The sequence below is a fragment of the Magnetococcus sp. PR-3 genome (genome assembly GCF_036689865.1).
Classification (GTDB): domain Bacteria; phylum Pseudomonadota; class Magnetococcia; order Magnetococcales; family Magnetococcaceae; genus Magnetococcus.
In genome coordinates, this window is the sequence record NZ_JBAHUQ010000011.1 from 1 (window position 1) to 115,343 (window position 115,343).

A 115,343-nucleotide genomic window follows, 5' to 3' on the forward strand; every position below is an offset into this window, starting at 1 on the left:
ATTAATGTTCTGCTCCGGTTGGTTTTAGCTCCTGTGGTGTAGCAGGTTGCACTACAGGAGCCTGTTCAAGCGTTAATCAAAGAGATTATCAAGCCACTTTTGAACTGGAGTTTCCCCTTGCTCCCAGCATTGGAAACCAAAATGGCAAGGCCTTCCACCCCCTTCTCCTTCCCGCTTTTGCTCATCCCCTTTCCCTGGTTTTGGCTTTGGATAGGGTGTTTTCCCAGGCTTTTGCCGCCCGGTCGGGGCTGCCCCACGGCGTCCAGGCTTGGTGTAATCACCGATATTGGGCTTGCGCCATCCACCTGACCGGCCAGAACCGTTCCCATTTCCCGGTACAGTTGGCGCCGGCTTGCAGTTTGACCCTGCAAAGCATGGGCGATGATCTGTGTTTCTTATTTCTATGCTTTCATGCGCTTAGCTACTCATGTATATTCATGTTCCGGGTTCGACTCCCGGCACCTCCACCAGTTAGGTTCCAGAGAACCTGTCTCTGACAAGAAACCGTCCTCTGCGACGGTTTTTTTGTGGCTGAAATAGGCCAATGATTCCAAGGGATAGCGGGTCGTTTGGTGGATTGTGAAGGTAGAGGTAAGTTCGGATCGTCTGTGAGGTGAACCCGGTTTATCTTCCCCTATCTGCTCTCTGTCTCTGGCAAGTTCGGACCGGGTCTGAACTTATCTGGATATGAATGGGTATGCATAAGGTGCTGTAAAAACACTCCATAGCATATGTTAAAGGTTTGGATGTTTGCTAGGGGTAATTGGGTAGCGGTCAGTGCTGTGATCTGGTGTTCCCACTTTCTGTATAACCCTTCAGAAAAGTGCTGTTCCGTTACAAAAGCGGGTACAGCTATTTCTGGAGGTTGGTGATCGTATTCAACCGATGCTATGTTTTTAGACGTCAATTACCCAAGTACTCTGTTCGTTGGGGATAGAAATTTATGATAATCTCTACAATATCAGGAATATTTATTTCTTTTTCCGTATTAGCGCTTTGTATTTGGCCAAGTGGAAATTGGGAATTGAGCATTTTTATTTCGCCGTTTGTGTTTTTCACAACACTCATTTTACACGGAGGAATAAGTGTAGTTTCACTAGGGTGGAGAGCATATGCAAATATAGCTAGGTATGTGCTGTTTCAGCCGTTTTCCAAGACGATCAGAGATGCTCCTCCTTCTCAATCTGAAATTTGTTACTCCAGAAAATTTTTATATGCCTCAGCCGTTATCCTCTCTCTTATCGTTTTGCAAGAATCGCTAAACTCCGTTAAAGACCCGATGGAGTATGGAAAAGCGTTTTCATGGGTGTTTTCTAGCATATTGCACGCATTGTTGATTGATTTTCTATTGATTACGCCTTCGCGCATTAGGGTTGAGAAGTCATTGACAGATCATAATGATTGAGGCTCTGCTCCGGTTGGTTTTGGCTCCTGTGGTGTAGCAGGTTGCACTACGCCACAGGAGCCTGATCAGGCATTAAAACAGATTATTTGAACCACTTTTGGATGGATGTTTCCCCCTTTTCCCAGCAATCATAAACGTTACCACAAGGCTTTCCACCTCCTTCCCCTTTCCCGGGTTTTGGTTTCGGAAATGGAGTTTTCCCATGTTTCGGTCGTCCAGCTGGTCCTGCGCCATATCGTCCAGACTTGGCATAATCACCGATATTGGGATTGCCCCATCCCCCTGACCGGCCAGAATCATTCCCATTTCCCGGTACAGTTGGTGCTGGCTTGCAGTTCGGACCTGCAAAGCATGGGCGATGATCTGGAATTCCTGGATTCACATATCGCTCATTGGTGTTAATCACGGGGCCGCTGGCCATTATCATGGCTGGTCCAGCATGATGGGTATGGGGGCGTCTTCCAAGCAAACTCTGCTGCGGTCTTCTGCGTTTGACCGCTCCAGGATTCAGTTCATGCCATGCACGATCAACCTCTTCATCTGTGCCATACATCATAGTGGCGGCATCGGGAACATTGGGAAAGTCCTCTTTAGGGTAGACGATAAAATCATCCCGCTTTTTGTGATAGCTCATTGTCGTTTTCCTCTTGGATCATAGGGTCAAGAGATCAAGAGATCGCCACGACTTTTCCCTTGCCCTTTAGGGCATTCCTGATTACGCTCAGGCTTAATCTGGTGAAGTCATCCGCGTTGCCGCGCGGGTGGACGATCGTACAAGCAGCATGCTGACCCTGTTTGCATGCTGCTTTGAGCATCTTTCAATATATAATCATAGTAATATAAAGGTTCAACATATAGATTTAAATGTTTTTAAAAGCAATAAAAGCGATTTATGGTTTCTTTTTGGTTGTTTTGTGTTGGGGGTTGGTTTGGTTGGTTGTAAAAGTGATCACCTCTGTTCTTGCCAAGATACAGGAAAAGCTTTGGTCAGTGCGCCTAGCGTCATCTCCTCCGGTTGCTGGCCATGGAGAATTTTCTCTACCAGTTTGGGGTTCAACAGTGTCAGCCGGAGCAAGCGGTTGACGTAGGAGTCATCCAGCTCCTCCTGAGCCGCCAAGGCCTTGATGGCGTTTACCTCACCGTTCTCCAGCATATTCAGCCATCGATGGGCACGGACCAGGGCTTTGACCATCACTTCATCGGTGTGGTGGGTGGGGCCGTGATATCTACCTAATCAGAGGTGACGATGCGCTTCATCCCGGACCAACGACGGGGGTGGTAGGGAATCTGTACTACGATGGTCTTGCGGTCTCTGCTCAGTGACACTCTCATGCTTTGATCTCCTTATTGCTGCCCAATTCGGCGGTCAATGTATCCAACCCATCCGTCAGCACAGACAGTTGAATCTCTCCCTCACCAACTTGGCACCCCTCTCAAAGTTGAGGCGGTACGAACTTTATCCCCACAATTTCATTCCCATCATCCGCAGCGACGCGTTTCGCTTATGCGACGGCCTAAACGGGAGTCGAGCTCATCTCTATTCTGAGCCTTCATCCAGCGTAACAGCGCGTCGTCATAGCTACGAATGTCTACGGATAACTTCGCCGTTCTTCATAGCCAGACATGTCTTGTAAACAGCTGATTCAATTGTAACTAAAACAGAGATGAATTTTTTCTAAGGTGGAACGCTCCACGCTGGGGATCTCCATTCGGACGGCAAGCCGTGAAATTTCGGCGTTGGTTGCTATCGGCGCTCTAGTTCCAGACGGATATTCTGGTCGCATGGCTGGATATTATTGTAGGATGTGGTGATTCGATAAGAGAGGGAGAAATAAATGGCTGGTGAATACGAGAAAGCGATCACAATCGAGAAGGCGATCCGCAAAATAGTGGAAAGAAACTATTTGCTTCCTGCTATCCAGAGAAAATTTACTTGGAGCTGTTCGCAAATTTGCGTCCTGTTCGATTCAATCATGCGAGGCTATCCAATCAACACATTTATGTTTTGGAAGGTTACAGAGCGGGATGTCAAGTATAGTTTTCGATTTTATCAGTTCCTCGAACGATATTGCGAGCGGTTTGAAGAAAATAATCCGGACTTCGACACCAAAGGACATGATGACTTCTTCGCCGTCATCGACGGCCAGCAGCGACTGACTTCACTTTACATCGGGCTCAAGGGTACCTACGCATACAAACTGCCTAGAAAATGGTGGCCTCGAACCAAGGACGACAGCATCCTTCCGCCGCGAAAGCTCTACCTCAACCTAGCGGCTCCTCTCGACGAAGAATCGAACGAGGAGATGATGAGCCACGAGTTCAAGTTCCTGACGGATGCGCAGTTCAGAGATGACACAGGCAAGGCAGATAAAATTTGGTTTCAGGTCGGGAATATCCTCGATTTCGATAAAGCCGAAACCAACGATGACGTTCTCGATATCATCATGGATTTTCTTGATGGGATGGGACAGGATTCCAACAAGTATGCACGTAAAACGCTCACTCGACTGTATTTCGCCATTCGCCTGGACAGCACCATCCACTTCTACAACGAAACCAATCAATCTATCGATCATGTCCTCGATATTTTCATCCGCACCAACCACGGTGGAACACCCCTCGCATTCTCGGATTTGTTGATGTCCATCGCCGTGGCCAATTGGAAGAAGGATGCAAGGCAACAAATCGACGATCTGGTGGACCAGGTCCGTTTTGGATCAGATATGGAGTTTTCCATCAATCGTGATTTTGTTCTGAAAACGGCCTTGATGCTCTCTGACTCGGATGTGCGATTCAAGGTCAAGAATTTCACCGGTGGCCAGGTCGCCAAAATTGAGCAAGAATGGGACGACATTAAGACTTGTATCTTGGAGGTGTTCCGCCTCATAAGGTCATTCGGCCTCAACGATGCCGCCCTAAGAGCCAAGAATGCTGCTATTCCAATAGCCTATTATCTATTCCACAAAGGTCGGGACCAGACCAACGGTAAGCAAGGGCTGTATGCGGACATCAAAAATAGAGCCCGTCACGAGGAAGAACGGAAGCGAATCCGTCAGTGGCTACACATGTCTTTACTCAAGGGAGTATTCGGTGGTCAAGGGGATGCTCTGCTGACCAATCTGAGGAAGATTATCCGCACCGGCTTCTCGAACCCGGCTGGCTTTCCGCTGGATGAAATTGTGACCGATTACCGAGGCACGGGAAAAGACCTCACTTTTGACGACGACTTCATCGACCGATTGCTGAAAACTCAAAAGGACAATTCTTCCTGCTTTTCCATTCTGGCACTCTTGTTCCCGGACCTGGATTTCACCCAGTCTCTCGATATGGATCACCTGCATCCGGCTGCGTCTTTCAGAAAGAAGAAATTGGATGCGCATGTCGGTTTCAATAATCCGGGAGGGCGCTCTTTCTATGAAAATCCCGAGAACTGGAACGGCATCGCCAATCTTCATTTGCTGAATTCATCCAAGAACAAATCCAAGCAGGATGAGCCGCTCAAAAAATGGCTTGCCGGGCAGAACGGAACAAAAGCCGAGGACCTTTTGATTCCGGCGGGGACGGATCTCTCGTTCGTAGCCTTCGAGCTGTTTGTAGAGGCGCGTGCGACATTCCTCAAACAGAAGCTGGGCTCGCTAGTCGGTGCTGTTCATTCTGTTGCGGCACCAGGATGAGTTCTCCTCAAAATGCCTGAAGGGCATCGAGGGGACTTGGAACAGTCCTGGCCGCATAATTATCGCACCCAGGTGCAGAGTCTCCCGCAAAAATCCACTTAACCTACTGAAATCGTCAAATTCATAATAGCATGTGAAAAATACCTGTTTTGGTATGTTTGCATAGGGTTAAGCTGTTTTTACAAAATGCTTGTGCGGGGGACTCCAGAAGGGGGGCTTTGCCATCACACACCTCGTTGTAAAAATAAATAACGAAACCAAGAAGCCAATCAGGCCGCCTCACGGTAGTAAGGTCGGATGATACCGCCAAGCTCCTCCTGCAGCGTACCTTGCCCTTTTGAAACAGCCTGAAATCCACCTGGAGTACATTATTTCCAATGTCGACTCCCTGCTGTTGACGGTCAAAATTATAATAGCGAACCCATCGGCGGAAAATATAATCCAGCTGCCGTTGAGGTGGGTGCCTCATAAGAAGTGTTGCCCAGTCATAAAGTACGGGTATTGTTTCATCCAACAGGAGACATCATCCGACTCGCTTCAACAGTAGTCATCACCCCCGGGTTTTGTGGCAAGCTTCACCCCCTGTTTTTGTAACCACTGTTCGATATCCCCCGTGCAGCTAAGACCACGGGGGTTGAACTTTAAGCACTGGGAAGGACGCTCCTGCATCCGAGCCTTGATTATGGCTACCACATCGGTATTTTCCGGTTTCTCAAGCTGCTTCAGGGCGTGTTGCTTCAAGATGCGATAGCAGTAACAGAGGGGCGTTTTGGGATCCTCATCCTTAACCGTCACGCGGTTGATCAACTGCGCCGTAGTAAACTGGTGTTCACCGTCACAAGAGAAATAGACCACATCACACGTGGGGATTTCACAAAAGTGGTAGTGGACGTGCTCCAGCACATCCTTGCGGAAAGGGGATTTGAGGGTAAATCGCGGTGTAACAAGTGGAACTTCCGGCCCTTCTTCCCCACAGCCGGGACAGCAGGGGGCAGGTGTTTTTGCACACGCGACCTGGTCACCGGACTCTGTTTTCGGTTCCTTGAACGCCTCCTCCATCACTATGACCTCTCAATTTTCATCAAAACAGCTTTATCGGAACAGATTGAAGAACCGTTGGAGCAGGGTGCTGGGTGACTCAAAAATTGCACTGGCAAGCCCTTTCTGTTTCCTGGTACCCCCAAATTTAAAATCGGAAATCATCTTGTGTCCACATGACGGGCAGACCATCACTTTTCCGCCAATATTTTTTGGTACCCGAAGCTTCTGGCCACATTGAGAACACTGTATTTCGATATGATCTGTCATCAAGGCATCTTTTTAACGGCTGAAGTATCAAAAGCGTTTTGCGCTTTGCCAAGGAGCTCACGTAAGCTTTCCCTCACCGATTCATGGGTATATTCGTCTTCAGGGTGGGGTGTCTGGCCCTCTCGCTGAAAATGTGGCCGCTCCTGAAAGGTTTCCCCCCAGTGCACATCCACTTGGCGCACAAACTCAATGAGTGTCGATTCGTTGTCCAAAATGGATTGAATGATCTGAACCAATGCCGATAGGGGCTGATCCAGATGTTTTTCCAGAATGGGCATATTATTTTGTGCCCTGCGAACCAAAACTGATTTCAAGGAACCCGATAAGTCGGAACAATTTTTTCTAATGAACGCATCAATTTGGGAGAAGGTTTGCTGCTGTCTGGTAACTGGGGATGCCCCTTTCATGACTCCAGGCCCTGCTGCTCGCCCGATTGCACCAGTCATGGTGAATTTCTGTTGGGAGAGAATCTCTTTTTCAACTTCTTTATCGCGGTCGCCCATGTGGTCCCCCCTTTGAAAAATAAGCTGGCAGAGCGACTCACTTTTGACCATCTTCATCGTGCGGAATGGTGGGTCGTCACTCACGTGGATAAATAGATGCCCTTCCAGACCTTCCATTGTCAACTCCCTTCAGGTCAGGAGATCCGGATGGGCCCGATCAAAAACAACATTGACTGATCACTCAGTACAGAATATCATCAAAACCATGAACGACAAAAAACGCCTCATATTGGATGCCGCAATCACCCTGTTTGCCCGGGACGGCTTCTGGAACACCTCTACCTCCAGCATTTCCAAGAAGGCCGGGGTGGGCACGGGGACCTTATTCAACCACTTCAGCAGCAAGGACGCGCTGATCAATGCTGTCTATGTGGCGCTGAAGAAGGAACTGCACGCCAGCATTATGGCGACGTGGCAGCCGGAAGGCGAACTCCGAGAGAAGTTGTTGAGCGCATGGCATGGGGTGATTCAGTGGGCGTTGAGAAATCCAGTCCACTTTGACTTAATGGAGCAGTTGCGCGTGTCAGAGATGGTCTCCCAGGAGACTCGGGAGGCGATGACGGCGGAATTCTCCGCCTTTCAGATGGATATGCGGTTGGGCGTTACGGAAAAGGTGCTGGTTGATCTGCCAGTGGGTTACCACCTTCTGGCCGGTTGGTTTCAGATAAGCGCCGTGATCACCTACCTGCGTTCCTCAGAAGGGCATGACCAGGATGTCTGCAGTCTGATTGATAACGCTTTCTCTGCTTACTGGAATGGTGTGGCGGTAGGTTAGGGGTTTTTTTTACCTGGCAATGACTGATTGGTCAGTCTAGAGAGGCGGGTGAATAGGTGCGTTTTTGATGTTGCTGTCTGAACTGCTGGTCGGCTTCTCCGTAACCGGTCTTGAAGCCTTTAGAGAACTAACCTCCAATGGAAACTTTACCGAAGCCTCATACCAGACCCCAGATGGATGGTGCTGATTGATCAACACCATTCCCACCCCGAAGGGGGTGAATATCGGCAATTTCTGCTCTTCCGTCTACAGTGGGTTGTTTAAAGGAGCGTCCAGCTGGATGCGACCGATTCAGCCTCTAGCTGCTGCTAACTAAAGAAGGAGTTTAAACAATGACTGCTAAAAAGAAATTTGGACCAAAGGGCTGGACTCCAGAGCGAATCGGGACCCTGTCAAACAAAACATACCTCATTACCGGCGCTAATAACGGCGCAGGATTTGAAGCTGCGCGGGTGTTGCTGGCCAAGGGCGCAAAAGTGATAATGATGAATCGCAACACCGATAAGTCAACTGCCGCTATCAAGATCCTGAAACAGGAGTTTGGCGGTGACACGGACGTTACTTTCGTGCACATGGACTTGGAGGTGCTTGATTCCGTACGAGAAGCCGCGGCGGAGGTCATGGAGAAGGTTGCCCACATAGACGCACTCATCTGCAATGCCGCCATCGCACAGGTTGCCAAGCAGAAGATCACTGTGGACGGCTTTGAAAGCCAGCTAGGGGTGAACCACTTCGGTCATTTTCTCCTGTGTAGATTGCTCTTCGAGCGGATCGAAGAATCGGGGGGGCGGATCGTGGTAGTCGGTAGCAACGCGTATAAAATGGGGTTGAAGAGAATTCAGTTCGAAGACCTCAACTTCGCCAAGAAGTACACCGCTTGGAACTCCTACGCCCAGAGTAAACTCGCACAGATGATGTTCGGCTACGAACTGCAACGCCGAGTTCAAGCTGCTGGTAAGAACGTGCAGGTCCAGGTCTGCCATCCTGGTGCGTCACGAACCAATCTGCTTATGGATACGGCCAGCAGCTTTAACAAGATTGTCTGGTCCATACTCTCTCGTATTATCGCACAATCCGCTGAGAAGGGCTCCTGGCCCGAAGTTATGTGTGCAACGGAAGAGGCGTTGGATTCTGAGAAGCTCTACGGCCCTACAAAAAGAGCTGAGACGGTCGGTCCTGTTGGCGAGTGCCGGTTAGATAAGCTCGCCTTGGACCGGAAAATGGCAGCCAAACTCTGGACGCTCTCCGAGCAAAAGACGTCCCAGAGTTGGCCACTGTGACGTGTTGTCCTACGCCAGCAGCGTGGAGATCTTCCTGGGCCTGTACGACGGCCAGCGTGATTCTGCCCTGTTCACCCAGGTCAAGGGGGTGTGAGGTCGTCTCAAGGTTCTGGGCGCTCCCGTTTGGCATCTTTCTTATCGAAGGTAATGTGAGCGGGGGCGACCAAGTCCAGCTAGTCCTTATCCCATTCATCCATATGAACAATGCGCCACGCACCCAAAAAGTGACGCTTTGCCACTACACACCTCACAGTTAAAGTCGAGATTGAAAAGGGTAGCGCATCAGGCCGCCTCACGGTAGTAAGATCGGAAGATCCTGCCAAGCTCCTCCCTGCAGCGCAGCTTGCCCTTCTGAGACGGTGTGAAAATCACCAGAAGTACATTGTTTCCAATGTCGACGCCCTGGTGTGGGTGATCGGTATTGTGAGGATACACCCATCGGCGGCAGATATCGTTCAGTTGTCGACGATTTATACAGATGAAGTAATCCAAACACTCCCACTTGGCAGATGCAATCTATGACTTTGAACATACGTTTGCCTGGGGCAATTTTGGTGGGGTTTAGATCACTCTTGCTCCCTCTGATTTCCATACTTCATCGAAGAGGGCCGTGAATTTGGTATCAGCATCGCGGATCAGGAGTTTTGGTTCTATCCCTTCATCATCACACCACATCAGCATGTTACGGGCTTGCTGTGTTACCTTGGCACTATCAGGCGAACAGGTAACTGCACGGCAGAATAGCCGGCGGCTTCCCAGGTGGATACATCAATACATCGGCTGCCTTCACGCCGGTCAGGGTAAACATCTCCTTCGTAAAAAAAATCGTAGCCGATGGTTGATTCCATATAAGCCTTAAGGAAGGCTCCCCATGGCAGAGGCGTTTTTTTTAGCCTTCTCTGGACTGGGGAAAAACCCGGCCTTATTGAGGATGCGCTTGGTGGACGTGACGCCGATGTGAAAGCCCAGCTTTTTTAGTTCACCAACGATCCACCTGTTGCCCCAGAGCATGTTCTGTTTTTGCCAGTTTCACGACCAGATCCCGGATCTCTTGGGTGATGTGGGGTCTCCTGACATATCCCCTTTTTCACGACGATCAAGCCAGCGCCGATATGAAGCTGGCTTGACCACTTCCATGAGTTCGCCCACATCGTGGCCACAAATGACCTTCAGTCGCACGAGTTCGGCTTTTCTCTCTACGGACGGAATAATACGGCCTGTAGGCACCCGGTCGTGCAGGATTTGGATCTGTGCTTTCAATAGCCGGAGCTCGGCATTATGCCGTGGGGTATGTGGTGCGCAAAGAGGGTGAACAGAAAGGTGAAGCAACGATCTATAGCCAAAACCTACCGAAGTGCTTCTAATCAGTATGATGCTGATAATATGGCATAATTTCCCACTCCTGCATAGTGATACGGCCCTCAAAATCCGCCTGTCTGGGTGGTCTGTAAAAAAAGGAGCTACCCCAGGTCCGACATTGGACCCGCAAGCCCTGGATCCAGAATGGGCAGCCGGTTTGGTTCCGGCAAGCGAAACCGAATCCAATCCTGCTTGAAAAGTGGCTGCTGATGCCTCCTCTTAACCGGTCCTTGGTCCAATTGCATGCCTTGATTCATAAGTTATTGATTGGCATGTTGTTTAAGCGCTTTTTATGTCGGGTGGATGGCTGTGTGACCTGTGGTAGGCTGCGCGCTGTCAAAGAGCGGGGAAAGGGAAGTGTTTCTGTTTTAAGGAAGGTGCTGTCCAGAAAGCCTGTCCCTAGAGTGTTTTTTTGAGATGTTTCAGACGGCCTTGCAGGCGACGACTTAAAGCTTGACGGGAAATACCCAGTAATTTGGCGGCTGCGCCCTGATTGCGTGCCGTGCGTTTTAGCGCCTCACGGACCAACACCTCTTCCGCGACAGCCAGGGTTGGCAAGGGGCCATCCGGTGTAATGCTGAGAAGCTGCTGTGGGTCGGATGAGGTGATAGGGTCTAACATCATTTGTGGGGCAGTTTTAAGGCGATCATGAATCGTTGCCTTGATGCTCTCCATGGAAAGAAATGGTGTGTCGCCATGTAGGGCTGCGGCGTTGAAAAGCAGGCCTCGCAATTCACGGATATTTCCAGGAAAGTGATAGGTTTTTAAAAGTTTAATGAGTTCCGGTGGTAATTCGGGAGCCGGGCGGCTCAAGGTAAAAAAAGCTTCATTGACGAAATGTTGGGTAAGCAGTACCAGATCCTCTTTGCGCTCACGCAGCGGTGGAATTTGGATCTGGTGGGAGGCCAGACGATAAAACAGATCCTGCCTGAAACTTCCTGCCTCCATGGCTTTATCCAGGCTTTTATTGGTGGCCGCCACAATATAAACATTCGCCTTAAGTGGTTGATCGCTGCCGAGGGGAAAATAGACCTTTTCCTGCAGCAGCCTTAACAGCTTGACCTGGGAAGCTAGGGAAAGATCCCCCAACTCATCCAAAAACAGTGTGCCTCCCGCCGCTTCGGCAACAAGACCCTTACGTTCCTTGTCTGCACTGGTAAATGCACCCCGTTTGTGCCCAAAAAGTGTATCGGCAAAGGTTGTATCATCCAAACCGGCCATGTTGACCGAAATCAGTTTTCCCTTTCGTCCGCTCAATAGGTGCAGAGTTTCAGCGATCTGCTCTTTTCCAACCCCGGTTTCTCCAGATATCAAGACCGGCTCACCGGATTGACAGATGGCCTCCATGTAATGGAACAGGCGGAACATGACAGGGTGATGGGTGATAATTTTACGGAACGCCTGCGGATGAGCCAAGGTATGGCTGACGGCGCTGGATGTCAAATCCTTGATCTGACAGCGTAAAGCCTGTAACTCCGAGGCCTGTTTGATCATCCTCTGCTGGGAAAGGTGCAAGGCGATCCGAACCCTTACAACCTCAGGTGAGAAGGGCTTGGTGATGAAATCCACCGCCCCAGCCTTGAAACCCTTGGACTCCTCCTCCGGTGTGGATCGGGCCGTAATAAAAATGATGGGGATCTCCTGGCAGCCCGAATCATTTTTCATGTTCTGGCAGAACTCGAATCCATCCATCTGAGGCATCTGGATGTCCAGCAGGACCAAATCTGGGGGTGGGGTTTGCTTGACGATCTGTAAGGCTTGGTGACCATCCTTGGCGACCAAGATGTCATATTGTTCCTCCAGTAGATCGGCCAATAAATTGATGAAAAGCCGGTCATCATCCACAATCAGAATCTTTTTCTTTAGGGGCATCAGGGCACCTTTTTATCCATGTTTAGGCCCAGAGCCTTGCCCAGTTGCTGGAGTGCTTCCAGGGCTTTTTGATACTCAATGGCGTCAATTTCATCGCGGATTATATGGACGGCCTGGTCGTGGCCGCATCCTTGAAGGTACTGGCTGATCATGGCCCACTGACGGTTAGCGGCATGGCGTCCGCTGTTGAGCATAGTGGTCATCTCCTGGAACATGGGCTGTAACTGTTTGAGATCCAGCGCCTGGGGTTGTCTCTCTTTTTCCTTGAGGGGATCAGTGGACGCTGTGTTCAGGCGAGCGATCCCCTTAAGAATCGGTTTCATATGGCGGTCCAGGGTATCCATAGCTGTTTCAATCTGATCGGTTTGCTCTGTCAACAGCAGATTCTCCATCTCTATGGTGGCTTGATAGAGCTGGTTTGCACCAATGGAGCCTGTTACCCCTTTTAAGCGGTGGAGGGTCTGCTTCATCGTCTCATAATCATGCTTTGCAAGCTGCTGCCGCAGAGCGGGGATCGTGTCCTGATAGTTTTGGTGAAATCTCATCTGCAGTTTACGCAGCAGATCGCGATGCCCAGCCACAGCGGCCAGGGCTTTGTCCAGGTCGATGCCATATTCTGGGCCATAGAGGATGTCGGTATCCTTGGTCGGAGCTTGCTCGTTATGGGTTTTCTCTTCCTGCTCAAAAGTGGGAAGCCACTTTCTCAGTGTTTCATAAAGCTTGGTGGGATCGATGGGCTTGGCGACATGATCGTTCATGCCTACAGAAAGGCACTGCTGGATATCACTCAGAAAGGCGTGAGCGGTGAGGGCTATGATGGGAATCTCCGACCATTGGGGGTGGCTCCGGATCACCTCGGTGGTTTGAAAACCATCCATTTGTGGCATCTGAATATCCATCAAAATCAGATCATAGCTCTGCTGTTGCAATTGATCCAAGGCCAGTTTGCCATTGTTGGCCACCTCTACATCAATCCCCTTATATTCCAGAAGCTCCTGGATTAAATACTGGTTGAGTTGATTGTCCTCTACCAGCAGTACGGTACAGGGATTAAACTGTATCCAGCTACTTGCTGTGGAGGTAGGGTTGATGGGCAACACAGCTTCATTGGCTTGGGCGGTTGGTAACGTCAGGCTGAATGAGAAACAGGAACCCTGGTCTGGGGTGCTGGTAACCTCAATCCGTGAACCACCCATAAGGTGAACCAAACGCTGACTGATGGAGAGACCCAGGCCTGTCCCCCCATATTTTCGGGTTGTTGTGCCGTCCGCCTGGGAAAAGGCTTTGAAGATTTCCTCGGCCTGTTGTGCATCCATACCGATACCGCTGTCAGCAATCGCAAAATTAAGCTGATAAAGACCCGTTACACTCTCTTCCCTGGTGACTGTTATGCGGACAAAACCGTGTTGGGTAAACTTGATGGCATTGGAGATCAAATTACTCAACACCTGTTCAAGCCGCAGAGGGTCTCCCAGCAGATAAAGCGCTGCCCATTCCGGTTGGTGGAGCTGAAAATTCAGCCCTTTTTCCTGGGTCTTCTCATGGTAAAGCGCCGACACACTGTGCAGCACTGTAGCGGGCGAGAAAGCAACCTTCTCCACCATCAGCTTACCCGCTTCAATTTTGGAGAAGTCCAGAACATCATTGATAATCTGCAAAAGCAGTTGGGTGGAGAGTTGAATCTTGTTCAAATAGGCGCGGGTACGCTCATGAGGTTCTGATTGCAGAGCCAGGTGGGTCAGGCCGATAATGGGATTCAACGGGGTGCGTATTTCATGGCTCATGTTGGCAATGAACTCACTTTTGTGCCGGTTAGCCTGTTCGGCATCCGTGCGGGCCCGGTTGATCTCCTGGTTGGCTTTTTCAAGCGTCTGGTTCAGCCGAGTCAGTTTCCGGTTCCAGTATAGGGTGATGAGCAACAGGGTGAAAATAGCTGTCAGAATTTGCCAGATACGTGTGAAATCAACCACCTTTTCAATTTTGATGGAGAACCACTTATCGGCCAGGATCTGCTTCTCCTCATTGGAGATGCTGGCCAGCGCTTTATTCAGAATGGTGACCAGTTCCACGGGCTGTTGCTCACCCACAGCCATGGTATGATTGAGTCGAACATCCAGCTTGCTGCCCACTTTCAGACCTTCAATGCCCTGACGGCGCAGGGTGTAGTTGAGAGAGGGTAGGGTATCCACAAAAGCGAACAGGCGTCCGTCTGCAACTTGTTGCAAACCGTCTGCGATGCTGGGTAGCGTTTGGATGGTCAGCGTAGGGTGGCTAGCCTTTATTGCCTTGCGATATACGGAGCCTTCCGCAACCCCCAGAATTCTGTTGCCGAACGCTGAAGGATTCTCGATAAACGCCTCGTCATTGCGGATAATCGCAACCAGAGAGTAGGCGCTGTATGGTTGGGTTAGCGTGCGTGTCTGCTGCTGAAAATCCAGCCTGGCTGCTGAAGAGAGAATCTCACAACGGCCACTTTGAAGAAAAGCCAGGGATTGTTTAACCGTTTCGGTCGGCACCAATCGCAGGCTAATACCCAGGCGCTTTTCCATCAGGCGCATCAGGTCAATGGTGAGACCTTCCGCTTGGCCTTTACTGTTGATCCGTTCAAAGGGCATTCGGGTTGGGTCAACACAGTAGGTCAGGTTCACCTGATTCTTCAGATAGCTTATCTCCTGTGGGGTGAATGGGATCGGATAGTCCTGGCTGTGATTCTGTGGGGAGGTGTGGAAGATCCATTTGGCCAAAAGTTGGTTGTACTCCGCCTGACTAACCGACTGAATGGCCTTGTTGAGAATAGAGGCGAAGAGGGGCCAATCCTTACGCACCCCCATGCGCCAGTGACGATCATCAAGCCTGGGGTCCCCCGTTCTGGCGACCGCTTCGACATCGGGTATCAGGTGTTGTTGAAGAATCCAATCCCCGATCAATTTGCGCACAATCAGCGCGTCAGCCTGTCCCATGGAGACAGCCACCAACCCCTCTTTAAGGTTATCGAACTCCACCAACTTCAGTTTAGGGTAGTGCTGTTTGAGAATATTCTTGTGGAAATACTCTTTCACCACCGCAACCCGTTTACCCGCCAAATCTTCGATACCTGATATTTTTCCGGACCCTTTTTTTGTAAAAATGCCCGAGGTGCTGGCCTGTCGGATAAACGGCACCGTAAAATGAAGAAACTGTTCCCGCTCATCGGTCTTCATTAGGGTGTGCAGTAGGTCAAGCTCCTTCTTGCGCGCCATCTCTGTTAGCTGTTTCCACTCCTTGTCGGTGATAAACCTCACCTCCAGGCCAAGTTTTTTAAAAATCAGTTTGAGAAAGTCGGTGGATAGCCCAGAGGCTTCGTCATTTTCGATAAAATCCAGTGGTGGAAAATTGGGGTCGCTACCTATTCGAATAACCGGATGGTTCGCCAGCCATGCTTGCTCCTCGGCGGTCAGTTCAAGGCTCTGCTCGGTAGCGATGCCCTGTTGCTGATCGTGTTGTGGGGTGGGGGACGCCGCCAGACTGGAACAGGGGACCATCAACTGTGCCATGAACCACAGCAGTATGCTCCATCGCCCTATCTGTTTAATGCGTATCAAAAGAGATCTCCATGTGCAAATGGCAGGCTCAACAGGTGAGCGCGGCTGAGCGCCTGCATGGGCCATAGCTGCGGCATTGCATACCCACTTAATACGCTCCCCTTACTACCCTGTGTAAATCTATTCGATCAAACTTTCAAAGGTTGATCGAAATCGATCATGGTTCGTTTTCGATCAATGGTTGAAAACAGAGCAAACAGTAGGGTGAGCATAACCTAATAAGTGTTTGCTGATCGATATCGATCAAAAGATGTTCGGGTGTAAGGGTTTGTAGTATTTAAAAGTAGTTGAAATAAAAAGGATAAATAGGTTCTCTGGTTGGCATCACTTTTGACTATTAGATAGGGATCTGAGCCCCGTCCCATGTGTTTATGTGGATGGAATGAATCACTGCATCAAAAATGGGTAGGGAATAAAGTGAAGCAAACAATCAAGCGTGGTGTTTTAGGGGCTTTGGCCGTCGTTGTCATCTCCTGCCAGGGCTATGCAGATACATTGAGTGAGGGCGGTGGGATGGCGGATGCACAGAGTGGCATCCATCAGTTGATTGCCAAAGCCATCCTCCATTATCCCTCGATCAAACAGGCTCAAAATCAGGTGGATGCGAGCAGTTTCGCCATCGAAACAGCCCAGGGTAGTCGTTTGCCAACGATTGATTTTGATGGTACCTACGGACCGGAGCGTTCAGAGAGTCCGACCATCTCCAGTGCTGGCGAGAGCCATCGCAATAGGGTGCGTCGTGAAAGCTCTTTAACCTTGACCCAGTCCCTCTATGATTTTGGTGCTAACCGGGCACGTATCAATCTGGCCAAGGCACAGTCCAAAGAGTCCCAAATGACGCAGATCAACACCCGTGAGGAGTTGATTTATCTTGTTATTTCTCATGCCATTAAAATGCAGCGCTTTCGTACGCTGCTGGACAATGCCCGGGAGAATTTAAAGGCGCATCGTACCATTGCAGAGCTGGTGCGTAAGCGGGTCTCCCTGAAGGTGGATAGTGCAGCCTCCTCCAACCTTATCCAAGGGCGCCTTGCCCTGGCAGAACTAAAGGTTGAGCGCTATCAGGAGCAGAGTAAGAGTGCTGCGGTGGAACTGGCAAAATACACCGGTGAGGCGCCTGGAACGTTGGCGCCACTGCCGGAAAACCTGTTGACGGTTCAGCCGCAATACACTTTGCAGGGCCACCCGGTGCTGCGTTTAAGAAAAGCTCAGGTGGATGCCGCCGCAGCCAACCAGGCTGAAGCGCGCAGTGCCTTTTATCCGCAGTTGGGGCTTGAGTTGGTCGCTTCCCAATCGGATGACGTTTCGGGGGTTGATGGGACCTCCAATGAGCTGGGGGCTTACCTGACTTTGCAATTTAATCTCTATGGGGGGGGCTCTGATCAGGCGGCAGCATCCCGTCAACGGGCTCTATTCCAGGCGGCCAACCTGGCCTACGAAGAGGAAAAAGCCAACATTCAGACCTCACTATCGGTGGCCTTCAGTGGGTTGAAAGTGACCCAGGGTGAATTAAAATATTTCGCCAGCAATAAGCGTGAAATTGAAAAGGCCAAAGAGGCTTATGGCCGCCAATATGTGGCAGGCCAGCGCACTCTGTTCGATCTATTGAACATTCAATCCGAACTGTTCAATGCCACGGAATCCTATATCCAGGCCTCCTTTGATGAACAGCAAAAGAGGATGGATATCCAGTTTGAAGCCGGTGTTCTTGAGCAGTCTGTGAACAACAGCCAAAGCCGCTAATCAGAGGATAGTGAATCATGGCCGATCCCATCAAGCCGGATAATCAGCCCATTATACTGGCGCAAGCTGCCACACCGGTAGAGCAGATCCCTCCGCAAGCCACCCCACCGGTCACTCTGATCATTGATGGCGTGAGGGTGGATGTTTCAGAGCAAATGGATGTAACCGGCGCGGAGAATCTGGAGATTTCCGGTGATACGGTTTTATCCGGTGAACAGAGTGGCAATGGGTTGATTCTTCAGCTGGCCTCTGGGGCGCAGTTGGTGCTGCAGAACTTTTTTGGCACACCCAAAGCCTTGAATTTGCCGATTCAATCGGGATCCAACTATAAGCTCAGCTCGGCCAATGAGCAGCTTTTTGATGAGCAAGGCTTTGCTGACTTTACCGCGTTGCCCACAAACGCCACGCTACCGGGGCTTGACGCGCCAGATACAGGGCCTGCGCAGCGTGAACTCCAAAACAGAACAGATCAGGGGCAGGAGCAAGGGGAAACAGAGGGACGGGATCCCATCCTGGATTCAAGCCCAGAGTTTTTTGCCGAGACTCAGGTACGTACCCCCAGTGTGGCTGAAAATAGCGCAGGTGCCCGCCAAGGGCGGATAGAAACCCAATCACGCCTGGATCAGGTCGATACGGGCCAGCGTCAGGACAGCTTTCAGTCGCAGCCAGATAATCTGGGTGATATCGATGGCGAGCAACAGCCACGAGAGTCTGCTTCCAGGCCACGTTCAGATGATGATTTTGACCCCACTTATGGCATCATCAACCCTGAGCCAGAGCAGCTCCGTATCATTTCCAGTGCACAGATTAGTCAGTCGGAGGATGTCGCTCAGGGAGATGTGCTCTATCAGGTCCAGCTTTCAGGGGTGAATCCTCAGAACGCAGCCCAACAGTTCAGTATTGTGGGGGGGGCAGGACCGTTCCAGATCGACCAACAGGGGCAACTGACCCTGAAACCCGGACACACCCTGGATTATGAAACTGCCACATCCCACGAAGTTACCTTACAGGTGAGCAATGCTGGACAGACGGCGGCGCGTGTTATTCAGCTGAATGTGGTGGATGTCAACGACAATGCCCCGGTCATCACATCTGCTTCAACCATTCAATCTGATGAAACCTCACATACTTCCACGGTTCTGTATACCGTTACAACCTCGGATGTGGATTCCAGTAATGGCACCATGAGCTATGCGCTGGAGAATAATCCTGACGGACTGTTTAGCATTGATAGCGCGGGACAAATTCAAGTTGCAGCGGGTAAAAAACTGGATTTTGAAGAGGGCTATTCAAATTTCAGCTTTAATGTGACGGCCCATGATGGGGTCAACCGTTCGTTGCCGCAAAATGTGACGTTGACCCTCAATGATCTCAATGACGAGACGCCGGTTATAGCGACCAAACAGACCGAGGTGGTGGATAATATTGATGATACCACGTTGATTACGACGGTCTCCGTTTCCGATCGTGATGCGGCTGCCACTAATGGCGCTACGGTTTATACCATCACAGATGATGTGGATAATCTTTTTGAGATCAATAGCAGCGGAGAAATCACCCTACAGTCCGGTCAAACGCTGGATTATGACACCAAGACGTTTCATACCTTTACACTCGCTTCGTCCGATGGGGTCAATAGCTCAGCCAAGCAGCAGGTCATTGTTTCTGTTGTTGATTATGACCTATTAAACAATACCGCCCCGGTGATCGATGGCGCTGCCAGCTCGGTCACTATTGATGAGAACAGCAGTGGCGTCGTGACCACGGTTCAGTACAGCGATGTGGATGCCACCAATGGTGCCTTTACCCATACGCTGGTCAAGGATGCCAACGGTCTGTTCACCATGAACACTTCCACAGGGCAAGTCTCCCTGGCGGCAGGTAAAACACTGGATTATGAGGCTGACCAAAGCCATACCATCCAGGTTAAACTGCACGATGGCGCGAACACCTCAAGTGTTGAGAATGTGGTGATTGCCCTTAATGATCTCAATGATGAAGCACCGGTTATTCGCTCTGTTGCCACCGCCTTTGCCGCTGAGAGCATCACTGCAGACGGCACCATTCATACCGTTGCCTACACCGATGCTGACAAGGCCAATGGCAGCTTTAGCTTTTCAATGGACAGTGATCCCAGCGGATTGTTTGAAATAGACAGCGCCGGACAGATCTCTCTGCAGAGTGGTCTGTCACTGGATTTTGAAAGTGCTACCAGCCACACACTGACCGTTAAGGTCAACGATGGCAGTAATGACTCCCAGACACAGACCATGACGGTCAACGTCCAGGACGTGAATGATACCGCCCCGGTGATCCGCTCTGCCAGTGGGGTGTCGGTAGCAGAGAACATCAGTGATCGTGCGGTGATTCACACCCTGCGCCACACGGATGCGGATGCGGTGAATGGGACCACCCTCTATACCATGACCGAGGATCAATCGGGACTGTTTGAAATCGATAGCCATGGCCAGATTACCTTGAAACTGGGCCAGACGTTGGATTATGAGCAGGCTGCCAGCCACACCATTAAGGTGCAGGTGAACGATGGCAGCAACAGTAGTGCCGTGCAGACCCTTTCTCTTAACGTTACAGATGTTAACGACAATGTGCCGGTGATGACCTCCGCAGCAGCCTTCAGTACGCTGGAGAGTGTGGGGGATACCGATGTTCTGCATACCCTAAGCTTCAGCGATGCCGACAGTAGCAATGGATCTACGCTCTATACCTTGACCGAAGACAGTGCCAATCTGTTTGAAATCAACCAAGCTGGAGAAATCACCTTACAGACGGGCAAACATCTGGATCGGGAGAGTCAAACCCGTTATGACCTTAAGGTGAAGGTTAATGATGGCGTTAATGATGCGTTGGAGCAGAGCATCCAGGTGACCGTAACCGATGCCAACGACAACGCCTTGCAGATCATCTCCCAGGCCAGCGCAACGGTGGCTGAATCGGTCTCGGACACCACAACCCTGCTGGATGTCAATGTGTTGGACCCCGACACCAGCGGCACGTTGAGCTTTTCCATCACCTCGGATGCCTCCAATCTTTTTGAGATCGACAGTGCGGGTCTGTTGACACTGAAATCCGGTTCAACCCTGGATTATGAAACCGCCACCAGCCATGAGATCGTGGTGGTGGCCAGTGACGGCGTGTTTCAGACTGCGGGGCAGCAGATCACCCTTACCGTCAGCGACGTCAACGATACCGCCCCAGTCATCGTCACCCTAGATCAGATTCTTGATGAGCAGCCGGATTCTACATCCCTATTTACCCTTACGGTCACCGATGAGGATACCAGCAACGGTACAACCTTCTATGAACTGACCGATACCGCCAATGATCTGTTTGACGTAACCAGTAATGGCACGGTTTTCTATCTGGGCGATGCACCAGACGCTGGCACCTATGCCATCAAGGTTCAAGCGTCGGATGGGGTGAATGTTTCTGCGGAAAAAACCCTTAATATCACCGTCACCGAGCCGGATGTGGTCAATGACAATGCCCCGGTGATCAATGCCGCAGCCAGTGCAGGTAGCGCCGTTGAAACGGTGGATGACACCACCACCATCACCACGGTGCAGTGGAGTGACCGAGATCCGAGCACAACCCCCGTATTTGCCCTGACCGATGACAGTGGCGGGCTGTTCGAGATCGATGCAGCAACCGGCGTCATAAGCCTGGTGGCCGGTCAGAGCCTGGATTATGAGAGCGCCACCAACCATACGGTCGTGGCCACCGTTGCCGATGGGGTAAATACCTCAACAGCGGCGACGATTACCCTGACGGTAACCGATGCCAACGATAACGCCCCGATCCTTACGTCAGCAGCAGCGGTCACCATGGCGGAGAATGCCACCTCCCAGACCGTATTGCACAGCGTGACCTTCAGTGATGCCGACGGTCAAAATGGGGTTACCAGCTACACCCTTTCTGCCAGCCCGTTCCAGATCAACAGCAGCGGTCAGATCACCCTTAAACCGGGTCAAACCCTGGACTATGAGAGCATCAAAACCTATTCAGCGACGGTCTCGGTCAGCGATGGTCTTAACAACTCGGCATCTCAACTGATCACCTTCACGGTCAGTGATGTCAACGATGTTGTACCTGTTCTGGCGGCCACAAGTGCCTCCTTAACAACGGCAGAAAATACGGCTGACAGCAGTGTGCTTTATACCCTTTCAGGCAGTGATGGGGATGCCACCGCGGGCACACTGAGCTACACCTTGAGCGATGATGGCGGTGGTCTGTTTGAGGTGAACAGCCAGAGTGGTGAAATCTCCCTGGTTTCAGGTAAAAGTCTGGATTATGAAACCGCGACCGGTCACCCCATCAAGGCCACGGTCAGCGATGGGGTTAACACCTCCAGTGAGCAGACCCTTACGGTTACTGTCACGGATGTGAATGATGTGGTCCCCGTGATCAGCTCCGCCAATGGGGCGTCGGTGGCCGAAGGGGTTGGAGATACCAGCATCCTGCACAGCGTAACCTTTACCGATGCCGATACCATCCATGGCAACATCACCTATACCATGACCGAAGACCTCTCCGGGCTCTTTGAGATCGACAGTCAAGGGCAGATCAGTCTGCGCACCGGGCAGGGTTTGGATTATGAGTCCGCGGCCAGTCACACGGTTAAAGTGAAGGTTGCAGATGGTCTTCATACCTCGGAGATTCAGACCCTCTCCTTTGAGGTAACGGATGTGAATGATGTTACGCCGGTGATCACCTCGGTAGCGGCCTTAAGTGCAGCAGAGAGTGTGGGTGAGGCGGATGTACTGCACACGGTGACCTACAATGACACCGACAGCAACAATGGCACGGTTACCTATGCCATCCTGAACGATGCATCCAACCTATTTGAGGTGGACACGGCGGGGCAAGTGACGTTGCAGTCAGGCAAAAGCCTTGATTATGAAAGTATAACCAGTCATCTCTTTACCCTTCAGGTAACGGATGGGGCAGGCAATGCGACCTCGCAAAACGTGACCTTGAACGTCACCAATGTGGATGATGAAGCGCCGCTGTTCCAAAGTCAGGAGCGTATCCAGGTGCTGGAGAACCTCTCCTCGGAATCGTTGGTTCTGTCCGTTGCCGCAACGGATAATACTTCGACGGTCTTAACCTATGCCATTGTCACCGATGCCAGCAGCCTTTTTGCCATAGATGGCAGCAGCGGCGCTTTGATCTTGGGTGCCGATAAGAGCCTGGATTATGACACCGCCACCCAGCATCAGGTGGTGGTCTCAGCCACCGATGCCGCGAGTAATACCACCACTCAGAGCTTGACCATTGATGTGGCCCAGGTGGATGAGATCAATAATATGGCCCCGATTATTCTGGGTGGTGAAGCGGCTGCGTTCTCCCTTTATGAGGATGCCACCAGTACGGATGGCGCCTTTGGTGCCGTGCGTTTGCAGGACATCGATATCCATTCCGGTTCGTTTACCTTCTCTTTGACCGACAGTGCAGGCGGCTTGTTCGAGATCGATGCCTCCACCGGTGAACTGAGTGTGGTGGCGGGTCAATCCTTGGACTATGAAACAACAGATGCCTACACCTTGACCGCCCAGGTCAGCGACGGGGTCAACACCTCGGATGCGGCTAACCTGACCATCACCATTAACAATGTAGACGAAGCGGCCCCCACCATTGGCGTGGAAAAAATCTCCGCCCAAGCCACCTGGAACGCAGGGACCCAGACGGGCAGTTTTACCGAAGCTTCGGGCTATGCGACCTCGGCTCTGTTTAGGGTAACCGCGCTGGATACCGAGTTCGGCGATCAGAGTGGTACAACCTGGAGCTCGGTGGATATTGTCAGCAACCCTGGCAATCTATTCGAAATGCGTGGCGATGCGCTCTATCTGAAGAGTGGGCAGAGTTTCGATTATGAAACCACACCCTCCTACACCATTGGCTTTCAATCCACCGATGCAGCAGGCCATACGTCCGCCCTCTACAACCTCACCCTGAATATTGATGACATCAACGACAACCGCCCGGATGTCACCGATGTGGTGGCAAGTGTGGCGGAATCCGCCGCCGCCAGCACCGTGATCCACACCGTTGCCTTTACCGATGCCGACTCGGTGGCCGCCAATGGGGCAACCTCCTACCAGTTTGCCTGGGCGGATGGCTCCAAGGCGGCATACGATGAAAACCGACAGTTTAGGATCGACGCAAGCACAGGTGAGATCACCCCTTATGAGGTGGGCAAACTCGACTATGCCACCCAGGCCAGCCATACCCTATCGGTCGCGGTGGGGGATGGCGAGGGGTTTGGCTATGGAACGATAACCGTCAATGTCCAACAACCGGTCAGTAACGATCATGCCCCCGTGGTGACTGCGGCCACTGCTGAGTTGTTTCAGGGCATCAATACCCATTCGGTTATCCATCAAATCGCCTTTACCGATGCCGATGATGCCGGGTTGACCCGTAGCTACAGCTACAGCATCACCACCAACCCTAACGATGCCTTTGAGGTGGATGACCAAGGTCAGATCACCTTAAAAGCGGGGTCGGATATCGATTTTTCTGCTTGGGCAACCCCACAAACCTTGCAGGTGTCGGTGAGCGACGGATCCCTGTCCGGTAGTGCCAATGTTACCTTGAACCTGCATGATGCTGCCCAGGTTGCCAGTCTCTATCTGGAAGAGGAGCCCGTTGGTGCTGCGGTAGAGACCCAGAAGATAGCCGGGGATGGCAGTTCGGACAGCCTGGGGGAGTCAGTTGATATTCTGGGGGATATCAATGGCGATGGTTATGATGATTACATCGTCGGTGCACGTCTGGGGGATACGGGAGGAAGTGACGCCGGTAATGCTTATGTGGTGTTTGGTCAAGCCTCAGGTTTTGGGGATATTGCTGAAAATGATCTCAACGGGGGGGATGGCTCCAAAGGGTTCCTGCTCATCGGTCGCCACTCTAACGACACCTTGGGCAAGGATGTTACCGGCCTGGGGGACATTAATGGTGATGGCTATGATGACATCCTGGTCGGTGCCCGTCTGGCGGAAGATGACAGCAGCAACGGCAAAGAGGGTGAGGCCTATGTGATCTACGGCCAGTCCGGCAGCTTCGGCTCCAGTATCGATTTTCAGACCGCCAGTGACTATAACGGCAGCGGTGCCCATGGTGTGACGGGCTTTGAGATCTCCGGCTCCTCCAACTATGACTATTTAGGGCGGGCTGTCGCTGGTGTGGGAGATATGAATGGCGATGGTTACGACGATATGCTGATCACTGCCCCTGGTGGCAATGGCTTTGAGAATGGTGTTACCGATGGGGGGGAGGCCTATATCATCTACGGTAAGAGTGATCCCTTCAGTGACTTTTTTGTAGATGATATCGTCGACGGTACGCTAGATGGCTTTGTGATCTGGGGTCGGGATGGCAGTGATGAGCTAGGTGACAGCGTCTCCGTAGCGGGGGATGTCAATGGTGATGGGTTTGCCGATCTGATCATCGGTGCATCGCTGGCCAATGGTCAGGCCACTGATGATGGCGAGGCCTATCTCCTCTTTGGCAGCGCCACGGGTGTGGATATCAATCTGGATACCACCACCCTGGATGGCAGTAACGGTTTTGAGATCAACGGTGAAAACGCCGGGGATGATCTGGGAATAAGCGTTTCCGGTGGCGGCGACATCAACGGTGATGGTTATGACGACATCATCGTGGGTGCTCCGGATAACGATGCCGGGGGTTCCGATGCCGGTTCAGCCTATCTTCTCTATGGCAAGGCCTCCGGCTTTACCAATTTGGATTTGAACACGGCACTGGACGGCAGCAACGGCTCACGCATTGTGGGAGAGAGTGCCGGAGACAGCTTGGGTGATGTCGTCGCCATGGTGGGGGATGTCAATGGAGATGGCTATGATGACATTATGGTCAATAACCATGGCGATAACGAAGCGCTGCTGATCTTTGGTAAATCTGCGGGTTTTGGGGCCAGCCTCAATGTCTCTAGCTTGAATTTTGATGGATCTGATGGGGTCAAAATCATCGGTGATCTGCGCCATGCCAACTATAATATCACCGCTTTTGCTGGACAGGGGGATATCAATAGTGATGGCTTTGATGATCTTATCCTCGGTGTGGCCGATGGCTACGGCTCCAACAACGACGCCTACACCATTTTGGGGCGGGACTTTAGTGGGGCTTCCTCAACCCTGGTGTTGAAAAGCTCGGTTTCAGGTGCGGTGGAAACGGGTGAGAGCGGTGTTGTTGACCACTTTATGGGTACCAGCAGCACCGATACCTATCGGGCCATCTCTTCCGGGGATACGGTACGGGCGGCAGCTGGGGATGACCAGATCACCATTGCGGAGACCGACTTTTTCCGCATCGATGGTGGCCATGGTACGGACACCCTGACAACCAGTCGCTCCCTGGACTTTACCGCCATGGCGGACAGCCGGATTGAAAACGTTGAGATCATCGACCTGGGCGCGTCGGGGGCTGAAATTACCCTGGATCTGTCAGAAATTCTCAACCTCTCAACCACCACCAATACGTTGCGGGTGGATGGCAGCAGTGGTCGGGTCTCCATCTTTGAAGATGGCTTCAGCCAAGGGGCCGATGAGGTGATCGGTGGTTCCACCTACCATGTCTATAACAACGGTGCGGCCAAACTACAAATTCAGGATGGCCTGTTCCCCAACATCAATGCCAACACCCCAACCATCTCGGCGGCGGCTTTCGCTGTGACCGAAGGTGACTCGTTGGATATCACCACCGCCATGCTCAATGCCGCGGATGGGGATACGCTGATCACCACCTCTGCCGATCTGACCTTTTCAGCAACGGTGAGTGGCGGCAGCTTTCAATTGTCAGGTCAGCATGCCGCCTCCTTTACCCTGAAAGATGTGGCGGATAACAAGGTTGATTTTGTGCATGATGGCTCCGAGACCACCCCTGCTTTCTCCGTCACCGTCTCCGATGGGGTCAAGGAGAGTGCTGCTACCACTGGTAGCATCCCCTATACCCCAGTCAATGATCATACCCCGACCATTTCCAGGGCTGAAATCAGCTACAAACCCGCTCAAGAGCAGGTTATTACTGAAAGTATGCTGGCCGTGTCCGATGCCGATACCCATACCCAGGACAGTGATCTGATCTTTACGGTGAGCAATCTTTCCAATGGAGAAATACGTCTGAATAGCGTGGCCGCATCCACCTTTAATTTAGCGGATCTTAAAGCGGGAAACGTGATGTTTTACGATGCTGAAGCCCGCGAGAGTAGCTTCAACTTAACCGTCACCGATGGCACCTTTACCTCAACAACCGCCAGTGGAACCATCGTCGGAGCCCGTGACATTAAGTTCACCCTTGCGGATATCGATGGGAATAATGCCTCTCAGGCAAACACCAAATTTTTCTATGCTGGATCTGTTGGCGATCTGAATGGTGATGGCATCGATGATTTTTATGTGGAGGCGGATGTTCTTAGTAGTTCGCAAAGTGGAGCAACGTGGGGGGGCGTTCCTCTCTTCTCTTATGAGCGGGTAACCTCGATCGTTTTTGGCAATACCGCGTTAAAAGGGAACGCGGTGTTAGGGGTTGATCTCACCGCACTGGATGGAAGCAATGGTTTTCGGCTTACCACGGATCAGAGCGATGCTCAAGTAGGGGAGATACATCTGCTTGGCGATGTGAATGGGGATGGTATTGACGATATCGCCATCGATCGAGATGTGAATGAAGTTGGGGATTATCTACATGGTGTCGATATTATCTTTGGTAAAACGGCTGGATGGGCTGCCGTTGAAGATCAAAGGACCGTATCGGACATCTTCATTAAGAATGGTGTCACTGGATTAGGTTATTTGAACGCTTCTTCCATAGCGAGGGTGACGGCAAGTGACTACAACCGAGATGGGTATGATGATTTAACCATCAGTTTCAACGGGGGGGATGAAGGTTGGATTGTTTGGGGTAAATCGAGCTTCTCTAATTTTACCCTGAAATCTTCAACATCCAGTTCAACCGTCGAACATTTTAATGCTAGCTTTGTCGGTGAAAAATCCCGTGAAGAGTTCATTGCCAGTGGTGATTTTAATGGTGATGGCTACGACGACCTTATCCTACGTGCTGATTCGGTTGATTACATGGTTTATGGCAATGAAAGCAATGCCATAGACAACACTGTAAATAGTTTAACTGCTGCGGATGGTCTCACCTTTGACGCTGGTCTCGCGCTGGGGTCCGGGGACTTTAATGGCGATGGTTATGATGATGTTCTAACTGTCGAAGGTAGTAGCGTTTATCTCTATTATGGCTCCGCCAACCTGCCAGCCACCTGGAGCGTGGGGGGGGCGATTGATGCCTCTCAAGGCTTTGTCGTAGCAGGCGAGAAATATTTGACGTACAAATCCCAGTTTATCGGGGATTTTAATGGGGATGGGTACGATGATCTACACTTCTCCTATCCAAGATATGCGTTGGAGGATGGAACCAGATATGCGGGTCGAAGTTATCTTGTGTTTGGCGGAGAAAATATAGGCAGCAGCTTCTCCTTGGACGCGATCGATGGCTCCAATGGCATAATCATAGAAGGACGCCCCGCTGACCAACTCCCCGAAGGATGGCTCCGAGAGTCTGTTGGAACAAACATCAGTTCGCTTGGGGATGTGAATGGTGATGGGTTTGATGATATTGCATTAGGTACCTACTACTCCACACATATCATTTGGGGCGGTGTCTATGGTGGAAATATTAAATTAACCTCCAATGGAACCGGTAGTTCAGCGGCAGAGAACTTTGTGGGAAGTGCCCAGAACGATACCTTCACGAGTGTTGCAACGGGTGATACGGTTCGGGCCACCGGTGGCAACGATACCATCGGCATCACTTCCAATGATTTCCGTAAAATTGATGGCGGCAGTGGCATCGACACGCTGCTCTTTTCCGATTCCAATATCAATTTGGATCTCACCGATGTTGCCTTGCTCAATGCGGTGGAGGGGGTTGAAGCCATCGATATGGGGGATGGCAACGGCACCAGCGCCCTCACCCTGGGGCTGGATGATGTGCTGGATCTGCCCAGCCATCGGGATGTTTCTGATGACACCACCGGTGGTACCTCCACCGATGATGCCACCACCGATCTGCTGCGCATTTTGGGGGATGGGTCGGATACGGTGAACCTCCCCGATTTTGCCGATTCCGGCACCGATGTGGTGGTGGATGGTGTGAGCTTTGATCTCTATTCCCACAGCTCCATATCCAATGGCGATGTTCTCATCGAACAGGGCATCAATGTGGCCTAAGCCGCGCTGAAATTGAGGCGATGGTCATGAAAAAACACGTAACCGTGGACCCTTTGGCATCCTGTCTGGCCTATCTGGCCGGACAGCAGGGGCGTACCTATTCCCCCCATGCTCTGACAGCTAATCTGCCGCTGGATGAGGGGGGGATGGATGCTGCCAACTTCACCGAAGCGGCGGCCCGTGCCGGCTTTCATGCCGAGTATCAGACTGTTGACTTGGAGGAGATTCCGACCGAAGTGTTGCCGGTCATTGTGCTTCTAAAAGAGGGTGCCGCACTGCTCATGCGCAGGCAGGACCAGCAACTGGAATTGATTCTGCCTGGCGGTGAAAAAAGCCCGGTCTACATGAGTCTGGCCCAGCTACAACACCTCTATGCCGGGCAGGCGATCTACATCAAGGATATCTTTCTCGATAGCGGGGATGAAATCCGCAAATATGTAGATGCCCTGGCCGGTCGTCACGGCTGGTTTCGTACGGTGTTGTTCCGTTTCAAGAGTCTTTACCTCCATGTAGCGGTGGCTTCCTTGGTGGGTAATTTGCTGGGCATCGTCTCCTCCCTCTATGTGATGAATGTCTATGACCGGGTCATTCCCAATCAAGCTGAGATCACCTTGCTGGCCCTCTCTATCGGCGTTACGGTGGCCTACCTGTTTGATTTTCTTCTCAAGGTGTTGCGTGCCTATTTTGTGGATGTCGCGGGAAAAAAAGCTGATGTGATTCTCTCCTCGGTGATTTTTTCCGCTGTGATGAATGTCAGGTTGAGCAATCAGCCGGGTTCTTCCGGCTCCTTTGCCAGTGTCATCCGTGATTTTGATTCTGTGCGGGACTTTTTTACCTCCAGCACCTTAACTGCCTTTATTGATGCACCCTTTGTTCTGCTCTACGTTGCTGTGATTTTCATGATCGGCGGACCCCTGGGCAGTGTGGTGCTAGGGGCGGCCATGATCCTTTTGGGAATCAATGTGCTGTTGCAACTCCCCATGAAGCGATTGGTCAATGATGCGCTGAGGGAGGCTTCCTATAAACACTCCATTTTGGTAGAGAGCCTCACCGCGCTGGAGCAGGTCAAGGCGCTGGGTGCTCAGGGTGTGTTGCGGGGTAAATGGGAGCGTGTCACTGGTGTGTTGGCCATCAATAGCATGAAGACCAAATTTTGGGGATCTTTAGCCCAACAGGCGACGGTGTTCGTTCAGCAGTTGACCACCATGGTGCTGGTCTTTTGGGGGTGTTATGCGGTGTTTGCCGGGGATCTGACCATGGGCGGGCTGATCGCCTGTGTCATCTTGACCGGGCGGGCGATGCAACCCCTGGGCGTGGTCACGAGTTTGGCTTCCCGCTATCAGGGCATGCGCATGGCGTTGGAGAATATCGATCAGTTTATGGCCAAAGAGAATGAGATGGGGCTGGATAAGTCACTGCTTTCGCGACCGGTGTTACGTGGTGGTTTTGAGTTTGAGGATGTCACCTTCTCCTATCCCAAGCAGAGTGCTAAGGCGTTGGATGGGGTGAGCTTCAAGGTTGCAGCGGGTGAGAAAATTGCCATTTTGGGCAAAAATGGTTCGGGCAAAACCAGCATACTGCGTCTGCTGATGGACTATTATGCTGTGGATGAAGGTTCGCTACGGTTGGATGGGGTGAATGTCCGTCAGTTGGATGTGGCCGACCTACGCAACAATATTTCCTACCTGCCGCAAAACCCAAGCCTGTTTCTAGGCTCTCTGCGGGATAATATCAAGCTGGCTAACCCATTGATCTGTGATGAAACATTTGTATCTCTCTTGCACGATAGCGGGCTTGAAGAGCTTGTTCAGGGGCAAGATCAGGGCTTGGATCTTCAGGTGGGGGAGCTAGGCAGCCAACTCTCTGGTGGTCAGCGTCAGATGGTGGCCTTGGCCGCAGCGCTGGCCAATGAGGGCAACCTTGTTCTCATGGATGAACCGACTGCGGCCCTGGATAAGGCCATGGAGATTCAGTTCATTGCACGCATGCAGCGTCGTTTGGCCGATAAAACCCTGATTCTCTGCACCCATCAGCCAGATCTGCTGTCGCTGGTGGAGCGCATCCTTATTTTGGATCAAGGACGCATCGTCATGGATGGTCCCCGTGACAAGGTCTTGCAACAGTTGGCGGAGAATCAACAAGCCCGTGGCCAAAAGGGGCGTGCGTGATGGGTAAGGACCTTAAATTTGCCAACGCCCTGACCCAGGCTTGGATGGTGCAGGATCATGCATCGGCCCGTATGTTGTTGCTGACGCTGTTGGGGCTTCTTCTATCCTTTGTGATCTGGGCATCGCAGATGGAGTTGGAGGTGGTGACCCGGGGTTCTGGCTCGGTGGTGCCATCGGATGAGATCCATGTGGTGGACAATCTTGAAGGGGGTATTCTGGCGGAATTGAGGGTGGAGGAGGGGGCTCGGGTGCGCGCAGGGCAGATGCTGCTAAGGATCGATAACAGCTCCTATTTGGCGGCGTTGCAGCAGAACCAAAAGATGCGTGCCTCGTTGGATGTCACCCTGCAACGTCTGCGTGCCGAAGTGGCGGGGGATCGTTTTCAGGGGGAGGGGGCGGAACAGTCTGTGTTGGAAAATGAGCAACGCCTATTTGAAGCCCGTCGGCAACAGCATCAGGAGAAGGTGCGGGCCTATGATCAGCAGATTGTGGACACTGAACTTGAAATGATGGAGAACGCCGTTACGATTGTGCGCCTTCAGGCTGAAGTAAAGGGTGAGAAACTGACCTTCTCCCATGAGTTGCGGCACAGAGCGCTAGAGATTGTGCAATGGGAAAAGCGTTTTTATGATGTGCGACACAAACACCGTAAGGGAGAAGCCAAACGTTTAGGTCTACTTCTCAAGACCTTACAGCGGGAGTATCGGGTCAATGCCCAGTTGGAAAAAGCAGGTGCGGCTTCTGAGATCAGTCTGTTAAAACTACGTCGTCATATTCTGGAGACCGAAGGGCGGCTGGCCAAATTGCAAGATGATTTTGTACATCAGGCCTCCATGGAGCTGAAGGAGCGTCGAGAGAAGCAGATCGCCCTAAGTAAAACCCTAGCTGGTTTTAAAAGCGCACGGATTGATCACCACAAACAGCGCTTGGCAGAGATCGCCGAGGCATTACGCCAAACCCAGTCGGAACGGATTGTTTTGACGGAAAAGCAGCGTGCTTTGCAGGATAAGGTGGACCGCAGTACGGTGCATGCCCCTATGCATGGTATCGTCAATAAGGTTGCTGTTAAACATCAAGGTGCCGTCATCGAGCCTGGGCAAGAGATCATGGAGATCACGCCAGCTTCCAAGGTGCTGCAGGTTGAGGTCGCCATTGCTCCCCAGGATATCGCCTTTATCCGCCCCAAACAGAAGGCGGTGGTAAAGGTTACGGCCTATGATTTTGCCATCTATGGCGGGTTGGATGGTGAAGTGGACTTTATCAGTCCTGATACTCATGAAAATGATAAAGGCGAGGCTTTCTACAAAGTCCGCATTCGAACCAGCCGCAATCATCTGGGGGATAATCCCGATAATGTGATCATGCCCGGTATGCATGTAGGCGTTGACCTGATCCAAGGCAAACGCAGCCTGCTTCACTATATCCTCAAACCTCTACGTCGAATGAGCGAAGAAGCGTTACGGGAACTCTAACCCGGTTCTTTGATGAGGGATCACCATTGTGCGGCCCCATGCAACGCAGCCATGACTGGCCTGGAACCACCTTCCGTCAATCCGTCATGAAAAATTCGGGTTAAATCAATGCAAAAGAGTAAGGTTCGATGCTCTGTGGGTGAAGCCATGGGATGGTTGAGGGGCCCCAAATGTGAACAAACTATTTTTTAGCCTACACCTTATGCCGCCCCTTGGTGAGAGGACTTGATGATTCCACCAAACCTCTCTTTGTATAGGATGGGGCCATCACGAATAGCTTTGAGGTTGATGTCCAGAACTGTGTTGTCACAGCCAACGCCACGATGAGGTCGATCATGGGTGTAATGGTTGGTCCAGGCAGATAGAGCCTTGGTCTGTTGTGATTGGCTGAAGCACATGAAAAGAAAGACATTCAGAATTTAGTGTGCCAGTGAAGGACGCTGTAAAGGGACTGGCCTGTGGGGCTTGATACGGGATTTGGATGACTTGCACCTTGGTTTTTCAGAGTCAGAAGACCAATGCCAAACAGAGGTGCTCTCCCCTGAGATTTTTCGTCTGTTAGAACTGGATGCCGCTCAATCGGCGCTGGATGCCATGTGCCGCATGGTTTTAAGTGATCTTGAAAATGTGGAGGGGCTGCGGTCACTGTCGGGGATAATCCGCCTGAAGCTCTCCCTATTTGCCTGATGGGGCAACACTTTTCTGGACGGTTTTTTACGCAGAAACTGGGAATGCCAGATCACACTGTTCAGGGGTCATATAGCCGATGGTTGAATGCTTCCTCTGGCGATTATAGCGATTATAAAAGACCTCGATGTACTCAAAGATGGCCTGCTTAGCCTCTTCACGAGAGTTGAAAACAAAACCTCCGATCAACTCAGTTTTCAATGTGCCAAAAAAGCTCTCCGCTGGTGCGTTATCCCAGCAGTCTCCAAGACGGCTCATGCTTTGGAGATATCCCTTCTCTTTGAGCAGGCCAGTGAAAAGATTAGATGTGTACTGGCTTCCTCTATCGCTATGGACCATTAAGCCTACTGGTGGCCTACGCTTGAAGCAGGCCATTCTTAGGGCGTCCGTTACCAATGATGCCTTCATGTGGTCGTCCATAGACCATCCAACAACGCTACGTGAAAAAGGTCTATCCAAACAGCCAGATAGAGCCAGCCTTCTTTGGTCGCAACGTAGGTGATATCGCCCACATATGCCTGATCTGGCCGCTCAGCGGTAAACTCACGGTTCAAGTGGTTTGGCGCTACTGGCAAAGAGTGATTTGAATCCGTCGTGATGACCTTGAAACAACGCTGCGCTTTACACTCCAGACCAAGTTTGCGTTTGATCCTGGCAACCCGCCTCCTGCTGACGCGAACACCATACTCAACCAAACAGCGGTGTACGTTAATACCGAGTTCCCACATTGGGCTGTTTCCCACCATTCCACAGCCCTGAGGGAATGTGTGGGGTTCCTGTGGGCTATGGAAATATGGAAAACAGCCCACCGGAATTTGGTTGACAGGGGTGCCTCATAAGAAAGTGTACCCACCTCAGTGTGGTGGGTGGGCGTGGGTAATGTCCGCACCATCAGAGGAGACAATACGCTTTATTCCTGCCTCACGGCGGGGGTGGTAGGAAATCTGCACCACGATAGCCTAACGCTCTTTGCTAAGTGACATCCTCATGGTTTAATCTCTTTCTTGCTGCCTAACGCTGTCGTCCATATCTCCCGCCCATTCGCCAACACAGGCAGTGAGTCCTTAAAATAAGACCGGCTTTCTCAGTGTGGACGACCGTTTATTGAGCCACAGCATTTAGAAATTGAATGTGTGGGCGTAGAGTCATCCACACGGGTACCTTTGTTTTGTTCATTGGCAGATCAACCTGACCAAGCGCGAATCAGAGGTCTATGATGTTATCGATTTGGGGAATGCAATGTTTGGACTGGAAGCCGCTGAAGTAGGAATTATCGCCCTTGTTATACTGATCAACGTATTAGTCGGGGTGCTGGCGTATCTGCTGAAACGTAGTGTGCTGTGGTATTGTTTAGCTTCCATAACCTTGAGTCCACTGCCGATCGTGCTGGGACTGTCGGTTGTGGGTAGAAAGCTACAAGGACAGCGCATATGTCCGGCCTGTGGTGAGAGTGGCTCTGTCGAGGTCTATATCTGTAAAAAGTGTCACCATGAACTGCCGGACCTGACCGATGAAGAGCAGCTGGCCATCTCCAAAGAGAATGTTCATAGCCAGGGGTCAAGATGGCTACACAGAGTACTCGCTGTGGTCATTTTAGTCGGCACCTTCTATGTGCTCTCCTGGGTGGGTAACTACTGAGTATGTGATTATGATTGGGGCTTGCTTGTCCCTTCCTCCCTAACCATCCGTAAGTAATAGAGCGTTGACGGATGGGTAGGGTGGTAGGGCGTTTTTCGCTACACTAGCCCTGCACCATATCGCTAATTTTCTATCTTGCCAGCATCTGATAAAGCATCCGGTTTGCAGCATGCATAGTGGTTTCAGTATCACTGGCCGCAGTGAGAGCATGAGGGGGCTTGTCGCTGTGACGGTGGTCAAGCCCCCGTGGATGCCTTTTCATGAAATGGCTGAGAGAGTTGTGGATCGCTTTCGATAACCCCATCCCCCTCACCAGTACTTAATCGTGCCCGAATGACAAGGTTTCCATCGCCTTGTCTGGCCATATTGGGCCTCACACCATCACTCAAGCGGTACATGTGCTGGTTTTGGTCACAATGCCCGCCTCCTGCTGGGTCTGTCCGTTTGCTGTTTATGCATTCAGCCATTAAAAGGGCCTATCTTTTTGCACCAAAAAATCACTTGAAAAGCTTTAAAAAATCGTCCATTGGCGGAACGCAGTTTTTCACGTTGAGCCTTAACTCCTGTACACAAAAAGCTGATCCCAGAGTTGCAGGTTCTCGCCGTCGGGGCGGTTGCTTTGTGTCGGTGGATTTTTCAAGATCATACACGTTGTTCTGAACAGTCCATCACTGTGGTCGTGTTGTGATTGGGGGGGCAGGTAAGGGGGGATAACGATGAAGCCTTCGCTGAGGAGAGGCTGGGTTAACCTCCATTGATGTCTCTCTGGTCTGGTTAGGTTATGGAGGTATTATTACGCACAAAGGTCATATAGGGCAGCTTGTGGATAAACCTGAGAGTGACCATAAAGGCGGTGGCAAAGGTGATGATGGTTGAGAGCACATAACCCAGGCCGTAGTAAGTGAACCCCAGATTTAAGCTGATGATGGAAAAGAGCAAATTGGTGACTAAAAAGGTCATTAAAACCCACACCACCAGCTTGCGGGCATCAAAATAGGTGAGTACCACCATTAAAAAGAGGCTTAAGGTTTGGAAAAAAACGCCCAGCACAGCGAGCCGAAAAATTCCCAGTTGAAGATGGCTTAAATGCAGCATAGGCAGTAGTTTTGGGGCGGTCATAATGGCCACAAAAGCGATCCCACCCTGAATGATAATAAGGTTGCGACCATTACTATAGATCACCCGCAAAATGGCCTGATGGCTGTTGCGAATATGGGCGTAGGTGCTGTGCTGTCCAATGTTGCGGAAAAAGCTGAGATAACGCTCAAAAAAGGCGGTCTCAATATTAAACAGAAAATAGGCCATAGCGGGCACGACGGTGAGCAGGGCCAGAAACATGGGTGTGTCATAGTTGGGGAAAGAGAACATGCCTGCTGGGCTGTACTCACGCTCAGGGGCAAACCACATCACCCATTTATCGATCCAACTGGCCAGATTATAAAGAGCCCCCGCCGCAGCCAGCTCCCAATAGCGTCGAAAGTAGGAGAGAAAGGCAAAGGGTTGGATAAAAGGGTAGGGGAACTCGGCAAAGATACGTGCGCAGATGCTGCTAAAGATAATAAGCAGACCTATATTAAACCCCGTCATCATACCCGCCGCCCCAAACAGGGGGACCATGGCAATGGCCGCCAGCAGGGCCAATATTAACCCCAGGGCAAAAGTGATGGAGATGGCGGTATAATCTTTTAGGGCGGTTAAAAAAATGGTTACCTGCCAGATCAAACAGATCAGCAGATAGTTGATAAAGGCGGCCCAGCGGAAGTAGGGCTGCATCTCTACCTGATAAAAATAGAACCAGCCACTGATCACCGCCTGATAGACAAGAATTAACAGCAGACTACCCATAAGCATACCCGGTGTATGCTGCACCTTTTTGGCATAGATCAGATCGGACAAATAGCGGGTGCAGACCATGTAGACCGGACCCGTGGTAACCAGGGAAAAGCCAAAGTTATAGATCACCACCAGGCGAAAATCGCTAAGTAGGCCGTGGGAGACAAACAGGCTGCCGAACATCTCCATACTGCCTAAGGCGATAATGGTAAAGAGCCAGGGGCCTGAGGAGATAACGGCAGAGAAGAGATACCCCTGCAGAATTCCTGTAAGATCCTCACGGTTAGCCAGACGCCTAAGAACAAACCCAATACCCGCCATTAGCGCACCTCTTGAGGCTGTAGGTGGCTCTGGTAGAGCCGTGCATAGGTCAGGTTTAGATCACTTTTATGGTAGAAGTAGCGTACCCGCTGCTGCATCTCCTGGCCCTGTAGTTTGCAGAGGGTTGGATTGGTCAGCAGGGTAGCGATGGCCCGTGCGGTGGTCTCCGGATCGGAGAGTGGTACAATCTCTCCACCAGGCTCTAGTTTTGGTGTCTCATCCTCAGGTCCATAGATCATCTCCCGACAGGCCCCTACATCGGTGGCGATGGTGGGAATGCCTGCGGCCCCTACCTCTAGAATGACTAACGGTTGGGCTTCACTGATGCTGGTGAGTACGTTGACATCAATGCGCGGCAAGACGGTTTCCAATTTAACCGGTCCGGTAAAGGTAACAACCTCCTCAAGCTGTAGATAGCGTACCATCTCTCGGCACTCCTGCTCGTAAAGGGGGTCTTCATCGGTCGGGCCACAGATCAATGCCTGTAGATTGGGGATCAGTTTGGTCAGGTGGGCGCAGGCACGAATGTAGGTTTTAATATCTTTAATGGGTACCACCCGGCCGATCAGTGCCACCGTGGGGGGATGGTCGTCGTTCCTTTTAATCGCGGCAAAGCGGTTGTAGTCGATTCCATTGGGGATCACCTTCATCTTTTTAGCATCGGCCCCATCGGCCAGCTGAAATGATTGGTTACCCCCGTAGAGGGTGATGATCTCACAACTGGCGGCATAACAGAGACGGGAGAAGGCGGTAAACGTATCGATCCACATATCCCGCAGATCACGGCTGGTTTTTTCAATGGCCAGCCGTTTCATGCTGCTCTCCTCATAGAGCCAGTCGGCGGTGACAATCTCAATACGGCGCTCATTGGTATAAATGCCGTGTTCGGTAATCAGCGTTGGTACCTTTTTTTGCAAATGGGCACGGGCCAGTAGCAGCCCAGCATAGCCGGTGGAGATCGCATGGTAGAGACGGGCGTTGGGTAGGGGAGGAAGCAGAATGGAGAAAAGCCCCCCCAACAGCGCACGCCAGCTCCAGAAGTAATCCAAAAAGGAGCTGTTGGGGTGGTCCCGTTCATACATGCGCAGCAGCATTTCCCAGGCGGCTTCCGAGTCCAGTAATAGCTGTTGACCCAGGGGTACAGGGGCGGTTTCAAGCAGATCCAACAGCTTTTGCAGATCTTCTAGCCGTGCTTGTGTAAACAGATCCTCCAGGGGCTTTTCCAGTTGGTTAAAGAAGCGCTTGGCTTTGGGGATTTTGGCAGCCCCTACGGGTAGCTGCTGAATAATGATCTCGGTCATGCCGATCACATTGTCTGGTACCGTGTAGCGTATGGTGCGCTCCGTGCTGGGGGCCAAGAGTAGAACCAGATGGAAGGTTAAGTGGCTCTGGGCTGTCAGTAGATCATGCACCCAGGTGGAAACCCCCCCCGCTACATAGGGGTATGTACCTTCCAGCAGTAGGCAGATATCCGCAGGTTTGTCACTCATGGCAGCGCCCCTGTTTGCGGATCGGTTCCCTTCAACCATAGGGTCAAGGCTGAGCGGCTCTCCTCCAACAGTCCTTCATCCTCCAGCAGTTTTTGTCCATGTTGCTGGCAGTAGTGACGCAAGGATTGATAATCCCCTACATGGTAGAGGGACTCCAGATACCACAGCACCATGCGACTGTTATCCCCCCATTTTTGTTGGTGTTCTCTTAAATAGTGCAGGGCATCTTCATAGCGCTGTTGGCGAATCAATACCCGGATGACCGACTCAATGACTTTTAGGTTCTGCGGAACCTGTTCCAGATAACGCTGGTACCAATCCAGGGCTTTTTGGCGCATTTGCGCCGACTCCTTGGCATCCAACAGGTCAGAGTAGGCGTAGGCGTCATAGTGGCGAGCCAAAGCCAGTTGATGGGGGGCGTGGTCAGGCTCCTTACGGAGTGCTTCATCCAACTTAATGCTCTGGTTGGCCATGCCTTTGTCAATATGGCTAATGGCTGAGGCCGCTTGTACGCGGATGGCATTGTTCTCATCGCGCAGGGCATTTTTTAGCAGTGGGGCAAAGGAGGGATGATAGTGGCGGAGTATCAGGGCGATGGCATTACGTTTTTGGTCCATAGAACCAAAGGCAAAAATATCATTAAAAGCCGTTAGGCCGCTCTCACTGCGCATGGCGGCAGGGTCGGTACGTAGAAGTTCTAAATGCAGGGTGTGCTGTGCGCCCTGGTTCTCTTCCGGAAAAAGTGCCCGGTACCAGCTTTCAAAGGGGGTGGCAGTGCGGGTAAAGCGGATGACGAGGATCAGCTGCAGCAGACTGGCCAGCAGTGCGGCAGGACCCAGAAACAAGGTGGTCAGGGTGGCCATGCTCAGTACCCGGCTGTCCCATCCTCGGCGCTGGATAAAGAGGGTGACCAAGAGTAGAGTACTGACCACGGCGGCATGCCCCAGCAGCATAAGAGGCAGAGATTCTTGCCTTACTAACCGTAGCCAGCCCAACCCGATCTCGGCAGCCAGAGCCATGAGCAGCAGAAGAGTTAAGACGACGGTTTGGTGCCAGGGGTGGGCGAAGGTGGCCATTTAGGGGCTCTCTTGGCCGGTTAGATCCTGCACGGTGATGTTAAAATGAAGCTTCTTGTTTAGATCTGGATAGTGCTCTTCAAAAAACTGCTCAATCTTTTCTACCACCCGGCCGGTATGATCCATAGGTGTACCCGGTAGTAGAATGGCAACCTCATCGGTCCGTTTTTGCTGCTCAAAGGGCAGATCAGTGGTGCGCAGAGCCTGTTCGGTCATCTTGTTAAGCATCTCTGGAAACTCTTTAACCACTTCGTCAGAGAGTTGGCCGGGGTTGCTCAGCTGTACGGTGATGATGCAGGCATCGATGCCGATACGTTTAGCCAGGCGGGCCAAAAAGTCACTCTGCCAGCCAAAAAAAGCATCCGAGAAAAGAGTCTTATCATCATTAAATAAGCTATTGGAACGGGCGTCTTGAAACTGGCGGGCATTGTGATAAACCATGCCGATCCATTCGCACACCACACGAAAATTCTCCAAGGTGGTGAGGTTCAGCTCCATAAAGCCTAGGGATTCTATTTTCAGCATGCCCCATATGCGCCCCCCCTGACCATCCCGAATGGGACCCGCTAGAACCCCCTCCCCAGCGAGAATTTTTTCATCTTCTGCATTGGCAATGCAGAGAATCTGTTTACGCCCCACAATCTCTTGAAACAGCTGATCATGGGTGTTGAACAGGCGGGCATAGTGATCTTCCGCCCCCCAACCCTGTTGAATGCCCGCCTGCATACGATCACCGCTAAGGGTAAAGAGAGAGAATTTGGCAGGGGCGATCATAGAGCGAATCATATCCGCCACCCCAAATAGCACCATGGCGGGCTCGAGTTTTTCAATGGCGCGGGCAGCTTCATAGGTGGAGATGACGGTGCGCATTTGCCCGGCCAGGCGAACTTCTAAATTCTGCTTCTGCTGCTCAATGGTGCGGAAGGAGTGGGAAATATCGGCTGCACGGCTCTCGGCCTCTTGGAGTTTGCGGTCCAGCTCACGGCGGGCGTGAATATGTCGTTGGGACATCTCCCCCAGTATCACCGCGGTGGTTAACCACATCAGTGGGCGGATGCCAACCTCAAACAGATAGCTAAAAATATCCTGCTCAAAAGGGTGGGGGGGCATGTTACCCGCCAGTAGGGCGATGGTACCCAATGTGGCAGCGATTAAGCCCGCTCCGGTTCCATACTGGACGCAGGTGAGTAGAATAATGATCCAAAAGGGGTGGGGGGCAAGGGTGATAAAGCGGTCGCCACTAAAAAAAAAGAGATCCACTGCCAGACAGAGGGCAAAAAAGAACACAATCTCTGCTGTGGCGATGGCGAGCAGATGCCAAGCTGAGCGCACCGGTGGGTCTGACGATACAAGTGTATCTGTATCTATCTGTACTGGGGGCACCTCCGTAGAGGCCTCTGGGGATTCGCTCAACGCTTTATCCTTTGGCAGCGGGGTCTGCTGTCATCTTTCACAACCGGGCAACTTAAGTCAACGTTCACCCGTGGGGACTCTTAGTATTTCTCGGGCCCGCTTGTGCTGTTTAAGTTGTAGAAGCAGGTCGGCCAGATCCAGGCGTAGCAGGGTGTGGTTGGGATGTTGTCGCAGCAACCGCTCTAAAATAGGCAGGGCCACCCGTGGTTGACCGGTTTTCCAGAGTAGATGGGCGTATCCGATACGTGCTTCTCCCTTAAGCTTTTGGGGGTTAGGTATCAACTTCATCGCTTGGCGAAAATGGTACTGGGCTTTTTGGGGTAGGCGTAGTGCCTCGAGCACATCCCCCAGCAGTCGATGCAGCGTCCACACCCTCGGATGGTAAAAGAGACCTTTTTCAACCCACTTACGCCCCTGTTTGTAGCGCCGTTGTTGATAGGCCAACTCCCCCGCCTTCTGGTAGAGAAGAGCCTTTAATGCCTTGCTCTCCTGCATGGCATGCGTGTAGTAACGCAAGGCCAGTTTGGGGTGTTCTAACTCTTGGGCATTGACGGCCTGTTGAGCGTAGAAGGGGGCCGACCAGGGATAGTTTAATAACCATGTAAGTCGGCTGCGCAGAGTGCGGTGATCCTTTAGATCTTTTAAGCCAGACAGGTAGCGTGATAGGTGGGCTTCAGAGGGTAGACGTAGGGGCCAGGGGGTGAAAAAAGCCACCACATATTCGGCGCCGCCCAGTTTAAGAAGATGGTCCATCCACAAAGGCTGCTGCTGCTCTGGGGCAGTTTGTAGGCGGTGTTTAAGCCACGCCATGGCCTTAGCATCGGGACGGGGTCCCCAGAGATAGATAAGTGCACGGGTATGCTGGCCATCAGGACCATCCTTGTCGGCTAAGAGATAAAACTGGGCTTCGGCGAGTTGGCGTGCCCCGAGCTTAAGGAGCTCATGGGCTATGTTCTCACGCTCTTGAGGGGGTAGGTTGTTCGCGTTCAGTTGCTGTTTTAAAAAGGTGATGAGCTGGGGTTTAATACCCCGTTCCTTGGCCAGTAAACGCAGTGCCCACCCTTTGAGTGCCCGTTGGTCTTGATTAAGGGATTGTAGTGTATTGAGCTGTTTCAAAAGTGCTTTGGGCTGTTTGGCCTGTTGCAAGGCGTAGAGTAGCAGCATGTGATGTCTGCTCTCTCTCTGAGCAAGAGCTTGGGCAACGGTTAGGGCCTCACTATTCCAGCCACGATCCATGGCTCCATAGTAGATGTTCTGTAAATACGTGCTGCTCTGCTGTTTAAGGGCAGGGCTTTGTAGCCAGCGTGCCAGGGCATCACGCCGGTTACTGTGCAGGGCCAGCAGGTTCCAGGCGGCAGCCCAGTCGGTATGGCGCAGCTGTTTTTTAGTCAGTGTATTAAAGCGTTTCCAGCCCTGATTGCTCCGTTTCATGGCCACATAGAGCGCCGCCACCGAACGGGGGGGGAGTTTTATGAGAATCGCAGGTTGTGAAAGTCTGTTTAACTGCTCCAAGGCCGTTTTTGGTTCTTTTAAGTCATGGGCAACCCAGGCTAAGTCCAGCCGTTGAATAGGGGGTAGGGTGGTTGTGGCTAGGGCTTGTTGCAACCATTTTCGGCTCTGCTGCTTCTCTCCCAGGTGATAGGCCACACGGGTGATCAGGGCAGGATCCTGCTGGGGAAAATCAGTTTTTAACAGAGCCTGCCATAGCCAACGTAGTGTTTGTTCCTGCTTATGGTCCAGCAGATAGCGCAAGGCCGATTGCTGTAACCAGCTCGGTAGTTTTTCTGGGCGGACAGTTTTTAGCAGGGCAATGACCAGGGGGGTACGGTTCTGTTTAAGCGCCAGTTGCAACAGAAGTGGGTGGGCTGCATCCGGTAACTGCTGTTGTTGATGTAGCTTGACCAAGTGCTGATAGGCTTGATCCTCTTGACCCAGCACCATCTGGATCTGAATAAGCTCCACAAGTAGTGGGGGGTGCTGGTGGGCATGGGGTATAAAGGGCTGCCCCAGTTGCCAGCCATCCTGCCAGCGGCGGTATTGTTGGAAGAGGGAGAGATAGAGGGTGGCCGCCTCTTTATCCTGGCTCTGTTTAAGCCACATCTGTGAACGTGCCAGTGCTTCGGTAAACTGGTTGCTGCGTAGAAGAATGTTCAGGTGCAGCTCTTGTATGCGCATCTCCATGGCATTGGGGTGGCGCTGGGCAAAGGTCCGCAATACCTGGTCGGCCTCGTTAAAACGGTCTGCAGCGGCCAGCAGGCGGGCGAGATCCAAATGCGCCTGACGTGCTTGGGGATAGTGCGCAATAAGCTGCTGTAGAATAACGATCTGTTTGTCATGGCGGGCCTGAAAGCTGTAGATATCTGCCAGCTCACGAAACCGTTTTAAACTGGGGGCCAGGGCCAGTAGGGCCTCCAGGTTGCGCTCATAATCCTCCGGGCGCTGGGCATACTGATAGTAGACCCCCAGCTTCTCCATAACCTGTAGATGGTTGGGATTTTGCTGGAGAAAACGTTCCAGTAGATCTACGGCCTTGTTAACCTCTCCATATTGTAGATAGAGCTTAGAGAGGGGGACCACGACTGTGACGGTCAGGTCCCCTTGGGCCAGCTCTTGCTCATAGATGGTTTTGGCCTGTTCAAAGCGTTTATCTTTGAAGGTCATATAGGCCAGCTCTTTTTGATTGGGAATCAGCAAATAGACCCCAAAAAGCCCCAACAGAATCAACAGCCCTACCAGTAGATAGGGGCGGATCATAATGGGGCACCCTGGCAGTTGACGGTGAAGTGAAGAAGGCTCTGATCCGGACCATCCTGATTGATAAACAGGCGCTCTCCTGCATCGCTGCTTAGCGTGTGGATCCAAGATTGGCCTTGGGGATTTTTAACGACAACCTTGCAGCGTACCGCATGGGGAAACTGCCACTGTAGCTGGCTGGGACCAAACCCCTTGGCCTTAAAGGTAAAATGCTCAGGGGATGTTAGGTGTAAATTCTGGACCTGCCAGCGCCCTTGCAGTAGGTAGGGGCGTGTGGCCTTGGGGGGGGCTTGAGGGGTGGTATTGGCTTTTAGGGCAACGATGGGCTCTCTGTTTGCTGGATCCAGATGCACATAGAGGCTGCCGTGGAAATGGCGCTGACCCACCACCCCCTGGCTCTGGGTAAAGTCGACCTGTTTAAAGGTCGCATGGTCCATGCGCAGGGTCTGCATCGCCCCATGGTTGGTTAGTTGCCAGCGCTGAGGGCTCAGAGCGGTCAGACGGCTCTCATAAAACCCATCCACCACCTGGGTGAAGTGGCTGGCGTGGATGGGGATGATGGGTTGGCTCAGGGCATAATCCAGATTTTTCTTCAGAGCGTTAAGACTGGATAGCTTTTGCCCAGAGTACATATGGTAGTAGACGTTGATGGGTTTAATACGCCACGGCATCTCTGTGTTGTAGAGGGTGCGTACGAGGTATTGAAAACCAAAAAAACGGTCAGTCCATAGATCGGTATAGGTGTTTTCATTGCTGTTGGAGGAGTAAATCTGCCGTTCCTTTCCCACCTGTAACCCGAGCGGAGAGACCCAGGCAAAGGAGGGAAACTCCCGATCAAAGCGAGAGTCTCCCCCATTCAGGTTGCCCAACCCCTGGTTCCGTACGGCCCGTACTGCTGCTTCAAAGGGCAGGGTGTTGCCGGACCACTGGTAGAGCTTGACCTTTTTTCCTTTGGGTAGAAACTGGGCAATCTGTTGAATGGAACCTTTGACCTCACGGTCAACAGAGAAAGGCTCGACCCCATAGACCCTGGGGACCTGATACCCTTTTAGCCGCAACCGATCTTGTTCCTGTTTATTCTTGTCTTGGTTGATAAGCTGTTGCCGCTCACGGGGGGAGTCATAGGGCACCACCTGGGTTTTGTTTACCCCCAGCATGGTGAGAATTTGATTGAGATACGCCCCCTTAGGACTGGCGTAGAGTTTACGAAAGGGGGCCTCCCTTGCGGGGTCGGCATTCTCAAAAAAGGACCAGTCCAAAGGGTGGCTGTAGGTGTGGCTGCCCGCCTCTACCTGGGGGTGTGCAAACAAGGCACGGGCGATGCGTTGGGTCTCTTTATCCCCAAACCATTCTGGATCCAGATCACCACTAATGGGGGCGATGGTCACCGGTAGTCGCTGATATTTCTCGATGATCTCTTTTAGGAGTACCTCGGAAGAGAGTAAGCTTAGATCCTTAAAGGGTTTGATTTCCGAAGGGTTGCGCCAGCCATCGCCGTCCACATGACTGTAGTAGATACGTCGCCCTGATAGAGTGGTGGTGTCAGGCTTGGGCAGATCATCGGTGGCAAAGCTATGGCGAAAAAAGGCAAAGGGGTTAATATGCCACTGCACCCGTTTCCCATCACTATTGCTATGAAAGGCATAACCCGCCGCCACATACCCTCCGTTGGGGCCGGTGGTGATTAAATGGCTGTGGCTGTCGGACTCAGCAGGGCGCTGTACACTAAGATGTACCGTTACATGGGGGTCCCGGCGGCGTATCGTCGGGTAGGGGGGGAGCACTCCACCATAGGGGCGTTCCAAACCCACCATGTTGGCGTTTTGAGTCCCAATGCGGGTGTCAAAGGTGACATAGCGCCAATCCTGGCGATCCTCCAGCCCCAACTGTTTCCAAAACTGATCTACCAGGGCTGGATTGACCTGCTTGCCCTGTTCATCTTTTAAAAAGGGGCGTGCCCCCAGCAGGGTAATACGTACCCCCTGGGCCAGCATGCGATTGGACCAGCTTAGAAAACCATTGGCGTCGGGCATTTCATCCTGTTCGGACCATAGCAAAATGCCCCGAACATCGGCCATCTCCTGCGCTGTGGGCCAGGGGGCGCGCAGGGGGCGGTAGCGAACCTTCAGGCCCAGGTGGTTCAGCGGCATCTCTGCTAAGCGATGGCTCAAGGTCCAGCGAATACTGTCACTCTCGCGCTCCTCATAAAGGGCCAAAATGGTGCGTTTAAGTTCTGCGTGAGCCTGTATGGGTAGCAGCCATATGCTGAGCAGTACCATGAGTATAAGCCATCTCATGGTGTGGCTGCTTCTAATACGGTGTTGGAGACGTAGGGGTGCAGGCCCAGTTGACGAAGTGGTTCAAGCTGGGCAGAACTGGCGGCCCCTTTTATCAGCGCCAAATGGTGAAGCATCGGCGTACGGCGGATAAGCTGCTTTAAATAAGCATGGTGCTGGGGGTCTGTTAACTGTGCTTCGGTTATGGACCACACCACCATCTTTACTTGACTGGCCAGGGTCTCCAAATGAAGTTCAGAGGCCTGGGCCATGAGAAGCAGCTGGGGATAATGGTACCGGATGGTGCGCAGTAGTACCATGTTAGGGTTCGTGTCCCCTGTGTTGGGGCTGAGGTTGGTGATATCTGGTAAATAGAGGCCATGAAAACCCCGCCGTAGAATCTGCGGAATGCGTTGCTCAATCACATAGGCAATCCAACGGGGATTCTGCCTTTGCACCTGCAACACCCCATCCCCCTCACTTTGACCTGCCATCAGTAGAGATTTGAGCTGGGGTTGGGTCTGTAGTTGTTGGGGGGTTATGCTGCTTAAGGGCAGCCGTGCCAGCAGCTGTTTACCCCGATCCGCTAAGGCTCGTAGAGAGGGGTGATGGTCGCTATGGAATACCACAGGATCATAGTTGTAAAAATGGTGGTGAGGGCGCGATTTTCCCGTATAAAGAACCCAGGAGAGGGGTGGCTGAAGGGTTGGCTCTGCCTGGGCGATGGACACACCTGCGGCCAGGCCCATAAAAGCCATGGTAGTCAACAGAAAATGACGAAGCCTTGCAGCCATAAAAATGCTTTTTTCTGGAATGAAAAAGAGAAGTACGCCTATAGTACACGACGTTTGTGTATGTACCAACTCAAACCGTTTTCTAGGAGTGCCCGTGGTTAGCAAAGAGCACCTCCCCTTTCAGCATAAAACAAACCCAGATGGGGATGATGAAACCTGGGTCTATCTGGCCGATAACGATGAAGCGGTGGTACGGGATATTGAAAAGCTGCTGACCATCTATGGTTTGCAGGTACAGTGTTTTCAAAGCTGCCAGGTTTTGAAAGAGGCCGTCGAGGTCAGACAGCCCCATCTGCTGGTCATGGATCTAGCCTTTGAGCAGGGGTGTGGTGAAAAACTGTTGGAAGCGTTACTCCAGCAGTGTGCCCCCCCTCTGCCCGTGATCTTTCTCTCCCAAGACAACAGCATTGAACAGCGTATGCAAGCCCATGAGCTGGGAGGGGCCTCATTTTTAAGTAAGCCCCTGGATCACGCGCATCTGTTGTGGAGTGTGGAAAGTCATCTCGGTAGTGGCAGTGATACGCCCATCCAGTTAATGGTGGTGGATGATGATGAGGATTTTGTACGCTATCTAAGCCATCTATTGAGTAAGGAGCAGATGCAGGTACGGGGTTTTTATGATGGAGAGAGTGCGCTGGCGAGCCTCTCAGAGTGGACACCAGATCTGGTGATTTTGGATCAAAACCTGCCTCAGCTTTCAGGTATGGAGCTGCTGAGCATTTTACGCATGGATGCCGCCAACCTGGATCTGCCCATTCTGTTTGTCTCCGGTGAAGAGGATCCGGTGCAGCATCAGGCCATGTTACGTACCGGTGCGGAAGATTTTTTTGTAAAACCGATCCATGCACCCACCTTTGCCCAGTTTGTGCGTTCCCGGGTTCTGCGTTTTCGTAAGCTTAAGCGCTCCCGTCAGTTTTTAGAAAAAGCTCAGAACCGATTGGGGCAGTTCAGTACCTTTTTAACCCGTGTTATGGGGATGGCTGCCCATGATTTACGTAACCCCCTCAACGCCATTATGGGTATGAGCATGATGCTCACCGATGGAGAGCTGACCGAGCAAGAGCGTGGACGCTTTAGTGAAAGCATTCATGTCAGCAGTAACCGTATGTTTATGTTGCTCGATAGCTTAATGGATATGGCAATGTTGTGGGATGGACGCTTGCAGGTGCAGCGTAGCCCTGGGGACCTGCTCTCTTTGCTGCGGGAGCGGGTTGAGATCTACCGCTGGAGTGCCGATGAGCGTGAGGTCGCGCTGGTCATGGATTGTAAGCCTTTGCCCGCGCTGGCTTATGATGCAGCCCGTATGTGTCAGGTGATTGATAATTTGCTCAACCACGCCCTCAAGTTCTCTCCCCGTCATGGTGAGGTTAAGGTGGCCTGTTATGCCGATAATGATGGCGTACAACTGCTGGTAGAAGATCAGGGGCCACACCTGGATGAGACGGAACTGGGTGAGCTGTTGGATGGGGTAACGTTGCGGCTCTCCCGTAACCATGGTCGGGGGCGGGGCTTGGGGTTGGCCATCGCGAAAGAGGTGGTGGTGCTGCATAAAGGGCAAATGCGCCTGGAGAATGTACAGCCTATGGGTATGCGTACCGTGATTCATTTACCCTTAAGTGGGTGAATTCAGGCTGCCCTGGAGAAAACGGTTTTTAATCTCTGCAGGAAACTGAAAGGGATCGATGGGTTTGTGCAGGACGGTATAGCCTTCACTCTCAAATTGGTTGTTGGCCGAGAGAAAAATAATGGGAGTCTGGGTAAGCTCTGGTCGCTCACGCATTAGTTTGGCAACCTCCAAGCCATTGGGGCCGGGGGGCATGTCATAGTCAAGAATGATTAAATCAGGTTTAAAATCAACCACACGTTCCAACGCTTCATGGCCATCCCGGCAGGTAAGTACTTGAATGCCGATTTGACGAAAGGCGATCTTCACAAGCCCACGTACGGGGTCTTCATCATCAGCAAACAGGATGCGTGTGAGGTCTTTGAGAGGTTTCATTTTAATGGCTGACTATACAGTTAGAGCGAAAAGGCATCATCTTATCACTCAAAGTGATGATTAAGGCGTAAAAAGTTTTTTAAACGTATTTTGTGCTCATGGTGGAGGGGGCTGAATGCGTATGTGGGGCTTTTCTGTTGTATTACAAAAGTATATGTTCATCTGGTGACGGATTGTCCTGTGCATTGTGCCGCCGGTTTGTCGTCAGGTTTGATGCATCGTTCATAATCTCTTTGCACACCATAGGCTGTGGCGCTGATCTGGCAGTGGATGAAACCTTGGGGTTGTATGCGGAAATCCTGTAAAAAACGGTTGATCTACCAATGGAATCCTTCCCCCATTGGGTTCCTGGGAGCTGATCTCTGACCAAAAACTCTACGGGTTACATGAGGCTGCAACACTTTTCTGGATGGTTTGTTCCGTAGAGAATGAGCCCGCAAGATCATATGGCTCGGTAAGCGTATAGCCAAGGTTGCATGCTTCCTATGCTGATTGTAGGGAGGCAGGCTATTTTAACGTTATTGAAAGAGACTGTTGCTCTCTGTGGGGAGCATGAGGGTTTTACACTCCCCATCTGTTTCCGACTTTAGGATAGGCAGGTGGTGATGTTTGACTGTTGAGACTCAGTTACCCTGTATATCTCTCTCTGCTTGCTTGTTGGTCTTTAGCGGTTACTTCGACGAGTAAGTGTACCAATGCTCTCCCTGCCGGTGCCTTTGCAGCGGATCGGTTTGGCCCATCACTAACGGTGCAAACGAAGCCGTTGTGGCCTGATCGAGCGTATCCCTTACCATTGAATTAACTATCTTCAGGCAACGGTTTCAGTGGCTCCGACGGGCCAGAGCCAGACCAGTTCCTGCAAGCACCATCATGCCCCCTGTTGCGCGCAGAACGTTAGGTAGGACTCTGCGGTTTTGCAAAACGGTTCGGGCACTGCCCGCCAGCAATGCCCAGCCGGTGGTGACGATAAAGGTGATCATTAAAAAAGTAGGAACAATGGCCAATAATTGTAGGGTCAGTGGCCGTGTCGTATCTATAAACTGTGGTAAAAAAGCGGCAATAAAGATGAGACTTTTGGGGTTGGGAATGGTGACGATAACGCCCTGTAAAAATAAACTCTTCTTTGACACTGTGGAAGCGCTGAGTTCAATCTGCTCATGAGCGCCACGCCACTGTTTGATCCCAAGGTAGATCAGATAGGCCGCACCGCACCAGCGCAGCCACTCAAAGGCCTCAGCCACTATGTTTAATAGGGAGGTAAGCCCGATAATGGCAATGGCCAGTTGAGTCGCTATGCCCACCGTGGCCCCAATAACTGTGATTACCGCATAACGCCAGCCAAAGCTTATGCTGTGAGCTACGGTCAAAATTACACTTGGGCCGGGTAGAGCAATCATCACGGTGGTTGCCACGACAAAGGCAACATAGACATGCCATTCCATCTTTGGGTTCCTATGCTTTTATCTCAATAAAGGGCGCCGCAAAGTCCAGCGATCGTTCTTAGCGCATAAGCTGCGGCATGGTACACGTTTTAGTCATGACTTGATATCAGCTTTAGGCGGTTGCCCAAGGGTAACCGGTTAAAATAGGGTGGTTTTACCCGACTTTTATGGGGTTTTTATGGCGCTGTCGTCTGTAGGGTCGAAATGGAGGTCTTAATGATGAGAAGTGCGATGAGAAGCGCATGAAAATGTGTAAAATAGGGCCAAAAAAGTAAATGGTGGGACGCATTAGTGAACTAACCACCCTGTCCGTAGGCGGAAGGAGGTTTGATTATGCATAGCAATCTCACGCTATACGGCCAGAAATTGAGGACTAGATTCTTGTGCGGTTGATGTCAGCGTGCATCCAAATGCCAAATTTAGCGTGTTAATCTCCGCAAAATGTTACGACGGCTCAACACCTCTATGGCCTGTTTCTAAAGAGGTGACGCCGCATGCTCTGAAGAGTGCCGAAGCTCGACTCTTTAGGGTATGGCGTTGAGGCTTTAGAAAGATGGTAAGTCTCTTTTAATAATAAAGGTGAGCCATAACCTTGAAGATTCATCATCATTTTGGGTAGGGCTTGATAACAGCTTGTCTTTGCACTCTCTCTTATCTCTTTCCCAGTCACTATAGGATGCTTTTTGGCGATGGGTCACGATGGTGGGTATTTAATCTCATCTAGGGTCGAGGTGGTGGGTTCTGTATACTCTGTGAAGACTCGTTTTTTAGGAGGTATGCCGACCCATGGATTCAATAACACAAATGGCTTTAGGTGCTGCTGTCGGCTCTGCTCTTTTGGGGCGTAAGGTTGGTGCGCGGGCCGCTCTGTGGGGGGCTGTCTGTGGAACCATCCCTGACCTCGATGTTTTTATTCCCATGGGGGATGCGGTCGCAGCGTTTACCTATCATCGCTCGTTCAGTCACTCGCTGTTCATACTGGCCGCCATCACCCCATTGGTTGTTTGGCTGATCTTAAAGATCCACCCCCAAACCCAGAAACTTCGAACCCGCTGGGCCGTCTTTGTCTATGCCGTATTTGCCACCCATGTGCTCTTGGATTGTTTGACCATCTATGGCACACAGATCTTTTGGCCGCTGTCTGAGTATCCTGTTTCTCTAGGGTCTGTGTTTATTATAGATCCTGCCTATACCGTGCCTCTGCTCATCGGTGTGTTTGTGGCTCTGGCGCTTCGGCATCGTGATAAGGGGCGGTGGGTTAATCGTTTGGGGCTGGTCGTGAGCACGCTCTATCTGGTGTGGGGGCTTGGCGCACAGGCATATGTACGCGATCTTGCCCGAGAATCATTGAAACAGCAGGGGGTTGATTATGAACGTTTTTTGGTGCAACCAACCCCTTTTAACTCACTGCTTTGGCGTGTGGTGGTCATGAGTGGGGAACGCTACCATGTGGGGTACTATTCACTGTTGGATAAAACGCCAAGTATCCATCTTGAGAGCTATGAGCGTTCTCTTGATTTGCTCGATAGTCTGACCGATCACTGGCCCGTGCAGCGACTTGCCTGGTTTACCCACGGCTTTTATGCCGTTGATGCAGAAAAAGATGGGGTCGTGATCGCTGACCTGCGGATGGGGGTGGAACCCGATTATGTGTTTCGTTTTAAGGTTGCAGCTTTGGCCAACCCACATCCGGAGCCGATAACTGCCGTACGCATGCCCAGAAGTCAAAATTTCAATCGTCTTCCCGCCCTGTGGCATCGTGTTTGGCAAGATCCATCCGAACAACGTCACACGGGTAAAGAGTATTAAATGCCGTGTTTTGTGTTTCATGCTATGCAGAGGAACTTCCATTGTAGGTCTTCGTTACCGACCTTTAAAAGCGCCCATAGTTATTGTTCTTAACCTTTCCTCATGCTCTATTATGCGAGCCATTAAGGTTGTTTTGTCACGTGCATAGATCGATTCTTTGAGGGGGAAGGGGTGTGTTTTTGAAATGCCCAGAACTTAAGAAACGTGCGGACGTGCTTTCTGTCAGTAACTTATATGAGAATTGTAGATGTGATCATTTTAGATCGTACCAGGCAGAGGTTCTCCTTTATAGGGGCAGGTCATGCCACCTTGAAAGGGGCCGCCAAACCGGTTTTTTCCTGTTCTTTTTAAAAGGAACGCCCTATGAGCCTCTCTTCCGCGACAAGAGACATCTCACTAAGCTCTCTTTTAAAAAGATGTGCATCTCTGTGTAAGCAAGGTTTTTTGAGGTTTAGCGGTCGAGAGTATGTGATGTATATGGATTAAAATCTGGTATGCATTCACCGTCTATTGGGGATCAGTTCCGCCAATGGAATTTGCGACACATAGTGACAAAACCTGTTATGTTATATTTAGTGGCAAATGCTCAAGAAGATGTTAGAGCCGCTTTGTATCTTAAGCCTCTCTCATACTAGAAAAAAGGCATGCGATGCGCGGTGTTCGTCCTGCTGTTTTTATCTTAACGGTCATGATGCTGGCGTGGCTTCACCCTGTTATGGTGCATGCCCAGCAGCAGACGCTCCATTTTTCTCTCTCCCGCCTGGGTGAACCGCAGCTGGACCCTCATCGTAGCCAAGGGGATCTGGAACTACACCTGAATGTTAATCTCTTTGAAGGCTTGATGAAGTTGGATCCAGCTACCGGAGAGCTGCAACCGGCTCTGGCGACGGGCTATCGTTGGTTAAGCCCGACCATCATTGAGTTTGATCTTCGACAAGGGGTGTTATTTCATAATGGCGAACCCTTCAATGCCCAGGCCGTTAAATTCTCTTTTGACCGGATGGCGAAGGTAAAAAAGGGATTTAACTGGATCAAGGCGATTATTCCTGAGTTTGATCGGGTAGAGGTTATCACCCCCTATCGAATTCGGATTCATTTTAAAAAGCATAACTCTATCTTTCTCATCTCCAGCCGTTTTTTTGTTATTTTACCGCCCAAACTGCTCCAGGAAAAAGGGGTGGATGCCTTTATGTCTCATCCGGTGGGGACGGGCCCTTTTATCTATCAAAAAAGGGTTGAAAAACCGGAAGGTGAACTGCAAATCCATCTTAAACGTAATCCTGATCATTGGTCGCAAAATGGCCACCGGTTGAACCATGTTGTGGTTTATTATGGGCTGGATCAGAAACACAGCCTGGAACGGTTGTTGGATGGTCGCTTGGATGCCATGGCCGATTTGCCCATCCGGCGTTTATTAAAGGCACGTAAGGGGGGATTTCAAACCCCTGCCAAGGGTCAGGGGTTGATTAGTTGGCTCTATTTTAATCTGACTCAATATAAGGCGGATAGCCCTATTTGGGACCCTAGAGTACGCCAAGCCATTGCTCATGCCATTGATTATAAACGTATTCTACGGGTGGTTTACCGTAACCGGGCACAGATCAACCAGCAATGGGCTTTTCCTGGTCTACCAGGTCATGTCGCGGACCTGCCCGATTATGCTTATGATCCACAACGGGCTCGGGATCTGCTCCAGCAAGCGCAGGTTCCACAAGGGCTGCGCCTGAACATGTACTGTGATGATGTCTCCCTGGATGAAGCTAAGATTGTGCGTAGCAGTCTGGGGGCGTTGGGTATTGATGTCCATATTGATGTATTGGATGAGGCCACCAATAACTGCATTTTAACAGCCAAGAATCAGCCTAACTCCCCTTGCCACAAAAAGCTCAAATTCTACGATATGATGATGGGGGATTTCGGTTGGGGGTTGCCCCACAACTATGTGAGCCATCTACACACCTTTTCCTTGGAGTCGTTTGCTTCCCTGGTGGCTGATGACTACCCAGATGCCCAACGTACTGTGACTCTGTTCCAAACCGCCAAAGCGGCCTTTGGTCAAGATGCCGCGACCCGTCAATGGGAAGAGATCACCCGTTATGAGCATAAGCGTTTGGGGATTCTCGGTGTTGCATTGAAACAAACCTATTATGCGATTCCCCCCCATCTAAACTGGCCTGTTTATGGTGCCTATGATTTTTCCAATGCCTATCTACAACCATCAGCGGTCAGGCGTGGCAATCGTAGGATCAAAGAAGGCCCGCAAGAGATGTCCCACGTGCCCGCTATAAAGACCGTGGAGGCGGGTGGTAGCCGATGAAGATTAATCATCGTTTTCATCTGTTTACCATTCCCCCCATTGTGTTTGCTATGGCAGGGTTAATGTTCCTGAGCTGGCTGCAGTTTCAGGAGCGTATTGAGACCATTACAGAAGACAACATTAACCATCAAATCGAAATGTTGCTTCTGATTGGAAATAATCCAACATTTGCGAGCTATTTTGATAACAAACACTATCTGTTGGAGCAAGAAGCTGAACTGGACCAGCACAAAATTGAACAGCTTTTCTCACAGATAAGTTCTATTTCTGAGCGCTTTGCCAACACCCTGCACCATGTGGCGCTTGTGGATGAACAGTTTCAGTGGGTTATGCGTTATCCTGGCCCTTTTCCTGGTGCGTGGTCGCCTGCAAATCTACAAGCTTTTTCCTCTCAGGCTGAGTTCTCCTCCCACATTGAGAAGGGTAGGCACCATCTTCTGTTTCCTGTGATCGAAAGTCAGGGCACCAAACCCCGTGGCTATCTTTATATGATCTCCAGCCTGCACATGGATCGGTTGGCCTCCCAGCAATCAGCTTTTATTCGGCGTATGGGCACACTGTTGCTTATCAGTGTGCTGCTGCTGGCCATTGTTATTTTCTACAGTGCAAGAGTGGTCAGTCGCCCCATCCACGATCTGGCCCATCAAGCCATTATGAATCATGATCGTCCTTCTTCTGGGCAGGTCTTCCATTTTCCATCCAACGTTGAAGAAGTACGTATTCTAGGTGAAGCGCTTAATACCTTGCTCTGTGGTATGGGGGATAAACATCAACAGTTGGTCGAAGCCCGTGATGCCTTGGCTGAAAGTCAAAAATACAACCGCATGTTGTTTGAAATGTCGCCAGTTGGGTTGGCACTTTGCCGTATGGATGGTTCTTTGGTGGATGTGAATCAGGCTTATGCGGATATTGTCGGTTATTCGGTGGCGGAGTGTATGCAGTTGACCTATTGGGAGGTTACGCCAGAACGTTATGGGCCACTAGAACAAGAACAGTTGGCTATTCTGGATAAATACGGGCGTAATGGACCTTATGAAAAAGAGTACATCACCAAAGATGGCAGCTTAGTTCCAGTGCGTTTGAATGGTTCAATCTTGACCCGCAATACAGAGCGCTTTATCTGGTCCAGTGTCGAGAATATCAGCAATCAACGGGCAAAAGAGCAAGCTACCCTGGAGAAGGAAAAAGCCGAAGCAGCCAATTGTGCTAAGGGGGAGTTTTTAGCGGTCATGAGCCATGAGATCCGCACCCCACTTAATATTGCGCTGGGTATGGGCGAGTTGCTTGATGAAACTGAGCTGGACACAACCCAGAGAGCATACCTTCAGCGCTTACTGCAGGCTGGTAAAGGGTTGCTGGAATTAATTAATACCCTGCTTGACCTCTCCCGTATTGAAGAGGGACAGTTGGAGTTGGAGCAAACGCCATTTCTGCTGGAACCGTTGTTGAGAGAGGTGATCCTGATCTTTGATCTGGTGGCTCAGGAGAAGGGGTTGGCGATACAGTGCCAGTGCCCGAACCTACCCAGTGATCCGATTGTGGGGGATCCCTTAAGGTTGCGCCAGGTGTTGATCAACTTGGTGGGTAATGCCATTAAATTTACCGAACAGGGTTCTATTACGCTTTGGGTGCGTACGTCTAACCACGGTACCGTGCACTTTGCCATTCAGGATACCGGTATCGGTCTGCAGATTAACGAGAGCGATCGGCTGTTTGTTCCCTTTACCCAAGCTGACTCAGGTATATCCCGTCGTTTTGGAGGGTCAGGGTTGGGACTGGCGATCTCTAAACAATTGGTGGAATTAATGGGAGGGGAGATCCAGGTTTCCAGTATGGAGACTGGGGGAACAGAGTTTGCCTTTGAAGTTCCCTTTGAAACCTCTAAAGTCTCGATTATAGAACCTGAAATCATCTCCACGGGACCTGTGGAGATTCTACCCATGCAGGTCCTGGTGGTGGATGATTCCGAGGATAACCAGTCATTGATCCGTGCCTTTTTGGCCCCCTATCCGGTAGAGATCCACAGTGCGGTCAATGGCGTGGAGGCGGTGGCGCAGTGGCGTGGTGATGTATGCTTTGACCTTATTCTTATGGATATGGAGATGCCTGTTATGGATGGTCTGCAGGCCACACGCGCCATTCGGGCAGCAGAGCAAGAAGAACAACAACATAAGCCGGTTCCCATATTGGCGTTGACCGCGCATGCTTTTGAAAGTGATAAAATGCGCTGTTTAAACGCGGGGTGTAATGATCATATGGCCAAGCCGATAAAAAAGAAGGATTTTCTTCGTGTTGTGGCTGGGTATGCGCCCAAGGAAAGTGTGGAGGAAAAGGCTTAAAGAGGGCCGCTTTGTGCAGGGGTACCGTGTCGATTGTTAGCGTGTCTTGCAAACATGAGAAAGCCTAGGGGATGTTCTGAATAGAACATAAAACGCGGGGTGCGCATGGTGGTTCTACCCAAGCGACAGTAATGATATTGAATGGGGGCTTAGCCTAAATCCATAGGGTCTGAACATGTGAACATCTTTATTCTATGGCGTTCAAATTCACCCATGGGTCAATGGAGGGTAGGCCGGTTTTATATCCATGGCGCTTTGCTTGACCAAGCTTGGCACTACATGGGGGGGCAATAACGATCGGTGCTGGCTTGGCCGCTCTTGTTCGCTTGCTGCTGGGTTAGATGGATGAAGAGATGTCCCGTTTGATCAGGTTTTACCTAACTACTTGGCCAAAGGGATCCGTGTTTGTATACAACAAGAAGGGCATGTCAGAATATGGATGTATAACGCAGGGCCGCAATGTGTGTTGTCATCTTTCGAAGCTTGTTCCTCCCCGGTGGTTTAGCTGATATCTTAAATCTCAATATGGCTAACTCTTCACATGCTTAATTTCAAGTGTTGAGAAATAGTAGCGCCATCAACCCATTGAAAATATCCATGAAATGCAGTAGCATTTTATGGAGAAGTGTTTTCCACTCACCCGCTTTTATCAGGAGGCATTTGTGGCCAAAGATATGAAGATTAAACTCCACTCCGAGGAAATCTACTTCCGCAAAAAGGAAGCTGAATATATTGAGGAGTTGAAGAAAAAGGCCCTGAAGGACGCTGACAAGAAGTATCGCAAGGAACATAAACAGCACTGTTACCGTTGTGGTACCCAGTCCCTGGTAGAGGCTCATAAGGGCAAGGCGACCGTTTTTTTGTGTGTTAATGAAGGTTGCGGTGCCATTCACATGGAAAGAGCGGCCCTTAAGGCGATCGTCAAGGATGCCAAGGCCAAACATTCGGCCATTAAATCCTTCATCAAGCGGTTTACCTGATCTCCTCAGGTCTGTAGCAAGGGGTGACCCCAGTTCAGCTTTTTTTACGATGATCAGCTCTTTGAGCGCGTGATCTTATCAGCTCCACTGAAGTCATTTGGTTGTTTTCTCACAACGAGGGAGTAGCCAATACCCTGAAAATCTACCCCGCAGGAGTTAGATCCGTGCTTTGCTCAGGCGGGTCTAAGTTGCAGTGTGGTGGGGGATGAAAAACGGGCGCGCAAGGTTCCAGAGGGATAGGGCGCCTAGCGGTCAAAGTGGCCTGTTCAAGTGTTATGATGGCTGGTCATGCAACGATATTGCCCATAGCGATTATTGAGTGGCTCTCTACATGCCCACTGTGTGAGCTTTGTCCCGCTGTTTCATCCCCCCCCCAGCATCCAGAGCATCTGTTTTGGCTTAGGTGATCTCCTACAGGGGTGCTTTCGTTGCTGTCCATGAGCTTTTGCTGGCGAAATATCACGACAGTTTGCTTCTTAGCCAGTCCCTTCTTATTCAACAACGCTATGAACGTGTTAACGAAGTCACGCTTTTTAAGTCAGGCGCGCCAGTACACAGGAACAGGAGGTGGTGGGTGGATGATCTGTTTGTTACGGAAGCACTGACCATTCCTGCCGAGAACCTCTCTGAAAGCTTTATCCGGGCTTCTGGTTCAGGCGGTCAGAATGTTAATAAGGTCAGCAGCGCTGTACAACTGCGCTTTCAAGCAAAGTGGTGCTCGGTATTGAGTCAGGAAGTATTTCAGCGCTTGCAGCAGATTTCTGGCAGTCGCATGACCAAGGATGGAGAGCTTATTATTGATGCACGCCGGTTTCGCACACAGGTGGGAAATCAGCAAGATGCGCGGGATCGTTTGGCGGAATTGATTCGCAAGGCTTTGGAACGGCCAAAAAACCGACGACCAACCAAGCGTACTTTGGGATCTAAAAAACGGCGGTTAGAGGGCAAACGCCGTCGCTCAGAGGTCAAAAAAGGCCGTGGCCGGGTACAGATGGATTAATGATGCATACAGGTTTCTCCTGTCGTAAGGTTTAATGACCCCTCCAAACCCTAGCCATGCTTAATGGCCCCATCCCATGATGAACAGAAGATCAGCATGAAACCGATGTGTTGATCGCTGCACCTCGATATGCCCTGTAGTGCTTGTAAATCCTCACCAATGGGTAAACCCTAACTCGTTTAACCATTGATCTGAAGCCCCATACTTTTCTCACCTTGTTACCTGTTATCCATAGCTTTGGTTCGAACCAACCCTTACCCCATTGCACCTCCGCGGTGTGGATGAAAAGGGCGCCGCGCTTGTGAAAAAAATAGCGTGGGCATGGGCTTGGTGCATCAAGCACTGGAGGGTGCAGCCTTAAAAATCATGTGGATCCGATTATGAGATGGATGAATGGTTAAAAGCCGTATATCGCATGCTTTTTCAGATAGGTGTCCCGCTGCCTAAGTGCGTGGCAAAGAGCGACATTATTTAGGAGGTTATGAGTCGTTTGTGCATGGGCTCCAAGAGGTGGCAGTATCTCTGTAGCCGTTTTTGACCTCTATTCGCTGAATTCATTTAGGCGTGAGACGGTGCCTCTGTACCCCACGGCAGTATTAAAAATACAGTTAGGCAGCAGAGTTGAACGACCAATAGAAAAGATGAGGAAAGAGGGGGGCAGGGCTGTATAAAAGTGTGTTCTTTGGGGGCGTGGTAAGTGTTTAGGGCGCAGAGCAGAGGTGATGTTTAGCATGAAGCAAACAACAGATCCCTATGGTCAAGGATAGACCATAGGGATCTTATGTGCTGTTTGGCTTTAAAGCTTACTTAGCGGCAGCGGTTGCTTCTTCAAACTGCTTTTTAACCAGCTCGGTGGTATCTGCTTGAGCGCTCTTTACAATTTCAAAAGAGGTGGTGGCGACTTTAAGGCTTTCATCGGCAAATGCTTTGGTCAGCTCAGTGGATTTAGCAACCAGCTCACGACCATCTTTGGTTTCGCCCAGCAGCTTGGCTTGTGCAACACCATTCTCAATAACGGTGGTTACAAAGGAAACTTGCTGTTCAGCCAGCTTAGAAAAAGTCTCTTGGTTGATCTTGTTATAAGCGGCCAGGTTACCTTGGGCAGCAGAGGTGATGTCAGAAAAAGATTGGAAGAAGATGTTCTCAGTCATGGTCATTACTCCAGTAAGTATGTGGTAACAAGCTCAAGTAGCTTGGTTTGTTTTGTGTTTCTGCAATGCAAAATAATCCAAATTGGGGTGTGCTGTCAATCATTATTTTGCAGTGCAAAATAAAAAGGGCGAATTTGTCGTCCCTTTGCCTCTCTATTAAGCGGGCAGGGCATGGCCCGTGGTGGGGTTGACTTGGAGGGGGTATCAAGAAAGGACCGGGCGAGCCGTGACTGCCTACCTCTTCTCTTTGGCGTTGCTTATCTATGAGTTCGTATGCCGTCTCGTCTAGCTCTACCTCGGTTGCCCTTTGTCTTGGCATAGATGGGGCTCCGGTCAATAGGTTGCTTAGAGCTGTCTCTATGTTATGCCGGACAAAGTGGCGGCATGGGGGGCGTCTGTGATCGTTGAGAACAGTTCTTTATCTCCACCCTGCTGTATTGAGCAGGGCAGGGCCTTACTGAAAGAGTCTTGATCAATGGATCATTCTTAACTAACCTGCGCGTATTATGTCTTGAATCGTACATAGCAGCAGCCCTGCCACCGTTACTTTGCGCGTTGTATCTATCGTGCCAAGCAATTCTGCGTGGATTACGGCTGCCAATCTCCCGAACACACCATATTGACTTAAACTTGGGTTGATCAGCCCATGGAGAATAGCTATGTATGCACATCTACGTGCTTTGGCGCACAAGCCAGCCCCTTTTTCCCGCTATACCACCGATCTGCTCTGGACGCAGCCCCATTTGGCCCAGCAGATGTTGGCCTTTCACCTTAATCAAGAAACCGATCTTGCTTCGCGTCGCTTAGCGCGTATTGAGCAAGTGGTGCGTTATCTGGACAAGGCTTACACCCTTGCGGGTAAAAAGCTATGTGATCTGGGGTGTGGCCCTGGGCTCTATACACACCGTTTAGCCCAGCTGGGTGCCGAGGTGACGGGCATTGATTTTTCGTCAGTGGCTCTGGCGCATGCCAAAGTCGAGGCTAAGAAGGCTGGCCTCTCTATCCACTATATAAGCGCGGACTATCTACAGGATACACTCCCCACTGGTTTTGATTTGATCACCTTGATCTACCATGATTTTGCCACACTCTCCCCCATGCAGCGGGCCACACTACTAAAGCGTATCAGGGGAATGTTGAATCCTGGTGGTGAGCTGCTGTTGGAGCTGCCGGCGGAGGCGTTATTTACAACCAAGGTAGAAGCGTTGCAGGTGGAAGAAAATATGATGGGGGGCTTTTGGTCAGCCAGCCCCTATGTAGGGATGCTGCGTCAGCATCTCTATACAGATCTGAACATAAGTCTGGATCACTATTGGATTGTTGAGCAGAGTGGCCGTAGCTGGGAAGTATTAAACTGGATGCAATACTACACCCCCGAACAGATCCAATATGAACTGACCAAGGCTGGCTTTACACCGGGTCATATCATGGGGGGGCTGTGTGGTGAACCGTGGTCAGAGCAGGGCGATGCCCTTGTTATAACCGCCTCATAATCACCGGGTCGATAAAAAAAGGGTTGGCTCCATAAAGGGGCCAACCCTGATAAGATGGTTGCATGCCGGAACCTATGCATCCAGCCGTTATGGATTATGCTTAGGGCTTAACGTCGGCCAAATTTGACCTTTTTTACCTCATTGACCATTTTAGAAAACTGCCGATGCCGATGGCGTTGTTGCCATTGGGTCTCTTGTAGATAAGCCTGCTCTCTTTGTAGCTTGAGATAGTTTTTGTACCGTCTTTGATCTAGAGATCCCTCTTCAACCGCATCGATAACGGCACATCCAGTGATCCCTGCATGGGCACAGTCACGGTATCGGCAATGTTCTGCTAGGGCTTCGATATCAGAGAAGGTCTCTTGTAAGCCTTGGCTGCTCTGCCCAAGGCGCAGTTCCCGCATGCCTGGTGTATCCATAAGCCAAGCACCACTTTCCATCTGAAACATGGCCCGATGGGTAGTGGTGTGCCTGCCCCGGTTATCATCACTGCGTACTGCCTGGGTTTCAAGTTCATGGCAGTTTAGCAATGTAAGGTCGGCTATTTAGAGCTCTCGCCTTTGAGGCATAACAATTTTTTTAGGAAAGTTCAGATCTTTTCCATGTGCTCATCTATAAGTACCTGTGCGTGAAGCATGTTTAATGACGATGGGACGTGTCATTAAAGTTGGTTCAGATAACGGTGGATGGTGGGGGCATTATTAGATTCTGTGAATCTAACCTCCCCCACCATAGCCACGTGATCTGTTGCTATTTGGAACCGCTAGTTGTGTTCACTTTGCTAACGTCTATCTTGAACTGTTTTACCAGATTTAGCATACGATTTCCGATCTCCTGCGGACAACTTCTAAGAACTGGACTGTACAGGGGAAGCAGAATATTTTTGTCTGCGTTTAAATAGGCTTTCTTCACGTTGGGCGGTAGGCGGTTTCCATGCTTACGAAGTTCGCTTGATAGATCGCCCCTAGCCTGTTTGATTCGATTGGTTAGCCTGCCTTGAGCCTGCTTACAGAGCTTCTTATGCAACTCCCGCACCTTTTGGTTAACCGTGGGGGCGGCTTTTAAAGCTTTGAGCACGTGGGCATAGTACCTCACTAAGAGTTTTTGGTTTTTTGTATCACACTCTTTTTTTATGGTGTCAATCGTGGCATTTAGATTCTTTAGCATGATTGCCTTGTATTTTTCAGTTAGATTGCCACTTTTTTTGTTCGAATTTAGAACCTGTTTTGTCTTGTTCGTCAGGGCTTTTATATTCCTGCTGGCCTTATTGCATTTTGCGTGGGATGTTTTTGTAGGGTCAATCCTATTTCTTGCTTGGTTAATCCTAGCAGCGACATCGGTTTTGAATCGGGCCATCTCCTTTTTTGCATCGCTGGCATCCCTGGATGTACAGTTATTAGAAACGCTCGAGTATAGGGGGGCTAGAATGTTCTTGTCTGCGTTCAAATAGGCTTTCTTCACATTGGATGGTAGGCGGTTTCTATGCTTACGAAGTTCGCTTGATAGATCGCCATTAACCTGACTCATCCGTAGACGCAGCTTGTTGCGAGCCACCATACAATGTTCCTTCTTGCCTACCTTCTTGCCTACCTTCTTGCTGATCGTAGGGGCGGCTTTTAAATCTTTGAGCACGCCGCTAAAGAACCGCTGTAAGTATTCTTTACCACACCATTTTTTTTGGGAGTCAATCATGGCATTTATCTTCTCTAGCATGATTGCCTTGTTTTCATTAGTTAGACCGCCACCTTTTTTGGCCGTCTTTAGATCCTGTGTTATCCTGTTCTTCGTGTATACTAGCTCCTCCATGGCCTGATCGCATCGAGGATTTGCATGAGCTTGGAATGGTGTCTGAAACAGCAGCACCATACACATGACAGTGAAGAAAAAATGGGAATAGGTTCGATTGTTCGATTGCATGTTCTAGTTAACGGATAATTATAAGATCCGCCCCTTAATGTGCTGTAACTGTTTAAAGATAAGTAAGATTTACTTAACATACCTGCTGTTCATCATTAAACTGAATGCTTGTATACACCTTATTTCCTCACGCTAAGTTAATGGTTTGGTTTTAAATCAACTCAGTTTTCAATATTCCGAAATAGCACTCCACCGGTGCAATATCCGGTCGTGTAGCAACCTGATTGATTCACTGCAGTTTCATAGTTTTCTATTCATCCACACAGATCGTGGAAGAGATTTCATGACTATGATGCCCGTCACCTGCCCAGCTATAGCAGAGAAAATACGGCAAGCGTCCAAATGGCATACCAAGAAGCGTGATCGTTTAGCACGGTTCCAACAGAATTATGATCAAACATAATTCCATTTTTCTGATTTCTCAAAGCGCGATAAATACTCAGGTATAATTACTCATAAAAAGTTAAAAGCTTTGACAGTGCAGAGTGAAAAGGTCTTTTTTTGGGGTTGTGTTAGGTGGCCTTCTCTAACCGGACCGTGGTCACTTTATATTCTGGGCATAGGGTCTGGTCATCTGCCTGATCCCCGATCAATAAATTGGTCAATGTTTCAGGGAAATGAAACGCCATAAAGAGTAGGCCAGGGTTGGTCTGGTTTGAGAACTCCAAAGGTAGAAGTAGTGCACCATAACTGGATATAATCTTAACTTGTTCGCCATTGGTCATGCCCAAGCGAAGGGCATCTTCAGGATGAATGCGTAAGGTCTCCCGTTTGGCTGCATGGAGCTGGCCAATGGGGGTGCGACGGGTCATGGACCCAGCATTGTAGTGGTACAGAATACGCCCTGTGGTAAGCATAAAGGGGTACTCTGTATCTGTTGCTTCCACCGGGGGGCGCCAGGGGGTTGGGGTAAAGCGTCCTCGTCCCCGCACAAAGTTACCATCCTGGTGTACAATTTCGGTGCCTGGGTGGGCAGCATCCGTACAGGGCCACTGTACAAACCCTTCAGCTTGCAAACGGTCGTAGCTAACACCACCCCAGTTGGGGCTTAAGGTCGCGATCTCATCCATCACACGGCTCGGTGCAATGCTTTGCCCCTCACCAAAACCCAGATCCACCCCCATACGTTGGGCTATTTCGTGGGTAATGCGGCCATCTTCCCATGCCTGACCTGGGGGTTCTACCGCCTTGCAGAGCTGTTGAATACGCCGGTCACTGTTAACAAAGGTTCCTGACTTCTCCAAAAATCCTGCCCCTGGCAAGACCACGTCGGCAAACTTGGCGGTCTCTGTCATGAACAGCTCCTGAACCACCAGAAAATCCAGGTGCTCTAAAGCTTGCCGAACTTTTTCCGTCTCAGGGTCTGATTGGGCGGGATCCTGAGCGACAATATACATCCCTTTCATGCGATCAGCTCGGGCACCTGCAAGCATTTGGGGCATCTTTAGTCCGGGATCTTTCGGTGGCAGGGTGCCCCAGATTGATTGATGGCGTGCCCGAACATTGGCATCGGATACCGACTGATAATCGCTAAAGACATTGGGTAGAGCCCCCATATCGCAGGCCCCCTGTACATTGTTCTGCCCGCGAATAGGGCTGGATCCTGTGCCAGCGCGGCCCAGATTACCGGTCATTAGAGCGAGGTTGATAAGGCCAAAAGCTGAGATGCTGCCCTGGCAGGATTCGGTAATGCCCAGTCCCCATAAAATTTGGGCGTTCTCCACAGAGGCGTAAAGTCGAGCTGCTTGGCGCATGAGGTCTGCTGAAGTACCGGTCTGCTGCTCAACCCACTCTGGTGTGTAGAGGTCAATCATCTGCTGCAGGGATTCAAATCCCTCGGTATGGGTCTGGATGAAGGTTTGATCCAGTAATTGCTCGGCCATCAAGGTGTGCTGTAAGGCATTGATGACCGCAACATTAGAACCAGGACGTAAGGGGATGTGGATATCCGCCATGCGGGCCAGTTCAGTGTTACGAGGATCAATAACGATCAGCTTGCATCCCTGACGGACCGCCTGTTTGATGCGTGCGCCCAGTACCGGGTGGGCCTCGGTGGGGTTGGCCCCTACCAGCATTAAAAGGTCGGACTTTTCTATATCCTGAAAACTATTGGTAGAGGCCCCGGTACCCAGCGCCTCCCCCAGGGCAAAGGCTGATGGGGAGTGGCAGACACGGGCACAGTTGTCCACATTATTGGTACCAAAGACCACACGAGAGAATTTTTGTAGCAGGTAGTTTTCCTCATTGGTACAGCGGGCAGAGCTCACCACGCCTAGACTGTTGGACCCATGGGTTTTAAGAATGGACGAAAAACTCTTGGCAACCCGATCCAGCGCCTCATCCCAACTGGCGGGTTTAAAGTTACCGTCAGTTTGGCGAATAAGGGGGGTGGTGATGCGGTCATCAGCCTGTAGGAAGCCATATCCAAACCGACCCTTTACACAGGCATGACCACGGTTGGCTGTACCGCTGGGGTCAGGTGTGACGGCCACGACCTGGTTGCCTTTGACGGCAACATTTAGCTTACAGCCCACAGCACAGTACCCACAGACGGTGGAGACACGACGGTCCGGTTTGCCCGTGGCCTTGTGGTTGGCCATCTGCAACGCACCTGTTGGGCATTCAAACAAGCACTGTCCACAAGAGACACAGCCTGAAGGTTCAAGCCCCTGGTCCAGCCCGGCTGTAAGTACCATCCGATCCCCACGCCCTGCAAAGCCCAACACATTCTGACCTTGAATCTCATCACAGGCCCGCACGCAGAGGGTACATTGAATACAGAGACTATGATCGATATGGATAATGGGGTGGCGGTCATCCCGTGCAGTAGAAGCAGGGCGTGGGGTGGACTGTGGTTTAAAACCCAGATCCATGGCGACAACCTGCAAACGGCATTGACCGTCTGCCACGCAGTCACCGCAGTGCAGGGGGTGATCCCGCAAAATCATCGCCATATTTTGTTGGCGTATCTCGGTAAGGGGGGCGGATTGTGTGGTATAAACCCCATCCTCTTCCACCTCGGTTGCGCACGCGGGTACCAGTCCACGTCCCTGCTGTTCCACCAAACAGATGCGGCAATGACCAGCAGGCTTGAGCCTTTCCGAGTGGCAGAGGGTCGGGATGGCTTTTCCCAACCGCTGGGCCGCTTTTAGTAGGCGGCTACCCTGGGGTACTTGTAAGGCCTGTCCATCAACAGAGATGGAGATGGTATTTGGTGTATTGTCACTCAAAGTGTTGCCCTCATCACACGCAATTTTTCGCTTATCATAGCACAGCAAAAGAGGGAATGGCCCCCCCTGTGGGGTTTGTGCGGTATTCGTTTATCTGAGTCGCCTTGGTGGTGTACGTATTGCCCAAATAGCATGTTATGTCTAGATGTTCAGCGTGTAAGTATTGATCCATCCAACTTTGCTGATGCGGACGAGGTCCCGGCCTAAACATGGCAGAATGAACACGTTTGGCTCATGAGTATGAACGGCATGGCTAACGGTGATGTTATGAGAGGGTTGCCGTTCATGGGAGCCTTTTGCCAGGCGCTTTGTGTTTTGGCAAGTTATGGGCTTTTATCTTCCCCGTAGAGTCAAGAGATATAGCGATTATAACTTCAGGGAAGGGGATCCCGTCTTGAGCGTGGTGGATGGCTGTGGTGTGTCATCCAGCTGAGGAAATTGGCTTGCTCTGGTTAGGGGGAGGGCACTTGAAGGGGGTTGATTAGATTATGTGGGGTCGAATTAAGGGGGTGGGTGTTGGATGAAATGACGGAAAGCAGCTCTCTTTCCCTATCCAAAAGGTTGTCTATGGCATCTCTGTTCCTGGCTGGTCTGTTGTCATGGTCTGATTGGTCCCTGAAAGCACCAGATCTAAAGGGTGTAAACCCTTACTGCTCATAGCCCCAGCCTACAGAGGTTGGCCCGTCAACCGACCTCAACAAAGCTGGTTGCTCTGTTGAGGTCGGTTGGTTTTGTGTCGGGGCATAGGCTGTCATACAGGTGGATCCTGCTTAAAACGATGTGTGTCTGAAAAAAAACAACAACATTCAGCCAGATCTTTCCCTGATGAACGGCCTCTGTTTGAGGCGACTTGAGTTACTCTTTTGCACCCGCTTGCACCTTTTGACCGTGAGCCTCTGCGCTTTATTGGGGGCGCTTAGGCCAGTCTGCCAGGTTTGGCTGGATATCAACCCAGTGGCTCTCCGTTCAAGCTGGGTGTTCAGTCTGCATCTGCCTTGGTTGAGTAGTCCGACTAGCTGGAGACCTCTAAAAACAGGCTGTCCAGTTGTTTAAACAGCTGTTTGCGACTCTGGTTTAGATTCTCTATGCCCTGTTTAGCTTGACGCTCATCACCACTTAAGCACGCTTCGCGCACTTGACCGGTTAAGGTGTGTAACTTCTGGTGAGCTTGTATCATTGTTTGGAAAGTCGGGTGGCTGCCATAGTGCTCTTGACCTTGGGTGTGCCACCAATCATCAAAGCCGCAGGCCACATCATCCCCCATCTCGACCTCCCGGCCCCGGCTGGCATTTTCCATGAGGTTCAAGCAGCGTAGATGTTCCTCTTTAAGCTGACGTACATCAAACAGTTGGCGTTGATCCTCTGTGGATTTGCGGGTGGCCTGCAACCCTGTGGTGGCGCCGTGGATCTCCTCAGTTAAAACCCCTACATACTGAATAGAGCCGTCCAGGTGGTGCACCCGGCGCATGGTCTGTTGCATGTTCTTTTGCGTATTGGCCAGCACGGTTGAGATCTCTTTGGATGCCCGGTTGGCTACTTGGGTGGACTGGCTGGCTTGCTGGGCCTGTTCCGTAATGGCACTGGCGACACCCGCGGCTTGGGTGGCGGCATCGGCAATGCCCTCAATACCCTGTACCGTGGTCTGAACAGAGGTGGAGACCTCACGGGCGGCGATGGCCAGTTCATTGGCGTTTAGGCTGACGGATTCCGCTGCAATGGAGACCTGACCCATGGTTTTACTGATCTCAACAACGGTATGTTCCTGCTCATCCACCGTTTGGGTGATCTCTTTGTTTGCTTCATAGACCTTATGCATCATATCCGCGACAGACTGGGTCACGGTTTCAGCCTGTCGACTCTCTTCTTGAATGGAGGTGGTGAGATTATCAATCAGTTTGGTGGCTTCCCCTGTTTGGCTGGCCAGATCTTTAACCTCATTGGCAACCACGGCAAAATCCTTACCCGCTTCACCAGCCCCTGCTGCTTCGATGGAAGCATTCAAAGCCAGCATGTTGGTTTGCGAGGCGATGCTCTTAATGGCGTCCACCACCTTTGAAATTTCCGTGGTGGATTGGATTAAGCGGTTCATGACGGTCGCGGTCTGTTGGGCTTGACCGTTCGCTTCACCACTAAGCTCATCAGCCAGTCGGCAGCGGGCACGGACCTCACCGAGGGAGGCACTCATCTCCTCCATGGCGGCTGCTACAGTACCGACAGAGCTGGTGACCTCTTCCAAATTATTATTTACTTCACTGATATTGCTGGTCATCTCCTCGGCCGCACTGGCCATGGTGTTGGTATCCTGACGGCTGTGTTCTGTGGTTTCCGCAATACGGCCAACCTGCCCGGAGAGGGCTTCGATCTCCTCACGAATGGCATTCATACTGCCGTTGGCGGCCTTAATGCTGTCGCGAAGATCCTGAGCCTGATCCAACACATCACTACTCTCTTGGGCAACTTGACTGGCCAAACTGTGGGCTTGGCTGGAGTCTTGATCCAGGGGCTTTTTCAAGCGGACCAGTTCGTTACCAATTGCGGCTAAGCTCTCTGATTGCAAGGTGACTTGATTATCCATGCGGGTGGCTTCTTGATGAGCCTCCGTCGCACAGGTGACCGCCTGGTGGTTGTTGCGGAACTGATAAAAGAAGTACCAGGAGAGCCACAAGGCTGCACCAGAGTTGAGTACGACCAACAGCACATGGTTGAGCAGATGTAACCAGATATAATCTGTCGTTGGCCAAATGGCCAAAGGATCAAAAAAGGTGAGCAGTGTGTGATGAACCGCTGGCACAACGGTCGCGATGAGTAGCGAGCGCCAGCAGAAGTAGATGGTCAACATAACAATGGTCACAAAGTAGACCATATGCCCTTCGAGAATAAACCCATCTGGCGATCCGGTGGTTTGGTGGACCATAACCACCCACTGGAAGACCATAGACAGAGCGATTACATGGCGCGTAAGCTGTCCCTTGGGGCGTAGATACCAATAGATGGTCGCTGGTATGGCACCAATTAAACCTGCGATTAGTCCAAAGATGGGGCGACTGATCCCCTCGACTGAGATCAAACCACAAAAACGGTCGACGGTGTTAACATAGTTGGCATGGTTTTCTGCCCCATAACCGATGAGCACAAAAATGGGGATATAGGCCCAGAGCACCACAATAAAAGCTTTGCTGGCATTTTTACGGACCCGCTCTAGGGCAGGTGCGACCTCGCTGGTATCTTCCCACAGGGTTAACGTGCTCAGCCAGGATGTTTGGCTTGGTGCTGTGTTGGCCATTAGTATCTTCCCCCTCTGTAAATCTACAGATTTTCTCACCGATGTGGCAGGACAGTGCAATGACGCAGCTTAAACACCACCAAAGACCCGTTATACTCAAACGCCTGATTGTATCTATTCTGCTGCTGCTGCTGTGTAGCGTTGGTTTGGTGGTTTTTCTGGATCAAGATCTGGAACAGCGCAAACCTGTAGAGCCGGTAGTTCAGCCGCCGTGGTACCCGGTGGAGCCAGCTCGGTTGATTTCCCCCTTTACCTTGCAGGGGGAGGGTGGTTTGGTGGGGTCAGACGTGTTACACGGCAAATGGACACTCCTGACCTTGGGGTTTACCCATTGTATGGAGAGCTGCCCCATGGCTCTTCATACCGTGTGGACCCTGTTTGAAGAGCAGCAGCTTAAACATGCAACCCATGCTCCCATTCAAAGCTGGTTTGTTTCGATTGATCCTCAGCGTGATAGCTTGTCCCGACTTCAAGACTATATGCTGCGTTATCCTCTGCCGGTCGGAGCCCCCACGATTAGGCCTTTACGGGGGGAGCTCCCTCAGTTAAGGCGTTTAAGTGCCCTTTTAGGGGCTGAGTTTCGTTACCCCCAATGGCGCAGTGGTGCTGAGTACCCTGTTGAACATACACCAGATATCTATCTGATCAATCCTGCCGGCTATTTGGTGGCCCGGTTTCCTCAGCCTTTTTCTACGTCAGCATTGAGTGCTGGCTTGCAAGCTTTCGGGTGGCAAATATCCACACCTGATCATGGGGTGCGGCCGAATGATCACAAAATGTAATGGGTACCATTTATTGATAGCATAAATATGCGTGAAATATGACATAAAACAACATGTAACCATTTGAACATATATGAGAAAACCCTTTAAAACATTGATAAGAATCTCGGATTACCTCATAGGTAGATCCAGTCATAAGAGGTAAGTATGGCTTGGCTGTTAGGAGAGGGGGGTTGTGTTCAGAGTGGGGGGGATGTTTTTTTACACAGGATCACAGCCATAAAAGAAGTGGGGGAGCATGGCTTCACCTCCTTATTGGATCTGTTTTGAGCGGTGATGAAATAAAATGAGCTGGACACATCTTCTAAATGTGCCTAAATCTCATTCATCCTGCTCAGGGTAGGATCTGTACTTTTTGGATCATATTTAGTCGTTTATCGGTTAACTTGGTTGTGTTTCCTTATCTTCTTGTACAGCTGCAACACGTTGATCAACCCCCTCAATGAGCTGCGACATGTTCTCATAACCCACAAGGCGGATAATCCGCTTGTTATGGAGCCGTATGACCAAGGAAGATCCTTCACGGATACGGCTTTGGCGTTCAGTCATCATAACATCACTAAAATTCAGGGTGCTTTTTTCATCTCCTTGAACAAAATGAATGGCCTCTTTTTCTAAACTCAAGTGGTGTTTTTCAATGCGGAGCATATAGCGTATATGCCCGTAGAGATTGAAAAGCCCAAACAGCAACGTAAAAGCGATGATGGAGATGAGTAAGGTCGCATTATACTTATCACTATTGGTCAGGTGGGCTTGCCATGCAAGAAAGCAGAGAATAAAAGCCAGTGCCATGCCCAGCATCATATTGATATTACGTTTTTTAATTTCTGAACTTGAGATTTTATATGTCAGGGGCTCTGTGGTCTTGTTATCCATCCGTCACACCTACTGTTCATGGCCAGTCTGTTGCTGTTTGGGGCCAAATACCATGGCTCAGGCCCCTGTTCGATATGCTCTTTGACCACACGCATCTATTCCTCGCCCCACGATAACCCATTGGTGAAGGTTTAAAGAGCATACGTTGAGCAATAGAGCGGGTCTTTCTGCTTTTTGTAGATGGCCGCTGGTTTGTTTATCCGTGTGTCGCGTTTTTTCCATCTGGCGTTGCTGTAAAGCATACACTTTATGGCCAGCGGTAGGAATCCGCTTTCTTTTCTTTTTCAGGGGGCCAGAGCGGTGGTTTTTTAGGGCAGGGTGATCAGGCCTCGATGTTGGGTCTCTGTTTGAGGCAGGGAACATAGCTCGTGCTGGTTGTTAAGTTTTTTAGGCTAAGCTGAGCTTGCCCATACTCCTACATCATGTATGAAAAATATTCGGTCTTTGTGCTTAAAGATCGGTTGGTATTTTACAGGGGTGGGAGCTGCGTCCGCTTGGTGAAGCCGCTGAAGGGTGGCGATACGTCGATGGCTAAAAGGGTGGATATGGCGTGCATTAGTCTCACGTTTGTTGCGGATAGAGCGGGATGCTCTCAATCATGGCAAGAAAAGATGTGCGGGCAATGGGTTTGGTTAAATGCTTGTCACAACCCGCTTGTCTGGATTGTTCTATATCCTGTTGTAGAGCATGTGCGGTCAATGCATAAATGGGCATACGGGGGCGTTTTTCCTGGTGTTCCCAGGCCCGAATGGCTCGGGTGGCTTGATAGCCGTCCATCACAGGCATTTGAATATCCATGAGTACCAGATCAAAGCGCTCGCTTTGAATGCGCTCCAGTGCCAAAGCGCCATTATCCACAACGGTCAGGTCATGTGGGGTTTTACCCAGCAGTGTGCTAACCAAAGTGGCGTTCATCTCATCATCTTCTGCATAGAGAATACGAATACCTTGATCGGTCAAAGGCGGTTGGGGTTCCACGTCAGAAGGGGTGCCGCTGTGTTGAGATACATTCTCCAGCTTAGTTGGAATATGTACCTGAAAAAGAGTGCCACCTTGTGGAGGTTGAATGGCTCTAATGGTGCCCTTCATCGCGGAGGTATAACGATGGGCAACGGCTAACCCAATACCTGCGCCACCATAGCGGCGTGTGAACGAATCGTCCCCTTGGGTGAACGGTTGGAAGATTTGATCCATGATATCTTCTGGAATACCAACACCGGTGTCCTGAACCTCCAGCACAAGGGTTTCTCCCTCTAGCGCTGTACGCAGTGTGACGTCACCTTGGTCGGTGAACTTAATGGCGTTGCCTAAAAGAATCATCAACACTTTTTTGAGCAGTGGCTGGCAGCCGTAAAGTGGGGTGGTGGGGGCTGTTTGATGCAGTGTTAGGGTCAGCCCTTTATGCTTTGCACGTGGTGCCCACTCTTCTTGTAAGGTGTTGCAGAAGGTGTCTAATGGAAAAAAGGATGCAATGGGATCGGGTAGGTGGGCATCAAACTGGCTCATCTCCAGAATATCGGTAATCAGGTCTAACAGATCTTCTGAAGCCCGACGTTGCTTGGCGAGCAGATCTTCTTGGGTCGGAGAGAGCGTGGTGTTTTCGAGTATCTCTCCAAAACCAAGAATGGCATTCATCGGGGTGCGGAGTTCATGACTCATAATCGCTAAAAAACGATCTTTGGTTCGGTTGCCGGCTTCAGCAGCCTCTTTAGAGTCCAGTAGGGCCATCTCACTCTGTTTGGCATGGATCAAACTGGCAAGGGCGTCAGCCATGGCTAAAACCAGGGTGCGATCTTCTTGGGTCAGTTGATGTTCAGCCTCTAAATACAGATTTAAAACCCCCAAGATTTCACCTTGGTGAAGAATGGGCACACAACAGTGTCCATGATCGGCCATACCTTCATAATGGGTATGGTGGCGATCATCAACATGGGTGGCAAAAATGGGGGTGCGTTGTAGCGCAGCCTGACCACACAAGCAGCTCCCCAGATCAACCTGGGAACATTGCTCAACCAAAGCTGGTGGGGTGCGATGGTTCGTGGTGAGTACCAGCTTATTGCCGTCTTCTGACATTAAAAACAGGCTGCCATAGGGTTTAAGGTTCAGCCAGTGGACCTCCAGAATAATATCCAGAGCTTTTTCTAGCTGGGTGTTTAAATCCCACGGTTTAAGAGCGGTTGAGAGTAACCGGGAGAGAACCTCTTGAGCCTGTTGGGCGCGGTTGCGTTCCTCTACCCGCTGTTGGAGCAGTATGGAATGCTGCTGTAAGGCGCCATAGGCATGTTGTAAGCCATCACGCATCTGGTTAATCGAGTCGGTAACCAGCTCAAACTCATCCCTGGGTCGCTTGCGACGCTGCAGCTCCAGTGGTGGCTGCAGGGTGGTCAGATCCAGGTCACTGGCATAGTGGCTAATGGCAATAAGGTGGCGGGTTACAAGGCGATGAATAATTAAAAGAATAAAGAGAGAAACCAAAAAGGTCTTGATGCCTTGGCTGGCTAAAATCACCAGCGCTTTATCCTGAAGACGGGCATAGACGGCTTCCAAAGATGCATACAGCCGTAGTTGGCCAATTTTAAGAGGGGTACTTTCATCCACCTCTTTGGATATCAGGTGATAGTCACGGGTGATGGTACGGTTGCTGATCTGGGTATCACCAATGGTTAGATGGAGTGGGTCGGTATGATTATCATGTGTATCACGTAGCTCTACCCCCACAATATCAGGCAGTTGAGCCAACCCCTCCATCTGTAGCTTGAGTAGAGCGGTATCGAGATTCCAGAGACTGGCGGCCATGCTTTTAACATGGCTTTGCTGAACTTCATTCAGGCGAGTATGGATGGTGTCTACATCATGACGGAAATCAAGATAGAGCTGAAAACTGGTTAGAATAAGCGTAACCAGGGAGCTGAACAGTAAAATAAGAACGGCCAAACGGTGACCAATGCCACCGCTTTGCAGCGCACTTTTAAAAGTGGATCTCTCTGGATGTGGTTCCGCCACAGGTGCCTCTTTTGGCGTGTGTTTACACAATGCATGACCTGGTGAGTAGGCCGTTATGGATAGAATGACTGGGCTGTTATCCGCTGCTTTGGAGTAAAAACCTGTTTTTCTATCTTGTTGCGGCACGTCACCGGTCGATTTGAGAGTATATCTCAGCTAGGGGAGAGCGCCGCATTATGTTACCTTAAGGCAACAGGGATGTTGTGTCCATAAGCCTCTCTTTAATGTGAGGTAAATGAGCGATCCTTTTTTAGGCCGTGAGCTAAGCATCCGCTGGGTTAAAGGATAAAAAACGCGCTGACTTAATCGAGAGCGTTTGTTGCAGGGCGTGAGGGGAGTAGTCATGCGCAGTGTAATCATTTCTTGTCTAATAGGCTTGCTCATGGGGGCGCTACCCAGTGTTGCCCAAAGTACGAGTAAAGGGACGATTACCTGGTTGGTTTGGGAACTCTCCCCAGAGTTTATACGTAGCGGCCCTAAAGCAGGGCAGGGGTTTGCGGATCAATTTTTGACCCGTTTTAAGCAGCAACTGCCTGAGTATGAGCACCGCGTGGTATGGACCAGCATCCGCCGTTTTCACCGCGAGGCCCTGCGCCCTGGCCGCTGTACACCTCATATTTGGGGCCATTTTTATCCGGATCAATTCGCCTACACCAAACCCTATTTCCTGACACCACCCCATGTGGCGATCTTTCAAAAGCGTTATGAAAAACAGTTTGGCCCGCCCAGTACCATCCTCTCCCTGGTTGATTTATTGGCCAAAGAGAAGTTGGTTCTTATGACCCCCAAACAGTTTAAGAACCAGCATCGCTATCCTGTTTTGCACCCCTATCTAAAGCCCTATCTAAGTAGTGACCAAGTTAAGCAGATGCCCCATTCGGCCAATGAGGTCGATCTACGTTTGATTGAACGTGGCCGGGCTGATTTTTCCTTAGGCTACCCGACGACCATTCAGGCGCAAATGTTGGATCGGGGTATCTCCAATAATTTTGTGGCCTATGGGCTAAAAGAGCATCAGGCCTATAAAGAGATCCATGTGGGCTGTTTTGGCGATCGGCAGGGGCGTGATGTGGTTGCCAAACTTAATGCCCAACAGACGCCAGAAATGCTTAACCATTTTTTAGAGCTTTATGAAAAATGGAACAATGGTCACCCTCTGTTCCGCCAAGCCTTTACGGAAAAAATTCTCGCCCCAAAAGAGTAAGGCGCTTCTCCAGCGCGTAAAAGTGGGGCATGGTTTGTGTGATGTCTCACTCAGATCGTGTATCTCACCCGCCACAGCAGAAGTAGTAGGAAGATCCCGCCGTTATTGAGCGGTGTTTACGGGATCTTGGTTGGGTGGAATCAGTTTGGCTGTGTCATGCACAAAGGCCCCTTTGAACAAACCTTACGGATCGTCTTTACACAAAGTAAGGAAGGCTTGTCGCGGCTGACCTCCTCACAGGCTTGGTTTAAAGACCATTAACCAGACAATGCTGATCATAGCGGCAAAGGCTGGCCAGCCAAGGGCAAACCATAAGCGGAAGTAGCGGTGATAGATCTGGGGTAGTTCAGCCCCGGTTTTTAGGGCTGTGTTGCTTAAACGGCGCATACGCAGTTGTAACCACACCACTGGCAACCAGCATGCCCCTGCAAGGCCATACAGTACCAATGACCAAAAAATCCACCCTTCGGTCAGATCCCATCCCAGTTCTTGGGCCAGTAACACGCCAGTCACAGGTTGCACAAGGACTGCAGGTGTTGTGAAGAGCCAGTCCGCCATAACGACATTGCGGTTGCCCACCGCCATGGCCTGTCTGTTTTGGCTAAGGTTACAGGCCAGACCGTGAAAAGCGGTACCCAGACCCGTTCCGAAAAGTAGAACCATGCTGAGAATGTGTATCCATTTTAAAAAGAGCGGGTCGAGCATGTCAGCGCCCCTTTTCTAGTGCCATCATAACCAGGGTTGCTGCGGCTATGGGGAGGTTTTTTACCAGTGGTGTAAAGGGGTGTAGCCAATATTCTGCAGGTAAACCGATGGCAAGCACCGAAAAGGTAAATAGGGTTAACAGCTGTATACCACCGACCAGTACCGGTCGAAAGCGAACCAGCAAAAGTACACCCAGCAGCATGTCCCAAAAGGCGGCACTGTAGAGTAGGGCCAGTGCTGAGCCCCCTGTTATGTGAAGATGGCTGAGCATCTCTAGGCTTTTTTCAACGGGATAAAGCCCAAAAGAGAGCAGGCCTGCTATCAGCCAGAGAAGGCCTAAACTCCAACGTAGCGGAGTGCGAAGTAAGTAGAGGTGCGCCCCCTGTTTATCACTAGAACTGGCGGGTTGCTTGGCTAAGGCTTGGGCCAATGCGGTAGGCGGGCGACCAAGCGCTTGGGTAAAGGCTGTGGCATCCCCTTTGATCTCCTGACGGAGCATGGTTAAAACGTCTCGATTAAGTGGGGCGTTTATCATGCGCTCACTGAGCACCGCAGAAACGTTGAGCACCCAATCTGGAATCGGCATAAAGGGGCGTGGGGGTAAGCCGAGCCAAGTCCGCAGTGTATTGATCAACTGATCGGTTGAGAGGGGCTCTGGACCCACGAGCTCGATGCTGTCCGGTAGGGGGGGCAACTGTTCGATCAGGTGGACAACCAGCGCGCTTAGATCATCAATATGTAGAGGTTGTGTTTGATAGAGCCCTTTGCCCATGCGTGGAGGAAAGGGGAGGGCGGCCAGTGCCGTTAACATTTGGCTGCTGGTGCCACCACGACCGATAACAAGTGAGGGCCGTAAGATGCACCAATCCAGGTGTTGCTTATTCACACGGCGCAAGCTCTGCTCGGCAGCGGCTTTGGTTCTTTGGTAGGCTGTGGTGCCTTGTTCGGAGACGCCAATGGCGGATAGATGGATCAAGCGTGTCACGTTAGCACTGGAACAGGCCTGTATCAGACGTGCGGCACCCTCATCATGCACTTTGGCCAAGGTGTTTTGCCCCTGGCTTTGTATTAAGCCAGCACAATTAATGACCACATCTATACCGTTAAGCATCTTAATTAGATCGCTTAAACCATGCTGTGTAAGGTCTATGGCCATCGGTGTGGCTGTTGAAAGCTGCTGAGCGGAGCGTGATGCGGCCCAAACGTGGTGTCCAGCTCGGATTATCGCACCTACGATATGACGGCCGATAAAACCTGATGCGCCAATAATCAGAACTCTTTTAGCGGATTGTTGTTCTGTGTTGGTCAGGGTTATGGATTCGATGACTTCAGCATCGTTCATGGTATTTCCTCTATTTCTGAAATTTGTGAAATTACCTGTTAAAAAAACACACCTATTTCCAGCGCCCAAGAATGTGGAATATTCTCTCTGTGGTGATGACCTCCCTTAAAAAGAGGGTAGAAGTCTCTGTGTTTGTAGACCTAACCAACTGGCATCAGGTAAACAGTGTTGGCGTCGTTACCGCATCTTCGGGTGGATGTCTGCTATGAAAGGTGCCTTTCATCATGCTTGTTGGATATGTGATGTTTCTTATTTCTGAAATTTGTGAAAAAAGAGGTCAAAAAAAGAGGGCATTAACTCCCCCTGCTTAAGAGTTTTGATATTGTTCCGCCCATCGTCATGATCTTTAACAACAGAGGCCGAGGGAGCCTTTGCATCTCGTCATACCATCTGGTGAGCAATTCAAGAAAAGCCAAAACATCACGGATACGTTTTTTAGAGACCGCTGGTAGCTTGTCGTCATCATCTGCATCCAGCAGGCATTGGCGCAAAGTGGTCAGTGTTGGGTCAAACTCTCGCTGTTTGCGCCCCTTAACGATGAGCATAAAGGCGTCCCAAGGGTCGGTTATGGCGGTAAAATGGTCCCGGCGATCCCCAATAACGCTAATCCGATTAACCAATCCCCAGCCTTCCAGCTCTTTTAGGCTGGTGCTCACATTGGAGCGGGCGATGGAGAGACTCTCGGTGATCTCTTCAGCTGTAATTGGCTTAGGTGCGAGAAACAACAGGGCGTGAACCTGTGCCACGGAGCGGCTTACGCCCCAGCGGGTTCCCATCTCTCCCCAGTGGAGAATGTATCGTTCCATGGTTGGGCTGAGTTCCATATCTCACCTGACTTGATCGTAGATTTCAGAAATTTCTGAAATTATATAAGGCAAGCTGATTAGAGTCAAGATGATTGAGCGCTATGGCTGATCATCAATACGCTTTCACATTGATTTCCCACAGGTTTAAACCCTGATGAGGTAGGGGTTTAAACCGTTTGGTCTAAGTTTGGGGTGATCAAGTCATGTTTAGGTGGGGTATACGAGCTGGGCTGGATTCAAGTCGGTCATTGGTTGATTGCTTAAGAGCGGATGTGCTTGTCTGTATGTTCTATAAGTGTTTGTGTTTATGTTGATTTAAAATGTATTGAGCAGCGATATGGTAAGGTGTGTAATCATCCCGTAGGCCAATGGATAAAGCGGGGAGATCATGGACGCCCTTTTAATGTTTTTTTATGGCATGGCCCGTATAGGGCGTAAAACAAAGGGTATGGGCTGCTCGGTAGGGTGTTGATCGGGCGTAGCCAATAAAGCATGGTGGAATTGAGGGTCTTAATGCATAGCTATGGATTTGATCTTTAGCCTGTTGCATGAGCAATCGTGGATAGGATGTGGGGCAATGGGACGCTGTAGCACCACCATCCCAGGGGCGCAGGTCTCTCTTTTTTTTGCCATCCCATAAAAGGAAAAAAATGTGGAAAAGTTTAATGTTATTAAGACGGGTGGGGTGGCGATAAAAGCTTGGACTAAGGGGGTTCAGCTTGATCCATCGGCTGAACAACAGCTCCGTAATGTGGCCTCGCTACCTTTTATTCATCACCATGTGGCGGCTATGCCGGATGTGCATTGGGGTATGGGGGCGACCGTGGGGTCGGTTATTCCCTGTAAGCAGGCGATTATTCCTGCCGCCGTAGGGGTGGATATTGGTTGCGGTATGATGGCCGTACAGACTTCATTGAGCGCTCAACACTTACCGGAAAATCTGCGCGGTGTGCGCAGTGCCATTGAAAAAGCGGTACCCCATGGACGGACAGGCCGAGGGGACCGTCGTGCTGACCGGGGGGCATGGGGGGAGCTTCCGGCTGATGTTATACAAACGTGGCAGGGTGATTATGGCCGTCACTCTACCTTGCAGATGGGTTATGAGCAGATTGTAGAGAAACACACGGCACTTGCTAAAGCCAACAGTGTACACCACCTGGGAACCTTGGGGACGGGGAACCATTTTATTGAAGTCTGTCTGGATGAGTTGGATCGGGTATGGGTGATGTTGCATTCGGGCTCTCGAGGCATTGGTAACCGTATTGGTACGTACTTTATTCATTTAGCCAAAAAAGAGATGGAACGGTGGTTTATTAACCTGCCGGATGAGGACCTGGCTTATTTGCCCGAAGGGTCGACACTGTTTAACGACTATTTCCAGGCACTCACCTGGGCTCAAGCTTTTGCCTATGCGAACCGTGAGGTCATGATGAACCGGGTATTGGATGCTATGGCCAGTGAGCTTACTGGTTTTGAGTTGGGCCATCTTGCTGTCAACTGTCACCACAACTATGTTTCGCGGGAGAACCATTTTGGGGATTCCGTTTGGCTTACCCGTAAAGGCGCTGTGAGTGCCAAAAAGGATGAGCTGGGTATTATCCCCGGTTCCATGGGCACCCGCTCTTATATTGTGCGCGGTAAAGGTAACAAAGACTCTTTTTGTTCATGCTCCCATGGCGCCGGTCGGGTGATGTCACGCAACGCCGCCAAACGGCAATTCACGATTAAAGAGCATGTTAAGGCCACACAAGGGGTTGAGTGCCGCAAGGATGCAGGGGTGATTGATGAAACCCCCATGGCGTATAAAGATATTGATGCGGTTATGGCGGCACAAACCGATCTGGTGGATGTGGTACATACCCTTAAACAGGTGGTTTGTGTCAAAGGATAGTGGGCTTTGAGGGGGGCTCTATACAGGGCTTACTACCCAGGGGGTTGTATACAGAGCTGGGAACAAAAGTGGGTAGGATCAAGAGATGAGTAAGCACATCTTGGTGTGGATAGGTATCCCCAAAAAGGATAGGTAGCATGGTGGCCAGTGGATGGTCATCTAACGGCTTTACCCATGCCTGGTTTTTTGGGGGAGTGCCAAGGCATAGGGTACCGGATGGGTCTAGGCACATTGATGCTAAATGTCGTGTTAACCGGTGTGCGTGCTGGGTAATGGCTGTTTTACATTGGGCGGGGCCTGCTTTGGAAAAGGGCCATAGGATGGGGATTTGTTATGGAGGTTGACGCCCGGTCTGGGTTCTCCAGCTGGTAACGGTCGTGAGTCGCTGGACAGTTGTGGATCGGTATCTGCTAAAGGGTAGCGTCTTAGGCTCTATGGGTTAATACAAGGGGATGAAGCCAGACTCTTGCATGGTCCATGCTTTGGGGTGATACGGTGTAAGGTGGGTTTGTAGAGATCCTGTTGTGGTCGGTAGAAAAGTGCGTGTGTCTATGGCTGGTTTAGGTGGGGTGTGGGCGGGGTGGTTTCTCGGAAAAATCTGGTGATAAAATGGAAAATTCAATAAGATCAATGAAGGTATCTATTTACTCAGTTTAAGTATTATTTAATTGGTTATAAAAGGTAGATATGCATAAGCTGTGGAAACTCATTTTAAGCGCTGTTTGCGCGGGGCAACTGCCCCGTTTATGGGGGGTGTTGGCGGTTTGTTATCTGCTTACTTTTTCCCCTGTTGTGTGGGCCGAGCCGATAGATATTAATCTGGTCAAAGATCCTGCGGCGAATGAGGTCTCAGGCGCTTTTCGTCCAGGTTCCCACGTTAAACTGTTTCTCCCAAACCTACCCTACCTCGCCATATCTCATGCCATTAATGGCGCACTTGTTCGCCCTGCTAATAATGATCGGGGGTGGCAGTATGACCTAGCTACCAGCCATACAAGTATAGATGATACAATATGGGAGTTTACCCTAAGAAAAGGGGTCCATTTTCAGGACGGTTCCCCTTTTAATGCAGACTCTGTTCTCTTGAATATGGCCTATTTCAAGCGTAAGCCTTTTACCTTCACCAAGTTGGCCGACATTCTTGGCCAAATTGAAAAAGTTGATGACTATACGGTACGTTTTCACTTAACAGAACCTTATGGGGTGTTTTTGCATGATGCCGTATGGCTGCAGTTCTACACAGAGCCTTATCTGCACAAATTTGGTTGGAACGGCAAGCCAACCTGTCCCAACCTCGCCGAACCTGGTCCTTATGGCTTAGGGCCCTATATTTTGCATAAGGGCTATGTAGAAGGGGACCGCAGCACACCGGAAGTGGTGCTGAAGGTCAACCCCAATTACTGGGGAGAGCAAAAACCCAAAGTTGAGACCATTACCATCTACAATGGATTAACCATCCAAGGGGCACGAAAAAAAGTCTCCTTCACAGAGGGACAAATTGATCTGACCCCAGTACCCTTTGCAGATCAGGTCGAGACGGTACTCTCTCCCCATGCCAAGTTGGCGGTCTCTCCATCCTTAAATAATTATGCTATGCATTTCAATATGCTCAATGGGCACCCTGCCATGCAGGATAGGCGCATTCGGTATGCGATCAACCATGCTATTGATCAGGAATATTTGCTAAATCTCTCTATGCTGGGTGAGGGGGTTCTCTCTCCAACCATGGTGTCGCCCAACTTCTACCGTGTGGCGGGTGCCATACATTCTTTGAAGAGTTATTTTGAACAGCATACTGCAACCCATGATGACTCCACAGAGAACCTTCGTCGTTTGGTGCAGTCCTACCAAAGAGAACAGGGTATGGACCCTTCACAGCCACTGCAGCTTACGTTGCTTGCCCAGGAGAGTTTTCTCTTTTTAATCCGAGATATTCAATATTTTCTAAAACAGATCAATATTGAACTGATTGGGGAGGTGGTGAGCAGTGAAAAACATGTGTTTAATCAACTGCTCTCTACATGGAAGGGTAAGAACCAGCAACCATGGGACCTTTTGTTGTGGGGCAATTACGATTGGTACAAACACCCTTGGGCTGCTTTTTTTGTCTATAGACCCAACAACCCCTGGTCCACCATTACCCCCAGTAAGGCGTTGCTGGACTGGACCGATCGGTTGATGCGCACCAATGTGGAGTCGGATGGCTATGAAGATATGGTGGCAGATTTTATTCGCTATATTTATGAGCGTAACTATATGGTTTATCTGCCGAACCCCCATAACGTCTATGCGGTTAATAAAGAGCTCTTTTTCAACCCTGGTCGTTCCGCATATGTCTATTTGCGCGATCTTGAAGTGACCGACCACCACTGGTCTGTGCGTGGTTCAGCCCCATACCCTGTAGAGCGGAAACGGCCTGTGCAAATTAATCGCAAAAATTTTCGTGAGTTACCTCAATGAATGTGTTGACGGGAAAAACACCTTCAACCACTGCGTCTCAGGTGCAAGCCATGGGGGCAGAGCGTAGGCTATCTCGGCGCATTATGATCCTGCTTATTTTTGCGTCTATTATTTTAATTGGTCGTAGCCTCTACAATCTCTCTAACCTTGAACGTATTGATCAATCGATCCAGACCATGAATCAAGCGACGGGTTATCTGGATAAAATGGGTCGTGAGATCTCCGCACCCATTGCGGATATTCATATTCTCTCCATGGAACTGGTTTTGGCCCCCAATAAAAGTATGGTTGAGCAGGTCGAGATCAAGTTGGACCAGCATATTCAGTTGCTTGAAGAGCGTTTGCTTGTATGGAAACAGCGTCTGGAAGGTAACCCCAATAAACGTGAAGAGTGGGGGCTTTTTCAACAGATTCATCAGGCGTGGGTAGCCTACCGAGAAGCGGTTTCTAAAACACGTCACTACATTAACAAAGGGGTCCGTGTTGCCGCTTTTATTAGTGTTAGTCAGTTGGAAAAAGAGCGTTATATTGTTTTACAAAAGGCGCTATCCGCCTTTGATCAGACCCAGATCCAGCATAGCCAAGTGGTTTATGAGGATGCTCAACGGCACTCAACAGAGGCCAACTATACGCTGGTGATAACCGCAATTATCGCCATTTTACTGATCCAATTTATTCTCTTTTTTGTCTACCGTATGTTCCGGACCTATATGCGGACATCCCAAGCCCATGAGCTGGCGTTGGCTCAAGCCAAAGAGACTGCGGAGGAGGCCACCCGCGCCAAGTCAGATTTTCTGGCCAATATGAGCCATGAAATCCGTACGCCAATGAACGCCATCATCGGTATGTCGCACTTGGCGCTGCAGACAGAGCTAAGCCCCAAACAACACAACTATGTCAGTAAAGTGCATCGCTCAGCGGAGTCTTTGTTGGGGATTATCAACGATATTCTAGACTTCTCCAAAATTGAAGCGGGCAAACTGGATATGGAGTCCATTGCGTTCCGTCTCGAAGATGTGCTGGATAACCTCTCCCACTTGGTTGGCTTTAAAGCAGAAGAGAAGGGGCTTGAGCTTTTGTTTGATCTGCCCCAATCCTTGCCAACGGCCTTAATGGGGGATCCGTTACGCCTGGGGCAAGTCTTGACCAACCTGGGTAACAATGCCGTTAAGTTTACCGAGCAGGGAGAGGTTGTGATCTCTGTTCAGGTTGAAACGGATGAAACAGACCATGTCACACTCTGTTTTGGGGTTCAGGACTCAGGTATTGGTATGAGCCCCGATCAACAAGCCAAGCTGTTTCAATCGTTCAGTCAGGCAGATAGCTCAACCACACGCAAGTTTGGGGGTACTGGTTTGGGGTTGGTGATCTCCAAAAAGCTCTCAGAAATGATGGAGGGGCGTATTTGGGTGGAAAGTGAGGCTGGCAAAGGGAGTCTGTTTGCCTTTACAGCACGGTTTGGTAAACAGCAGGGTAAGGTCTCTGCGCGCCGATCCATGGCCAGTGAATTGGGGGCTTTGAAAGTCTTGGTGGTGGATGATAATACCACCGCACGGGAGATCCTCTGCAGTATGTTGGCGGGATTTGGTTTTCAGCCAGATCAAGCGGGTACTGGGGAAACCGCCATTGCGCTGTTGGAGGAGGCCCAGAGTGATGAACCCTACCAGTTGATGTTGGTTGATTGGAAAATGCCAGGTTTGGATGGTGTTGAAACCGCACGGTTAATCCAGAACAATCAAGCATTGAAAAAGCCCCCTGTCATGATCATGGTGACGGCTTATGGCCGTGAAGAGGCCCAGCAAGCTGCGGATGGTGTTAACCTGCAAGGCTTTTTGACCAAGCCGGTAACGGCATCATCTTTATTGGATGGTGTGATGGTCGCTTTGGGACATGAAGAGCTGATTGAACAGCGCAAAGAGCAGGTGCAGGATCGTGGGGATCATGCGGCTGAAAAGTTGCGGGGCGCGCAGGTTTTGTTGGTAGAGGATAATGAGATCAATCAAGAACTGGCGGTTGAGCTGTTACAGCGGGCAGATATTCAAGTAACTGTAGCCAACCATGGTCAGGAGGCCTTGGATCTATTGGAAGAGCACACCTTTGATGGGGTGTTGATGGATTGCCAAATGCCGGTTATGGATGGCTACACAGCCACACGGCGCATACGTCAGCATAAGGCCTATAAGTCACTGCCCGTTATTGCCATGACGGCCAATGCCATGGCCGGAGATCGGGAAAAAGCGACCGATGCTGGTATGGATGACCATATTGCTAAGCCCATTAATATCAAAGATATGTTTGGCACTATGTCAAAATGGATCACCCCCTCTGCTCCTTTTACAGGCAAATCCGCTGTGTCTGTGGAAACAGAGGGTGTAGATGAAGAGATTCCTCTTTTGCCTGGAGTGGATCTGCAAGCAGGGTTGGCCTGTACCCAAGGAGATAAAAAGCTCTATCGACGGTTGTTGGTAAAGTTCTTAAAGGGGCAGGGGGCGTTTATGCAGCGCTTTACCACAGCTCTTAATAATCACGCTTACACCGAAGCTCTACGAGAGGCACACACCTTAAAAGGGGTGGCGGGCAATGTGGGCATGCATGATCTGCAAGAGCAAGCCCGCCAGTTGGAGGCCTGTTGTGAAGATCCGGTTTCTCAAACGGCTATGGTGGCGCAAGGCCAAAAACTGGGTCAAACCCTGGATGTTGTCCTTGAAGGGTTAAGGGCATGGCTGAGCGAAGAGGTAGGGCAAACATCCTCTAACCATGAAGAGCCCTTAGATCTGGCCGAGGTAACCCCCCGACTTCAACAGCTTTTAGAGCTGCTTGAGGATGATGATGCTGAGGCCAGTGAGATGGTCGAACAGATCATGGCACTACCTGGTATGGTCCTTTTTGCCAGCCATTTGCAGCGCCTTGCGGATGATGTGGCGGAATATGCATTTGATTCTGCATTGGAAAAGTTGGAAGAGCTTAAGTGTGAACTGGAAGAGAAACAGAAGCCTAGCTCGGATGAGGTCCCAATACGCTGGGCTTGACCTCCTGGCTAGGGAACAGGGTGAAATCAGGCTTTTATATGATGCCAGGGGATCTTGGTTTATCGGCCCTGTTCTCTTTTTTGACCGTATCCCTATCCCCTTTAAAATATGAAGTTTCCACACGCTTTGTTTGAGGATGGGGGGAGAGCCTCCCTACCATTGATTCTTTTATACAAGGCTATGTGGTTTACCTGTTGCGAGATGGGGTTGCGTTAAGAGTTGTCAAAACAGTGTGTGAGGGCATCCCGTAAGTGCCTCAGATGCTTGTAGATGAATGGCATCAACGGTTATGTAGGTGTGGATGGATGGTTTTTTCCCTTTTTATTTCAATTTCATATGTCGACCTTATCGGCCAAAGATCCATAACAGGTACATGAAACACGCTAGGGTATAGGTGTTGAGTTGGCATGATCTCTAAGGGGGCGCAGTCAGGTCACGCTGTTCATCGTTTTTATACGCACCGTATTCTTTGGCCCTTCAATCTCGGGCTAATAAAATCTGTTTTCTACCGTTTAAGACATGAAATCCGCTAAAATAGGGCCTGTTGCACCGCCCTTTTTCCTGTTTTGGATATAATGCACATGGATATTGAAGGAATACGCCTCTTTGTTATGGCTGCTGATCGGCTCAATATCAGCGCAGCTGGGCGTCAGCTTGGGTTAGCGCCAGCTGTGGCTAGTGCCCGCCTTGCAAAGCTGGAAACACAGCTTGGGGCTGATCTATTGCATCGCTCTACCCGAAAGGTCTCTCTCTCATTGGAGGGGGCTGAATTTCTTCCTTATGCCCGGGAAATTTTGGCACAGGAGGAAGCGGCACGAGCCGCTTTAGGCTATGGTCGTACTGAGGTTTCTGGGACTTTACGCTTTGCGGCGTCCAGTACCTTTGCGCAGCGGTTTATTGCGCCCATTCTGCCGGAGTTTCTGGAACGCTATCCGGGCATAAATTTGCAGCTTAACCTCTCCGATACCCCCATGAATCTTATTGAAGGTGGATTTGATTTGGCTTTGCGCAATTACGCCATTGAAGATAGCAGCCTTAGGGCCAGAAAGCTGGCTGACGATAAGCGTATTCTCTGTGCATCCCCCAACTATTTGGCCCGGTATGGAACCCCCGAAACCCCTGATGACCTTAGGACACATCAATTGTTGATTTTTATGGGTGGGCCTGGCAGAAAGCTTTCTGCTCATGATGATCGACCGGTTAGTATGTTCCCTCCTAACGGGGCTGAACAACGGGTGATCTGTGATGATGGTGCCAATATGAGGGAGGCAACCAAAGCGGGAGTTGGTATTTCAATGAACGCGTATTGGAGTGTGTATAAAGAGATTCAAGAGGGTTCTTTGGTGCGGGTATTGCCGGATTATAAAATTGAGGATCAATCCGCCATTTGGTTGGTCTATCCCAAGTCGAATGTCTTAACCGCCAAAGTTCGGGTTTTAATTGATTTTCTTTTAGAAAAAATAGGCAGTCCTCCCGTGTGGGAACAATAGCTTACTCGGTGAACCTGCCAATAACGGGTCATCTATGTGTGGGAACAATAGCTCACTCGGTGAACCTGCCAATAACGGGTCATCTTCTCTATTTATACTCTTTTTGATGCCCTTGGCGCTGAGAAAAGAAACTGTGCCAGAGCACCGTATCTTTAGGGACTTGTGGCTGTTGTTTAATCTCTTTATGACTTCGTGTCTCTCTAATCACCCCTTTAAAGCATGAGCTGACAGGCATAAGGATCAGGCTGGCAGATCTTAATGATCTGTTCTTATATTATATGCAAAAACAATATACTGAAATCTAAAATACGGTGTTTTTATATATTTAGAATATGGTTATCGTAAAGGGCATTCAATATCCCGCTTAGGAGAAGCCCAATGAAGGCCATGATCCTTACTGAATATGGTGAAAACGCTGTATTTCAATCCTCTGAGTTAGCCCATCCGACCGTGATCAACGGACATGTTGTGGTGCGTGTTGCTGCCACCAGTGTCAATACCGTTGATACGATGATTCATCAAATGGGTAAGGCGCTCCCTCTCTCCCCCGCATTACCCGCCGTACTGGGTATGGACTTCGCAGGTACGGTAGAAGCGGTTGGCGCGGATGTTACTGGCTTTGCTGTGGGGGATGAAGTTTATGGGTGTGCAGGGGGGCTGGCGGCGTTACAGGGGGCGCTGGCAGAGTTCATGTTGGCAGATGCCAAGCTCATTGCACACAAACCCAAAGCACAATCTATGCGTGAAGCCGCCGCGTTGCCTCTGGTTGCGATTACTGCCTATGAGGGGCTGCTCAGAGCCCAAGTGAGTGCGGGACAAAAGGTTTTGGTTCATGGCGGTGTGGGTGGGGTTGGGCATGTGGCTGTACAGTTGGCCAAACAGATGGGGGCTGATGTCTATGCCACAGTATCCGGTGAAAAATCCATACAAATGGTTGAACAGTATGGGGCCACGGGTATCGATTATCGTACAGAACAAGTGGCGGACTATGTGGCCAAGCATACCAATGGAGCCGGTTTTGATGTGATTTTTGACTCTGTTGGTGGGGTTAATATGCGCAACTCGTTTGAGGCTGCAGCTCTCAATGGGCATGTGGCGACCACCGTTTCTCTTGTTGAACTGGATCTAACACCGGCTCATTTTAAAGGGCTGTCAATACATGTGATTTTTATGCTTATTCCGATGTTGTACAACCATAAACGAGAAGAACATGGCGCCATTTTGGCCAAGCTTGCACAGATCGCAGATGCCGGTGCTCTTAAGCCATTGCTGGATGAAAAGTCGTTTAAATTGGATGAGGTCGGGCAAGCGTATCAACGGCTGACCAGTGGGCAAGCCATGGGTAAAGTTGTGGTAGAGGTTTAGTTGCCTAGGCATCTTATTTAGGCCGCTTGGCGAAGGGACTGTTGGAGAATCGAAACGTACCTTAGGGGGGATATGTCTTGACCACCCCTGTGGTGCAGCAGGAGAGAACAATGAGATATGAAGGTAAAATCTACCGTCCTTGGATGGAGTCTGAAAGTTTACTCATTCAGGTCACCACAGGGTGTTCCAATAATAACTGCACCTTCTGCACCATGTTCAAAGATAAGAGCTTTGGGAAGCGTTCCATTGAGGAGATCTTTATCGATATCGATAGGGCACGCCGTTTTTATGGTCCGGTAGAGTCGATTTTTTTAATCGATGGTAATGTCATGGCTTTAAAGACTGAATTTTTGTTGAAGATTATCACAAAAATTCATGCAGTTTTTCCTGAGCTTAAGAATCTTTCCCTCTATGGTGAACTGAATGATCTACGCCGAAAAACGGTCGAGGATCTTAAAGCTTTAAAAAAAGCAGGGCTCTCCATGGTTTATGCGGGGCTTGAGTCTGGTGATGCCGTGGTATTGCAGAACATTAAAAAACGCATGACCCCCGAACAGGCTTTGGCGGGTATGGCGCATGCCAAGGCTGCGGGTATTGATGTGCTGGTCTCCATTATCTTTGGCTTAGGGGGCCGAACACGCTCAAACGCACATATTGTGGAGACGACTAAGTTGCTTAACCTCATGGAACCTGAGCAGATTGCACCAATGGCTCTTGCTGTACAGCCCGATAGTGAACTGGAACAAGAGATCCATGCCGGCCAGTTCATTCTGCCTACCCCTGCTCAGGTGCTGGCGGAGGAAAAATATCTTCTGGAAAATCTAGGTGACTTTGATACCTACTATTGGGGGGACCATGGCAATAATCTGGTGCCGCATAAAGGTAGGTTTCCGGCCTTAAAGGAGACATTTCTAACCCAGATCACGCATGCCATGGTTCACCATCCCGCGGCCAAACAAGATGAACTGGTCACTTATGCTTGGTAACCGTGTTAATAGAACACAAACTTGATAGCTCTGGAGTATGGCCATGGTTAAGACCATTTTAATAACAGGATCCACCGACGGCATTGGTTTAGAGACCGCTAAGGCGCTGGTTGCTTTGGGGCATACCGTATGGATACACGGGCGTAGTCAAGCTAAGTTGGTGGCCGCACAGGCGCAACTGTTAAAGATTCCCAACGCAGGGGTCGTTAAGACTTTTAAGGCGGATTTATCCATCGCTTCCGAGGTTGATGCGCTGGCTGATCATGTTGTAGCCCAACAGAGCAAACTTGATGTGCTGATCAACAATGCTGGGGTTTTTAAGGTGCCCCAGCCTAAAACCGAAGGGGCATTAGATGTTCGCTTTGCTGTTAATACCCTGGCCCCCTTTCAATTAACCAAACGGCTGTTATCACATATGGCCTCAAATGGCCGTGTGGTTAACCTCTCTTCAGCGGCACAAGCAGCGGTGGATTTGAAGGCGCTGGAGGGCAAGGTTTGGTTGGACGATAATCAAGCTTATGCACAAAGTAAGCTTGCTCTGACCATGTGGTCATTTCACCTTGCGCAAACCTTGGCAGCAACCGGTCCCTCTATTCTTGCGGTCAACCCGGCATCATTTTTGGGGAGTAAGATGGTGAAAGAGGCTTATGGTGTTGCGGGTAATGATCTACAGATCGGGGTTGATATCCTGGTCCGTGCTTCACTGAGTGATGCGTTTGCCAACGTCTCTGGTCGGTATTATGATAATGATGCACAACAGTTTGCTGAACCTCATCCCGATGCTTTGAATACTCAAAAAAATGCACAAGTTGTTCACGTTATTGAGACATTGCTCGCCTCAAAAAAAGGGTGATGTTCACTTTGATTGGAATAGAGGTCGTTGCGTACCTAATTAAGTCGGAGATGCCTACATGTTTTTTGCCATCGTCGTGCATAGTCGGGGTGTAAATGCTCATGCTGTTAAGAATGAACTGCTCCGTGAAGCGATGGAAAAACTGGATGGGCAGATCCCAAATGGCGGGCTTTTATTTGCTTCACATACCTATGAACATGCCATCATTTTAGAAAGCCTCATCCAAACTTGGCCGGACTTAGCACTGATCGGTTGTACCACAGATGGTGAGCTATCCTCTCCGGCGGGGTTTAGTGAAGATGCTGCCACCCTCATGTTATTTGTGTCTGACGAAGTGGAGATAACAGCAGGGGTGGGCCAGCAGGTAAGTGAGGATATTACGGATACCTGCCAAAAAGCGATGGCGCAAGCCCGTTCACAAACAGATCTGGAGACCGCCTTTTGTATTACCACGCCTGAGAGCCTGACAGCCAATGGCACGGAGGTTTTTGAAGCGTTAAAAGCTTCTTTAGGTGAGGGCGTGCCCATGGTTGGTGGGCTCTCTGGGGATGATTGGCTCTTTCAGGGAACCAAACAGTTTTTTGGTCAAAAGGTCTACAGCAATGCTGTGCCTGTTCTGCTTTTTTCTGGTCCTTTGATGATCTCCTATGCTGTTGAAACAGGTTGGAAGCCCATGGGTGAGCCCGGGGTTGTCACCCGCTCCCAAGGTACGGTGGTGGAGGAGATTGACCACCGGCCAGCCATTGAATATTACCAACGCCATTTTGGCCAAGAGAGTACGCCTAATAGCCTGTTCCCTTTAGCTTTGATGGATGAAGGCAAACATATTCAAGCACTACGGGTTACCATGGGTGTTGTTGAGGATAAAGGGGCCATTACTTTTCTTGGCGATGTACCTCAAGGTAGTACCGTTCAATTTACGGTGACCGAACGCCCTGCCATTTTGGAAGGAGCACGGCGTTCTGTTAAACAAGCCATGGCCCGATATCCCGATGATCACACACCTCAAGCCGCTTTGATCTTCTCCTGTGCCATGCGTAAATGCCTGTTAGGAACAACGGTGGCGGAGGAGGCCCGTATCATAGAAGAGGAGCTGCCAGGGATCCCTTATGGCGGGTTTTATGGCTATGGTGAAATCGGTCCGCTCTGTCACGATGGTAAGCCCCTCAATAGTTACCACAACCAAACCTTTGTGACGTTGTTAATGGGTAGCCCAACTCACCGTTTTACCGAATCCACTGTGGATCCAACAACTGCGTTAGATACGGGGGGGACGCACGATGCCCAGGCCACCCTACACCTGCTTGAACGCCGTTTAACCCGCAGTGAGCGTAGCCGTGCGCTGATGGAAACCATGAAGGATAGTGGAGACAGACTCTACGAAACGGTTATTCAAAACCTTAAAAAGACCACGCAGGAACTGGATGCACGCAATGCCCAACTGCAGGGGCTATCGACCAAGCTGGCCAAGTATCTATCGCCGCAGGTGGTGGAATCTATTCTCAGTGGGGATAAAGAGGTTCGCATTACCACAGAGCGTAAAAAACTGACGCTCTTCTTCTCGGATATCAAAGACTTCACAGCCACTACGGACAATATGGAGCCAGAGGATCTAACCTTTTTGATCAACGACTACTTTACCGAAATGTCGGCCATTGCCTTAAGCTACGGTGCGACCATCGATAAGTTTATTGGTGATGCGATGTTGATCTTTTTTGGTGATCCCGCAACCCGTGGGGTTAAAGAGGATGCTCTAGCGTGTGTACAGATGGCTATGGCCATGCAACGACATATGAAATCTCTACAAGCTAAGTGGAACGATATGGGCTATACCCGCCCATTTCAGATGCGTATTGGTATTAATACCGGTTTTTGCAATGTGGGAAACTTTGGTAGTGAACAGCGTATGGATTATACCATTATTGGTGGTGCTGTAAATTTGGCGGCACGTCTGGAAGGGGTGGCTGAACCTGATGGTATTACACTCTCTTCTGAAACCTATAATCTGGTGCGTAACCATGTGCAAGCGGTGGCCTCGGCACCGATCTCTGTTAAAGGCATACAGCGTTCCATTACACCTTATAAGGTCACCAATATGGCGGATCGGTTGGATGTCGTACATGCAACGACCCTGCATGTGGATCAGGATGGTGCGCAGATTCGATTGGATATGGAGAAAATAAAAGATAAGGCAGGGGTTGTCGAACAGCTTGAGTCGGTGCTCGCACGATTAAAGGCAGCCCCTTGAAGCCTATTGATATCAATCGCTTTTTTACAGGTTTAATCCATGTGCTCAGGTGGGCGGCGGGCGGTGTGACCCCTCTATATGAGCTTGGGTGGAGAGTTCGAACGAGAGTGACTGGCGTTGATCTCAGCAAGCTGAGTCCGGCTCGTCTTTTACATGAGTGCGATAGGTGACCTTTAAGGGGAACCCGCTTTTGGATAGCTGGTGGCTGTTTGTTAAACGCAGCCCGTAGGATCTGGAACGTTGCTATGCCAGTACCTGGGCCTTGTGTGAGGTATTGAAGGATTAGATCTCGCCATCGGGTATCCATGGGGGCTATTGCATAGGTTAGGTCGGGTGGGTTTTTTTATGCACGCTGATACAGGGCTCTCAGCTCCGGGCCACGGAATGATGGTATGAAAAACGGTTGCTCTCTCTTAAACAGCCACATGGTTTTTTAAAATATTGGCAGAGTGGTATTAAGGGACAGGGGCTTATGGGTGAGCTGTTGCTCTTCAATCGGTTTGAGGGGGTGGTTTACAAGGTCTGTTCCAACTGATCCAACAGCTCTAGTGCCTGTTCAAACTCAAACAGGTCAATCTGCTCCTGGAGCTGTTTGACCAAAGGCTGATGCTGGCTGCCACATGCTTGAAGTAGGGGAGGGAGCAGGTTTTCAGCTTCTGGGTTAGATTCTAAAAGGAGTTTACGTAGCTCAACCAGCAACGGTTTAACGGTGCCAAGGTCTGTTTTAGTTGGGGCTGGTGAGGTTGGTTGCGTGGTGAGTATGGGTTCAATTTGTGTACACAGCTGGTTTAGGTGACGCTGCAGGGTTGCATGATCGACCTCCAGGCCCCTGTTCTGTTTGAAAAGCCCCTCTAAACGGCCTGACTCCTGTGATAGTGCGGTGGCTGAAAGGTTGGCAGCGGTACCTTTTAGGCTATGTACCAAGGCCTCAGCCTGTTGCCAAGCTTGTTCCGCCAGCAACACCTGTAAACGCGCTGCATCATCATGATGATCCTGATAAAAAATGCGCAACAGTTGACGTAGACGAAGTTGACTGCCCTGTACCCGTGCAAGGGCGATGGGAAGGTTGATGCTCTCCAATGCAAGTAAATCAGCATCCAAAGGTTCTTCTGACTTGGTCGTTGTCGGTGGTTCATCCACTCGCACGCAAGGTAGCCATTTAGCCAGAGTTTCAAAGAGCAAATGTGGGGTGACAGGCTTACTTAGGTGGTCGTTCATCCCCGAGAGCAGGCACATATCCCGCTCTTGTGCCATGGCTTGACCTGTCATCGCGATGATGGGTAGGTTTTTCCACCTAGTTTGCTGGCGAATGTAGCGGGTGGTTTCATGACCATCCATGACCGGCATTTGAACATCCAAAAGTACCGCATGATAATCCCCATGCTGTAGGGCATCCAGCGCTTGTTGGCCATTTTCAACCAGGGTTGGGTGAACACCTACGCTGCGCAGTAGCTCCTCCACCAATAAACGGTTGGTTTTGTTATCCTCGGCAACCAAAATTGGGGTTTGATTAAATCGGGGTGTTGGACGTTTGCGTTCTGGTTCGGCAAAACGGTTCAGCTCATCCATGGAGGGGAGGGGAAAACCGATGGTAAAACTAAAACAGGTGCCCTGACTCGGCTGGCTCTCGACATCAATTTTTCCCCCCATCATCTCAACCAGCCGCTGACTGATGGTCAACCCCAACCCCGTACCCCCATATTTTCGGCTGGTCTCTTTTTCTGCTTGAACAAAAGCCTGAAACAGACGGGCTAACTGGGATTTGGTCAGGCCAATACCACTATCCTTCACTTTGAACTCAAGGCTTACCTGTTCACCTGGGTGTGTGGAAACCTGCTCAATCTGTACATGAATGCCCCCCTCATGGGTAAACTTAATGGCGTTGCTTAATAAGTTACCCAACACCTGTTCAAGGCGTAAGGGATCACCCATCAGCAGATCAGGCATCTGCTCATCCAGATGGGTGTTGAAATGCAAGTTTTTTTCAGTGGCCCGTACCATGTAAAGGCTTGATATGCGCTCCATAAGGCTTTGAATAGAAAAGGGCTCCAGGTCAATGCTGAAATGCCCTGCATCCATCTTAGCCAAGTCTAGAGATTGATTGATAATGCTCAGAAGAGCACGGGATGAGTCCTCAATACGGGATAAATATTCCCGTTGTTGAACATCCAGATCGGTATTAAGGGTGAGGTGGGTAAGGCCAATAATGGGGTTTAGTGGGGTACGGATTTCATGGTTGATATGGGCCCAAAAGACATTACGGTCCTCCAACTGTCGCCGTTGCCGCTCCAGCTTTAACAGATGAAACCCCACATGCACCAGGGTGAGCAGCATCATGCACAGCATGGGGTAGAGGGGGTCAACCATCCAACCTTTGTTCTGAAAAAGAGTAAGGCTTAGTATTGGGGTTAAGAGTAGGGCTAGCATAACCCACAGCAGCAGCTTTTTTTTAGGGTGTGGGTAGCTCCAGCGCCATAACCCCATGGCAAAGATGAGTAAAATAATTGTGACGGCTAGGTTGTCCCACCATGGGCGGGTTAAGCTGTGTTCCAGAACCATCTGTTCCAGTAGCTGTTCATGAACCTCCACCCCAGGTACCACTTCCCCCAAAGGGGTGTGGGAACGGTCTGCCAAGCCCGGTGCGGTTGCCCCAACAAAAATCCAGTGGTCTTTGATAAATTTGGTATCAATACCGCTTTGCAGGACTTGCTGGGCCGAAATATAGCGATTCGGGTCCAGAGGCCTAAAGTGTAGCCACACGGAACCATCGGCTGCCGTTGGCAGATAGAGTGGACCCAGCTGTAGGTGCGTTAACCCCTTTTCATGACCATGGAGTAAAATATTCTCACGGCCTGCCCAAATACGCAGCATCTCCAGGCTTAAGGCCGGGTGTAGGTTCTCACCTTGGCGGAAGAGAAGATTAACCCGGCGCAGTACGCCATCAGACGCAAGTTTGGGTTGCGCAATAACGCCCGTGCCTTGCGCGGTTGCTTCCAGTATGGGGCGGTTGAGGATAAGGCTTGGAATGTGTGGTAAGGGTGTAATATTAACGGTGCCGATACGGGGAAAACGAGCTTTGCTACGAATGGGGGGGCTTGCTTCTCCGTGGGGAATACGCCCTAAAACCACAGGTAGTTTCTGGATCTGTTCTGCCAGTAAATCATCGTGAGTCGGCAACTGCTTTAGGGCCTGCAGCATGTCGTGATGATCGCTCCACTGGCCCATCAACTGCTCGGGTGAGGTGCGATCCGGTTCGGCCAGTACCATGTCAAATACAACGCCTTTAGCGCCCATTTGATGAAGTTGGGAAACCAATGTTGCCAAGGTTTTACGAGACCAGGGCCACTGTCCATAGGTATTCAGGCTTGCTTCGTCAATGGCCACAATACGTATGGGCAGCTGGGGGACAGCAGGACGTGGAAACAGTTGTTGCATGCGGTCCATACTGAATAGCTGTAGGCTCTGTATGGGAGACAAATCCAGAAACAGACCCAGTAGCAATACGATCCCTACAATCAGCAGGCGTAGCCCAACAGCCATATGTGTGTATGGACGTTTCATTGTAAGTATTTAACCACCGCCGCCACCACCACCGCCACCGCCGCCACCACCACCGCCACCGCCGCCGCCGCCGTCATCACCGCCACCGGGCCCGACGTCAGGACCAAACAGTTTGAGGATAGAAGGATCCAGGTCTTGAACATCCGATGGGGTTTTTATGGAGTCACTGATTTTGGTATTCATTTCATCTTTCTGTTCATGAATACCATGACGAAACAGTTCCACTTGGTCACTAAAGCCGCGTGCTTTATCCGGCTGCAGTATCTGATCGCTTAAGCGTGGCAAAAGATTCGCCCCGACAACCGTGGCATTCTGTCCGGCCCGCAGAAGTAAACTACCTGCCTGGTTGGTCACGGAAACAAGACCTGAGAGCACGCTGACATCCAGTTTTTTATTCAAGCGGGCCGCAAAGTCCGTACCTCGCACCCCTAAGATTGCCAGCGTTGTCTCCAGCTTGAACCGCTCGGCACGATGTTTAGGGATCTCTCCCGTCAAAACCCTTACTCCTCCCTTAAGAAGCTTTAAGAACACTTGGTCTTTGCTGCGGCTGCGGCCAAATAGATAGTGATCAATGGCAAAGCGGGTGTCAGGCTCTAAAGTAATGAGGGTGCCATCACTAAAGCGGATCTGTGCCCGAGCTTTTTTGCCCGTCACAATGGTTTCTCCACTTGTTAATTTAGAGCCACGCTCCAAGGGACGTGGTTTGCCGTTGCTAACCATGGCAACAACCTGACCGCGACTGATGAGCACCTGGGCAGCTTCCTCGGCGGCATGGACCAGAGTGGGAAGCAGCAGTAAGATGGTAATGACGATTAACGATCTGAGGTCAGGGCATTTCATGGTCAAAGTACCAGCGGCTGAGGATGGAAAGGACCATCCGATCATAGTCAAACACATCTTGATTGGAGGTGTTTTTGGTATACTGCCCAGCTAAAAAGAGCTCCCAGTCTGGTTTGGCCCGCCAGCCCAGAGCGAGGGAAAAGTTGATCTGGCTGTCTCGTTGATCATCATAATAGAGCGGCATCATTTCATGATGCCAGCGGTATTCATAGCCCAGGCTCCCCTGCACAGTCAGGGTGTCGTCTAGGGGGTGTGTTCTTTCCAGTGTTACACCTGCACCATCATAGGCTAGGTAAGCATTGGTGGTGGTGACATCAAGATCCACCCCAACAACGCGCTTTCTACGTAAACGGGCCGTTATACTGGTAGAGCTCGGGCGTATACCTGGCTGCTGGTGATGGTGTTGTACCGTCAGCTGTTGATCCACCCCATTAAGATCAGGGTCGTTGGGGTGATCGTGGCGTAGAACCTGGTAGCTCAAGGTTATGGATCGTTGAGGCTTTGGTCGGTAGCGATACGAGGCGATGCCCCCATAGCTAGACCGGTAGTTCTCACCACCCAGGCGCCATAGGTTGGCAAGCCCCACAAACCCCACTTGATCGCGCTTTAGGTTATGCAGAACACCCACCCTTAGTGTGCCCGTAGCTTCCCTTAAATCATCTCGGTCCAGCTGTCGTTTGATATCCAGTTCCGCACTGCCGATGATCTGCCATGGACCGGGTAGATCATGGGATAAACCAACCACCATGCCCATTAAGGTGAAGGGATCACTTTCACGGCTTAGGCTGTCTAGATCAAAGGATCCTAAATGATCAATGGTGGGAAAAAGCATACTGTGTGCATCTGGACCTTGGCTAACGTTACCATCATAGCCCATGCCCAACCGTACAAACCCTTTTAAGCGGGTTTGGGCGATAGCATTCTCGCCACGTAATGCACTTTCAGCCATCTTTTTTTGGATTGTCTGGGTAGCTGCTAGGGCTTCACCATGGTTAGGATCGGCAATTAAAACCCGCTCCATCGCAAAACTGGCGCGTTCCCACTTGTGCATGCGCATGAGTACACGGCCAAGGAGCAGGTCGTAAGCTAGAACGCCGCCCCATTCAGGCTCAAGCGGTTCGAGCACCAAAAAAGCTTTTTCGACCTCTCCAGCATCAAAGAGATGCTTCCCCTCCAGCCAAGCCGTCTGTTCAGCTTGTACCGAAGTGGTGATGAGAAGCGCCCCTATAAAATAGGGGATAAAGCTTCTAAGGAGCTGGTTAGCCTGCATCACCAAATTCCTCTCTCTGTGCGTGAGGCTTTTGTTGATCAGAAAACCGTAAGGTAATGGTAGTCCCCTCTTTTTCAGAGGAGTGCATGTGGATCTGACCACCCAGAGTTTGGGCAATTAGCTTCGCCGAGTAGGTTCCTAAACCGGTGCCTTCAGATTTACCCATGCTTACGTACTTATCAAAAAAACGGGCCTGAATAGCCGCTGGAACAACGGCGGGGTTATGTATCCGAATCGTCGGCTCAGGCTCCATGGCGAGGATAAGGGTCACGATCTCTCCATCTGGTTGGGCCTCGTGCGCATTTTTGATCAGGTTTGCCAACATGGAATAGAAGAGTAACTCTTCTCCAATAATGTGAAAAAGAGGGTAAGGGGCCTGTTCAACCCCTTGTACAACAAGAGAGGCTGAAGTTTGTTGCAGTTCATCAAGTATCCGTTCGATAATCCGTACCACATTGACCGGTTCTGGCTTTAACCGATAGTTTCCCTGTTCCATTTGCAGCATGTCTAAAGAGCGGTTAATCATCTCCAACATTTTATAACCAGCCCGCTCTTGCAAGCGTATCATCTCTTTATCATCGTCACAGATGCTTGGTTCATCCAGAAGATAATCGGTTACCCCTAAAATACCATGAAGAGGGGTTTTAAGATCGTGTCGGGTAATACGGTCAATGCTCTCTCGCATATCCAACATTTTTTCTAGTTCAGCATTACGTTCTGCCAAGCTCTCTCGGGCATGTTTTAAACCCAGGTGGGTGTTAACCCTAGCTAGGGTGATGGAAGGGTTCACAGGTTTAGTAATGTAGTCGACAGCCCCCAAAGCCAGCCCCCGCTTTTCATCCTCTTCCTGGGTTAAGGTCGTGATGAAAATAATCGGAATATCTTGGGTTTCAAGGTCGCTTTTCAGATGGCGGCAAACCTCATATCCATCCATCTCTGGCATTTGAATATCTAGTAGAATCATATCCGGCTTAGGTATGGTCTTGGCACGTTCCAATGCCTGTTGACCACTTAAGGCAACCTTCACCCGGTGTTCCTGTTTAAGAATGTCGTTCAAAACGTTAATGTTCAGTCGTTCATCATCAACAACCATTATGACCGATTGCATATCACTCATGGTTCACTTCCAACTTGTATGCCGATGGATTGTGCCAGCTGGTTTAAGGTTTGTCGTGCCTGTTCAAAATCATATGCGTCCACCTGTTCACACAGTTGTTCCATACTCTCCTGGTGAGGTGTACCAACCATTTGTAGAAGGGGAGGCAGTTGATCCATGGCCTTTGGTGAGGCCTCCCTGATCAGTCTCATCAGCTTGGTGATGGCGCTTTGTAGCTGAGTTGAGGTAAAAGGCTCAGCCAAGGTGGGGTCAAAGCGCTCTGTGGTGATACCTTTTAAGCCCTGCATAACACAGGTATGAGCCTCTGCCAGTCGTGCCAGGGTTGAGGCCTCTGGTTTTTGTTCAACCATGGCTGCTGCCCTGGATAACGTTTCAGCCCCAAGGTTGGCGGCGGTTCCCTTAAGGGCGTGAGCCAATTTACGTAAAGATGCCTGATCCCCCTGTTGATTGTATTTTTGCAGTTTTATCATATCTCCTTGATGATCCGTATAAAATTCAACTAAAAGCTTGTGGTAAAGTGCATGGTTCCCCCGAATGCGTGAGAGACCAGCTGTATGATTAATACCTGGGAATAGGTCTGTGCTGTTCTCTAAAGGCGAGGCGGAGCCCTCCATGGCAGGCGAGGGGGGATGTTGTAGCCAACGGCCAATGGTTTGGTAGAGTCGTTGGGGCTCAACCGGTTTGGGAATATGGTCATTCATGCCTTCGGCTAAGCAGCGCTCTTGATCACCAGCCATCGCATGGGCCGTCATGGCGATAATGGGGAGGTTGGAGAGGTGTTCTAAAGCTCGGATATGACGTGTGGTTTGATAACCATCCATAACCGGCATTTGAATATCCATTAACACCAAATCAAAGTGGCTTTGGGCCAGTAGATCCAATGCCGCCTGACCATGACTTGCCACGGTTACGTTTAGCTCAGCCTGCTCCAATAATTCCACAGCCACCTGTTGATTAATGGGGTTGTCCTCAACCAATAAAATGTGTGCAGAGGGTAAGGGCGCAGGGGTCCATACCGTCTCTTTAAGGGAAGCTTGGACCTCCAAGGCGGGCGACAAGGGTCTAAAACTGAGTGTGCAGTCAAACTCAGTCCCTTTGCCCAGGGTACTGGTCACAGAGATTTGCCCCCCCATTTGGGCGACCAAACGTTGGCAGATGGAGAGCCCTAAGCCACTGCCCCCATACTTGCGTGAGGTGGAGGCATCGGCTTGAGAGAAGGCCTCAAACAGTTCTCCGACTTTTTGTGGTTCAATACCGATCCCGCTGTCGCGTACCAAAAAACGTAGAGTAACCTGGCTGTCTGTTTGATCGTGCAGCTGAACCTCGATCCGCACCCAGCCTGTTTCGGTAAACTTAATGGCATTTCCGATCAGGTTAATCAGTATCTGCTTCAGGCGTAGCGGGTCTCCCATTAGTTTTTGAGGGAGTGTGTGGGGTACGTTCATACGATAGCTCAACTGTTTAGCTTGAGCTTTTTCAGCAAAAAAGGTGGCGAGCTCATGCATCACTGCATGCAGGCTAAAAGGGACCGATTCAATCTCTAGCTTGCCAGCTTCAATTTTTGAGAAATCCAGAACATTATTTACAATTTCAAGAAGGTAGTTCGTAGAGGTGTGAATGTTGGCAACATACTCTTTTTGTTGTGGGTTGAGCTGGGTTTTTTGAATGAGGTGTGACATCCCCATAATACCATTGATGGGGGTTCGAATTTCGTGGCTCATGGTGGCAATAAAGCGGCTTTTAGCGTCGTTGGCTTGGTCGGCAATCTGTTTGGCGTGTTGTAGATCTTGCGTACGTGCCATCACTTCATCTTTAAGCTTACTCTTGCTTTGCTTTAAGCTTTGCTGCTCCCTGTGTATGGCCTGTTCCTGTTGTTGCCGTAGTAGGTTGATGTGGTCTGCCAGGGCCAAAGAGAAAAAAGCCGCTTCAAACCATAAACCGATACGCCCTGCCCAGGTTGAAAGCAGCATGGACTCTGAAATACCTAACCACCACATTAATGTGGGAGAGTAGCAAAAGGCAGCGATAACCCAGGCGACCGTATAAAACCGAGCACGGCGTTTACCTTGGCGCCAAACCCACATGCCGATAAAGGGTAGAATAATGATAAAAACACCCATACTAAGAAGCAGCTTAATGGCGAGAATCTTATTGCCTAAAAGCATAATGCACGGTGCGGCAAAGGTGTAGATCATCGCGGCTTTTAAAAGCCAATCTGCCCGGGGTAGGTGTTGAGAGGTATTAAGAAAACTCCGACTAAATTGGATGATGGACATGAACATAATGCTCATGCTTATCACGGTTAAACTATTGGTTAAAAATGGGGAGTCGTTATAGAGATAACGATGCCCGATCCCCATCATGATTAAGCTGGAGATCAGAAGTGTCACCACATAGGCCACATACCATAAATACTCAGTTAGACGTGTGGCAAAAAAGATAAACAGGTTATACACAGCCATAAAGATCAAGCCACCAAAGAAAAATCCCTTTAACAGGCCGTGTTCTTCATTGGCTTCATAATAGCTCTGTATGGACCAGGCACGGAGTTGGGCGTCAATCATACCCCCATCGACATGCTGCATACGTAAATAGAGCAGCTGGTCACCGTGTGCTGGGGTGGTGATTGGAACCACATAGGATTCTGCAGCAATGGGACGGTTAGAAAAAGGACGTAGATCCCCAAGTTGTAAACCTGTGATCTGCCCCGATACGGTCTGTTGGTAAACGTCGAGATGATCGGTGTGATTATAGGGGGCATGCAACAACCAGGAAATGGCGTTCTCAGTTGGGTTTTTTACACGTAGTTGTATCCACCAAGAGGCTTTAGAAAAACCCATGGTGGTGTTTTTTTCGAGCAACGGTTTAAACTGATTTTGCCACTCTCCCGCATACAGGGTCTCAATGGTAACCTGATGATCCTGGTCTTTCAGCAAAAGCATATGGGTATAGAGATCTTGCCCCTGCAAAGATAAACTCAGATCGAGTGGCTGGGGCTCTGCCTGAGCAGTTGAAATACATGAAAATATAAGCACCCATAAACAGAGTAGGGTGGTTCTAAATCTTTGATATGAAATAGTTGGGTTCATCATAGCCTACTTCGCACGTTCAGGGTTGTGGGTGGTGGGTATGGCTGGGTTCTCTTTATGGGTGGAATCGAAAATGTGTTCCAAAATAATAAGAGCCTGCTCAAACTCATACAGGGCGAGCTGTTGGCTGAGTTGTTCGATTAAAGGGGTATATGTTTGATCTAAGTGCTGTTGTAGATGGGGCAGCAGATCAGATGCTTCTGGTGAGGCATCTTTTAAAGCATGTCGCATTTTGGATATCACCAGGGCTGCTCGGTCAGGATCACTCTGGTTTACCTGAATAGGCTGTGGCCTCTTTTCGGTGGCTAAGATCACTTCTAATCCAGCCATGAGCTCTTCCAGTCTCAGCGACATTTGCTGAATATCCGTATATTGGGGTGATAACTCCACAGCTTCTGCCATTTGGGCAAGACGGTTTGCCCCAAGGTTTGCCGCTGCACCTTTAAGGGTGTGCGCCAATTGTTGTAGGGTTTCCAAATCGCCCTCCTTAAACAGATCCAAGGCCCGCTGTATGGCAGGATGATGATCTTCATGAAAGGCGCTTAGCAGTTTTAAATAGAGCGGCTTATTACCCCGAACTCGCTCCAACCCCATCTGCCAATTCACCCCTTCAATGGTGGGCCAGGGTAATGAGGTTTGTGGTGTTGATGAATCCTTTGAATGGAATGTAAGGGGTTGGTTAAGGGTAGCTGGATGTGCTAGCCAGTGGCTCAGGGTATGGTAAAGCTGTTCGGGATCAATGGGTTTGGAGACGTGGTCGTTCATGCCGACTTCTAAGCATTTTTCTCGGTCTCCTGCCAAAGCATGGGCTGTCATGGCAATGATGGGCAGTTGGGCAAACTGCGGATCTTGCCGGATTAATAAGGTGGCTTGGTGACCATCCATCACGGGCATTTGAATATCCATCAATACCAAATCAAAAGACTCTGTCTCTAAGATTGTGAGGGCTTGCGCGCCATCCTCAGCAAGGGTCACGGTTAACCCAACAGAGGTTAACAGTTCACGAGCAACCAGTTGGTTGGTACGGTTATCTTCAACCAACAGAATATGCTGCCCATCAAAGCGAGGTATGGTTCGTCGATCGATAAGACCACTCCTCAAGCTTTTTACCTGCGCCTCTGTTGCGATCTTAAAATGGAGCGTAAAGAAGAAACGGCTACCCAACTCTGGCCAGCTTTCTAGACTAATTTGTCCCCCCATTACAGCGACCAAGCGTTGACAAATGGCCAGCCCCAGGCCGGTGCCCCCATACTTCCGGGTGGTGGACCCATCAGCCTGGTTAAATGCCTGAAACACCTCCTGCTGCTGCACTTTATCCATACCAATTCCGGTGTCGTGCACAGAAAATGTTAGCTGTAACAAATCATTTTTAGATTGGTCACATGCCACCACCACCTTGACCACACCGGATTCCGTAAATTTGATGGCGTTACTGATCAAGTTGCCCAAAACTTGTTCCAAGCGCAGGGCGTCCCCCACAAGGTGAGAGGGGATTTCAGGCTCGACCTGGATGTCAAAATTCAGTTGTTTCTCATGGGCTTTTACCCCATACAGGCTACGCAAATTCTCCAGTACACCGTTTAAAGCAAAGGGGACACTCTCAGTCTGTAGTTTGCCTGCTTCAATTTTTGAAAAATCAAGAATATCGTTAATAAGGCTCAGCAAGAGTCGAGATGAGGTGTTGATTTTATTTAAATAATCTCGCACTTGATTGTTGGGGTCTGCCCGTAAGGCTAAATGGGTAAGGCCAATGATGGGATTAAGAGGGGTACGGATTTCATGGCTCATATTGGCTAAAAATTCACTTTTTGCCTGGTTGGCAACTTCAGCCAAATCCCGAGCCAGCTTTAACTCCTGTTGGCGCTGCATTTGTTCGGTTATATCAAACATAAAACCATGTAAAGATACTGGCTTTTCATCTTGTTTAGTGACGGAAATAAACTCCCGCACCCATACCGTTTCACCATCCGCGGTATACATACGAAATTCCAGGATATGATCTTTACCTTGGGCTGTATCCTGGGTGCAGGTGGATAGGGTTCGATCTCGATCTTCTGGGTGGATCCGGCTGGCCCAGGCATCCATGTTGGTCCAACTGCTACAGGGGTAGCCAAGCCACCGTTCAACCTGAGTTCCCATATAGGTATATCGGTTGGTGGCCAGATCAAAACTAAAAGGTACGGTCTGGGAGGACTCTACCAAATGGCGGAATTTGGCTTCACTCTCCATCAAGGCCGCTTCATTGGCACGGATTGCCCGGTTGAGCCCCGCCAGCTTGCGGTTCCAATAGGCGACAATGAGTATGATTAATCCCAGAACAACCAACAGTTGCCAGAAACGGGTGTAGTCAAAAATTTTCTCAAATTTAATGGCAAACCATTTGTCTGCTAAGAGTTGTCGCTCCTCCTGAGAAAAGCTTGTTAAGGCTTTATTCAGGGTTGAAAGAAGTTCTGGAGGAGCTTGCTTACTCATGGCAACCGAGAGCTCTAGGGGAATATCCAATTTACCGCCAATTTTTAATTGGGTGATCCCTTGCCGACGCATTTGATAACCAATGGTAGGGGCTGTATCCACAAACCCAAAAATTTGACCACCCCGAGCACGGGTCAGGCCGTCGGCCACGCTTTCAACCTCTACAATGGCCAGGTTGGGATATTTGGCGCGGATCAGATCAATGTGGGCATAGTCCCTGACCACCCCTAGGGTTTTATCTTTAATGGCGGCTAAGTTTTCGATAAACAGCTCTTCATTACGAACAGCGACCACCAGTGGGTAGTGCCCGTGAGGATGTGTAAAGAGCAGGTGGGCACGCCTTGGGGCGGTTTCTGCCGCGGCAGCCAATAACTGGCAGCGCCCCTGTTTGACATACGCGAGAGATTGGCTCCAGCTCTGCGTCGGTACCAGTTGCATAGGCATGCCTATGCGGTTACCAAGCTGTAGAATAAGATCGGCGATCATGCCTTCATGGCGCCCTTCATCATTAATACGCTCAAAAGGCATCCAATTGGGGTCGACACAGTAGCTCAGATGGCTGAATAACTCCAAATGCTCACGGCGCCATTTTTTTTCTCCATCACTTAACTCAAGCTGTGGTTGTTGTGATGTCAGGTTGGGGTAGAGCCATTTTTTACGCAGTTGCTCCAGTTTTTCTGGTTTTACCTGTGTATATAAGCGATTTAATAACCCATTTAAAACAGGACGGTTTTTGGCAACGGCAAAGGCTGCATAGCGGTTTTCCATGTTGGGAAAACGGGCTGCGCCACTTGGTTTAATATTGACCAGATTAAGTTTTCTAGCTGCCCAAGTTGCCAGTACACCACTCACAAGTGCAGCATCTGCATGACCATATGACACGGCTTCAAGAGCCTTGGGTAGCGAGTCTACATAGTAAGGGATATGGTCAATGTCACTTTTAACCATGGCTTGGTGCCAAGGATGGGCTTTGACTAAAGCAATGCGTTTGCCACGAAGAGAGGCTAAATCGGGTAGAGGTAAGCTTTGGGTTTGAGTAATGATGGCGGGATAATTAACCCGCACAATGGGGTCTGAAAACTGTAAAAGTTTTTTTCGTGAAGGTAGCATCAGCAAGGAAGTTAAGAGATCTCCCTGGCCTTGATTAAGCATTTTGGCATAGGTAGGGGTTCCACCATGTCGTTCCTTATGGATCAGCTGCACATCCAGATCTTCAAACATTAAGTTCAGTAGATCTATAAAATAGCCCTGGGCTTTGCCATCCTCAAAAAAGGTGTAGGGTGGAAGGTCGGGATGGTTGAGGATGGTGAATTGAGGCTGTTCTTGTAGGAGGCTCCGCTGCTCTTGGCTTAATGAGGCCCACTTTTTAGTGGATGGGGTTTGCGGTGCCTGCTCCAGGGAGATCCAACGGCGTAGGATGGTTTTCCGTTCTTCCACGCTGAGTGAAGCAAGCCCTTTATTAAGAATATTCCTAAGCAGGGGCCAATCCTTACGAATGGCAAATGTACCAGGGAAAGGCCAGTGGAATTCACCGGAAATTTTAAGGTTGGCGTGCCCCTCCTGCTCTAAATAGTAAGAGGCCACAGGTAAATAGACCGCAAAGATATCAATCTCCCCAAACGCCAATTTTCGAAGGCCCTGTGGAATGTTTTCTACGGTTTGTAAGGTGATTTCAGGATGTTTTTCTTGCAGGTACCCTGCTTCAGGGTAGCCTTTCGTTACCGCAATCGTTTGGCCAGCCAGTTTTTTTAGATCCAGATAGTCTTGCTGTTCCTTGCGGGTTAGCAGCACCATGGGAAAATCAAAATAGGTATCCCCAAAATTTAAATAGGCACGGTTTTCATCATCCTCCACATTGGCGCCCATCATATCAATCTCGCCATGTTTGATGGCCGTCACCACCTCTGGCCAGTTGGCATACTGCTTGGCTTCAAAGTGCAACCCAGTGCGTTGAGTCAGTACATGGAGAATGTCCGCAGTTAAGCCTGCGTATTGTCCCTGTTTATTAAAAAACTCAATGGGTGGAAAATGGGGGTCAGGCCCCACCCGAATGACCGGGTGCTCGTCGATAAACTTCTTTTCCTCTTGTGTCAATAATAGGCTGGTTTTATGGGGCTTGTTTATGTGTGGGGCCCATCTGTTTAAAAGGGTGTGAAAGGCTTTATCCGATAGAGCGGTTAAGGCTTTGTTCAGCAACGTCTGCAAAAGGGGTTGATCATGTTGAACACCCAGATGAATGGATTTAACCGGGCTGCTAATTTTGATTGCTTCTCTAATCTGCAAGTTGGTCAATGGATGGTTTTGGATCAACCAGTGCCCGGTTGCGGGGTCGATTACATGCCCATCGGCCAACCCGTTGGAAACAGCTTTTAACGCCTCCAAGGGGCTCTGTGTCCAATAGGGTTGGATATCAGGGTAGCTGCGAAGAATGCTCTGACTGGAGGCATCCTTGATCATCATCGCAACTTTGCCCCTTTTTTGGGCAATTTGGAGAAGGGTTTGATCTTTGCTATTTATCTGCGTCACCAAATGGTTGGAGAGGGATAAATAGGGTTGGGTTAAACGGATAAAACGGGCCTTTTCAGCTGTTTTAACAACACCCATGAGGATATCTAATTTTTTTTCACGGAACATTTGTACTTGCTCAGTGCTTGTACGTCCGTTGATGAAAACGATCTGGATCCCCAGTTTATTGGCCAGTAAATGGATAAGGTCGACGGAAAAGCCTTGTGATTGACCGTTGGCGCTGTCATGCAAGGGTGGCCAGTCAAGTTCATGGGCAACCTTCAGGGTCGGGTAAGCGTTCAGCCACGCCTGTTCTGCCGAGGTCAAGATCATTTCTGATCTCTGTTGAGCGGGCAGTGTGCTTGCTTTTTCCCCAAAGATGGGCTCTGTCAGGGGTAGGCGATCCTCTGCAGTATGTCCATGACCAGGTAGCCAGAAAACAAGTCCGATCAGCAGTATGGATAATAGGCGTAGAATATTCATTGAACGCCCCCTTTGGTGGAAGCTTCTCTGTGTTGATTCCATTGAGAGAGCGTTTTTTGAGCATCTTCAAAGCGGAACGATTCCAAATGTTTGGTAATACGGCTTAAATAAGGTTCATGCTCAGCCCCTATGGCTGTATGAAGCTGTGTCAGCAGCTCTAGTGCTTCTGGGTTGGCCTCTTCAATGAGTTGGGCGAGTTGCCGCACCTGTGCTTGGAAAATGGTGTCATCCACTGCCGTTGTATCGGAGGCCTGAGTGGGTTCGGGTGTGAGGTCAATACTGGCCAATCCTGCCATGACTTCTTGGAAGGCATGGGTAAGCTGCATGAGGGGCGTTTGGGGATCCAAACCCTGTTTTAGGGTTTGCTCTAATGTTGCTGCAGCCTCACTTAGAGGCTCCGCACCAAGGTTACCGGCAGACCCTTTGAGCAGGTGAGCCACTCTTGAAGCCTGAGTGTGGTGCGCCTTTGAGAGTAAAGACTCCAGCTCTGCCAGTGCCTGATTGTGATCCAGATAAAATTGCTGGAGAAGTTTGCGGTAAAGCCGACGGTTGTGACGTACCCGGTGTAACCCGATAACCATATCAATACCGGGTAATTCAGCGGGTAAACTCTCAGTGCTTGTATCGACGACAGGCTGCTGAGCGCTGCTGTGAGACCCATTGGGTTGTATGGGAAGCCAGCGTGCCAAGGTATGATAGAGATGTTGTGGTTCAACGGGCTTACCCACATGGTCGTTCATGCCTGCAGCCAAGCAGCGCTCCTGGTCACTGAACAGGGCGTGGGCTGTCATGGCAATAATGGGTAGATCTGCAAAACGTTTGTCACTGCGGATAAGGGCCGTCGCCTGATACCCATCCATTTGGGGCATCTGTATATCCATCAAGATCAAGTCAAAACGCTCTTTTTGCACACGATCTACAGCGGCTATGCCGTTATCTACGATGGTTACGCTTAATCCCACCACTTCCAGCAACTCTTTGGCGACTTGCTGATTGGTTGGGTTATCCTCCACCAACAGCAGGCTTGCAGGTTCAAAATCCGGTGTGGGGGCGTTGAGATCCAGATATCGGTCGAGTTGACCTTTTACGGTCCCTTCTACGATCTGAAAATCCAGTTCAAAGGCAAACAGGCTACCTTCATCCACCCTGCTTTCTACCTGGATTTGACTGCCCATCTGCTCCACCAGCCTTTGACAGATAGACAGACCCAGCCCAGTTCCTCCATATTTGCGGGTGGTGGAGGAGTCGGCTTGAATAAACTCCCCAAAAAGATTATCTCGCTGATCTTCTGACATGCCGATTCCACTATCACGCACGGCAAAGCGCAGAGTTGCTTGGGTCTTGGTCTGTTTGATGGTTTCTATTTCCACCCGTACCCAGCCTGTATCGGTAAACTTAATGGCATTACTCATTAAGTTGGCCAAAATCTGTTTGAGACGAAGAGGGTCTCCCAGCAAAGCGCGTGGTGTTTGGGGGGTGATATGGGTTTGTAAATCCAGGTGGCTGCTACGGGCTTTTGCCGCAAATAGGCTAGAGAGATTCTCCACCACTTCATCCAGAGAGAAAGGGGTGTGTTCAATCTCAAGTTTTCCGGCTTCAATCTTTGAGAAGTCTAGGATGTTGTTGACAATTTCTAGCAAATAACGGGTAGAGGAGCGGATTTTGTTGATGTAGTCTCGCTGTTGATCCGTAAGTACCGTGTTGAGGGAGAGATGGGCCATGCCCAGAATACCATTCATCGGTGTACGGATTTCATGACTCATTGTCGCCAAAAAAGCACTTTTAGCAGCATTGGCCTGATCCGCGATAATTTTAGCCTCTTCCAAATCACGCGTACGTTCGTTGACCTTCTGTTCTAAATACTCTTTGGTCTCCCGTAGCGCGATCTGTTCGCGCTCCAGTGCTTCGGCTTTTTCCTGACGCAAAATATTGATGGAGTCCGCCAGAGCAAGGGAGAAAATAGCCGCTTCAACCCATAGTCCGATCCGCCCCCCCCAGGTAAAGAGAATGTGAGAGTCGTGTAGGCCATACCACCGGCTGAATGAGAAGGAAAAGAAAACCATACCAAAGATCCAGGCAATGGTATAAAAGCGGGCTCGCTTCTCTTTTCTGTACCATATCCACCCGCCCAAAAAGGGAAGCAGGAAAATAAGAGGGGCAAGCGCCCGTGCCAAGTAGGCCATTTGTTCTTTGTAGCCCGTAGCCAAAAGTAGCAGTGCGAACAGTGCCAGCAACATGCCTGCTTTAAGCAGTTTATCCCACCGTGGTGTGTGTACCTTGGTGCGTAAAAAAACCCGCCCAAACTGAATCATAGAGATAAGGGCGACCGGGACTAGAATAATGTGCAGATAGTCGGTTAAGAAGGGTGAGTCATGATAGAAATAACGATGCCCAATCCCCTCCATCGCCATGCCGCTGATCAGCGCAGATAAAAGATAAATCAGATACCAAAAATATTCCCGCATATGTGTGGAAAAATAGACAAATATATTAAAGGTAAGCATAAACAGCAGGCCACCAAAGTAGATGCCCCGCATGATGCCCCTAATGTCACGATGTTCTGCAAAAGTCTGCGGTGACCAGAGCTCTAAACGGGTGGAAATCATGCCAACTTCTTTAAAGGCTAGGCGTACATAAATACGGGTTGAACCCTGGGCTGGTGTCTCTACAGATATGATATGAGATTCATCGGGAATCGGTCGTTTAGAGAACGGTTGTGAGTCCCCCAACTCATAAATATCCGGCTCACCCTTGCTGGGAAAAACATAAAAGGTGGCATGGTCGGTATGTGGAAAAGGTGACCGCACGAGCCAGGTGACAGGCTGAGCCGAGTGGTTGACGGCATCTATCCGCACCCACCAGACTGAACGGCTGGCAAACCCCATGTTGGTTTTTTCGTGAGCTAAGGATTTAAAGCGGTTTTCCCATGCTTGGCTCTGTACATCTGTAATGGTTAAATTGCGACCTTGATCCTCCAATGCCAGTGCGTAAGGGTTGGCTGCAAGGCCGGTTAAGGGGGTGGCTAGGTCCAAGATGGCATTTTGTGCCAGGGCATGGGGGGGCATCAACAAAAGAAGCAGTAAAGCTCCTATGTTGCCAATGCGTTGTACCCATCTCTGCCCAAAAATGCCCTTCATGCTTATAGCCCCTTAAAAAACCAATCCAGACGTATCTCTGCGGTGTTTATGGCCGCGGTGTTTTTGCCGGTTACGGTATGTCCATAGCTTAGGTAGAACTGGGCTGGAATGCCCATTTTAAACAGCTGAAAACCCAACATGGGGCGAACCATCAATCGGTTCCAGTCTGAATGGGCTTCTGTGCGCATAGAGCCACCATAGGTTGAACTGGCGGTATCAAAGGATTGTGTTTTGCCTTCAAATTGATGGTCATAGATAACCATTATGCCGGGGAGTAGATTCCATTTTCCCATATCCACGGTCCACTGAGGCTCGATCTGAATATGGTGGAGTAGGCCTGGTTGAAACTTCATGCGTGCTGACTGGGTCGTGTCGCTGGGAAACGTGGCCTGTTTGTAGCTTGGCAAGCCATAGGTATGGCGGGTTTGTAGATTAATAAAAAAATTCTCAGAAAACTGATAGTCCGTCCAGCTCCAAAAATCCAAATCCCACTGACCATCCCCTGTTGAGGCATCCTGACTATGGGTTGGATCGGCGACATGTCCTGTGGGTAGACGAATACCGCCACCCAGAGCAAAACGAAAACGATCGCTGTTCTGCCCCTTAATGCGCTGTTTAAAGCCTAAAAAAATGTCCCCAAGCTCTGCTCGCTCTGGTTCTGTGTTGTCTAAAGAGGTAACCGCACCTGTAATGGCCGTCTGCTGGGCTGCGCCGAGCAACCCCCAGCCTGCATCTTGGTTAAGGGTTGTTGACTGGTGGGTGTCATGGCTTAAAAAAGGGAGCCATAGGCCCATTGTCAGATCTTTATTAACCCCATAATCCAACATGACATCGGTACGGTATAATTTGTAACGTGCTGTGTTCTCGATGCTATAAACGTTTGTGCTGCTAGAGGCTACCCCGTTGGCGGCTAACTTGTCCAAACCTGCCTGCCCTAGGGATTGACGATGGGTACCATTGGTATAGTAATCGTTGGCCTGGGCAATGTTTTGGTAGACCCGTGCCCGTAACATGCCCTCAGGCAATAACTTCGCATTAATGGCCCAGCTGGTTGGGCTGTATAAAAGGGCTGTAAACCCAATGAGCCATGCAGCGGTTCTTAAACCCAATGTTTGAGGCATGCTTGGCATGACCCTGTCCTTTAAAAAACGGTTGATCAAAGTGGTCTTCATGAATACGCCGACTGTACCGTCAAACGGTTACGACCATCATGTTTGGAGGTGTAGAGTAGTCCATCGGCCACTCTAAGCATTTCAACAGCCGCTTTATCCTTTGTGGGTACCAAGGCGGTCCCCCCTATACTCATGGTTACCATGGGGGCAACCTCAGATTGGGTGTGGGGTATGGCCATATCTTGAATGGCCTTGAGTAGGGTGTGACCAATTATACGTACCCCCGCCAGATCGGTATCTGGTAGCACACAGGCAAACTCTTCACCACCATAGCGGGCGACCAGATCAGGTGGCCGACGCACATTGGAGGCCAGCAGTTGGGCGACCTGCTTGAGACATTGATCACCACCATCGTGCCCATAGTGGTCGTTGTAGCGTTTAAAGTAGTCGATATCCATCATCAGCAATCCCAAAGGGGTTTGGGAACGACAGGAGCGAATCCACTCTTGTTGGAAAAAATCATCAAAATGGCGTCGGTTGGGAATATCGGTGAGAGCATCGGTAACCGAGAGGGCTAAGATACGCTCATTCATCGCTTTCAGTTCGCGTTTTTGCTGCATTTGAAGTAGGTGTGTACGCACCCGTGCCCGTACTATTTCAGGGCGGATTGGTTTAGGGATAAAGTCGACCCCTCCAAGCTCAAGCCCCTTGATTTCATCCTTCTCCGAATTTTTTGCGGTGATAAAAATAATAGGGATCTCGACTGTTCTAGGGTCGAGTTGTAGTCTTTTACAAGCCTCAAACCCATCCATACCGGGCATAACAATATCCAGTAAAATAAGATCAGGTTGTGGATCGCTCAGAGCGCGCTCAAGGGCTTGCTCACCATCCATCGCGACTTTGACTTTGTAATCCTGTTTAAGGATGTCATTTAAAATATTGATGTTCATACGATCATCGTCAACGATCAATACGCGTGATTTATCATCGCTTTGTATGGTCATGTCCCTGCTCCCTAAATCTTTACCTGATCAGATGCTAGAGCTCTGATAGGCAAACTGCATGTTTACCTGACGTCGCTCTTTGATGCGACGGCCTCTACCACGGGTGGCTTGATCGTTGGTGTAGCCAACACCGAATAGCCACTGGATCATACCAATACGGCGACATTGGCCTTGGCGACGTTCTCCTCGGCGCTGGTTGGGGTAATGCCGAGCAGGTTCTACACTATCTGCCAGTTGCTTCATCTTCATCTTATTTCTCCTCTACGTTTGAATCCTTAACATGATCTATGAGGCGGGGTGTTCCATGATCATGGCCGGTTTAATTGTTCTAACTGGGTTAAAATCGCCTTCCGCATGTGGGGGATGGCGCTGGATTTGTTGATATAGTGCATCGATGGCCGGTAAGGAATTTCATCGCCTATATGTGCTTCAGGCAGCGCAGAGAAAATTAAAATGGGAATATCTGCATCGCGCTGCAGGATCTCACGTAGCGTGTGACTGCCAGACATACCAGGCATGGCGGTATCCATGACAATAAGCTGAGGCTGAAAACCCTCATAGGTGGCCAGGACATCTGATCCATTTTGGACCAATCGGGATTCGGTTTGGCCGCCTGCTTGGAGGATCAACCGAATCAGGCTCAGGTAGCCGATGTCGCTATCGATTACCATCACTCGGATTTTTTGTTCACGTTCCATGGTGCCTACTCCACTTTGCCTTGCATGGCGAGATGGTGAAAAAAGCCATGAGTCTTACCCTTATACTAGTCAAGGATTGGGCCAAAGTTGCAGATTGGATGGGTTCCTATGTATATCAGGTAGATAGGCTGTTTATCTGCTGTGGTGATGGGCTGTGGAGGGGGTGTTCCAAAATGCACATAAGAAGAGATTTTTTTGCAGGATATGGCTTGTTTAATTAATTAAAACAGTCGGATGTGTTCTTTGCTTAGGGGTGTGCACATTGGTTAGGGTGTGCAGTTTGGCACACCCTGTTTTAAGCGGGTTATTCCTCTTTTAAATGGCGTAATTTACGGCTAAGGCGGCGGTTAAGGGCTGTGCGAGAAATACCAAGCAGGCCTGCGGCAATCCCCTGGTTATTGCCAGCTTGATGCATGGCTTGAGCAACCAAAAGGGTTTCAGCCTCTTCCAGGGTTGGCAGACGGCCATCTATGCTTAGTTCTGTGGTTTCAAGCTGTTCTGGAGCTGTAGAGGGGGTTGTGCGACGCTCTTCAATGGTTTTTTGAATACTCTTCATCGACAGTATGGAGCCTGATCCATGCTGGGCTGCGGCATCAAAGATCATGGCGCGCAGCTCACGGATGTTTCCTGGAAAATCATAGAGTTCTAAAAGCTTTAATAGCTCCATGGGTGGCTCAAGAGAGTTGCGCCCCATAGCTTGAGCAGCCTCTTTTAGAAAGTGCAGTGTAAGAAGAGGAATATCTTCCTGACGTTCACGTAAAGGTGGAATCTTGATGTGGTGGGCTGAGAGACGGAAGAAAAGATCCTGACGGAAGCTGCCCTCCTGCATCATGGCATTCAGATCTCGGTTGGTGGCTGCAACAATGGTTACATCCATAGGGGTCGGTGTATCTGAACCTAATGGGTAGTAGAGTTTTTCTTGCAGCAGGCGCAGTAGTTTAATCTGAGAAGCAGGATCAAGATCACCAATCTCATCAAGAAACAGGGTGCCCCCCCGTGCTTGTTGAATGATCCCTTTACGGTCTCTATCGGCCCCGGTGAAGGCCCCTTTTTTATGGCCAAAGAGTGTGTCGGAGAAAGTGGTATCATCCAACCCCGCTAAATTGACAGACACCATCTGTCCGCTACGCCCCCCTAGGTGGTGTAGTCCTTGGGCGATAAGCTCCTTGCCAACACCAGTCTCACCTGTAATGAGGGCTGGCTCACCTGAGTCTGCCACAGCCTCCATATAGTGAAAGGTGGCACGCATTTTTTGGCTGGTGGTCACAATATGGGTAAAAGCATCTGGGTGCTGTAATGCTTCATGGGCCAAGCTGCGACTAAGTGCCCCGACCTGTTTTTGTAGCGATTGAGCTTGCCA

General features: G+C 50.2%; 64 protein-coding genes and 1 pseudogene (1 of these 65 running past the window's edge). 27 read left to right on the forward strand and 38 right to left on the reverse strand.

Going from position 1 to position 115,343, the window contains the following annotated elements:
* Positions 1-943 precede the first annotated feature (943 nt).
* A complete protein-coding gene (locus V5T57_RS07815) occupies positions 944-1,405 on the forward strand; it encodes a hypothetical protein (RefSeq protein ID WP_332890630.1) in 462 nt (153 codons plus the stop codon).
* 82 nt (positions 1,406-1,487) lie between these two features.
* Here the strand turns inward: V5T57_RS07815 and V5T57_RS07820 are convergent, their stop codons facing one another.
* Together V5T57_RS07820 and V5T57_RS07825 are read right to left on the reverse strand one after the other, a co-directional pair.
* Positions 1,488-2,039: a hypothetical protein gene (locus tag V5T57_RS07820; RefSeq protein WP_332890631.1), complete on the reverse strand. Its 552-nt coding sequence runs from the start codon at positions 2,037-2,039 to the stop codon at positions 1,488-1,490.
* A 315-nt stretch (positions 2,040-2,354) separates the two neighbouring features.
* Complete coding sequence (locus V5T57_RS07825) at positions 2,355-2,597, reverse strand: hypothetical protein (RefSeq protein ID WP_332890632.1); 243 nt, start codon at positions 2,595-2,597, stop codon at positions 2,355-2,357.
* Positions 2,598-3,240: 643 nt separating this feature from the next.
* On the opposite strand from V5T57_RS07825, the gene V5T57_RS07830 reads away from it, so the two are divergent.
* Complete coding sequence (locus V5T57_RS07830) at positions 3,241-5,079, forward strand: DUF262 domain-containing protein (RefSeq protein ID WP_332890633.1); 1,839 nt, start codon at positions 3,241-3,243, stop codon at positions 5,077-5,079.
* Positions 5,080-5,616: 537 nt separating this feature from the next.
* On the opposite strand, the gene V5T57_RS07835 is transcribed toward V5T57_RS07830, so the two are convergent.
* Positions 5,617-6,138: a hypothetical protein gene (locus V5T57_RS07835; protein ID WP_332890634.1), complete on the reverse strand. Its 522-nt coding sequence runs from the start codon at positions 6,136-6,138 to the stop codon at positions 5,617-5,619.
* Positions 6,139-6,386: 248 nt separating this feature from the next.
* On the reverse strand, positions 6,387-7,007 hold the full coding sequence (locus V5T57_RS07840; protein WP_332890635.1) for a hypothetical protein: 621 nt from the start codon (positions 7,005-7,007) through the stop codon (positions 6,387-6,389).
* 88 nt (positions 7,008-7,095) lie between these two features.
* Here V5T57_RS07840 and V5T57_RS07845 point away from each other — a divergent pair, with 88 nt between their 5' ends.
* The gene (locus tag V5T57_RS07845; protein WP_332890636.1) at positions 7,096-7,665 is read left to right on the forward strand and encodes a TetR/AcrR family transcriptional regulator; all 570 of its coding nucleotides are present in this window, start codon (positions 7,096-7,098) and stop codon (positions 7,663-7,665) included.
* 332 nt (positions 7,666-7,997) lie between these two features.
* Complete coding sequence (locus V5T57_RS07850; protein WP_332890637.1) at positions 7,998-8,945, forward strand: SDR family oxidoreductase; 948 nt, start codon at positions 7,998-8,000, stop codon at positions 8,943-8,945.
* Between the two features lie 1,758 nt (positions 8,946-10,703).
* On the opposite strand, the gene V5T57_RS07855 is transcribed toward V5T57_RS07850, so the two are convergent.
* A complete protein-coding gene (locus V5T57_RS07855; protein ID WP_332890638.1) occupies positions 10,704-12,176 on the reverse strand; it encodes a sigma-54-dependent transcriptional regulator in 1,473 nt (490 codons plus the stop codon).
* A complete protein-coding gene (locus V5T57_RS07860) occupies positions 12,176-15,757 on the reverse strand; it encodes a transporter substrate-binding domain-containing protein (RefSeq protein ID WP_332890639.1) in 3,582 nt (1,193 codons plus the stop codon). The genes V5T57_RS07855 and V5T57_RS07860 overlap by 1 nt, the downstream gene beginning before the upstream one ends.
* A gap of 417 nt (positions 15,758-16,174) precedes the next feature.
* Between V5T57_RS07860 and V5T57_RS07865 the strand changes: the two genes are divergently transcribed.
* The 5 genes from V5T57_RS07865 to V5T57_RS07885 all read left to right on the forward strand — a co-directional run bounded on the left by V5T57_RS07865 (position 16,175) and on the right by V5T57_RS07885 (position 33,100).
* The gene (locus V5T57_RS07865; protein WP_332890640.1) at positions 16,175-17,500 is read left to right on the forward strand and encodes a TolC family protein; all 1,326 of its coding nucleotides are present in this window, start codon (positions 16,175-16,177) and stop codon (positions 17,498-17,500) included.
* A gap of 17 nt (positions 17,501-17,517) precedes the next feature.
* A complete protein-coding gene (locus V5T57_RS07870; protein WP_332890641.1) occupies positions 17,518-28,773 on the forward strand; it encodes a cadherin domain-containing protein in 11,256 nt (3,751 codons plus the stop codon).
* 26 nt (positions 28,774-28,799) lie between these two features.
* Positions 28,800-30,941, forward strand: a complete 2,142-nt coding sequence (locus V5T57_RS07875; RefSeq protein WP_332890642.1) for a type I secretion system permease/ATPase — start codon at positions 28,800-28,802, stop codon at positions 30,939-30,941.
* Positions 30,941-32,413, forward strand: a complete 1,473-nt coding sequence (locus tag V5T57_RS07880; RefSeq protein ID WP_332890643.1) for a beta-barrel domain-containing protein — start codon at positions 30,941-30,943, stop codon at positions 32,411-32,413. Before V5T57_RS07875 ends, V5T57_RS07880 begins: the two co-directional genes overlap by 1 nt.
* Positions 32,414-32,890: 477 nt before the next feature.
* Positions 32,891-33,100, forward strand: a complete 210-nt coding sequence (locus tag V5T57_RS07885) for a hypothetical protein (protein ID WP_332890644.1) — start codon at positions 32,891-32,893, stop codon at positions 33,098-33,100.
* Between the two features lie 27 nt (positions 33,101-33,127).
* On the opposite strand, the pseudogene V5T57_RS07890 reads toward V5T57_RS07885, so the two are convergent.
* Positions 33,128-33,807, reverse strand: a pseudogene (locus V5T57_RS07890) (IS3 family transposase); the annotation flags it as partial.
* Between the two features lie 532 nt (positions 33,808-34,339).
* Here V5T57_RS07890 and V5T57_RS07895 point away from each other — a divergent pair.
* On the forward strand, positions 34,340-34,738 hold the full coding sequence (locus V5T57_RS07895; protein WP_332890645.1) for a hypothetical protein: 399 nt from the start codon (positions 34,340-34,342) through the stop codon (positions 34,736-34,738).
* 774 nt (positions 34,739-35,512) lie between these two features.
* Here the strand turns inward: V5T57_RS07895 and pelG are convergent.
* The 7 genes from pelG to V5T57_RS07930 are packed head-to-tail and all read right to left on the reverse strand — an operon-like array spanning position 35,513 to position 46,695.
* Positions 35,513-36,892: an exopolysaccharide Pel transporter PelG gene (gene pelG, locus V5T57_RS07900; protein WP_332890646.1), complete on the reverse strand. Its 1,380-nt coding sequence runs from the start codon at positions 36,890-36,892 to the stop codon at positions 35,513-35,515.
* Positions 36,892-38,382, reverse strand: coding sequence for a GT4 family glycosyltransferase PelF (pelF, locus tag V5T57_RS07905; RefSeq protein ID WP_332890647.1), 1,491 nt, complete (start codon positions 38,380-38,382; stop codon positions 36,892-36,894). Before pelF ends, pelG begins: the two co-directional genes overlap by 1 nt.
* Positions 38,379-39,458, reverse strand: coding sequence for a tetratricopeptide repeat protein (locus V5T57_RS07910; protein WP_332890648.1), 1,080 nt, complete (start codon positions 39,456-39,458; stop codon positions 38,379-38,381). Before V5T57_RS07910 ends, pelF begins: the two co-directional genes overlap by 4 nt.
* Positions 39,459-40,871: a GAF domain-containing protein gene (locus V5T57_RS07915; protein ID WP_332890649.1), complete on the reverse strand. Its 1,413-nt coding sequence runs from the start codon at positions 40,869-40,871 to the stop codon at positions 39,459-39,461.
* Positions 40,872-40,928: 57 nt separating this feature from the next.
* Positions 40,929-43,625, reverse strand: coding sequence for a tetratricopeptide repeat protein (locus V5T57_RS07920; RefSeq protein ID WP_332890650.1), 2,697 nt, complete (start codon positions 43,623-43,625; stop codon positions 40,929-40,931).
* Entirely contained in the window at positions 43,622-45,922 is a 2,301-nt protein-coding gene (locus tag V5T57_RS07925) for a polysaccharide deacetylase family protein (protein ID WP_332890651.1), read from the reverse strand. The genes V5T57_RS07920 and V5T57_RS07925 overlap by 4 nt, the downstream gene beginning before the upstream one ends.
* Positions 45,919-46,695, reverse strand: coding sequence for a putative glycoside hydrolase (locus V5T57_RS07930; protein WP_332890652.1), 777 nt, complete (start codon positions 46,693-46,695; stop codon positions 45,919-45,921). Before V5T57_RS07930 ends, V5T57_RS07925 begins: the two co-directional genes overlap by 4 nt.
* A 94-nt stretch (positions 46,696-46,789) precedes the next feature.
* Here V5T57_RS07930 and V5T57_RS07935 point away from each other — a divergent pair, with 94 nt between their 5' ends.
* Entirely contained in the window at positions 46,790-48,319 is a 1,530-nt protein-coding gene (locus V5T57_RS07935) for a response regulator (RefSeq protein ID WP_332890653.1), read from the forward strand.
* Here V5T57_RS07935 and V5T57_RS07940 read toward each other — a convergent pair.
* Positions 48,308-48,694 carry a response regulator gene (locus V5T57_RS07940; RefSeq protein WP_332890654.1) on the reverse strand — a complete coding sequence of 129 codons (387 nt, stop codon included), beginning with the start codon at positions 48,692-48,694 and terminating at the stop codon, positions 48,308-48,310. The genes V5T57_RS07935 and V5T57_RS07940 overlap by 12 nt on opposite strands.
* A gap of 821 nt (positions 48,695-49,515) precedes the next feature.
* Positions 49,516-50,136: a LysE family translocator gene (locus V5T57_RS07945; protein WP_332890655.1), complete on the reverse strand. Its 621-nt coding sequence runs from the start codon at positions 50,134-50,136 to the stop codon at positions 49,516-49,518.
* A gap of 786 nt (positions 50,137-50,922) precedes the next feature.
* Here V5T57_RS07945 and V5T57_RS07950 point away from each other — a divergent pair.
* The 5 genes from V5T57_RS07950 to arfB all read left to right on the forward strand — a co-directional run bounded on the left by V5T57_RS07950 (position 50,923) and on the right by arfB (position 58,581).
* Positions 50,923-51,945: a metal-dependent hydrolase gene (locus V5T57_RS07950; protein ID WP_332890656.1), complete on the forward strand. Its 1,023-nt coding sequence runs from the start codon at positions 50,923-50,925 to the stop codon at positions 51,943-51,945.
* Positions 51,946-52,594: 649 nt separating this feature from the next.
* Positions 52,595-54,262 (forward strand): ABC transporter substrate-binding protein, encoded by a 1,668-nt coding sequence (locus V5T57_RS07955; RefSeq protein ID WP_332890657.1) that lies wholly within the window; start codon positions 52,595-52,597, stop codon positions 54,260-54,262.
* Complete coding sequence (locus tag V5T57_RS07960) at positions 54,259-56,601, forward strand: PAS domain-containing hybrid sensor histidine kinase/response regulator (protein WP_332890658.1); 2,343 nt, start codon at positions 54,259-54,261, stop codon at positions 56,599-56,601. Before V5T57_RS07955 ends, V5T57_RS07960 begins: the two co-directional genes overlap by 4 nt.
* A 662-nt stretch (positions 56,602-57,263) precedes the next feature.
* Entirely contained in the window at positions 57,264-57,581 is a 318-nt protein-coding gene (locus tag V5T57_RS07965; RefSeq protein ID WP_332890659.1) for a hypothetical protein, read from the forward strand.
* A gap of 574 nt (positions 57,582-58,155) precedes the next feature.
* Positions 58,156-58,581 carry an alternative ribosome rescue aminoacyl-tRNA hydrolase ArfB gene (gene arfB / locus V5T57_RS07970; protein WP_332890660.1) on the forward strand — a complete coding sequence of 142 codons (426 nt, stop codon included), beginning with the start codon at positions 58,156-58,158 and terminating at the stop codon, positions 58,579-58,581.
* Between the two features lie 803 nt (positions 58,582-59,384).
* Here arfB and phaP read toward each other — a convergent pair.
* The gene (gene phaP / locus V5T57_RS07975) at positions 59,385-59,732 is read right to left on the reverse strand and encodes a TIGR01841 family phasin (RefSeq protein ID WP_332890661.1); all 348 of its coding nucleotides are present in this window, start codon (positions 59,730-59,732) and stop codon (positions 59,385-59,387) included.
* A gap of 659 nt (positions 59,733-60,391) precedes the next feature.
* Between phaP and V5T57_RS07980 the strand changes: the two genes are divergently transcribed.
* Positions 60,392-61,225, forward strand: coding sequence for a class I SAM-dependent methyltransferase (locus V5T57_RS07980; RefSeq protein ID WP_332890662.1), 834 nt, complete (start codon positions 60,392-60,394; stop codon positions 61,223-61,225).
* A 107-nt stretch (positions 61,226-61,332) separates the two neighbouring features.
* On the opposite strand, the gene rsgA is transcribed toward V5T57_RS07980, so the two are convergent.
* From rsgA to V5T57_RS08000, 4 genes are all read right to left on the reverse strand, one after another.
* Positions 61,333-61,755 (reverse strand): GTPase RsgA, encoded by a 423-nt coding sequence (gene rsgA / locus V5T57_RS07985; RefSeq protein WP_332890663.1) that lies wholly within the window; start codon positions 61,753-61,755, stop codon positions 61,333-61,335.
* A 220-nt stretch (positions 61,756-61,975) separates the two neighbouring features.
* Positions 61,976-63,031: a hypothetical protein gene (locus tag V5T57_RS07990; protein ID WP_332890664.1), complete on the reverse strand. Its 1,056-nt coding sequence runs from the start codon at positions 63,029-63,031 to the stop codon at positions 61,976-61,978.
* Between the two features lie 623 nt (positions 63,032-63,654).
* Complete coding sequence (gene fdhF, locus V5T57_RS07995; RefSeq protein WP_332890665.1) at positions 63,655-66,372, reverse strand: formate dehydrogenase subunit alpha; 2,718 nt, start codon at positions 66,370-66,372, stop codon at positions 63,655-63,657.
* 1,012 nt (positions 66,373-67,384) lie between these two features.
* Positions 67,385-69,655 (reverse strand): methyl-accepting chemotaxis protein, encoded by a 2,271-nt coding sequence (locus V5T57_RS08000; RefSeq protein ID WP_332890666.1) that lies wholly within the window; start codon positions 69,653-69,655, stop codon positions 67,385-67,387.
* A 59-nt stretch (positions 69,656-69,714) separates the two neighbouring features.
* Between V5T57_RS08000 and V5T57_RS08005 the strand changes: the two genes are divergently transcribed.
* Positions 69,715-70,437, forward strand: coding sequence for an SCO family protein (locus tag V5T57_RS08005; protein ID WP_332890667.1), 723 nt, complete (start codon positions 69,715-69,717; stop codon positions 70,435-70,437).
* Between the two features lie 381 nt (positions 70,438-70,818).
* Here the strand turns inward: V5T57_RS08005 and V5T57_RS08010 are convergent, their stop codons facing one another.
* Positions 70,819-71,313, reverse strand: coding sequence for a PH domain-containing protein (locus V5T57_RS08010; RefSeq protein WP_332890668.1), 495 nt, complete (start codon positions 71,311-71,313; stop codon positions 70,819-70,821).
* A 561-nt stretch (positions 71,314-71,874) separates the two neighbouring features.
* On the reverse strand, positions 71,875-74,316 hold the full coding sequence (locus V5T57_RS08015) for an ATP-binding protein (protein WP_332890669.1): 2,442 nt from the start codon (positions 74,314-74,316) through the stop codon (positions 71,875-71,877).
* Between the two features lie 343 nt (positions 74,317-74,659).
* Here V5T57_RS08015 and V5T57_RS08020 point away from each other — a divergent pair, with 343 nt between their 5' ends.
* Positions 74,660-75,520, forward strand: coding sequence for a hypothetical protein (locus V5T57_RS08020; RefSeq protein ID WP_332890670.1), 861 nt, complete (start codon positions 74,660-74,662; stop codon positions 75,518-75,520).
* 234 nt (positions 75,521-75,754) lie between these two features.
* Here V5T57_RS08020 and V5T57_RS08025 read toward each other — a convergent pair whose 3' ends face one another.
* From V5T57_RS08025 to V5T57_RS08035, 3 genes are all read right to left on the reverse strand, one after another.
* Entirely contained in the window at positions 75,755-76,225 is a 471-nt protein-coding gene (locus tag V5T57_RS08025) for a DUF2269 family protein (RefSeq protein WP_332890671.1), read from the reverse strand.
* A gap of 1 nt (position 76,226) precedes the next feature.
* On the reverse strand, positions 76,227-77,567 hold the full coding sequence (locus V5T57_RS08030; protein WP_332890672.1) for an SDR family oxidoreductase: 1,341 nt from the start codon (positions 77,565-77,567) through the stop codon (positions 76,227-76,229).
* A gap of 293 nt (positions 77,568-77,860) precedes the next feature.
* Complete coding sequence (locus tag V5T57_RS08035) at positions 77,861-78,373, reverse strand: GbsR/MarR family transcriptional regulator (protein ID WP_332890673.1); 513 nt, start codon at positions 78,371-78,373, stop codon at positions 77,861-77,863.
* 652 nt (positions 78,374-79,025) lie between these two features.
* Between V5T57_RS08035 and V5T57_RS08040 the strand changes: the two genes are divergently transcribed.
* From V5T57_RS08040 to V5T57_RS08075, 8 genes are all read left to right on the forward strand, one after another.
* Positions 79,026-80,264, forward strand: a complete 1,239-nt coding sequence (locus V5T57_RS08040; RefSeq protein WP_332890674.1) for an RtcB family protein — start codon at positions 79,026-79,028, stop codon at positions 80,262-80,264.
* A 687-nt stretch (positions 80,265-80,951) separates the two neighbouring features.
* Positions 80,952-82,724, forward strand: a complete 1,773-nt coding sequence (locus V5T57_RS08045; protein ID WP_332890675.1) for an ABC transporter substrate-binding protein — start codon at positions 80,952-80,954, stop codon at positions 82,722-82,724.
* Entirely contained in the window at positions 82,721-85,753 is a 3,033-nt protein-coding gene (locus V5T57_RS08050; protein WP_332890676.1) for a response regulator, read from the forward strand. Before V5T57_RS08045 ends, V5T57_RS08050 begins: the two co-directional genes overlap by 4 nt.
* A gap of 581 nt (positions 85,754-86,334) precedes the next feature.
* Positions 86,335-87,243, forward strand: coding sequence for a LysR family transcriptional regulator (locus V5T57_RS08055; protein WP_332890677.1), 909 nt, complete (start codon positions 86,335-86,337; stop codon positions 87,241-87,243).
* A 378-nt stretch (positions 87,244-87,621) separates the two neighbouring features.
* Positions 87,622-88,608 carry a zinc-dependent alcohol dehydrogenase family protein gene (locus V5T57_RS08060; RefSeq protein ID WP_332890678.1) on the forward strand — a complete coding sequence of 329 codons (987 nt, stop codon included), beginning with the start codon at positions 87,622-87,624 and terminating at the stop codon, positions 88,606-88,608.
* Positions 88,609-88,718: 110 nt separating this feature from the next.
* The gene (locus tag V5T57_RS08065) at positions 88,719-89,594 is read left to right on the forward strand and encodes a radical SAM protein (RefSeq protein ID WP_332890679.1); all 876 of its coding nucleotides are present in this window, start codon (positions 88,719-88,721) and stop codon (positions 89,592-89,594) included.
* A 43-nt stretch (positions 89,595-89,637) separates the two neighbouring features.
* Entirely contained in the window at positions 89,638-90,447 is an 810-nt protein-coding gene (locus tag V5T57_RS08070; RefSeq protein ID WP_332890680.1) for an SDR family NAD(P)-dependent oxidoreductase, read from the forward strand.
* 58 nt (positions 90,448-90,505) lie between these two features.
* Positions 90,506-92,695 carry an FIST N-terminal domain-containing protein gene (locus V5T57_RS08075; RefSeq protein ID WP_332890681.1) on the forward strand — a complete coding sequence of 730 codons (2,190 nt, stop codon included), beginning with the start codon at positions 90,506-90,508 and terminating at the stop codon, positions 92,693-92,695.
* Positions 92,696-93,208: 513 nt separating this feature from the next.
* On the opposite strand, the gene V5T57_RS08080 is transcribed toward V5T57_RS08075, so the two are convergent.
* The 12 genes from V5T57_RS08080 to V5T57_RS08135 all read right to left on the reverse strand — a co-directional run.
* The gene (locus V5T57_RS08080) at positions 93,209-96,256 is read right to left on the reverse strand and encodes a CHASE2 domain-containing protein (RefSeq protein ID WP_332890682.1); all 3,048 of its coding nucleotides are present in this window, start codon (positions 96,254-96,256) and stop codon (positions 93,209-93,211) included.
* A 9-nt stretch (positions 96,257-96,265) separates the two neighbouring features.
* The gene (locus tag V5T57_RS08085) at positions 96,266-97,096 is read right to left on the reverse strand and encodes a FecR family protein (RefSeq protein WP_332890683.1); all 831 of its coding nucleotides are present in this window, start codon (positions 97,094-97,096) and stop codon (positions 96,266-96,268) included.
* Positions 97,083-98,366, reverse strand: coding sequence for a tetratricopeptide repeat protein (locus tag V5T57_RS08090; RefSeq protein WP_332890684.1), 1,284 nt, complete (start codon positions 98,364-98,366; stop codon positions 97,083-97,085). Before V5T57_RS08090 ends, V5T57_RS08085 begins: the two co-directional genes overlap by 14 nt.
* Positions 98,356-99,483: a hybrid sensor histidine kinase/response regulator gene (locus tag V5T57_RS08095; RefSeq protein ID WP_332890685.1), complete on the reverse strand. Its 1,128-nt coding sequence runs from the start codon at positions 99,481-99,483 to the stop codon at positions 98,356-98,358. Before V5T57_RS08095 ends, V5T57_RS08090 begins: the two co-directional genes overlap by 11 nt.
* Entirely contained in the window at positions 99,480-102,452 is a 2,973-nt protein-coding gene (locus tag V5T57_RS08100; protein WP_332890686.1) for a hybrid sensor histidine kinase/response regulator, read from the reverse strand. Before V5T57_RS08100 ends, V5T57_RS08095 begins: the two co-directional genes overlap by 4 nt.
* 126 nt (positions 102,453-102,578) lie before the next feature.
* Complete coding sequence (locus tag V5T57_RS08105; RefSeq protein ID WP_332890687.1) at positions 102,579-108,032, reverse strand: transporter substrate-binding domain-containing protein; 5,454 nt, start codon at positions 108,030-108,032, stop codon at positions 102,579-102,581.
* The gene (locus V5T57_RS08110) at positions 108,029-111,169 is read right to left on the reverse strand and encodes a hybrid sensor histidine kinase/response regulator (protein WP_332890688.1); all 3,141 of its coding nucleotides are present in this window, start codon (positions 111,167-111,169) and stop codon (positions 108,029-108,031) included. The genes V5T57_RS08105 and V5T57_RS08110 overlap by 4 nt, the downstream gene beginning before the upstream one ends.
* A 2-nt stretch (positions 111,170-111,171) precedes the next feature.
* Complete coding sequence (locus V5T57_RS08115) at positions 111,172-112,299, reverse strand: transporter (RefSeq protein ID WP_332890689.1); 1,128 nt, start codon at positions 112,297-112,299, stop codon at positions 111,172-111,174.
* A gap of 38 nt (positions 112,300-112,337) precedes the next feature.
* On the reverse strand, positions 112,338-113,285 hold the full coding sequence (locus tag V5T57_RS08120) for a diguanylate cyclase domain-containing protein (RefSeq protein ID WP_332890690.1): 948 nt from the start codon (positions 113,283-113,285) through the stop codon (positions 112,338-112,340).
* A 27-nt stretch (positions 113,286-113,312) separates the two neighbouring features.
* Positions 113,313-113,534 carry a hypothetical protein gene (locus tag V5T57_RS08125; RefSeq protein ID WP_332890691.1) on the reverse strand — a complete coding sequence of 74 codons (222 nt, stop codon included), beginning with the start codon at positions 113,532-113,534 and terminating at the stop codon, positions 113,313-113,315.
* Positions 113,535-113,593: 59 nt separating this feature from the next.
* Complete coding sequence (locus V5T57_RS08130; RefSeq protein WP_332890692.1) at positions 113,594-113,983, reverse strand: response regulator; 390 nt, start codon at positions 113,981-113,983, stop codon at positions 113,594-113,596.
* A 304-nt stretch (positions 113,984-114,287) separates the two neighbouring features.
* Positions 114,288-115,343 carry the 3' portion of a sigma-54-dependent transcriptional regulator gene (locus tag V5T57_RS08135; RefSeq protein WP_332890693.1) on the reverse strand. The gene runs 441 nt beyond the window's last position, so the window shows 1,056 of its 1,497 coding nt (coding positions 442-1,497); its start codon lies off the right edge, out of view — the gene reads right to left on this strand; its stop codon occupies positions 114,288-114,290.

Excerpts from the sequence above, each read along its gene's own strand:
- V5T57_RS07815 (WP_332890630.1), top strand. The coding sequence starts at position 944 with ATGATAATCTCTACAATATCAGGAATATTTATTTCTTTTTCCGTATTA.
- V5T57_RS07820 (WP_332890631.1), bottom strand. The coding sequence starts at position 2,039 with ATGAGCTATCACAAAAAGCGGGATGATTTTATCGTCTACCCTAAAGAG.
- V5T57_RS07825 (WP_332890632.1), bottom strand. The coding sequence starts at position 2,597 with ATGGTCAAAGCCCTGGTCCGTGCCCATCGATGGCTGAATATGCTGGAG.
- V5T57_RS07830 (WP_332890633.1), top strand. The coding sequence starts at position 3,241 with ATGGCTGGTGAATACGAGAAAGCGATCACAATCGAGAAGGCGATCCGC.
- V5T57_RS07835 (WP_332890634.1), bottom strand. The coding sequence starts at position 6,138 with ATGGAGGAGGCGTTCAAGGAACCGAAAACAGAGTCCGGTGACCAGGTC.
- V5T57_RS07840 (WP_332890635.1), bottom strand. The coding sequence starts at position 7,007 with ATGGAAGGTCTGGAAGGGCATCTATTTATCCACGTGAGTGACGACCCA.
- V5T57_RS07845 (WP_332890636.1), top strand. The coding sequence starts at position 7,096 with ATGAACGACAAAAAACGCCTCATATTGGATGCCGCAATCACCCTGTTT.
- V5T57_RS07850 (WP_332890637.1), top strand. The coding sequence starts at position 7,998 with ATGACTGCTAAAAAGAAATTTGGACCAAAGGGCTGGACTCCAGAGCGA.
- V5T57_RS07855 (WP_332890638.1), bottom strand. The coding sequence starts at position 12,176 with ATGCCCCTAAAGAAAAAGATTCTGATTGTGGATGATGACCGGCTTTTC.
- V5T57_RS07870 (WP_332890641.1), top strand. The coding sequence starts at position 17,518 with ATGGCCGATCCCATCAAGCCGGATAATCAGCCCATTATACTGGCGCAA.
- V5T57_RS07875 (WP_332890642.1), top strand. The coding sequence starts at position 28,800 with ATGAAAAAACACGTAACCGTGGACCCTTTGGCATCCTGTCTGGCCTAT.
- V5T57_RS07880 (WP_332890643.1), top strand. The coding sequence starts at position 30,941 with ATGGGTAAGGACCTTAAATTTGCCAACGCCCTGACCCAGGCTTGGATG.
- V5T57_RS07895 (WP_332890645.1), top strand. The coding sequence starts at position 34,340 with ATGTTTGGACTGGAAGCCGCTGAAGTAGGAATTATCGCCCTTGTTATA.
- pelG (WP_332890646.1), bottom strand. The coding sequence starts at position 36,892 with ATGGCGGGTATTGGGTTTGTTCTTAGGCGTCTGGCTAACCGTGAGGAT.
- pelF (WP_332890647.1), bottom strand. The coding sequence starts at position 38,382 with ATGAGTGACAAACCTGCGGATATCTGCCTACTGCTGGAAGGTACATAC.
- V5T57_RS07910 (WP_332890648.1), bottom strand. The coding sequence starts at position 39,458 with ATGGCCACCTTCGCCCACCCCTGGCACCAAACCGTCGTCTTAACTCTT.
- V5T57_RS07920 (WP_332890650.1), bottom strand. The coding sequence starts at position 43,625 with ATGATCCGCCCCTATCTACTGGTAGGGCTGTTGATTCTGTTGGGGCTT.
- V5T57_RS07925 (WP_332890651.1), bottom strand. The coding sequence starts at position 45,922 with ATGAGATGGCTTATACTCATGGTACTGCTCAGCATATGGCTGCTACCC.
- V5T57_RS07930 (WP_332890652.1), bottom strand. The coding sequence starts at position 46,695 with ATGGCTGCAAGGCTTCGTCATTTTCTGTTGACTACCATGGCTTTTATG.
- V5T57_RS07940 (WP_332890654.1), bottom strand. The coding sequence starts at position 48,694 with ATGAAACCTCTCAAAGACCTCACACGCATCCTGTTTGCTGATGATGAA.
- V5T57_RS07945 (WP_332890655.1), bottom strand. The coding sequence starts at position 50,136 with ATGGAATGGCATGTCTATGTTGCCTTTGTCGTGGCAACCACCGTGATG.
- V5T57_RS07950 (WP_332890656.1), top strand. The coding sequence starts at position 50,923 with ATGGATTCAATAACACAAATGGCTTTAGGTGCTGCTGTCGGCTCTGCT.
- V5T57_RS07955 (WP_332890657.1), top strand. The coding sequence starts at position 52,595 with ATGCGCGGTGTTCGTCCTGCTGTTTTTATCTTAACGGTCATGATGCTG.
- V5T57_RS07960 (WP_332890658.1), top strand. The coding sequence starts at position 54,259 with ATGAAGATTAATCATCGTTTTCATCTGTTTACCATTCCCCCCATTGTG.
- phaP (WP_332890661.1), bottom strand. The coding sequence starts at position 59,732 with ATGACTGAGAACATCTTCTTCCAATCTTTTTCTGACATCACCTCTGCT.
- V5T57_RS07980 (WP_332890662.1), top strand. The coding sequence starts at position 60,392 with ATGTATGCACATCTACGTGCTTTGGCGCACAAGCCAGCCCCTTTTTCC.
- V5T57_RS07990 (WP_332890664.1), bottom strand. The coding sequence starts at position 63,031 with ATGGAGGAGCTAGTATACACGAAGAACAGGATAACACAGGATCTAAAG.
- V5T57_RS08000 (WP_332890666.1), bottom strand. The coding sequence starts at position 69,655 with ATGGCCAACACAGCACCAAGCCAAACATCCTGGCTGAGCACGTTAACC.
- V5T57_RS08005 (WP_332890667.1), top strand. The coding sequence starts at position 69,715 with ATGACGCAGCTTAAACACCACCAAAGACCCGTTATACTCAAACGCCTG.
- V5T57_RS08010 (WP_332890668.1), bottom strand. The coding sequence starts at position 71,313 with ATGGATAACAAGACCACAGAGCCCCTGACATATAAAATCTCAAGTTCA.
- V5T57_RS08020 (WP_332890670.1), top strand. The coding sequence starts at position 74,660 with ATGCGCAGTGTAATCATTTCTTGTCTAATAGGCTTGCTCATGGGGGCG.
- V5T57_RS08025 (WP_332890671.1), bottom strand. The coding sequence starts at position 76,225 with ATGCTCGACCCGCTCTTTTTAAAATGGATACACATTCTCAGCATGGTT.
- V5T57_RS08030 (WP_332890672.1), bottom strand. The coding sequence starts at position 77,567 with ATGAACGATGCTGAAGTCATCGAATCCATAACCCTGACCAACACAGAA.
- V5T57_RS08035 (WP_332890673.1), bottom strand. The coding sequence starts at position 78,373 with ATGGAACGATACATTCTCCACTGGGGAGAGATGGGAACCCGCTGGGGC.
- V5T57_RS08045 (WP_332890675.1), top strand. The coding sequence starts at position 80,952 with ATGCATAAGCTGTGGAAACTCATTTTAAGCGCTGTTTGCGCGGGGCAA.
- V5T57_RS08050 (WP_332890676.1), top strand. The coding sequence starts at position 82,721 with ATGAATGTGTTGACGGGAAAAACACCTTCAACCACTGCGTCTCAGGTG.
- V5T57_RS08055 (WP_332890677.1), top strand. The coding sequence starts at position 86,335 with ATGGATATTGAAGGAATACGCCTCTTTGTTATGGCTGCTGATCGGCTC.
- V5T57_RS08060 (WP_332890678.1), top strand. The coding sequence starts at position 87,622 with ATGAAGGCCATGATCCTTACTGAATATGGTGAAAACGCTGTATTTCAA.
- V5T57_RS08065 (WP_332890679.1), top strand. The coding sequence starts at position 88,719 with ATGAGATATGAAGGTAAAATCTACCGTCCTTGGATGGAGTCTGAAAGT.
- V5T57_RS08070 (WP_332890680.1), top strand. The coding sequence starts at position 89,638 with ATGGTTAAGACCATTTTAATAACAGGATCCACCGACGGCATTGGTTTA.
- V5T57_RS08075 (WP_332890681.1), top strand. The coding sequence starts at position 90,506 with ATGTTTTTTGCCATCGTCGTGCATAGTCGGGGTGTAAATGCTCATGCT.
- V5T57_RS08080 (WP_332890682.1), bottom strand. The coding sequence starts at position 96,256 with ATGAAACGTCCATACACACATATGGCTGTTGGGCTACGCCTGCTGATT.
- V5T57_RS08085 (WP_332890683.1), bottom strand. The coding sequence starts at position 97,096 with ATGAAATGCCCTGACCTCAGATCGTTAATCGTCATTACCATCTTACTG.
- V5T57_RS08090 (WP_332890684.1), bottom strand. The coding sequence starts at position 98,366 with ATGCAGGCTAACCAGCTCCTTAGAAGCTTTATCCCCTATTTTATAGGG.
- V5T57_RS08095 (WP_332890685.1), bottom strand. The coding sequence starts at position 99,483 with ATGAGTGATATGCAATCGGTCATAATGGTTGTTGATGATGAACGACTG.
- V5T57_RS08105 (WP_332890687.1), bottom strand. The coding sequence starts at position 108,032 with ATGAATATTCTACGCCTATTATCCATACTGCTGATCGGACTTGTTTTC.
- V5T57_RS08110 (WP_332890688.1), bottom strand. The coding sequence starts at position 111,169 with ATGAAGGGCATTTTTGGGCAGAGATGGGTACAACGCATTGGCAACATA.
- V5T57_RS08115 (WP_332890689.1), bottom strand. The coding sequence starts at position 112,299 with ATGCCAAGCATGCCTCAAACATTGGGTTTAAGAACCGCTGCATGGCTC.
- V5T57_RS08120 (WP_332890690.1), bottom strand. The coding sequence starts at position 113,285 with ATGACCATACAAAGCGATGATAAATCACGCGTATTGATCGTTGACGAT.
- V5T57_RS08125 (WP_332890691.1), bottom strand. The coding sequence starts at position 113,534 with ATGAAGATGAAGCAACTGGCAGATAGTGTAGAACCTGCTCGGCATTAC.
- V5T57_RS08130 (WP_332890692.1), bottom strand. The coding sequence starts at position 113,983 with ATGGAACGTGAACAAAAAATCCGAGTGATGGTAATCGATAGCGACATC.